The 110705-nt window shown below is 61.8% G+C and carries 111 protein-coding genes, 7 pseudogenes and 1 riboswitch (2 of these 119 running past the window's edge); of the genes and pseudogenes, 73 read left to right on the top strand and 45 right to left on the bottom strand.

Annotated elements, in window-relative coordinates; translation table 11 throughout:
• Positions 1 to 226, top strand: the 3' portion of a protein-coding gene (locus B5E41_RS19025) for an adenylate/guanylate cyclase domain-containing protein (RefSeq protein ID WP_088395640.1). Its footprint begins 1184 nt before the window's first position; 226 of the gene's 1410 nt are visible here — the last part of the coding sequence; the start codon falls outside the window, past its left edge; the stop codon is at positions 224 to 226.
• A 20-nt stretch (positions 227 to 246) separates the two neighbouring features.
• Positions 247 to 603, top strand: coding sequence for a hypothetical protein (locus tag B5E41_RS19020; protein ID WP_245303113.1), 357 nt, complete (start codon positions 247 to 249; stop codon positions 601 to 603).
• A 115-nt stretch (positions 604 to 718) separates the two neighbouring features.
• Here B5E41_RS19020 and B5E41_RS19015 read toward each other — a convergent pair whose 3' ends face one another.
• Positions 719 to 1360, bottom strand: a complete 642-nt coding sequence (locus B5E41_RS19015; RefSeq protein ID WP_088395639.1) for a dihydrofolate reductase family protein — start codon at positions 1358 to 1360, stop codon at positions 719 to 721.
• A gap of 88 nt (positions 1361 to 1448) precedes the next feature.
• On the opposite strand from B5E41_RS19015, the gene B5E41_RS19010 reads away from it, so the two are divergent.
• From B5E41_RS19010 to B5E41_RS31045, 4 genes and pseudogenes are all read left to right on the top strand, one after another.
• Positions 1449 to 1970, top strand: coding sequence for a winged helix-turn-helix transcriptional regulator (locus tag B5E41_RS19010; protein WP_088395638.1), 522 nt, complete (start codon positions 1449 to 1451; stop codon positions 1968 to 1970).
• 283 nt (positions 1971 to 2253) lie between these two features.
• Positions 2254 to 2832, top strand: a complete 579-nt coding sequence (locus B5E41_RS19005) for an IS110 family transposase (protein WP_245303112.1) — start codon at positions 2254 to 2256, stop codon at positions 2830 to 2832.
• A pseudogene (locus tag B5E41_RS32310) lies at positions 2832 to 2897 on the top strand (hypothetical protein); the annotation flags it as partial. The gene B5E41_RS19005 and the pseudogene B5E41_RS32310, both read left to right, overlap by 1 nt.
• A 28-nt stretch (positions 2898 to 2925) precedes the next feature.
• A pseudogene (locus tag B5E41_RS31045) lies at positions 2926 to 3015 on the top strand (DUF3313 domain-containing protein); the annotation flags it as partial.
• 53 nt (positions 3016 to 3068) lie between these two features.
• Here the strand turns inward: B5E41_RS31045 and B5E41_RS19000 are convergent.
• Positions 3069 to 3674, bottom strand: coding sequence for a GNAT family N-acetyltransferase (locus tag B5E41_RS19000; protein ID WP_088395637.1), 606 nt, complete (start codon positions 3672 to 3674; stop codon positions 3069 to 3071).
• A 140-nt stretch (positions 3675 to 3814) separates the two neighbouring features.
• Positions 3815 to 4327: a BA14K family protein gene (locus tag B5E41_RS18995; RefSeq protein WP_088395636.1), complete on the bottom strand. Its 513-nt coding sequence runs from the start codon at positions 4325 to 4327 to the stop codon at positions 3815 to 3817.
• A 401-nt stretch (positions 4328 to 4728) separates the two neighbouring features.
• Between B5E41_RS18995 and B5E41_RS31790 the strand changes: the two genes are divergently transcribed.
• A complete protein-coding gene (locus B5E41_RS31790) occupies positions 4729 to 5679 on the top strand; it encodes a hypothetical protein (protein ID WP_176439436.1) in 951 nt (316 codons plus the stop codon).
• Between the two features lie 144 nt (positions 5680 to 5823).
• Here the strand turns inward: B5E41_RS31790 and B5E41_RS32305 are convergent, their stop codons facing one another.
• The 3 genes from B5E41_RS32305 to B5E41_RS18975 form a co-directional block, all read right to left on the bottom strand.
• Entirely contained in the window at positions 5824 to 6039 is a 216-nt protein-coding gene (locus B5E41_RS32305) for a hypothetical protein (protein WP_020921603.1), read from the bottom strand.
• A gap of 188 nt (positions 6040 to 6227) precedes the next feature.
• Entirely contained in the window at positions 6228 to 6458 is a 231-nt protein-coding gene (locus B5E41_RS31360; protein WP_020921602.1) for a hypothetical protein, read from the bottom strand.
• Positions 6459 to 6508: 50 nt separating this feature from the next.
• Positions 6509 to 7345, bottom strand: a complete 837-nt coding sequence (locus B5E41_RS18975; RefSeq protein ID WP_088395634.1) for an alpha/beta fold hydrolase — start codon at positions 7343 to 7345, stop codon at positions 6509 to 6511.
• Between the two features lie 537 nt (positions 7346 to 7882).
• On the opposite strand from B5E41_RS18975, the gene B5E41_RS18970 reads away from it, so the two are divergent.
• Entirely contained in the window at positions 7883 to 8839 is a 957-nt protein-coding gene (locus B5E41_RS18970) for a S1C family serine protease (RefSeq protein WP_088395633.1), read from the top strand.
• 188 nt (positions 8840 to 9027) lie between these two features.
• Here B5E41_RS18970 and dusA read toward each other — a convergent pair whose 3' ends face one another.
• From dusA to B5E41_RS18945, 5 genes are all read right to left on the bottom strand, one after another.
• Positions 9028 to 10029: a tRNA dihydrouridine(20/20a) synthase DusA gene (dusA, locus tag B5E41_RS18965; protein WP_088395632.1), complete on the bottom strand. Its 1002-nt coding sequence runs from the start codon at positions 10027 to 10029 to the stop codon at positions 9028 to 9030.
• Between the two features lie 184 nt (positions 10030 to 10213).
• Positions 10214 to 10426, bottom strand: coding sequence for a cold-shock protein (locus tag B5E41_RS18960; RefSeq protein WP_064803342.1), 213 nt, complete (start codon positions 10424 to 10426; stop codon positions 10214 to 10216).
• 681 nt (positions 10427 to 11107) lie between these two features.
• On the bottom strand, positions 11108 to 11575 hold the full coding sequence (locus B5E41_RS18955) for a DUF3828 domain-containing protein (protein WP_064803340.1): 468 nt from the start codon (positions 11573 to 11575) through the stop codon (positions 11108 to 11110).
• A gap of 224 nt (positions 11576 to 11799) precedes the next feature.
• Entirely contained in the window at positions 11800 to 14592 is a 2793-nt protein-coding gene (locus B5E41_RS18950) for a metal-binding protein (protein WP_088395631.1), read from the bottom strand.
• A gap of 372 nt (positions 14593 to 14964) precedes the next feature.
• Positions 14965 to 15351: a GNAT family N-acetyltransferase gene (locus B5E41_RS18945; RefSeq protein ID WP_088395630.1), complete on the bottom strand. Its 387-nt coding sequence runs from the start codon at positions 15349 to 15351 to the stop codon at positions 14965 to 14967.
• A 210-nt stretch (positions 15352 to 15561) separates the two neighbouring features.
• Here B5E41_RS18945 and B5E41_RS18940 point away from each other — a divergent pair, with 210 nt between their 5' ends.
• Together B5E41_RS18940 and B5E41_RS18935 are read left to right on the top strand one after the other, a co-directional pair.
• A complete protein-coding gene (locus tag B5E41_RS18940) occupies positions 15562 to 16284 on the top strand; it encodes an SOS response-associated peptidase (RefSeq protein ID WP_088395629.1) in 723 nt (240 codons plus the stop codon).
• Positions 16285 to 16402: 118 nt separating this feature from the next.
• Positions 16403 to 17101 carry a hypothetical protein gene (locus B5E41_RS18935; RefSeq protein WP_088395628.1) on the top strand — a complete coding sequence of 233 codons (699 nt, stop codon included), beginning with the start codon at positions 16403 to 16405 and terminating at the stop codon, positions 17099 to 17101.
• A 159-nt stretch (positions 17102 to 17260) separates the two neighbouring features.
• Here B5E41_RS18935 and B5E41_RS32785 read toward each other — a convergent pair.
• From B5E41_RS32785 to uvrB, 3 genes and pseudogenes are all read right to left on the bottom strand, one after another.
• A pseudogene (locus B5E41_RS32785) lies at positions 17261 to 17482 on the bottom strand (HEPN domain-containing protein); the annotation flags it as partial.
• Positions 17483 to 17504: 22 nt separating this feature from the next.
• Positions 17505 to 18263: a DUF262 domain-containing protein gene (locus tag B5E41_RS18930; protein ID WP_280950627.1), complete on the bottom strand. Its 759-nt coding sequence runs from the start codon at positions 18261 to 18263 to the stop codon at positions 17505 to 17507.
• Positions 18264 to 18542: 279 nt separating this feature from the next.
• Positions 18543 to 21551, bottom strand: coding sequence for an excinuclease ABC subunit UvrB (uvrB, locus tag B5E41_RS18925; RefSeq protein WP_088395626.1), 3009 nt, complete (start codon positions 21549 to 21551; stop codon positions 18543 to 18545).
• 313 nt (positions 21552 to 21864) lie between these two features.
• Here uvrB and B5E41_RS18920 point away from each other — a divergent pair, with 313 nt between their 5' ends.
• Complete coding sequence (locus B5E41_RS18920) at positions 21865 to 22164, top strand: DUF982 domain-containing protein (RefSeq protein WP_342588082.1); 300 nt, start codon at positions 21865 to 21867, stop codon at positions 22162 to 22164.
• Between the two features lie 130 nt (positions 22165 to 22294).
• Complete coding sequence (locus B5E41_RS18915) at positions 22295 to 22684, top strand: hypothetical protein (RefSeq protein WP_088395624.1); 390 nt, start codon at positions 22295 to 22297, stop codon at positions 22682 to 22684.
• Positions 22685 to 22945: 261 nt separating this feature from the next.
• On the opposite strand, the gene B5E41_RS18910 is transcribed toward B5E41_RS18915, so the two are convergent.
• Both B5E41_RS18910 and B5E41_RS18905 read right to left on the bottom strand, forming a co-directional pair.
• A complete protein-coding gene (locus tag B5E41_RS18910; RefSeq protein ID WP_088395682.1) occupies positions 22946 to 23401 on the bottom strand; it encodes a DUF805 domain-containing protein in 456 nt (151 codons plus the stop codon).
• A 146-nt stretch (positions 23402 to 23547) separates the two neighbouring features.
• Positions 23548 to 24318: an adenylate/guanylate cyclase domain-containing protein gene (locus B5E41_RS18905; protein ID WP_088395623.1), complete on the bottom strand. Its 771-nt coding sequence runs from the start codon at positions 24316 to 24318 to the stop codon at positions 23548 to 23550.
• Between the two features lie 281 nt (positions 24319 to 24599).
• Here B5E41_RS18905 and B5E41_RS18900 point away from each other — a divergent pair, with 281 nt between their 5' ends.
• From B5E41_RS18900 to B5E41_RS18880, 5 genes are all read left to right on the top strand, one after another.
• The gene (locus tag B5E41_RS18900; RefSeq protein ID WP_088395622.1) at positions 24600 to 25388 is read left to right on the top strand and encodes a DUF899 domain-containing protein; all 789 of its coding nucleotides are present in this window, start codon (positions 24600 to 24602) and stop codon (positions 25386 to 25388) included.
• Between the two features lie 287 nt (positions 25389 to 25675).
• Positions 25676 to 26044, top strand: a complete 369-nt coding sequence (locus B5E41_RS18895; RefSeq protein ID WP_088395621.1) for a DUF4087 domain-containing protein — start codon at positions 25676 to 25678, stop codon at positions 26042 to 26044.
• Between the two features lie 143 nt (positions 26045 to 26187).
• Positions 26188 to 26748, top strand: coding sequence for a NuoB/complex I 20 kDa subunit family protein (locus B5E41_RS18890; RefSeq protein WP_088395620.1), 561 nt, complete (start codon positions 26188 to 26190; stop codon positions 26746 to 26748).
• A gap of 135 nt (positions 26749 to 26883) precedes the next feature.
• Positions 26884 to 27261, top strand: coding sequence for a response regulator (locus tag B5E41_RS18885; protein ID WP_088395619.1), 378 nt, complete (start codon positions 26884 to 26886; stop codon positions 27259 to 27261).
• Between the two features lie 60 nt (positions 27262 to 27321).
• Positions 27322 to 27576 carry a hypothetical protein gene (locus B5E41_RS18880; protein ID WP_064803320.1) on the top strand — a complete coding sequence of 85 codons (255 nt, stop codon included), beginning with the start codon at positions 27322 to 27324 and terminating at the stop codon, positions 27574 to 27576.
• 16 nt (positions 27577 to 27592) lie between these two features.
• Here the strand turns inward: B5E41_RS18880 and B5E41_RS18875 are convergent, their stop codons facing one another.
• Entirely contained in the window at positions 27593 to 28516 is a 924-nt protein-coding gene (locus tag B5E41_RS18875) for a LysR family transcriptional regulator (RefSeq protein WP_088395618.1), read from the bottom strand.
• Positions 28517 to 28617: 101 nt separating this feature from the next.
• Here B5E41_RS18875 and B5E41_RS18870 point away from each other — a divergent pair, with 101 nt between their 5' ends.
• From B5E41_RS18870 to B5E41_RS18855, 4 genes are all read left to right on the top strand, one after another.
• A complete protein-coding gene (locus tag B5E41_RS18870; protein ID WP_088395617.1) occupies positions 28618 to 29496 on the top strand; it encodes an NmrA/HSCARG family protein in 879 nt (292 codons plus the stop codon).
• A gap of 151 nt (positions 29497 to 29647) precedes the next feature.
• Complete coding sequence (locus B5E41_RS18865) at positions 29648 to 30448, top strand: class I SAM-dependent methyltransferase (protein ID WP_088395616.1); 801 nt, start codon at positions 29648 to 29650, stop codon at positions 30446 to 30448.
• Positions 30449 to 30656: 208 nt separating this feature from the next.
• Positions 30657 to 32168, top strand: a complete 1512-nt coding sequence (locus B5E41_RS18860) for a DUF1800 domain-containing protein (RefSeq protein ID WP_088395615.1) — start codon at positions 30657 to 30659, stop codon at positions 32166 to 32168.
• A gap of 10 nt (positions 32169 to 32178) precedes the next feature.
• Complete coding sequence (locus B5E41_RS18855) at positions 32179 to 33351, top strand: DUF1501 domain-containing protein (RefSeq protein WP_088395614.1); 1173 nt, start codon at positions 32179 to 32181, stop codon at positions 33349 to 33351.
• A gap of 292 nt (positions 33352 to 33643) precedes the next feature.
• On the opposite strand, the gene B5E41_RS18850 is transcribed toward B5E41_RS18855, so the two are convergent.
• Both B5E41_RS18850 and B5E41_RS18845 read right to left on the bottom strand, forming a co-directional pair.
• On the bottom strand, positions 33644 to 34231 hold the full coding sequence (locus B5E41_RS18850) for a hypothetical protein (RefSeq protein ID WP_085859767.1): 588 nt from the start codon (positions 34229 to 34231) through the stop codon (positions 33644 to 33646).
• An 18-nt stretch (positions 34232 to 34249) separates the two neighbouring features.
• Positions 34250 to 34636, bottom strand: a complete 387-nt coding sequence (locus B5E41_RS18845) for an acyl-CoA thioesterase (protein WP_088395613.1) — start codon at positions 34634 to 34636, stop codon at positions 34250 to 34252.
• Positions 34637 to 34908: 272 nt separating this feature from the next.
• On the opposite strand from B5E41_RS18845, the gene B5E41_RS18840 reads away from it, so the two are divergent.
• The 3 genes from B5E41_RS18840 to B5E41_RS18830 all read left to right on the top strand — a co-directional run bounded on the left by B5E41_RS18840 (position 34909) and on the right by B5E41_RS18830 (position 38673).
• Positions 34909 to 36729, top strand: coding sequence for a methyl-accepting chemotaxis protein (locus tag B5E41_RS18840; protein WP_088395612.1), 1821 nt, complete (start codon positions 34909 to 34911; stop codon positions 36727 to 36729).
• Positions 36730 to 36881: 152 nt separating this feature from the next.
• Complete coding sequence (locus tag B5E41_RS18835) at positions 36882 to 38210, top strand: extensin-like domain-containing protein (RefSeq protein ID WP_088395611.1); 1329 nt, start codon at positions 36882 to 36884, stop codon at positions 38208 to 38210.
• 115 nt (positions 38211 to 38325) lie between these two features.
• Complete coding sequence (locus tag B5E41_RS18830) at positions 38326 to 38673, top strand: CAP-Gly domain-containing protein (protein WP_088395610.1); 348 nt, start codon at positions 38326 to 38328, stop codon at positions 38671 to 38673.
• A gap of 229 nt (positions 38674 to 38902) precedes the next feature.
• Here B5E41_RS18830 and B5E41_RS18825 read toward each other — a convergent pair whose 3' ends face one another.
• The gene (locus tag B5E41_RS18825) at positions 38903 to 39700 is read right to left on the bottom strand and encodes a class I SAM-dependent methyltransferase (protein ID WP_088395609.1); all 798 of its coding nucleotides are present in this window, start codon (positions 39698 to 39700) and stop codon (positions 38903 to 38905) included.
• 247 nt (positions 39701 to 39947) lie between these two features.
• On the opposite strand from B5E41_RS18825, the gene B5E41_RS18820 reads away from it, so the two are divergent.
• Positions 39948 to 40343: an Ohr family peroxiredoxin gene (locus tag B5E41_RS18820; protein WP_085859762.1), complete on the top strand. Its 396-nt coding sequence runs from the start codon at positions 39948 to 39950 to the stop codon at positions 40341 to 40343.
• A 107-nt stretch (positions 40344 to 40450) separates the two neighbouring features.
• The gene (locus B5E41_RS18815; protein ID WP_088395608.1) at positions 40451 to 41488 is read left to right on the top strand and encodes a DUF3095 family protein; all 1038 of its coding nucleotides are present in this window, start codon (positions 40451 to 40453) and stop codon (positions 41486 to 41488) included.
• A gap of 24 nt (positions 41489 to 41512) precedes the next feature.
• On the opposite strand, the gene B5E41_RS18810 is transcribed toward B5E41_RS18815, so the two are convergent.
• Both B5E41_RS18810 and B5E41_RS18805 read right to left on the bottom strand, forming a co-directional pair.
• A complete protein-coding gene (locus B5E41_RS18810) occupies positions 41513 to 41929 on the bottom strand; it encodes an NUDIX hydrolase (protein WP_088395607.1) in 417 nt (138 codons plus the stop codon).
• A gap of 27 nt (positions 41930 to 41956) precedes the next feature.
• On the bottom strand, positions 41957 to 42451 hold the full coding sequence (locus B5E41_RS18805; protein WP_088395606.1) for a MarR family winged helix-turn-helix transcriptional regulator: 495 nt from the start codon (positions 42449 to 42451) through the stop codon (positions 41957 to 41959).
• A gap of 199 nt (positions 42452 to 42650) precedes the next feature.
• Here B5E41_RS18805 and B5E41_RS18800 point away from each other — a divergent pair, with 199 nt between their 5' ends.
• Both B5E41_RS18800 and B5E41_RS18795 read left to right on the top strand, forming a co-directional pair.
• The gene (locus B5E41_RS18800; protein ID WP_088395605.1) at positions 42651 to 43610 is read left to right on the top strand and encodes an acetylxylan esterase; all 960 of its coding nucleotides are present in this window, start codon (positions 42651 to 42653) and stop codon (positions 43608 to 43610) included.
• Positions 43607 to 44333: pseudogene (locus B5E41_RS18795) on the top strand (esterase family protein). Before B5E41_RS18800 ends, B5E41_RS18795 begins: the two are co-directional and overlap by 4 nt.
• A 5-nt stretch (positions 44334 to 44338) precedes the next feature.
• Here the strand turns inward: B5E41_RS18795 and B5E41_RS18790 are convergent.
• A complete protein-coding gene (locus tag B5E41_RS18790; protein ID WP_088395604.1) occupies positions 44339 to 45982 on the bottom strand; it encodes a dihydroxyacetone kinase subunit DhaK in 1644 nt (547 codons plus the stop codon).
• Positions 45983 to 46408: 426 nt separating this feature from the next.
• On the opposite strand from B5E41_RS18790, the gene B5E41_RS18785 reads away from it, so the two are divergent.
• From B5E41_RS18785 to B5E41_RS18765, 5 genes are all read left to right on the top strand, one after another.
• Positions 46409 to 47854 carry an MFS transporter gene (locus tag B5E41_RS18785; RefSeq protein ID WP_088395603.1) on the top strand — a complete coding sequence of 482 codons (1446 nt, stop codon included), beginning with the start codon at positions 46409 to 46411 and terminating at the stop codon, positions 47852 to 47854.
• A 128-nt stretch (positions 47855 to 47982) separates the two neighbouring features.
• Positions 47983 to 49047, top strand: coding sequence for a histidine kinase dimerization/phosphoacceptor domain -containing protein (locus B5E41_RS18780; protein ID WP_088395602.1), 1065 nt, complete (start codon positions 47983 to 47985; stop codon positions 49045 to 49047).
• A gap of 263 nt (positions 49048 to 49310) precedes the next feature.
• Complete coding sequence (locus tag B5E41_RS18775; RefSeq protein ID WP_088395601.1) at positions 49311 to 49862, top strand: DUF924 family protein; 552 nt, start codon at positions 49311 to 49313, stop codon at positions 49860 to 49862.
• 139 nt (positions 49863 to 50001) lie between these two features.
• Positions 50002 to 52527, top strand: coding sequence for a mechanosensitive ion channel family protein (locus B5E41_RS18770; protein ID WP_088395600.1), 2526 nt, complete (start codon positions 50002 to 50004; stop codon positions 52525 to 52527).
• Positions 52528 to 52639: 112 nt separating this feature from the next.
• On the top strand, positions 52640 to 52906 hold the full coding sequence (locus B5E41_RS18765; RefSeq protein ID WP_064810608.1) for a hypothetical protein: 267 nt from the start codon (positions 52640 to 52642) through the stop codon (positions 52904 to 52906).
• Between the two features lie 27 nt (positions 52907 to 52933).
• On the opposite strand, the gene arsC is transcribed toward B5E41_RS18765, so the two are convergent.
• From arsC to B5E41_RS18745, 4 genes are read right to left on the bottom strand one after another with little or no spacing between them, the layout of a single operon-like run.
• A complete protein-coding gene (gene arsC / locus B5E41_RS18760; RefSeq protein WP_088395599.1) occupies positions 52934 to 53356 on the bottom strand; it encodes an arsenate reductase (glutaredoxin) in 423 nt (140 codons plus the stop codon).
• Positions 53353 to 54048: an MIP/aquaporin family protein gene (locus B5E41_RS18755; protein ID WP_088395598.1), complete on the bottom strand. Its 696-nt coding sequence runs from the start codon at positions 54046 to 54048 to the stop codon at positions 53353 to 53355. The genes arsC and B5E41_RS18755 overlap by 4 nt, the downstream gene beginning before the upstream one ends.
• A complete protein-coding gene (locus B5E41_RS18750; RefSeq protein ID WP_088395597.1) occupies positions 54048 to 54578 on the bottom strand; it encodes an arsenate reductase ArsC in 531 nt (176 codons plus the stop codon). Before B5E41_RS18750 ends, B5E41_RS18755 begins: the two co-directional genes overlap by 1 nt.
• Positions 54575 to 54931, bottom strand: coding sequence for an ArsR/SmtB family transcription factor (locus B5E41_RS18745; RefSeq protein WP_088395596.1), 357 nt, complete (start codon positions 54929 to 54931; stop codon positions 54575 to 54577). The genes B5E41_RS18750 and B5E41_RS18745 overlap by 4 nt, the downstream gene beginning before the upstream one ends.
• Positions 54932 to 54973: 42 nt before the next feature.
• On the opposite strand from B5E41_RS18745, the gene B5E41_RS18740 reads away from it, so the two are divergent.
• The gene (locus B5E41_RS18740; protein WP_088395595.1) at positions 54974 to 55498 is read left to right on the top strand and encodes a DUF6428 family protein; all 525 of its coding nucleotides are present in this window, start codon (positions 54974 to 54976) and stop codon (positions 55496 to 55498) included.
• A 93-nt stretch (positions 55499 to 55591) separates the two neighbouring features.
• Here the strand turns inward: B5E41_RS18740 and B5E41_RS18735 are convergent.
• Positions 55592 to 56563 (bottom strand): annotated as a pseudogene (locus B5E41_RS18735) (squalene cyclase); the annotation flags it as partial.
• Positions 56564 to 56780: 217 nt separating this feature from the next.
• On the opposite strand from B5E41_RS18735, the gene B5E41_RS18730 reads away from it, so the two are divergent.
• Together B5E41_RS18730 and B5E41_RS18725 are read left to right on the top strand one after the other, a co-directional pair.
• Positions 56781 to 57611 carry a response regulator gene (locus B5E41_RS18730; RefSeq protein ID WP_088395594.1) on the top strand — a complete coding sequence of 277 codons (831 nt, stop codon included), beginning with the start codon at positions 56781 to 56783 and terminating at the stop codon, positions 57609 to 57611.
• 186 nt (positions 57612 to 57797) lie between these two features.
• Positions 57798 to 59129 carry a GGDEF domain-containing response regulator gene (locus B5E41_RS18725; protein WP_088395593.1) on the top strand — a complete coding sequence of 444 codons (1332 nt, stop codon included), beginning with the start codon at positions 57798 to 57800 and terminating at the stop codon, positions 59127 to 59129.
• A 244-nt stretch (positions 59130 to 59373) separates the two neighbouring features.
• On the opposite strand, the gene B5E41_RS18720 is transcribed toward B5E41_RS18725, so the two are convergent.
• Complete coding sequence (locus B5E41_RS18720; protein ID WP_041678677.1) at positions 59374 to 60393, bottom strand: GlxA family transcriptional regulator; 1020 nt, start codon at positions 60391 to 60393, stop codon at positions 59374 to 59376.
• Between the two features lie 282 nt (positions 60394 to 60675).
• The gene (locus B5E41_RS18715) at positions 60676 to 60876 is read right to left on the bottom strand and encodes a hypothetical protein (RefSeq protein ID WP_064803254.1); all 201 of its coding nucleotides are present in this window, start codon (positions 60874 to 60876) and stop codon (positions 60676 to 60678) included.
• A 237-nt stretch (positions 60877 to 61113) separates the two neighbouring features.
• Between B5E41_RS18715 and B5E41_RS31780 the strand changes: the two genes are divergently transcribed.
• The 3 genes from B5E41_RS31780 to B5E41_RS18705 all read left to right on the top strand — a co-directional run bounded on the left by B5E41_RS31780 (position 61114) and on the right by B5E41_RS18705 (position 61978).
• The gene (locus B5E41_RS31780; RefSeq protein WP_176439433.1) at positions 61114 to 61272 is read left to right on the top strand and encodes a hypothetical protein; all 159 of its coding nucleotides are present in this window, start codon (positions 61114 to 61116) and stop codon (positions 61270 to 61272) included.
• A 207-nt stretch (positions 61273 to 61479) separates the two neighbouring features.
• Positions 61480 to 61713 (top strand): DUF2171 domain-containing protein, encoded by a 234-nt coding sequence (locus B5E41_RS18710; RefSeq protein WP_064803238.1) that lies wholly within the window; start codon positions 61480 to 61482, stop codon positions 61711 to 61713.
• Between the two features lie 79 nt (positions 61714 to 61792).
• The gene (locus B5E41_RS18705) at positions 61793 to 61978 is read left to right on the top strand and encodes a DUF3008 family protein (RefSeq protein ID WP_020921551.1); all 186 of its coding nucleotides are present in this window, start codon (positions 61793 to 61795) and stop codon (positions 61976 to 61978) included.
• A 21-nt stretch (positions 61979 to 61999) separates the two neighbouring features.
• Here the strand turns inward: B5E41_RS18705 and B5E41_RS18700 are convergent, their stop codons facing one another.
• Entirely contained in the window at positions 62000 to 62719 is a 720-nt protein-coding gene (locus tag B5E41_RS18700; protein WP_088395592.1) for an MgtC/SapB family protein, read from the bottom strand.
• 237 nt (positions 62720 to 62956) lie between these two features.
• Here B5E41_RS18700 and greA point away from each other — a divergent pair, with 237 nt between their 5' ends.
• A complete protein-coding gene (gene greA / locus B5E41_RS18695; RefSeq protein ID WP_085859744.1) occupies positions 62957 to 63439 on the top strand; it encodes a transcription elongation factor GreA in 483 nt (160 codons plus the stop codon).
• 130 nt (positions 63440 to 63569) lie between these two features.
• Entirely contained in the window at positions 63570 to 63929 is a 360-nt protein-coding gene (locus B5E41_RS18690; protein ID WP_085859743.1) for a hypothetical protein, read from the top strand.
• 64 nt (positions 63930 to 63993) lie between these two features.
• On the opposite strand, the gene B5E41_RS18685 is transcribed toward B5E41_RS18690, so the two are convergent.
• The gene (locus tag B5E41_RS18685; protein WP_088395591.1) at positions 63994 to 64887 is read right to left on the bottom strand and encodes a LysR family transcriptional regulator ArgP; all 894 of its coding nucleotides are present in this window, start codon (positions 64885 to 64887) and stop codon (positions 63994 to 63996) included.
• A gap of 100 nt (positions 64888 to 64987) precedes the next feature.
• Here B5E41_RS18685 and B5E41_RS18680 point away from each other — a divergent pair, with 100 nt between their 5' ends.
• A complete protein-coding gene (locus B5E41_RS18680) occupies positions 64988 to 65596 on the top strand; it encodes a LysE/ArgO family amino acid transporter (protein ID WP_085859741.1) in 609 nt (202 codons plus the stop codon).
• A gap of 100 nt (positions 65597 to 65696) precedes the next feature.
• On the opposite strand, the gene B5E41_RS18675 is transcribed toward B5E41_RS18680, so the two are convergent.
• Positions 65697 to 65909, bottom strand: coding sequence for a hypothetical protein (locus B5E41_RS18675; RefSeq protein WP_085859740.1), 213 nt, complete (start codon positions 65907 to 65909; stop codon positions 65697 to 65699).
• Positions 65910 to 66022: 113 nt separating this feature from the next.
• Between B5E41_RS18675 and B5E41_RS18670 the strand changes: the two genes are divergently transcribed.
• On the top strand, positions 66023 to 66922 hold the full coding sequence (locus tag B5E41_RS18670) for a LysR family transcriptional regulator (RefSeq protein ID WP_088395590.1): 900 nt from the start codon (positions 66023 to 66025) through the stop codon (positions 66920 to 66922).
• A 99-nt stretch (positions 66923 to 67021) separates the two neighbouring features.
• Positions 67022 to 67177, top strand: coding sequence for an entericidin domain-containing protein (locus B5E41_RS18665; protein ID WP_011425752.1), 156 nt, complete (start codon positions 67022 to 67024; stop codon positions 67175 to 67177).
• A 45-nt stretch (positions 67178 to 67222) separates the two neighbouring features.
• Here B5E41_RS18665 and B5E41_RS18660 read toward each other — a convergent pair whose 3' ends face one another.
• Positions 67223 to 67570: a hypothetical protein gene (locus B5E41_RS18660; RefSeq protein ID WP_088395589.1), complete on the bottom strand. Its 348-nt coding sequence runs from the start codon at positions 67568 to 67570 to the stop codon at positions 67223 to 67225.
• Between the two features lie 32 nt (positions 67571 to 67602).
• The gene (locus B5E41_RS18655; protein ID WP_088395588.1) at positions 67603 to 68601 is read right to left on the bottom strand and encodes a glycine betaine ABC transporter substrate-binding protein; all 999 of its coding nucleotides are present in this window, start codon (positions 68599 to 68601) and stop codon (positions 67603 to 67605) included.
• A gap of 648 nt (positions 68602 to 69249) precedes the next feature.
• Between B5E41_RS18655 and B5E41_RS18650 the strand changes: the two genes are divergently transcribed.
• Positions 69250 to 70719, top strand: coding sequence for a cobyric acid synthase (locus B5E41_RS18650; RefSeq protein WP_088395587.1), 1470 nt, complete (start codon positions 69250 to 69252; stop codon positions 70717 to 70719).
• A gap of 419 nt (positions 70720 to 71138) precedes the next feature.
• On the top strand, positions 71139 to 72311 hold the full coding sequence (locus B5E41_RS18645) for an adenylate/guanylate cyclase domain-containing protein (protein WP_342588081.1): 1173 nt from the start codon (positions 71139 to 71141) through the stop codon (positions 72309 to 72311).
• Between the two features lie 7 nt (positions 72312 to 72318).
• Here the strand turns inward: B5E41_RS18645 and B5E41_RS18640 are convergent, their stop codons facing one another.
• The gene (locus B5E41_RS18640; protein ID WP_088395585.1) at positions 72319 to 74109 is read right to left on the bottom strand and encodes a chloride channel protein; all 1791 of its coding nucleotides are present in this window, start codon (positions 74107 to 74109) and stop codon (positions 72319 to 72321) included.
• Between the two features lie 226 nt (positions 74110 to 74335).
• Positions 74336 to 74484, top strand: a riboswitch (cobalamin riboswitch).
• A 438-nt stretch (positions 74485 to 74922) separates the two neighbouring features.
• Here B5E41_RS18640 and cobU point away from each other — a divergent pair.
• Genes cobU through cobO form a run of 4 tightly spaced genes read left to right on the top strand, consistent with a single transcriptional unit; the run spans position 74923 to position 81059 of the window.
• Entirely contained in the window at positions 74923 to 75432 is a 510-nt protein-coding gene (gene cobU / locus B5E41_RS18635; protein ID WP_088395584.1) for a bifunctional adenosylcobinamide kinase/adenosylcobinamide-phosphate guanylyltransferase, read from the top strand.
• Positions 75433 to 75438: 6 nt separating this feature from the next.
• Positions 75439 to 76494, top strand: coding sequence for a cobalamin biosynthesis protein CobW (cobW, locus tag B5E41_RS18630; protein ID WP_088395583.1), 1056 nt, complete (start codon positions 75439 to 75441; stop codon positions 76492 to 76494).
• A 3-nt stretch (positions 76495 to 76497) separates the two neighbouring features.
• Positions 76498 to 80424: a cobaltochelatase subunit CobN gene (gene cobN / locus B5E41_RS18625; protein ID WP_088395582.1), complete on the top strand. Its 3927-nt coding sequence runs from the start codon at positions 76498 to 76500 to the stop codon at positions 80422 to 80424.
• Positions 80424 to 81059, top strand: coding sequence for a cob(I)yrinic acid a,c-diamide adenosyltransferase (gene cobO / locus B5E41_RS18620; protein WP_088395581.1), 636 nt, complete (start codon positions 80424 to 80426; stop codon positions 81057 to 81059). The genes cobN and cobO overlap by 1 nt, the downstream gene beginning before the upstream one ends.
• A gap of 6 nt (positions 81060 to 81065) precedes the next feature.
• Here cobO and B5E41_RS18615 read toward each other — a convergent pair whose 3' ends face one another.
• On the bottom strand, positions 81066 to 81851 hold the full coding sequence (locus tag B5E41_RS18615; protein WP_088395681.1) for a TSUP family transporter: 786 nt from the start codon (positions 81849 to 81851) through the stop codon (positions 81066 to 81068).
• Between the two features lie 99 nt (positions 81852 to 81950).
• On the opposite strand from B5E41_RS18615, the pseudogene B5E41_RS18610 reads away from it, so the two are divergent.
• The 8 genes and pseudogenes from B5E41_RS18610 to B5E41_RS18575 form a co-directional block, all read left to right on the top strand.
• A pseudogene (locus tag B5E41_RS18610) lies at positions 81951 to 82364 on the top strand (cobalamin biosynthesis protein); the annotation flags it as partial.
• Positions 82365 to 82439: 75 nt separating this feature from the next.
• Positions 82440 to 83390: a nucleoside hydrolase gene (locus B5E41_RS18605; protein ID WP_088395680.1), complete on the top strand. Its 951-nt coding sequence runs from the start codon at positions 82440 to 82442 to the stop codon at positions 83388 to 83390.
• Between the two features lie 284 nt (positions 83391 to 83674).
• A complete protein-coding gene (gene cobA / locus B5E41_RS18600) occupies positions 83675 to 84514 on the top strand; it encodes a uroporphyrinogen-III C-methyltransferase (RefSeq protein ID WP_088395580.1) in 840 nt (279 codons plus the stop codon).
• A complete protein-coding gene (locus B5E41_RS18595) occupies positions 84511 to 85818 on the top strand; it encodes a cobyrinic acid a,c-diamide synthase CobB (protein WP_088395579.1) in 1308 nt (435 codons plus the stop codon). Before cobA ends, B5E41_RS18595 begins: the two co-directional genes overlap by 4 nt.
• Positions 85815 to 86822 carry a threonine-phosphate decarboxylase CobD gene (gene cobD, locus B5E41_RS18590; RefSeq protein WP_088395578.1) on the top strand — a complete coding sequence of 336 codons (1008 nt, stop codon included), beginning with the start codon at positions 85815 to 85817 and terminating at the stop codon, positions 86820 to 86822. The genes B5E41_RS18595 and cobD overlap by 4 nt, the downstream gene beginning before the upstream one ends.
• Positions 86819 to 87799, top strand: coding sequence for an adenosylcobinamide-phosphate synthase CbiB (cbiB, locus tag B5E41_RS18585; RefSeq protein WP_064803201.1), 981 nt, complete (start codon positions 86819 to 86821; stop codon positions 87797 to 87799). The genes cobD and cbiB overlap by 4 nt, the downstream gene beginning before the upstream one ends.
• 92 nt (positions 87800 to 87891) lie before the next feature.
• On the top strand, positions 87892 to 88092 hold the full coding sequence (locus B5E41_RS18580; RefSeq protein WP_088395577.1) for a hypothetical protein: 201 nt from the start codon (positions 87892 to 87894) through the stop codon (positions 88090 to 88092).
• A 148-nt stretch (positions 88093 to 88240) separates the two neighbouring features.
• A complete protein-coding gene (locus tag B5E41_RS18575) occupies positions 88241 to 88669 on the top strand; it encodes a L,D-transpeptidase (RefSeq protein ID WP_064803198.1) in 429 nt (142 codons plus the stop codon).
• Between the two features lie 42 nt (positions 88670 to 88711).
• On the opposite strand, the gene B5E41_RS18570 is transcribed toward B5E41_RS18575, so the two are convergent.
• Positions 88712 to 89431: a Crp/Fnr family transcriptional regulator gene (locus tag B5E41_RS18570; protein WP_088395576.1), complete on the bottom strand. Its 720-nt coding sequence runs from the start codon at positions 89429 to 89431 to the stop codon at positions 88712 to 88714.
• A 288-nt stretch (positions 89432 to 89719) separates the two neighbouring features.
• On the opposite strand from B5E41_RS18570, the gene B5E41_RS18565 reads away from it, so the two are divergent.
• The 7 genes from B5E41_RS18565 (at position 89720) to B5E41_RS18535 (ending at position 96093) form a co-directional block, all read left to right on the top strand.
• Positions 89720 to 89998, top strand: coding sequence for an acyl carrier protein (locus tag B5E41_RS18565; RefSeq protein ID WP_003540486.1), 279 nt, complete (start codon positions 89720 to 89722; stop codon positions 89996 to 89998).
• A gap of 118 nt (positions 89999 to 90116) precedes the next feature.
• Positions 90117 to 90599 carry an ApeI family dehydratase gene (locus B5E41_RS18560; RefSeq protein WP_088395575.1) on the top strand — a complete coding sequence of 161 codons (483 nt, stop codon included), beginning with the start codon at positions 90117 to 90119 and terminating at the stop codon, positions 90597 to 90599.
• Positions 90596 to 91801 (top strand): beta-ketoacyl-ACP synthase, encoded by a 1206-nt coding sequence (locus B5E41_RS18555; protein ID WP_088395574.1) that lies wholly within the window; start codon positions 90596 to 90598, stop codon positions 91799 to 91801. Before B5E41_RS18560 ends, B5E41_RS18555 begins: the two co-directional genes overlap by 4 nt.
• A 10-nt stretch (positions 91802 to 91811) precedes the next feature.
• Positions 91812 to 93098 (top strand): beta-ketoacyl-ACP synthase, encoded by a 1287-nt coding sequence (locus B5E41_RS18550; RefSeq protein ID WP_088395573.1) that lies wholly within the window; start codon positions 91812 to 91814, stop codon positions 93096 to 93098.
• Positions 93099 to 93249: 151 nt separating this feature from the next.
• The gene (locus B5E41_RS18545; RefSeq protein WP_085737525.1) at positions 93250 to 94278 is read left to right on the top strand and encodes a zinc-binding dehydrogenase; all 1029 of its coding nucleotides are present in this window, start codon (positions 93250 to 93252) and stop codon (positions 94276 to 94278) included.
• 6 nt (positions 94279 to 94284) lie between these two features.
• Complete coding sequence (locus B5E41_RS18540; protein ID WP_088395572.1) at positions 94285 to 95220, top strand: lipid A biosynthesis lauroyl acyltransferase; 936 nt, start codon at positions 94285 to 94287, stop codon at positions 95218 to 95220.
• Positions 95221 to 95400: 180 nt separating this feature from the next.
• On the top strand, positions 95401 to 96093 hold the full coding sequence (locus B5E41_RS18535; RefSeq protein ID WP_176439434.1) for a PAS domain-containing protein: 693 nt from the start codon (positions 95401 to 95403) through the stop codon (positions 96091 to 96093).
• A 108-nt stretch (positions 96094 to 96201) separates the two neighbouring features.
• Here the strand turns inward: B5E41_RS18535 and B5E41_RS18530 are convergent, their stop codons facing one another.
• The 3 genes from B5E41_RS18530 to B5E41_RS18520 all read right to left on the bottom strand — a co-directional run bounded on the left by B5E41_RS18530 (position 96202) and on the right by B5E41_RS18520 (position 97821).
• Complete coding sequence (locus B5E41_RS18530; protein WP_011425727.1) at positions 96202 to 96561, bottom strand: VOC family protein; 360 nt, start codon at positions 96559 to 96561, stop codon at positions 96202 to 96204.
• Entirely contained in the window at positions 96562 to 96960 is a 399-nt protein-coding gene (locus tag B5E41_RS18525; protein WP_088395570.1) for a polyketide cyclase, read from the bottom strand.
• Positions 96961 to 97029: 69 nt separating this feature from the next.
• Positions 97030 to 97821 carry a helix-turn-helix domain-containing protein gene (locus tag B5E41_RS18520; RefSeq protein WP_088395569.1) on the bottom strand — a complete coding sequence of 264 codons (792 nt, stop codon included), beginning with the start codon at positions 97819 to 97821 and terminating at the stop codon, positions 97030 to 97032.
• Positions 97822 to 98025: 204 nt separating this feature from the next.
• Here B5E41_RS18520 and gndA point away from each other — a divergent pair, with 204 nt between their 5' ends.
• The 3 genes and pseudogenes from gndA (at position 98026) to B5E41_RS18505 (ending at position 100871) form a co-directional block, all read left to right on the top strand.
• A complete protein-coding gene (gndA, locus tag B5E41_RS18515) occupies positions 98026 to 99477 on the top strand; it encodes an NADP-dependent phosphogluconate dehydrogenase (RefSeq protein WP_011425724.1) in 1452 nt (483 codons plus the stop codon).
• 174 nt (positions 99478 to 99651) lie between these two features.
• A pseudogene (locus B5E41_RS18510) lies at positions 99652 to 100160 on the top strand (GNAT family N-acetyltransferase).
• 93 nt (positions 100161 to 100253) lie between these two features.
• Positions 100254 to 100871 (top strand): class I SAM-dependent methyltransferase, encoded by a 618-nt coding sequence (locus tag B5E41_RS18505; RefSeq protein ID WP_011425722.1) that lies wholly within the window; start codon positions 100254 to 100256, stop codon positions 100869 to 100871.
• Here B5E41_RS18505 and B5E41_RS18500 read toward each other — a convergent pair.
• The 4 genes from B5E41_RS18500 to B5E41_RS18485 all read right to left on the bottom strand — a co-directional run bounded on the left by B5E41_RS18500 (position 100859) and on the right by B5E41_RS18485 (position 104530).
• A complete protein-coding gene (locus B5E41_RS18500) occupies positions 100859 to 101428 on the bottom strand; it encodes an AAA family ATPase (protein ID WP_088395568.1) in 570 nt (189 codons plus the stop codon). The genes B5E41_RS18505 and B5E41_RS18500 overlap by 13 nt on opposite strands.
• A gap of 3 nt (positions 101429 to 101431) precedes the next feature.
• Positions 101432 to 102508, bottom strand: a complete 1077-nt coding sequence (locus B5E41_RS18495; protein ID WP_088395567.1) for a D-alanine--D-alanine ligase family protein — start codon at positions 102506 to 102508, stop codon at positions 101432 to 101434.
• Between the two features lie 32 nt (positions 102509 to 102540).
• The gene (locus B5E41_RS18490) at positions 102541 to 103155 is read right to left on the bottom strand and encodes a C39 family peptidase (RefSeq protein WP_088395566.1); all 615 of its coding nucleotides are present in this window, start codon (positions 103153 to 103155) and stop codon (positions 102541 to 102543) included.
• Positions 103156 to 103486: 331 nt separating this feature from the next.
• Positions 103487 to 104530, bottom strand: a complete 1044-nt coding sequence (locus B5E41_RS18485) for a LacI family transcriptional regulator (RefSeq protein WP_088395565.1) — start codon at positions 104528 to 104530, stop codon at positions 103487 to 103489.
• Positions 104531 to 104981: 451 nt separating this feature from the next.
• Here B5E41_RS18485 and B5E41_RS18480 point away from each other — a divergent pair, with 451 nt between their 5' ends.
• The 5 genes from B5E41_RS18480 to B5E41_RS18460 all read left to right on the top strand — a co-directional run.
• Positions 104982 to 106214, top strand: a complete 1233-nt coding sequence (locus B5E41_RS18480) for an ABC transporter substrate-binding protein (RefSeq protein WP_064803166.1) — start codon at positions 104982 to 104984, stop codon at positions 106212 to 106214.
• Positions 106215 to 106365: 151 nt separating this feature from the next.
• The gene (locus B5E41_RS18475; protein WP_011425716.1) at positions 106366 to 107271 is read left to right on the top strand and encodes a carbohydrate ABC transporter permease; all 906 of its coding nucleotides are present in this window, start codon (positions 106366 to 106368) and stop codon (positions 107269 to 107271) included.
• Entirely contained in the window at positions 107264 to 108208 is a 945-nt protein-coding gene (locus B5E41_RS18470; protein WP_088395564.1) for a carbohydrate ABC transporter permease, read from the top strand. Before B5E41_RS18475 ends, B5E41_RS18470 begins: the two co-directional genes overlap by 8 nt.
• Before the next feature lie 4 nt (positions 108209 to 108212).
• Entirely contained in the window at positions 108213 to 109319 is a 1107-nt protein-coding gene (locus B5E41_RS18465; RefSeq protein ID WP_088395563.1) for an ABC transporter ATP-binding protein, read from the top strand.
• Between the two features lie 294 nt (positions 109320 to 109613).
• Positions 109614 to 110705, top strand: the 5' portion of a protein-coding gene (locus B5E41_RS18460) for a beta-mannosidase (protein WP_088395562.1). The gene runs 1368 nt beyond the window's last position; 1092 of the gene's 2460 nt are visible here — the first part of the coding sequence; its start codon is at positions 109614 to 109616; its stop codon lies off the right edge, out of view.

Genomic DNA, 110705 nt, shown 5'->3' with positions numbered 1-110705 from the left:
GATCGCCGTGACCTTGAACGACAACCTCGATTATTTCGGGCAGACCGTCAATGTCGCGGCACGGGTGCAATCATTGGCCGAGGCCGGCGAGATCTGTTTATCCGAAGCCCTGTTTTCGGCGCCTGACGTCAGCCGGCTGCTTTCCGGCCACAGGCTGGTCGCCTTCGAGGCTCCGCTTCGGGGCGTGGAGGGGATGGCATGTGTCTACCGGGTGATGCCGGGCTGATCTCAGGTCCTTGATTATGCATGTCTTCATATTCGCGCCGCGGCACGTTCTTGGGCACATGCATTTCACCATTTGCAACGGGCAATGTTGCCCAAATGGAGGAGAATACAATGTTGAAACGCACGGCTGCAGCCATCGTTATCGCCGCCGCATTCGCACTGCCCGTCCTTGCACAGGATGCGATGATGGAGTGCGACGAGGCGTCGATGATGAAAATGCAGTCCGACATGAACGCCATGACCGATCCGGCCATGAAGGAAAAGAAGGAAATGGCGTCCAAGGAGATGATGATGGCCAAGGATTCCATGACGGCCAACAAGATGGACGACTGCAAGATGCACATGGAAAACGCCATGAAAAGCATGGGCAAAATGTGACGCTGTTGACGCTGGGCGAGATGACCTTGGACAGCCGCATCGTCCAGGCGTCGGGACGAATGTGTTTCCGACACCGCTCACGCCGGAGAGATCGCCGACTGAACCGATAGTTCGGTTATTTCGCCAGCACGAGATGCGTGGCTTTTTCGCTGGCGACATGCTCGGTGACGCGGAAGCCCAGCGCGGGAAGATCGATGCCTGCAAACATCGCTTCGCCCTTACCGAGCACGACGGGCGAAACGGCGAAATGCAGCTCGTCGATCAGACCCGCCTGCAGATATTGGCGGACGGTCGCCACTCCGCCGCCGATCTTCACATCCTTATCGCCGGCCGCCGCCTTCGCCTGATCGAGCGCCTCGTGAATGCCGCCTGTGACGAAGTGGAAGGTGGTGCCGCCCTCCATAACGAGCGGTTCGCGTGGATAATGGGTGAGGATATAGGTCGGCGCGTGGTAAGGCGGGTTCGGACCCCACCAGCCTTTCCAGGCATCGTCGGGCCATTCGCCGCGGATGGGGCCGAACATGTTGCGCCCGAGAATGAAGGCGCCGAAATTGGCCATGGCGCGGGACGCATAATCCTCGTCGATGCCTGTGGAACCGTCGTCCTTACCCATCATCGCGCGGAAGGTGCGCGTGTGGAAGAACCACTGAAACATTTCCGGCCCGCGCTTTCCGAGCGGATCATTCAAACTTTGTTCCGGCCCGGCGCCGAAACCATCGACGGAAACGGAAAACCCTGCGACGCGCACCTTGGACATGCTTCCTCCATCTGATTGCCAATTGAAACTAGTTGTTATCTCGCACAAGTGATCCTATAATGCAACTGGTTTCTACAGGAGATGCTTCGTGGATATAGAATTGCGGTCCGGCTGTCCGATCAACCTGACGATGGAGGTGCTGGGCGACCGATGGAGTCTGATTATCATCCGCGACATCATGTTCGGCAACCGCCGGCATTTCCGCGATCTGCTCACTCATTCGGAGGAGGGGATCGCCTCCAATATCCTGGCGGCCCGGCTGAAGCGGCTGCTCTCGCTCGGTTTCATCAGCAAGCGCGACGATCCGAGCCACAGCCAGAAAGCGATCTACAGCCTGACGGAACCGGCAATCCAGCTCGTTCCCCTCTTCGCCATGATCGGCGCCTGGGGCAGGCGTCACCTGCCGGTGAGCGAGGATCTCAGCATTCGCGCCGAGTTGCTGGAAGAGGGCGGTCAGCCGCTCTGGGACGAATTCATGGAGGGTCTCCGGCAGATCCACATCGTCGATCCGGTCGGCGGGGCGAACGGGACGGTGACCTCGCCGGTGCTGGCGCGGCTGACGGCGGCGTTTCTGGAGGTGCGGGGAAGAATGGCGGCGGCCGAGGCGTGATGTAGGAAAGGATAATTGAAAGATCTGCCGTGTGGCCCCCTTGCATGTTCAATTTGCGCTGATTGTTGGATGATCGGTGCGCAGTCCGGCGGATGGCCGTCCGCCGGACTGCGGACGGCCGAGACCGCAGGCCCCTTGGCTTGAACCGGGGATGAGATTGGTCCGGCCGTCCTCGCGTCTGTCCTGAACAGATGATGAGGAGCAAGTCCCGCGTGAAGGGCAAGGTTTCATTCCAAGAAGACGCGATGCCGGTAATTTATGCCGGTGTGGACGTGAGTAAAGAGTGGCTGGATGTCATCTGCATCCGCTGGGCGAAAGCCGGCGGTTCAGCAATGACAAGACCGGCATCGGCCAGCTGAAACGGCTGCTGGCCAGGCATCGGCCCGAACGCATCGTGATGGAGGCAACCGGCAAGTTCCATCGCCCCGCCCATCGCTCGCTGTGGCTCGACGGCTTTGCCGTCGCCGCGATCGACCCGCTGCGCGCACGGATGTTCGCCCGCGCCTGCGGCTATCTCGCCAAGACCGATCGGCTCGATGCCCGTTTCCTGGCGCTCCTGGCTGAGAGCCTGCGCCCGCCGGCCGGCGCGCCGCCAAGTCCTCACATCGAGGCCTTGCAGGAGCTGGTCAATGCACGATCGGCAGCCATAGGCGACATCACCGCTCTGCAGAACCGCAGCAAGACCGCCACCACCGCGGTTCTGCGCGGCGAACTCAACCGCTTTATTCGACAGCTGGAGCAGCATGTCGACCGTCTCGACAAAGAGATCGAGCGATGTGTCGGCGAGGATCCGCAACTCTGCCGCAAGCCGAGATCCTCACCTCAATTCCCGGCATCGGCCGCGTCACCGCCTTGGCCTTGATGGCCGGCATGGACGAGCTGGGCAGTTGTTCGGGCAAGCAGGCCGCCATGCTGGCAGGCCTTGCTCCAATCGCCAACGACAGCGGTGCGCGAACCGAACGGCGTGCCGCGCCTGCCGGTCGGGCTCGGCGGGCTGGCTGTGGAGGCCGAGGCGGTCGACAAGTCGGGCGCGCAGCGCGCGGCGTGAGCTGGGCCGATCGGACGGACGGAGGGGCGACAGCCTTGCTCCGTCGGTCTTTAGCGCTCGGATGTTTTTTCAGGCGGCGGCCCGGGATGTAGCCAGAAATAGAGTTTGGTCCGCTCCGGCCTGTCGGAGGGGTGCGGACCGCGCATGAAGAATTGCCCGCCGTTGCGCTCGATCACGCGCCTCGAAGCGTCGTTGTCCTCGTCGCAGAGAACAACGAGGCGGGTGAGGCCCTGCTTTGCCGCCACATCGAGCAGGAGGCCGAGCGCGGCGGTGGCGCGGCCGCTGCGCTGCTTCCACGGCACGACCGAATATCCGACATGGCCCGAGACTTCGGGCGGCAGCTCCTCTGTGCCCTGATGAAAACGGAGGTTGATGCTGCCGCAGAATTCGCCGTCCCAGATCCAGAAGAGAAGAACCGTCAGCGGCGACCCGGACACGGTGCGCTGTCTGTCGCCCGGACTAAGATCGTCGAGAAATTTCGATTTGTCCTGGCGCAGCCGCTCGAGTTCTCCGCGGATATATGCCTGGTCGCCGGCACGTCGCGGGTCGGGAGACCAACCGGCCGCAAGCGCTGCTTCGAAGCTCGATAGGTTTTCCAAATCCGGCGCAAGCAGGGCCACGCAGCCGGAGGGTGTCTCGGTGTCTCCTGATGTCATATGTCACCTTGCAAATGCAGCCACTCGGAAGGTTCGATCCTGGCCAGACAGGCACGACTGAGAGCCGCTGGGAAGGGCTTGCGCGACAGCACAAAGCCCCGCGCGGTGACGCGGGGCTTACTGCAGCGCCACAGGCTGGATTACCGGCACTGGCGGCGCGGGCCGTAGTACGGCTGATAGGTATTGTCCCAGGCGCGGTACGACCGATAGCGGGCGTAGCAATACTCGGCGTGCGAGCTGTATCCGCGCGAGGTGTAGGCGGCGCGAGGCTGCGAGGCGATGATGCCGCCGATGATGGCACCGGCCGCCAAGCCGCCGATGATGGCGCCGGTATTGTCGTGGTGACGCCGCCATCTGCGATCGTAGCGGCGGTCCCAGCCATAGCGGTCGTCCCGATAGTAGTCGCGATCGCGGTAGTAGTGGCGATCGCGGTAGTAGTGGCGCCTCGGGTACCACCTCCGACCATTACCGAACTGGCCTGGGCAGTTCGTGAAGTTGTTGCAGCCGACCGCGATGATCCGAGCATCGCTGCCGTCAGGCGTCGGCTGCACCGCCTGTTGTACCGGACTGGGCACGAAGGCTGGGCCCGCCGTAGCCGGCGTCCCGGAGAATGCCGTCGCTATCGATAGGGCAATGATGGCGAATCTGTTCATGTCACTCACCTTGAGTCACGGAGATATGGAGGGATAACGCGGACCGAGAAAATAAGTTTCTCTTGGGGTCAGGACGCGGCTATGTGCGCATTCGCTAACGCAATGGACTGCGTGGTCGTATCATTAGGACCGTATTGGCGGTTCTCCTGCGCTACACCTCTCTTAACGCGCGCAAGGGACGCTATCGCTATTTGAACCGACACATCGGGTTTTCCGAGCGTCGATGCAGGCGTGGGCGAGAAGTGAGTTTTGCTAAGGGAACTCAGCCTCCGGCTCTTAGTCATGACGACCGGAATCTGGAGGAAGTTCAAATTGCAAGTAGATCCTAAACGGGTTCTTATGGAGCTGCTGCTTCAATGGCTGACATGTAACGCGCCACCCTTCATGTCAGAAAGACGACCATGCAGCTCTCCAGAATCATCGGCCTTCTCTGTCTATCCACCAGTCTTGCGCTTGCGCCCCTCAACATCGTCTTTACCGATACATCGCCCGCCTTCGCAAAAGGTGGTGGCGGTGGCGGCAACGGCGGTGGCGGTGGTGGTCACGGGGGTGGCGGCGGTGATCACGGCGGTGGCGGGGGCGGCAACGGCGGTGGCAGTGGCGGCGGCAACGGCGGCGGCAGCCATAGCAGCGGCGGCGGAAAGGGAAGCTCCAGCTCAGGTGGAAAGACGGAGAACGGCCATGGCTCGAATAAGTCCAGCGGCAAGACAGGCAAGGCGAATACGACCAAGCAGAGCGTGACCACGAAGGGCGCCGCCAAGAAGACGACCTCCGTCAAGGCGCCCGCGGAAAAGTCGGCCAAGAAACCCGCAGCACAGCTTGCCGGTCTCAATTCCTTGAAACGCAATTTCCATGCCCTCATGAAGACGGCGGATCCGCGTATGGCTGCAATTGCAGCGTACGCTACCGCTTATGCTCAATATGAGCTGGCCAACGGGGTTGCCCCGCCGGCGGACGATCCTGTTCTCGGCGACGCCGCTCTGACGGCAGCACTGGCTTCGGCGACCAAGACGGGCACGCTCACCCCCGAAGCTTTGGCCTGGGCCAAGGACACGCTCGGCATCGGCACGGCTGTCGGCACGATCGACCAGATGAGAGACGCGTTGGCGGCTGCGGCGCCGATCGCGGAAGAACCGGTGGCGGAGACCCCGACGACGGAGACTCCGGCAACCGAGACTCCGACTGGCGAAACCGCCGAGGGCGAGACGACAGATCCTAGCGCGACCGCGGAAACGCCGGAAGCCGAGACGGGCAGCACGGAAGAAGTATCGGGAACGACCGAGTCGGCGCCGGCTGTCGATTCAACAGAGACCTCGGCCACAGCAACGAGTACCGAGGCGACCGGCCTCTAAATCACCGAAAATGGCTAGCGTATCGGCTCGAAATCGGAATAGATTTTCGAGCCGATACATAATTAGATTCAGAGCATTAGCGCACCCTTTGTGCGTCTGAGCGAGGATCACGGGCAGAGGTGTCGCGGGGAAACCGACGCGCCGTCAGACTCGCTTCCCGCCGGCAAGCAGTCGAAGCTGGTCTTCATCATGCACCCCCTGCCGATAAAGCTCGATGATCAGGGCTCCGAGACGATCGGCTTCCCCGCCTGCTCTATCAATATTAAGCCCGCTACACAGGGCTTCATGTACACGCCTGCAAATATCGAGATCTGCGGAGGCGAGTGGTTCGTCACGCGTGCTGAAAAGCTTGTCTGACATCGCAATCAGCCCTTTTGGGATGCCGTGAATCGCTATTGTGCAAAAAGATAATTTCGCAGCCTTTGCTTCGCAAGATGGGCGAACGTCCGAAATCAGAACAATATGGGAGCCGCGGCAAGACGCGGCGCCGGGGTGGAGCTGAAATCAATCGGCGCTTCGGCCGGACTGAATAGGCGGGCAGAAGATCTCTATTTGGCCGCGGGATCCTTACCGCCCTGCTGCGACAGGCGCAGCTCTTTCAGGCGTTTGGTCTTTTCCCGGCGAGCCCGCTGCTCCGCCTCGATGGTTTCCTTTGCGGCTCGCTCGGTATTTTCGAAACGATCCTGCCGGTAAGCCTTTGATGAGGGTTCACGTTCTCTTGTCATGGCCGCTAAACGCAAATCGACGAAAACGGTTTCATGATAAAACCGTTTTGCCAAAAAGCGGCGCGGCCGCCGGGCGCCTCGTTAGCGCCTGGCGGCACGTCGGATCAGCCTTTGATAAAGGCGAGGATGTCGGGATTTATGATATCGGCATGGGTCGTGCACATGCCGTGCGGGAATTTCTCGTAGACCTTCAGCGTCGCATTCTGCAGAAGCTTCGACGAAAGCAGCGCGGAGTCGGCGATCGGCACGATCTGGTCGTCGTCGCCATGCATGACGAGGGTCGGCACGGTGATGATCTTCAGGTCTTCGGTGAAGTCGGTTTCCGAGAAGGCCTTGATACCGTCGTAATGCGCCTTGGCGCCGCCGATCATGCCCTGGCGCCACCAATTGTTGATGATCGGTTCCGACACTTTCGCACCGGGCCGGTTGAAGCTGTAGAAGGGGCCGGCCGGCAGGTCATGATAGAATTGGGCGCGGTTTGCGGCGAGCTGCCTGCGCAGGTCGTCGAAGACTTCGATCGGCAGGCCGCCAGGATTGGCATCGGTTTTCACCATAATCGGCGGTACGGCGCCTATTATGACGAGCTTGGCGACCCGGCCCTGCGGCTGGCCGTGGCGGGCGACATAGTGGGTCGCTTCGCCGCCGCCGGTGGAATGGCCGACATGGACGGTATTCCTCAGATCGAGATGCTCGACGACGGCTGCTGCATCGGCAGCGTAATGGTCCATGTCGTGGCCGTCGGCCACCTGGGTGGAGCGGCCGTGGCCACGCCGATCATGGGCGACGACGCGGTAACCCTTGTCGAGGAAGAACAGCATCTGGGCGTCCCAGTCGTCGGAGCACAGCGGCCAGCCGTGATGGAACATGATCGGCTGGGCAGTCTTCGGCCCCCAATCCTTATAGAAAATTTCGACGCCGTCCTTCGTTGTGACTGTGCTCATCTCATGGCTCCTGGTGGGTTGGATTGACTAAACAGGCTGCTGCAGGCGGGATTGGCAGGCCACGAGCGCCGTGACGCCAATAGGAGAGTCGCGCCTGGGGATGGAATCGACAATATGATGATGTGCTTATTGAATGCCTCGTTCTACTCTATTGATATGACAGAAGTTTGCATAGTCAGTTGCCAGGACGCGCAGTGCCCTGTTAACCGGTGACGGCGACGCAATAGGGCGGTCCTTGCCCGACTGCTTCGCGCTGCGACATTCCTTGATTACGGTCGCTCGGCAGCGCCGTGAAGGCGGCCGAGCTAACGGGCAATGTCCACAATGAGCCACTTTATTCCCGTTCGTGCAATCTATACGTTCGGGTAGGTGTATTTTGCCCTCGATTATATTGTTCGGATGCAGCGCGCTGGCGCTCACTTGAACGGGGATCGACGCCCAACCATCTAATTCCTCACAACAACGTCATGGCGACGATCGCATCCGCGATTGCTTTGCCGGCGGCGGGACGGCCGTCTGCCGCCTGAGGATCAGATCATGGGTTACATGGATAAGGATATAGCGCCCCAAAAAGACGGGGCGCTGATCGATGCCTATTCGCAGTCGATCGCAGCAGCAGTCGACACGGTCGGGCCGGCTGTCAGCCGGATCGAGCGGGTAGGAGGCCGGCAGGGGCACGGGTCGGGATTCGCTGTCTCGCCTGACGGCCTAATCATTACCAACAGCCATGTCGTCGACGACGCCAAAGTGGTTCGCATCACGACGCCTGATGGGTTCGTCACCGAAGGCCGGGTGCTCGGTCGGGATATCGACACCGACATCGCTCTTATTCGCGCTAATGCCAGCACCGGCGCCTGGGCGAGGCTCGGCGATTCCCAGCGTCTGCGCAGAGGCCATATCGCGATCGCGATCGGAAATCCGCTGGGCTTCGAATGGACCGTCACTGCCGGTATCGTCTCGGCGCTGGGCCGGTCGATGCGGGCGGCAAGCGGCCGGCTGATAGAGGATGTCATCCAGACCGATGCCGCGCTCAATCCCGGCAATTCCGGCGGGCCGCTGGTGTCTTCCGGCGGCGAGGTTATCGGCGTCAACACCGCCGTCATCCAGGGCGCACAGAGCATCGCCTTTGCCGTCGCATCGAACACGGCCAATTTCGTGGTGTCGGAGATTCTTCGCCATGGCCAGGTCAGGCGCGCCTTCATCGGCATAGCAGGCGACACGATCGTGCTACCGCGACGGGTCGCACTTGCGGCGGGTACGGTTCAAACGACATCCGTCCGCGTCCGCAGGGTCGAACCGGAGGGGCCGGCGGCAAAGGGCGGGCTGCAGGAGGGCGATTACATCCTCGCCATCGACGGCAGCCCGGTCGGCGGCGTCGATGATATCGTCAGACTGATGGATGGCAGCAGAATCGACAAAGAGACGGAGATTCTGGTGTTTTCGGTGAGCGGCCGGATCGAGAAGAAGATATTGCTGCCGATGCCGCGGTCATAAATCGATTGCATGCGGCGTTACCATTTTTGGCCATACGCCCCGATGATCGAAGGGATCGGCATTGCCGCCAGTTCCACCTGCAGACCAACCTGGGGGTGCGTGCCGAGACGGTGGTCACCGCTGCGACCATACCGCTCCCGCCAACCGCCAGTGCGCGGTGTGACGACAAAACAAAACATAACGTTACGTCAGGCGCTGACCGCCGCCGGCTCCGTCCCGGAGAAATCCACTGCGGCGAAGGCTGCCGCCAGAACCTCCGGTCCGGCACCGTTTTTTACCGCGTCGGTGGAGAGGATTTGACGATAGCGTCGCGCCCCGGGCAGGCCGGTGAAGAGGCCGACCATGTGGCGGGCCACCTGTTGCAGCCGGCCGCCGCCGGCGATATGGCGCTCGGCATAGGCCATCATCCGGTCGCACAGCGCCTGCCAGTCGGGCTCGACCGCCGGCGCGCCGAAGAAGCGCCGGTCGATGTCGGCGAGGATCGCCGCGTTCTGGTAAGCGGCCCGGCCGAGCATGACGCCGTCGACATGGGTGAGATGCTGGGCGGCCTCGTCGAGCGTGCGGATGCCGCCGTTGATGCCGATGAACACATCGGGCCAGCGCTGTTTCATCCGGTAGACGATCTCGTAGTCGAGCGGCGGAATCTCGCGATTCTCCTTCGGGCTCAAGCCTTTCAGCCAGGCTTTGCGGGCATGTATCCAGATCGCGTCGGCGCCGGCATCGAGAACGCGAGTGATAAGCGCGGGCAGCGCCTCTTCCGGGTCCTGTTCGTCGACACCGATCCGGCATTTCACTGTCACGGGCGCGGTCGCGACCGCCTTCATCGCCGCGACGCATTCGGCCACCGTCTCCGGCGTCAGCATCAGGCAGGCGCCGAAGGTGCCCGATTGCACGCGGTCGGAGGGGCAGCCGACATTGAGGTTGATCTCGTCATAGCCATAGGGTTCGGCGATTTTCACCGCCTCGGCGAGTTTGACCGGATCCGATCCGCCAAGCTGCAGCGCCAGCGGATGTTCCGCGGCGTCGTGGCCGAGCAACCGCTCGCGCGGGCCATGGATGATGGCGTCGGCCACCACCATCTCGGTATAGAGCAGCGCCTGCCGGCTGATCTGGCGGTGGAAATAACGGCAATGCCGATCCGTCCAGTCGATCATCGGGGCCACCGCAAATATCGGCCTCTTCTCAGTCATCGACGGTCCATTGTTCCTTGTAGCCACGGCGCCTCAATGTTGGCGCCCTGCATCGCCGCTCCGGCGAGATCATCATTAAGGGCGCATATAACACCTGGCCTTGCGATCGACAAATCCAAGCGTGGCAAACAAAAACGGCGCCCCTTTCAGAGCGCCGTTCCTGCCGCCGAAGCGATAATCTAGCTTACGAAGCCGAGATGTTGACAGCCTTCGGGCCCTTGCCCATGCGGTCCGGCTCGGTGTCGAAGGTGACCTGCTGGCCTTCGCGCAGCGACTGGATGCCAGAAGCCTGCAGCGCGGAGATGTGGACGAAAACGTCCTTTGCGCCGCCGTCCGGCGTGATGAAACCAAAACCCTTGTCCTGGTTGAAGAATTTTACGATGCCTTTGGTGGCCATTGGGATAGTCCTTTTCCCTTAGTCTGTGTTTATCCGCGCCCCCGAGAGGAAGCGGACGGCTTTAGCTTTCGTCCCGATTGGGGTTGGGGACGAAGGGTCAGTCGGAGAAGTCACGTACGGGGAAAGAACGTCTACGCAGGCGGGTATTCCCGCGCCCCTTCCGTAACGGAAGAGATACCACATCAGTCCAGTCACCGGCATGCAAATGCCCGAGTAGGTGGATTGGTGCCATCATTTCGGTCAAAATGCAAGCGCCATTATTGTGGCATGACATTTATAACGACAGGAAATGCCGAAGATTCAGTTACTTGACGAAAAGTTAGCAGATACTTGCTCCGATGTGCCATATCGGGATTCCGTACCGAAACGGGATGAGCGGTGCTTCGGTGGCGGGGCATGGATTTTGCGGAGCGGCAGGCCACATCAATCAGCCCTCATGGTGAAGAGGATCGCAGAGCCTACCTCCGGTGTTCCTGGCGCCGTCTTTGTTCCGCCCTCATCCCGAGGTGCGTAGCCCGCAGGGCGAAGCCGCGAAGGACGGGGGCGGCCACCGGCGCCATTGCCTTCGACTCTGCATAGGGCTTGTGGAATGCAGTTAAGGCCGTTCGCGCGCCCGCCCTCGTGGTTCGAGACGGACTCTTCGGCCTCCTCCCATGAGGGCGCTCTTTGGCGCCTGCGGTTTTACTGCGCATCCCCCAGCAGTGCACTGAGGCTCCAGGGATTATCGCCCTGCTGATCGGCGATGTCGTCGACCTTCCAGCCGCCATGCTCGCGCACGAGGGTGTAGAAAAGCGTCACCTCCTTGCCGTTGTCGAACTGCACTTCCACCTCGGCCTTGTCGTCCAACAGGATCGGCTGCCCGATCCTGACGTTGCTCGCCTCGCCGTCCTGGCCTGCGATGACTGGATCGAAATCGACCGCGCCGACATCGCCCTCGGGCGTGTTGTCGAGATCGGCCTGGAGAAGCTTGTTCAGATGGTCGGAAAAGAAGATCGAATAGGGCGAGGGCGCCTCGGCATCGCTCCTGTCGGTGTCGTAGCTGTAAAGCGCCTTTAGCAGCGCCTTCGGCGTCTTGTAGGTCTCCGCCAAGGCGGGCAGGGCCGCGAACGCCGAAATGGCGAGGGCGAGGATAACGGTGGGTAGACGCATGCAGGCTCTCCTCCGATGGGCGGAGAATCATAGCCGAAACGAGCATCGAGGTGGAGCGGCATTTTCTGAGATGCCTCGACTTGGCTGCGCCCTCTGCATCTCCTGCTGGTGGCGGCAGGCAAACGCCTTAGATTGCCGCTGTGGGGCCCGCAAGACTGCGAGCCCCACCGGCGTTGAAAGCCGATCATGACGCATATTGGCGTCTGGCAGAAATCCAGTCGTGATTAGATCAAAGCATCGTGCAGCAGGCTCGACGGCTCAAAAATGTCCTTCACGGCGAGGGTGAAGTCGTGGCTGGTGATGTTGCCGGCCGCGTCATAGGCTTCGGCGGTGAAGGTCAGGCTGTGCGTGCTTTCGTAGTCGATCGCAGCCTTCGTTTGGATCTTGTTGCCGACGAGCTTGAAGATGCCGTCGGCATCATCCGTCAGCCGCCACTTCACCGTGCCGCCTTCCGGATCGACGGCTGAAAGAAGGCCGACCGAGGTGCCGATTGCGACATTCTCGGAGATCGAACTGCGCGAGAACGAGAGCTTGATCGGCGCCTGATTGACCGGGGCTTCGTTGACATCGAGCACGTTGATCGTGATCTCCTTTTCGACCGTGACCTTACCGTCGGAGACGGCGACCTTGATCGTGTGCGACTTGGCCGTCTCGTAGTCCAGCGCCTTCGAGGTGACGATGCGATTGCCCTTCAGCCGGAAGTGATCGTCGGCGCCGTCGAGCAACGTGTAGGTGAGGGTGTCGCCGTCGGCATCCTTGGCGCTGAGCAGACCAACCGTGGTCCAGATCGGTGTATCCTCGGAGAGGGCGGTTTTCGAGAGCTGGACGTTGGTTGGCGCGGCGTTGCTTTTGGGCGTAAAGCTTTCCGTGGCGAAATCGTAGATGCCATCGGCAAAGCGGGCGAATTCGACATCTGTCAGCGTATCCGTCCCTTCGGCAGCGCTCGTCAGGATGTGATCGCCATTGTTCACCGCGAAGGAATAATTGGCGAAATTGCCTGAGAAGAGCGCGGTGTCGATACCGGCGCCGCCATCGATGGCGTCGTTGCCGGCGCCGCCGGTCAATTTCTCGTTGCCAGCATTGCCGTTGAGGATGTCGTTGCCGCCGCTGCCCTTGAAAATGTCGTTGCCGTCGGTGCCTGTAAATTCATCGTCACCGCCGCCAGTCTTGACGTCGATGCCGAACGCATTGCCGGCTACGAAAGATCCGAGATCTCCCAGTTCGTCGGAAAGATCGAGGTGGGCGCTGTCCGTCAGGGCCACTGAGGCTCGAAAATCGCCGAACGGATCGGTCGACCAGACGATTTTGTCGAGGCTTTCGAACTGCGCGCTCGAACCGGCGACGGTATATCCTGCCGTTTCAAGGACTTCGATGTTTTTGATCGTCAGGCCCAGAAGCGAGCCGGTTCGTAGCGTATCGATCCCGGCGCCGCCATCGATCGTTCCTAAATTCATGGGAGCGAATGTCTCTACGGCTATGAAATCGTCGCCGTCTCCCGCATCGATGTCAACGACCTCAGGGTTCAGGCCGAAAAGCTCACCATCGTCGATCGTATCGTTGCCCGCGCCACCCCTGATGACATCGTTTCCAATGTCGCCGGAGATGTGGTCATTGCCGTCACCGCCATTCAGCGTGTCATTGCCAACTCCGCCATTGATCCAATCGCTTCCGGCACCGCCGATCAGTGTGTCTGAACCGTCGCCGCCTGCGATGGTGTCGTTGCCTGCGCCTGTCGTGATCACGTTGTCCCCGCCTGAGCCCGTGACATCTGCGGAGCCCGAGCCCAGTTCATCCGAAAGGTCCACCGTCCCGGAATCCGAGATGACCAGGTGAGCTGCCACGAGAGGATTGATTTCGGAGTCGCGGATGAGATCGTAGGCTTCGAACTCTGCCCCGGTCTTGGTAATCGTTGCGCCGTTAGTGTCCAGGATATTCAGCGGGGTGCCCGGCTCGGTGCTGTTAACCGTGAAGCTTTCAGTCGCGAAGTCGTAGACGCCATCGGCAAAGCGCGCGAATTCGACGTCTGTCAGTGTATCCGTGCCTTCCAGCGCGCTCGTCACGACGCGGCTGCCATTGTCGACCGTGAAGGAATAATCGACGAAATTGCCGGCGAAGGCCGCCGTGTCGATGCCCGCGCCGCCATCGATAGTGTCGTCGCCGGCGCCGCCGGTCAGTTTATCGTCGCCGTCGTGGCCATTGATGACGTCGTTGCCGCCGCTGCCGTCGAAAATGTCGTTGACATCGCTGCCCGCGAACTCATCGTTGCCGTCGCCGGTCTTGACGTCAATACCGGAGAAACCGTGGACACGACTTCCGAGATCTCCTAATTCGTCGGAAAGATCGAGATGGGCGCTGTCCGTCACCACTAGCGAGGGGTCATAACTGAAGAAGGGGTCGGTCGACCTGACGATCCTATCAAAGCTCTCGAACTGCGCGCTCGAGCCGCTTACCTGGAAATCGGCCAGTTCAAGCACTTCGACGTTCTCGATCGTCAGGCCGCGGAGAGCCGAGCCTTGCAAGGTGTCGATTCCCGCACCGCCATCGATCGTTCCCGATATCAATGGAGCGAATCGCTCAACGGTTATCAGATCGTCGCCGGCGCCGCCGTCAATGTTGACGATTTCTGGCTGCAGGCCGCCATCAGGTCCGAGCACAAAGGCAAAACCGCCATCGCTGATCCGATCATTGCCGTCGCCGCCGATCAATATGTCGTTGCCCGCATTGCCGTAGATCGTGTCGTCGCCAGCGCCACCGTTCAGCGTGTCCGCGCCGTCGCCGCCTGAGATGGTGTCGTTGCCGGCACCTGTTGTGATCGTGTTGTCACCGCTCGAGCCGGTCACGTTCGCCGATGCCGAACCCAACTCATCGGCCAGATCTGCCGCGGAGGAATCGGAGACGGTGAGAGAGACAGGTACGGAAGGATTGGCTTCAGAGTCGCGAATAACGTCGTAGGCTTCGAATTCAGCGCCAGTGTTGGTAATTGTAGTGCCGTTTGTATCCAGAATATTCAAAGCCATATTTTAATCTTCCCCAAAGATGAGTTTTACTCTGAAAAATGAGAAATCCCCGAAAGAACTGTTTATTGGCTCAACGGACGACAACCTCTCGGGGATCTATGCCGATGATAAATGAAGTTTTCAATGAAAAATTGTGATTTTTTATCGAAAAAGTAAGGTTGAAATACTGTGGAAGGACTTCGAATTTGCAAACCAAAAATCGTATTTTAGTCTTTTAATTCATAAGCGTCCTGTGTGTAAGCTCGCGGTATAAGCGTGAAAAATTGTCTTCGCCTGACGCGCTATGGCATTGCGCGTCGGCGCCTGACCATCGGCGTCGCTTTCCCGCCTGACGACGGGCTTGCGCCTGCGGACGGCTTCCGGTGAAATCTCTCATGCGAGCTTGATGAGGCCCGCCGCAGTCGGGATAAATCCGCAGGCGCGGTAGAAGCCGGTCAGCTGCGGTTCGAAATCGACATGCAGCCATTCAGCGCCGCGCTCGCGGGCGATGCTCGTAGCCTGCCTGACCATACGCGTCGCGATGCCCTGCCGCCGCATATCGGGATGGACCGACGTATCGAGGAGGAAGGCATGAATGCCGCCATCCCAGGCGACATTGACGAAGCCGACGAGCTTGCCGTCGTTATAGGCGCCGATATGGGCGAGACTGCGGGAGAGGATTTCGGCGAAATCCCGCCTGTGCGGGCTGCCCCAGTCGGCGGAAAAGAGGGCGTTCAGTTCGTCGGCGGCGGGGAAGGGGTCGGTGCGCAGTTCCTGCATGGGTGGTTTTCTCCGTTCGAGCCGGCCGAGAGCAGAAGCTAGGGCCGGGAGGTTGCGGATCAATCACGGTGGATTGGTTCGAAGCTGCAGCACATGTTACACATATGAGGCGCGGGCATTCCCGCAGGGGCGCAACTGAGGCGTCGTTGACACCCTGTCACCCCGGAACATAATGAGAACATCTGACATTGCACCGGCAGAGAGGGTTCCATGTGCGGACGCATATTCGTCAAGACCTCGCTTGAGGAGCTGATCTGCAATTTCCCATTTGCTGTCAGGGGCGGGGATATTGACGGGCTGGGAAATCGCTTTCCCCGGTGGAATGGCGCGCCGTCGCTGGATTACCCCATCATCATCAGGGACGTCGTGCGCGAGCCTGACATAACGGGCCCCATCTTCGTGTCGGCACGCTGGGGTCTGCTGCCCTCCTGGGCCAAATCAGGCGGCCGGCCGCCGCCGGTCAATGTCCGCTGCGAGAGCATCGCTTCCAATGGCATGTTTCGCGCGGCATATGGTTCGCGCCGGTGCCTGGTGCCGATCAATGGATTCTTCGAGTGGAAGGACATTCACGGCACGGGCAAGAACAAGCAGCCCTATGCGATCGCGATGAAGGACGGCTCCGCCTTCGCGCTCGCCGGCATCTGGGAAAGCTGGAAAGACGAGAACGGCATTTCGATCCGCAACTTTGCCATCGTCACCTGCGAGCCGAACGAAATGATGGCTGAGATCCATGACCGCATGCCTGTTATCCTGCATCGCGAGGATTATGAACGCTGGCTGTCGCCGGAGCCGGATCCGAACGATTTGATGAGACCTTTCCCGGCCGAGTTGATGACGATGTGGAAGATCGGGCGGGGCGTCGGCTCGCCCAGGAATGACCGGCCTGAGATCATCGAGGAAGTCGAGGACGATCCGGAGCCGACGCTGCTCTAGGGCAAGTCAGGCAAAGCGGTGGCGGTCTTACCTCCGGAATCGCTCTGATTCACCGGCTCAGGCGGGAGCCATTCACGAAACATGCGGCAAACACATCCTTACGAGGAGAGGACGACGCATGCCAGACGATGCCGGAACGCTGTTACGGTCGTTCCTCAACAATGCCCTTCGCAGGCAGACGCAGCGCCGGATCCGGGATTTCGGCGGCTATGAGATCGGCAAGCGCCGAAAGCCTGATGTCATCGATGCGATCGCAGACGAGGTGGCGGAATTCCTCTGCACCTATCTCGACATCAAGGCGAACGGCCGACCGGCGACCAAGGAAGGGGTGGTCTTGGCCATCGCCCGGGCACTGGGCAACGTCTCCGATGAACTCGCCTACAGGCTGACATCACGCGATGACGATGCGTGGAGAACGGTGTGTGAGTCCGTCGCCGTTTTCCTGGAAGCCCGCATGGAATTCGACCAGAAGCCCTATGACGGGTCGCTGACGGCGCGATCGAACTATAACGGTTGGAAGGACTGGGAGGTGATCGTCAGCGGCGAGAGACCCAGGGGCAAATGGCGCCACGCCTGGAAGGAAAAACCTGGCGACGATTTCATCGGCTTTGACGGCGAAACCTGCATGGGGCGGATCTTCAAGATCGATCTCACAGGCTCCGACGAGCGCTGGTACTGGCTGATGGCGGCCGATGGCAGCCCACGGCGCGGATGGCCGGCGGCGGGGTACGAGGCGAGCGCGAGGAGCGCGGCCTGCCGGGTAGAGCGGATTTATTTTGCGCTGGTGAAGGGGGAGGCGAGGGTTGGGTATCGGTGAGGGAGGCCGTACGGCGTGGTGTAAAGGCTCAGGTAGGGCCGACTTTAAGGCCTCTGGCCGCCTATGGTAATTCGGGGACTTTGTGGATGACTCGGCGTTCTTACAATTCCGATAGATGGGGGCTTTTCTCGATAATATCAAAAATAGATTCTGCATATTCTTGAATTTTAGAATTATGTTCATAACGTCTGTCAAGCTTATGTCGCTGGCATTATCGTTATGATGTACTATCCTATTACGCTTATCTACAGTAGACCCAATAAAATCCGCGTACTTGGCAAAGTCCGCGTTTCCCTCTAGGTCGATTCCAACCTTTTCAAATATCTTTATAGTTTTGAAAAAGTTTGCCGACACTTCGTCCGATATATTGCTTTTTTCCAATCCCGTTTTGTATGATTCGTACCTATATGACGTCTTCTTTGTCTCTCTGCAACCCGCCAGCGGTAGATTTCTTAAATGAGTCAGACGTGCAAAGGTCAATGAAGGCGGAAAATACCTCCTCTTGAGAAAAAACAATCAGGCAGGCATCAAGCGCATTCTTGAAATTCTTCTTGAGGGCGTCGAGCTCCTCTGTTGAATAAGACGATGCGGTCTTCATGTATTTGTCCAGGAATTTCGACAGGTTTCCCTCATATTCCTCCGGTGATTCATAGAATGAGAAGAATCTGAGGACAAGTTCTTCAGCTTCCCTGGCGTCTCTCTTTCCTTTTCCTTCTTTGCCGAGGCCGAAATCTTTTATAATTTTGTTTTCCGCCAGTTCGTTGAGCAGTTTATCAAAGTCGCCGGGATAAAGAGCGTGGCGAATTTCCTGATCAGATAGTGAAACCGAACCCTTATTCAGGCGGGCAAATATCTCAGTTACCAACTCATCTGGGTTTTCTCGTCTAAGTATTACACACCGTATTGTCGTTGACTCGAGTTCGGCTCGATAGGTCCCTAGCTCCGAAAATTTTTTCCCCTCCAGATCCGGGAACGCAGTCATTTCTTCGAGCGCGAACTCATTGTTGAAGAACTTTAAGACCGTCGTTATTCGTTGCACTCCATCTATTACTAGATGCGATCCATCTTTGGTCTCAGCGAAGTAGCAGGAAGGAAGTGGAATCCGCATCAGGCATGATTCGATAAATTTGGACGCGCGCCCATCCCTCCTTGTCCCATTTATATTTTCGCTGAAAATCTGGATCGAGGATCAGTTTTGGAGGATTTGCTTTAGCCCGCTGAACCAACGTTTCGAAGGGATAATCCACGGTATTTAGGTTTAAGGTCGCATTATTTTTCACAGCACAATCCACGAAATCCGGCGAAATTAGTATTTTTGATTTATAGCAATCAGAAGTTGCTGAAGCTTTAACGTCACCTTACACAGATGAAGCCGTCAAAATTCTGCAAAAGACATCCGGCAAGATGGCAACGGCATTACAGACGATGGAGCTAAGATCGCTTACCGCCCCGGCCGGCCCGTCTTCCCCTTCGTCCGCCCCTTGCGCTTCTGCTCGCCCGGCTCCTCATGGCTGCCGGCGCCAACCCTGCCGCGCACCATCGGCCGAATATCGTCGTCGCGTTCTGGCTGGCCTTCCAGCAATGGTGAAAACCGCTTCGTGCCCCTGGCGGCGTCCGGCTTGTCAGGGACATGGCCGGTCACCGGCTTTTCCGTGCGGCCGACGGTCATTTCGTCGAGAGTGTTACGGCGGAAGAGGCTCTTGTTGTCGGCGGGGGTGGCGACATGTCGGCCCATTTCGTCGAGTTCCGGTTTGCGGAAGAGGGGCGTGGCCGTGTCGGTGCCGGGGCCCATGTCGTCGAGAGAGGGTTTGGAGAAGTAGGAGGGTGTGACCCCCCCCTCTGTCCTGCCGGACATCTGCCCCACAAGCGGGGAGATCGACTCGCGGCTGGATTTACCGTTCCTTTTGCCGCCTTCCTGGTTGCGGGCTTCTTCGCGCGCCATCGGATCGTCCATCGCCGCAAGTTCCACCGCCTTGAGGCGTTTGATTTCGTCGCGGAGGCGGGCGGCTTTTTCGAAGTCGAGGTCGGCGGCGGCGTCGCGCATGCTCTTTTCGAGGGCGTTGAGATGGGCCTGCAGGTTGTTGCCGACGAGGTTGCCGCCGTCGGCGAAGCCTTTGCCGGAGACGCCCGAGATGTCGGCGCGGACGTGGTCGCGCTCGTAGACGGAGTCGAGGATGTCGGAGATCTTGGCCTTGACCGATTCCGGCGTGATGCCGTTTTCGAGGTTATAGGCCATCTGCTTTTCGCGGCGGCGGGCGGTCTCGTCCATGGCACGTTGCATGGAGCCGGTGACGTTGTCGGCATAGAGGATGACCTTGCCGTCGACGTTACGTGCCGCGCGGCCGATCGTCTGGATCAGCGAGGTCTCGGAGCGCAGGAAGCCTTCCTTGTCGGCGTCGAGAATGGCGACGAAGCCGCATTCGGGGATGTCGAGGCCCTCGCGCAGCAGGTTGATGCCGACGAGCACGTCGAAGGCGCCCAGGCGGAGGTCGCGGATGATCTCGATGCGCTCCAGCGTGTCGATGTCGGAGTGCATATAGCGCACGCGCACGCCCTGCTCATGCAGATATTCGGTCAGGTCCTCGGCCATACGCTTGGTCAGCACGGTACACAGCGTGCGGTAGCCCTTGGCGGCGGTCTCGCGGATCTCGCCGAGCACGTCGTCGACCTGGGTGCGGGCCGAGCGCACCTCGACCGGCGGGTCGATCAGGCCGGTCGGGCGGATGACCTGTTCGGCGAAGACGCCGCCCGACTGTTCCATCTCCCAGCTGCCTGGTGTGGCCGAGACGGCGATGGTGTCGGGGCGCATCGCGTCCCATTCCTCGAAGCGCAGCGGTCGGTTGTCCATGCAGGAGGGCAGACGGAAGCCATATTCGGCCAGCGTCGCCTTGCGGCGGAAGTCGCCGCGATACATGCCGCCGATCTGCGGCACGGTGACATGGCTCTCGTCGATGAAGACGATGGCGTTGTCGGGGATATATTCGAACAAAGTCGGCGGCGGATCGCCGGGGTCGCGGCCGGTGAGGTAGCGCGAATAGTTCTCGATGCCCTGGCAGGAGCCGGTGGCTTCCAGCATCTCGATATCGTAGCGGGTGCGCTGCTCCAGGCGCTGGGCCTCCAGCAGGCGGCCGGCCTTCTCCAACTCGGCAAGGCGCAGTCGCAGCTCTTCCTTGATCGCCTTGATGGCGCCGTTCAGCGTCGGGCGCGGGGTGACATAGTGCGAATTGGCATAGATCTTCACCGATTTCAGATCGCCGGTCTTCTGGCCGGTCAGCGGGTCGAATTCGGTAATGGCGTCGATCTCGTCGCCGAACATTGAGATGCGCCAGGCCGCGTCTTCCAAGTGGGCGGGGAATATCTCAATCGTGTCACCGCGCACGCGAAAACTGCCGCGGGTGAAATCCATGTCGCGGCGCTTGTATTGCTGGGCGACGAGATCGGCCAGCAACTGGCGCTGGTCCAGCCGGTCGCCGACATTCATCTGGAAGGTCATGGCCGTATAGGTCTCGACCGAACCGATACCATAAATGCAGGAGACCGATGCGACGATGATGCAATCGTCGCGTTCGAGCAGCGAGCGCGTCGCCGAGTGGCGCATGCGGTCGATCTGCTCGTTGATCGAGCTTTCCTTCTCGATATAGGTGTCGGAGCGCGGCACATAGGCTTCTGGCTGGTAATAATCGTAGTAGGAAACGAAATATTCCACCGCATTGTCGGGGAAGAAGTTCTTGAACTCGGAATAGAGCTGGGCGGCCAGGGTCTTGTTCGGCGCCAGGATGACGGCCGGGCGCTGTGTTTCCTCGATCACCTTGGCCATGGTGAAGGTCTTGCCGGAGCCGGTGACGCCGAGCAGCACCTGGCTGCGCTCGCCGCTCTGCAGACCTTCGACGAGATCGCGGATCGCCGTCGGCTGGTCGCCGGCCGGCTTGTACTCCGAGTCCATGCGGATGGTGATGCCGCCTTCGGATTTGTCCGGGCGGGCAGGGCGATGCGGCGTCCAGATCTTGCCGTTCTTGTGCAGCGGATTGCCGCTTTCGATCAGCTTCGACAGCGCCTCTACCGTGGCCGTGACGCCGCCGGGCGAGATGCTGCCGGCATCCTCGAGCGAAATGTCGAGACCGGCGACGGGATTGAGGCCGGCGGCGGCGCGCGTCTTCGGATCGGAGGAACCGCCGATCGAGACGCCGCGCGCGGTCTTGCTCACCGTCGCCTTCTTGTTGACGCTGACGGCTTCCGAATGCTTGCGTGCTTCGTTCTCCACCTTCTTGCGGTGCTTGCCCGCTTTCGAGGCAATCTCGCGCTGGCTCTCGACGCCGGAGGCTTCTGCATCGGCTTCAAGCTGCTTCACCCAATCGGCGACGGAGCCGGAGAGGGGGGCGCCTTCAAAGGACGATTGCGGGGCTTCCTCGAAACCATTCGAGGTCGGAGATTTTTTCGGAGCTTTGGCCATGGCGCGAATATGGAGAGAGTCAGCGCGAAAGGGAAGAGGCAAAGAGTACAAAAGGGAAACGATGAATCGTTCGGATTGGCTCAACAATTGCCCGGCTTGTGGCCGGCGGGCGGAGCCTCGAAGGACACGCTCCAGCGCTGCTCCTTGCAGCATGAACGTCAGCGCACCCGCCTTCTCTTTCGGGCCCCGGCGGGGCGCTCCAGGATGAGGCTCTCTTGGGCGGGGCACCGGTGCCATCCTCTCGCCCGCACTGGAACCGGGATCGGCCCTCGGCAGTTAATCCTATGTCAATTCAGCTGCAGGTGCGACTGCCATTAGCGACCATTCCGCGTTCTGGAAAAAATCGATCTCGATCGAACTTGATACCGGCGAGCGGCTGGTTCTCCGCTCACCGCAGGATGCGCTTTACGCACTCGTCTCCGACTGGCCGATCAATGGCGGCGTCCATCAGCAGAGGGCGATCGATTTCTGCCGCGCCTGGCTTGCCGGCCGCATGCCGGCGGAAACGGTGCGGCAGGCTTTTATCCTTGCGGCGCTGGAGGCTGGCGTGGCGATCAATGATGATGATGGGAATGGGACCACAAGTTCGGTTTCAAGCCCAGGGCATAAATAGAGCTATTCAGCCGGACCCGCGTCTAATGCGCGGCGTCGAACAATTTTTATGTATTGCAAATATTATTCGCGCTGTATTTGTAGAAATGCGCAGCGTTTATCACGCTACGATTCTTTGGAGAAACAACCGAATGAGAATAAAAATTCTCGCTTGCGCTGCCCTGCTGATGCTGGTCGGCTGCAATGCCCCAGTGTCGCAATCCGTTGCGGATTCCCAACGTGCGCCCTCTATTGACGTCCGACAGAACTTCATCAACATCGTATTCAAGAGAAGTTACAGACACGAAGCGGGAGAAGTGGTTTGGGCGCGGATTTCCAGCGTGGTGCTGCTTGAGCCTGAGAAAAAGATCTATGCTTACTGTGTGCGTGTGGTGCCCAAGCACAGCTGGGGCGACTGGGCCTATCTCGGCGTCTCCTTCACGGATGGCCAAATCCTCGGCGCAACGGCGAATGACTACCGTTGCCAGGACAAGCGGCTGCGCTACTACCCGTTTCCTGAGCTGACCGGCATGAAGACCTGATGCGGCTGCGAGGGCTCGCCCGCGTCGGTTTTGCTGCTTATAGCCACCGACCGCCGGCGCGCCCGCCTCGCCGTTCGAGGCACCTTGGTGAGGCTCTCGTGGGCCTTGCCGACATAGCCGCGGCGCGCGGGTAGGGGCTGCGGCATCGTCCAACCTCCGGCTGCTGGAAGCGGACTGCGCATCCGGCAGTCCGCGCAACGGATAGGCCGCACCAGCAAAGGCAACACCTAACCCGCGGGGAGAACCATCCTCACACTGTCCCTAGGCAAAGACCGCCTCTCTGGAATGATCCGCCGTCGGCGCTCTGCAGTACCATACTAGGACGGCAATCGTTCCAACGGGAAACAAAAATCCGAGAAGCTGGTGCCATCCGCTTCGGTTGACGTCGTGAAGGCGTCGGGCGGCGACGGCGATCCACGGAAGAAACGTGGCCAGCGACCAGATCCGGTTCAAGGTTTCGCTCCGATCCACGACAAGCAAAGCGATGGCGACGAGAGAGAGGAAGAGTGCCGAATACCAGAATTCCGATCGGCTCGCTCTGCCGCGGAAGTTCACGTAGTTCTTGAAATAGCTGCCGATCGCCTGGCCGAAACCCATCGGCTCAGCCGGGCCGCCGAAGCGGTTCGGGCCGGCCGGCGGTTTTCTGAAGATGAAGATTGACGGCACGGCTATGAGGATCAAGACGATCAGCCAGTGCCACAGAGAAAAACTGCCCATGTAATACCCCAACGGCTAAATGGTTTAATGAACGCGCTTTTGCAGATTAATCGATTGCAAGGCGATTCGTCATCAATCGTAGCGCGAGAAATTTCTCCGCGACTTTGAGGGTGGGATGATGCCTGGGTGGCGCGCGGCCTGATCGGTCAGTGGTTGACCAGCACCCGCGCTAATACGGGCTGTTCTATGCCCTTCAGCGTCAGCGTGCGCTCTTCGGCTCCGGCGACGAGAGCGGCGGCCCCGGCCGCCGTCTCGGCGGAAACCAGGATCTCGCCGGCGGCGGCCTGGGATTCCAGCCTGGCGGCCTGGTTGACGACGCCGCCGATGGCGGTGAAATCGCTGCGGAAGCTCGAGAATTCGCCGATCTGGACCTCGCCGGAATGGATGCCGACGCCGACGCCCAAGGTGCGGCCGGACAGGGCGTCGAGCGCCAGCCCGCTCAGCGCCGCAGCGCAGTTGCCCTGGATCTCCTGGGCGGCCCTGATCGCCGCGCCGGCGTGATCTTTGCGGATGATCGGGAAATTGAAGATCGCCATCAGGCCGTCCCCCATCTGCTTGTTGACGATGCCGTCGTGCGCCCAGATCGCCTGGGCGCAGCGATCCTGGAACAGGCTGACGATTTCGCTCAAGCGCACCGCCTCGATACGCTCGGAAAGATCGGTAAAGCCCCTAATATCGGCGAACAGGATGGTGGCGTCGACGGTGATCTGGCGCTGCTTCTTCACATATTGGAACGAGCGCTCGCAGATGGTGCAGATATCGGGATTCATCTTGCTGCGGGTAATGCCGAAGGCGCGGAAGGGAAGCGCGAGCGGGCCGCCGATCGGGATCGGCATATGCATCTGATCCCAGCAGCCGCGGCAGATCCTGGCGCTGCCATGCCTTGCCTGCTCCGTGAAGGTGGATTCTGTCGTCATGTCACGCGATCCAATGGCCGTGGTGAAGCTTCCGTCAACATGTGGCTTTTGGCAACTGTTGTGTTGGTTGAGGAGGTTTCATCGACCGCGGGCGGACCAACTGCGTTGGCCTACGGACCAACCGCGTTGGCTTGCGGACCAACTGCGTTGGCCGCGGGATAACAGACATACTTGTTACTCCCACTGTTCGATGCCCGATGCGAAACTATCTCCGACCAATCGCGATGCACCGGCTTTCGGAAGGGAGCGCGGGAACTCGCCCCAAAGAGGAGATTGAAGCGATGACTGCAACAGCCGAGAATGGAAAGGGCGGACAGACCATGCAGAGGCCGCCCGTTGTGTCGCAGGCGGCCTGGGAGGCGGCTCACCGGCAGCTTCTCGTGAAGGAAAAGGCGCATACGCGTGCCCGTGACGCGCTTGCCGCCGAGCGGCGGCGCATGCCGTGGATGGCCGTCGAAAAGCAATATGCTTTCGAAGCGCCGAAAGGCAGGATCAGCCTGCTCGACCTGTTCGAAAGCCGGCACCAACTCATCGTCTACCGCGCATTTTACGAGCCCGGCGTCTTCGGCTGGCCCGAGCATGCCTGCCGCGGCTGCTCGATGGTTGCCGATCAGGTCGCCCATGTCGCCCATCTCAACGCCCGCGACACGACGCTGGTCTTCGCATCGCGCGCGCCGCAGGCCGACATAGCGCGGCTGAAGGAACGGATGGGCTGGACGATGCCGTGGGTGACGATCACCGACGACTTCGACAAGGATTTCGGCGTCGACGAATGGCACGGCACCAATGTCTTTTACCGCGACGGCGAGCGCATCTTCCGCACCTATTTCGTCAACAACCGCGGCGACGAGCAGATGGGCGGCACCTGGAATTATCTCGACATCACGCCGCTCGGACGCCAGGAAGTCTGGGAGGATTCGCCTGCGGGCTATCCGCAGACCCCGACCTACAAATGGTGGAACTGGCACGACAGTTACGTTGCCGACGCCGAGCCCGACGAGAAATGGGTCGAGGTCTCCGATGCCGGTGAAGCGGCGTTCCGAGAGGAAAGCGCCAAGGGGAAATCCTGAGCCGCGTTCAGGATCAGCCCTCATTCTTGTACGCTGTCGTAGCTGTCTGACGCGGTCGTGCGGCGAAGATGCGCGTTTCAGGATGAAGGGTATGGGGGTGCCGCACAGCACGCCCGCAAAGGAAAGACGAAAGTATCTCGTGCTCAAGGCCGGAGCCTCGAAGGACGAGGGAGGGTGGCTGGGGAAGAGGTGGCGCGATGATGGAGAGAAGTCGCGCGGTCTGAATTACCCCCAGTTGCCTTGCCGGCCACTGACCATGCATAGTGGCCGACGAGGCGGAGGGGTCGATGACGAGGTTGCAAGCGCTTGTTCTGATGGTGCTTCTCGCGCCCGCCGCGGCGCATGCCGAACGCCGCTGCGGCTGGCTGGAGAATCCCTCGATGGCCAAATGGTCGCTCATGGATGCCGGCGGCGGCTGGACCATCATGGACAATGGCAGCGGCTACAAGGCGGCCGAGGGAATGGACAAGATCCCCGACCTGACGGTCGGCGAATTTGTCTACACCTATGCCTCGCATGGTTATGCCTGCGCCTGCATGGACGTCGACACGGACGGTGAGGAGGGGATCACCCGTATTCACTCCGTGCGGCAATTGCCGCTTTCCCGGTGCCGGAACGATGCTGCCATCGGCTGGTTCCTCGACAAGGGCCAGTGATAGGGCGGGCGATCCCTTTGGCGTTGAGCGCCGCATCTTGGAAAACTCATGAAAAAGACTCCCGTCCGTTTTCGTACCGGGACGGGCGCGGCTGGAACTTTGTCGTCCGCGCTGTGTTTGAGGTCGGCTCGCAGGAGAACACGATGCCGTCCTTCACGCAACCGCACTCGGTCCCGCGCAATTTCCAGTTTCCCGGTGAACAGCGGCAGGGCGACCCGACGATGGGGACGATCAATGCCGAGCTTGCCGACAAAGGCTTTCTAGTCACCAGCACCGACGAACTCATCACCTGGGCGCGCACCGGCTCGCTGATGTGGATGACCTTCGGTCTTGCCTGCTGCGCCATCGAGATGATGCAGATGTCCATGCCGCGCTACGATGTCGAACGCTTCGGCGTCGCCCCGCGCGGAAGCCCGAGGCAGTCGGACCTGATGATCGTGGCAGGGACGCTGTGCAACAAGATGGCGCCTGCGCTGCGCAAGGTTTATGACCAGATGCCGGAACCGCGCTACGTCATCTCCATGGGCTCCTGCGCCAATGGCGGCGGCTATTACCATTATTCTTATTCCGTCGTGCGCGGCTGCGACCGGGTGGTGCCGGTCGACATCTATGTTCCCGGCTGCCCGCCGACGGCCGAAGCGTTGCTCTACGGCATTCTGCTCCTGCAGCGGAAGATCCGGCGCAACGGCAGCATCGAGCGGTAGCTGCCGATGCCCTTACCGAATTGCTTACCATTTTTCGCACTCCCTCCTTTGCGGCGGAAACTTTCGAGCGGGAGTTGCGTTAGGACGGTGACCGGGGATGTGTCTACCGGCGAGCCTGCGATGGGAGGAGGATCCATGAAAGTCATGATCGTTGAAGACGAGGGCCTCATCGCCCTGGAGCTCGAACGTATCGCGCAGGATGCCGGACACCAGACCGTCGGACCGGTTTCGACCGTTGAGCAGGCCCTCGCCTATGCTCCGAAAAGCGACGTCGCGCTCGTCGATCTCAGTCTCGCGGACGGGGTCAGCGGCGCGCAGCTTGCCCGCCGGCTGATCGACCGCTACGGCGTCGATGTCATCTTCGTCACCGGCAGTCCGGAGAATGTCGGAAATGGCATGGAAGGTGCACTCGACATCATCCCAAAACCCTTCACCGACGACAGGATCGCCAGCGCGCTCTCGCGGGCACAGGCTTTGCGCAGGGACTTCGATGGCAGTAATGCCGTCCTCTGACGCCCGGCTGTCGAAGAGATCGAGGCGTCTGGCCGACAATGTCAACCTCGAGGTCGTCTGATGAAGCACGCGCTCATTGCGGTTCTATCGGCGCTGACAGCCTGTGCCAGCGCGGCCGGCGAACCGCAGGCGCTTCCCGGTAGTCTCACCTATGGCGGAAAGGTCATTCATTCGCCGTATCGCGCGGGAACCGTTGTCAAGAACACCTTTCTCGGCCAGTTCGGCTACCGCGTCTTCGAGACCTATGTCGTTCAGCCGGACGGCACTCTCAAGCTGACGTCGCAGAGCACCGGACCGGATTTTCTTTGGCAGTGACGGGAGGCATACGGATCTATGGCGATATGACCGCCAGGTCATCGTTCGCGCCATTCCCCGCGTTCAGCCGCGCGGCGGCAAGGTCGATGAAGGCCTTGACCAAAGGCGACAGGTGCTGACTGCTGGGGTAGACGACATGCAGGCCGCCGGCCGGCGTCGTGTAATCATCAAGGACGCGGCGCAGTCGGCCGTCCGCGATGCAGGCCTCGGCGAGGCCGTGCGGCAGTTGCGCGATGCCGTAGCCGGCAATTGCAGCGGCCATGACCGCCTGCATCTCGTTGGCGGCGAACCGTCCCGATACCGTGACTGTTTCCCGGATGTCCGCGCCCTCCAGCACCCAGGGCACATTGGCCGCCGACGGACCGGCGATCACGCAGTCGTGGCCGGTGAGGTCCGCCGGCCGACCGGGCGTGCCGCAGCGGGCGAGATAGTCAGGGCTGGCGCAGAGAATCCTGTAGGTCGAGCTGAGCTTGCGGGCGATCAGCGTCGAATCCTCCAAAATGCCGGTGCGGAAGGCGAGGTCTATGCCGTTCTCGATAAGATTGAGCCTGTCGTCGGTCAGGCGCAGTTCGACCTTGGTCTTCGGGTAGGCCGCGAGGAAGTCGAAGATCGCAGCGGCGAGGAAATGGTCGCCGAAGCCGACGGGCGCGGAGATGCGGATCGTGCCGGCTGGCTCGGCCCGCGCCTCGGCTAGCCGAAGGTTCGCCTGCTCGAGGGTGCGAAGCGCCTCACTGCTTTCCTCGTAATAGAGGCGTCCCGCATCCGTCAGCCTGAGGCTGCGGGTGGTCCGCTGCAGGAGCCGCACGCCGACCTCGCGCTCAAGCGCGGCGATACGGCGGCTGACCGTCGTCTTCGGCATGGCGAGCAGGCGGGCGGCGGCGGTGAAGCTGCCGGCCTCGACGACACGGGCGAAGACGATGATGTCATTGAGATCGAGCATTGTATTCACCAGTGGCACGATGTTTCTCAATCTTAGGCCATTATGGTTCAATGCGGCAAGCCTTACCTCTGTCTCATCGCCAAACGACAAGGAGCAGAGACATGGGCAAGGAAAGAAGCGTGCTGGTAACGGGCGCGACCGGACAGCAGGGCGGCGCGGTCGCCCGCGCATTGCTGGCGCGGGGCCACCGCGTCAGGGCGATCTGCCGTAGATGGGAGAGCGACAGCGCCAGGCGCCTGGCCGCGGCGGGAGTCGAAGTCGTCGCCGGTGATCTCGACGATGCCGGGTCGGTGACGCAGGCTGCGAGCGGTGTCGACACGATGTTCCTGATGGGCAATAGCTACGAGGCGGGGACGGATGCGGAAACCCGCCAGGGCATCACCGCCGCGAATGCGGCGAAGGCTGCCGGTATCGGGCACCTGATTTATTCCTCCGTCGCCGACGCCGACAGAAAGACGGGCATTCCGCATTTCGACAGCAAGTTTCTGGTCGAGCAGCATATTGCCGGGCTCGGCATTCCCTATATCAGCGCGCCCGTCGCCTTCATGGAAAACACCGTGGCGCCCTGGGCTATAGACGGGCTGCGCCAGGGCGTCTACGCCGCGGCCCTGCCTCCCGGGCGCGTGCTGCAGCAGATTTGCCTTGCCGATATCGGCGCCTTCGTTGCGGCCCTGACCGAACGGCGCGAACAGGTTTTCGGCAGGCGTTTCAACATTGCCGGTGACGAATTGTCCGGCGAGGAGCAGGCGAAAGTCCTGTCGGAAGTGCTCGGCCGTCCGATCGGCTATCAGGAATTGCCGATTGCCGCGATGCGGCAGCAGAGCGCGGATGCGGCGCTGATGTATGAATGGTTCGACCGCACCGGCTACGACGCCGATATTGTCTCCCTTCGCCGCGATTTTCCTGACGTTGGCTGGCACCGTTACGCCGATTGGGCACGCGGGTTTGATTGGAGCGTTCTGGATAAAGCCGACGGCTGACGCGCTCCACGGCGGTTGACCGGTGGCAGATCCTCGGCGCAGGGCCGAGGATGAGGGAGAAGGAGATCCGGCGGACCGCCAGCGATTATCCGCTTGCGGCCCCCGGCGGCGCGTTCATAATCAGCCATCGTCCTTGGGGGAGGAGGCTTCAATGTCGTCGAGTTTTCATGTCGAAAGTGCGGATGGTTATGAGCGGCTGATGGGCCGATGGAGCCGGAAGCTGGCGCCGATGCTCATCGATTTCGCCGGGCTGGCGGATGGCGATCGCGTGCTCGACGTCGGCTGCGGGACCGGCAGCCTGGCTTTTACGCTAGCGCAAACGCCCGGCCTGCGGGAGATCGCCGCCATCGATTATTCTCCTGTCTTCGTCGAGGCGGCGAAACGGGCCAATACCGATCCACGCATATCGATCCAACAGGCGGATGCCTGCGCGATGCCTTTCGAGGACGACTGTTTCGACAGGGCGATGTCGCTGCTGATGCTGCATTTCGTGCCGGAGGCCGGCAAGGCGGTGGCCGAGATGGCCCGCGTCGTCCGCCCCGGCGGCGTGGTCGCTGCCGCCGTCTGGGACCATTACGGCGGTATGTCGAACATGCGGATGCTGTGGGATACGGCCGTCATGCTCGACGCGGACGCGCTGCCGCTGCGCCGCCGATACTGTTTCCAGCCGATGATGCGGCCGGGGGAAATGAAACAGACCTTCATCGCGCAGGGCCTTTCCGATGTCGAGGAAACCTCGCTCCTGGTGCGGATGGACTATCTTTCCTTCGACGACTATTGGCAACCGATCGCAGCCGGCGAAGGGCCGCTCGGCAGGTATGTTGCGGGACTCGAGCCGGACAAGAAAAAGGCCGTCGACGCCGCCATTCGGGCCGCCTATGAGGCCGGCGAGCCGGATGGGCCGCGATCGTTTGCTTCGGTCGCATGGGCGTGCCGGGGCAGGGTGGCTTGAGACGAATGAAATGCCGGAGCCGTCGGCGGGTTGAAACTGAAACCGCCTACCGCAACAAATCGAGCATTCTCATTTTCAGCGCATGAAACCTGAACCTTTTCAGTAGATTACAAATCGTCCATGTCGTGATATCGCCGCATTTCCTACAGATTCCCGTCGCAATCGGCTGTCAGCCTGTCACCATCAAGTGATCAGGAGGTGATCGGGCATGAGCCTCTCTTTCCCGACGATGGCGGCGATCCGGTTCGGTTATGGTTTCCGGCCGGGCGAGGTGGCGCCGCAAAGCAAGGATGAACTGATCGGGCAGTTGTCCAAAGGGGCGGCGGCGACGCCGGACTTTCCGCTCGGTGGCCCCGACATGCGTCACCGGGCGATCCTCAGCCTGCAGGACCAGATGAAGCAGATCCGGGAAGATGCCAAGACGGTCACCGACGATCCGACGCGCCGCGAGATGCGCAAGGCTGTGCAGCGCCAGGCGCAGCAGCAGTTCCAGCACGATGCGAACCTGCGGCTGATGCAGGCGGTGCTGTCGCCCTACGGCTTTTACGAGCGGCTTTCGACCTTCTGGACCGATCATTTCTCCACCAGCGCCAACAAGAGCCTGCCGATGCGCCTCATCGTGCCGCTCTACGAGGCCGAGGCAATCCGGCCGTTTATATCGGGCAGGTTCGGCGATCTCCTGCGCAGCGCCACCGCTCATCCCGCCATGCTGATCTACCTCGACCAGGCGGATTCGCTCGGGCCGGATTCGGCCGGCGGCGTCAAGCGCAACAAGGGGCTGAACGAAAATCTCGGACGCGAGCTCCTGGAACTGCACACGCTCGGGGCCGGCAGCGGCTATACCCAGGCGGATGTTACCGCCGCGGCCATGGTGCTGACGGGGCTCACCATCGACCGCAAGGAGATGGATATCGCCTTTCGGCCGAACATTTCGGAGCCCGGCGAGCATCAGGTGCTCGGCGTCAGTTATGGCGGGCGCCGGCGCTCGCGCGAGGATTATCTCGACATGCTCGATGACCTCTCGGTCCATCCGAAGACGGCGGCGCATATCAGCCGCAAGCTCGCGGTGCATTTCGTCTCCGACCAGCCAGACGAGGGGATGGTTTCCGACATGGCGGCGGCTTGGAGAAAGACGGATGGTGATCTCACCGCCGTCTACACCGCCATGCTCGACCATCCGGCCGCCTGGCAAAACGAGGGCGCCAAGGCGCGTCAGCCGTTCGATTTCGTTGTTGCCGGTCTGAGGGCGCTGAATGCAGGGCCGGTCAACGGCGTCGTCGGCAGCTTCCTGGCAGCCAATCAGCAGGGAACGGATGAGGGCGATATGGCGGCCAACACGCCCGGCATGGCGGGAGCGCCAGTGACGACGGATCCCGCCGGAGAGGCGCGGGACAAGCGGCTCAAGGCCTTTCGGGCGGCGCGGGCATTGGGGCAGGGGGCGCTGAAGCGCATGGGCCAGCCGACCTGGCTGCCGCCGAGCCCTGCTGGTTTCGAGGAAGGCTTTTCCGCCTGGATCACCGGCAGCCAACTCGCCGAGCGCCTCGCCTGGGCAAGGCGGGCCGCGGCGCAGTTCGGCCGCGACGAGGATCCGCGCGCGTTCCTGAGATCGACGCTTGCCGATGCCGCGCGCGATGAAACGATCCGCGTGGTATCGCAGGCGCCGAACAGGATCAGCGGTTTGACGCTGGTGCTGGCATCGCCGGAATTCAACCGCCGATAGGAGGCTCCCAATGAACCGGATTTCGCTTTCCCGCCGCGGCTTTCTGACATCGGCCTGCTGTCTTGCCGCCGCCCCCGTCTTCACGCCGGTCACCTTCGCAGCGATGCCGGGCGATAATCGTTTCGTCACCATTGTGCTGCGCGGCGCGATGGACGGGCTCGACCTGGTGCAGCCTTTCGGCGACGCCGGTTTTGCCGCGCTCAGGCCGACCCTGGCATTGACGCCGGACAGCGGACTTCTCGATCTCGACGGGCACTTCGGCCTCAATCCCGCCGCCGCCGACCTGATGCTGCTCTGGAAGAGCCGAGAGCTCGCCTTCGTCCATGCTGTATCGACGCCCTATCGCGACCAGCGCAGCCATTTCGACGGGCAGGACATGCTTGAATCCGGCGGCGAACATGTCGCCGAGGAAAAGACCGGCTGGCTGAACCGGGCGCTCGCTGTCATTCCCCGCTCGGATGCGCGCAAGGCGATCGACGTCAACACGTCGACGGAGCTGATCCTCTCCGGGCCGAACAATGTCGACGTCTGGGCATCGGATTCCAATCTGGCGCCTGCGCGTGACGAGATGCAGTTCCTGGCGCGGCTCTATGCCGGTGATCCGCCCTTCGCCCAGGCACTTGCCGAGGCGACGCGCGCCGACGGCGCTGCGATGATGATCGAGCCGGACGGCGAGCGCGGCGAGAAAATCGGCGACGTCGCGGCGCTCGCGGCCAACATGCTGAAGGGCGATTACCGCATCGCCAGCTTCTCGATCACCGGGTGGGACACCCATATCGGCCAGGCCGGCCAATTCAAGCGACCGGCAGGGGATCTCGCCCAGGCGATCAACACGCTGAAGACGACGCTCGGCCCCGAGATCTGGGCAAAGACGGTAGTGCTTGCCATGACGGAATTCGGCCGCACCGTCCGCCAGAACGGCTCCGCCGGCACCGACCACGGCACCGGCGGCTGCGCCGTCCTTGCCGGCGGCGCGATCAACGGCGGCCGCATCCTCGGCCGCTGGCCGGGGATCGGCGATGGCCAGCTGCTCGACGACCGCGACCTGATGCCGACGGCCGACGTGCGCGAGGTGGCGGCGGCGATGCTCTTCCGGCAGTTCGATGTCGGTGTGGACGATCTGACGGGGAAGATATTTCCCGGGCTGGGCTTTGATAAGGGATCACAGTTTTTGAAGGTCTGAGAGGGGCGGGACTGCACGACGACCAGCCCTCATGGTGAGGAGCCCGAAGGGCCGTCTCGAACCACGGGGGCGGGTGGCTTGGCGTCACGGCAGCATCCGCACTCGGCGAAGCGGAGGCCAGCCCCGTCCTTCGAGGCCCCTGGGGGGCACCTCAGATGAGGCTGGAGAGAGGGCGCGACCTTCCAACAAGGTTTGAGAATTTGCCGCTGCCCGGCCCTTCGCTTTCGCTCAGGGCGTTCGGCCCTGCAATCGATTCATCGGATCGATTGCTCCCGCTGCGCCGGACGGGGCCTCACTCCAATACATCATAAAGCCTGAAGATGAAGCTCACCTGGTAGAGCAGGTTGGCGATGACGAAGATTGTGTGGAAGCGGCGGTTCGCGGTCCAGGCGGCGAGGGCGCAGAGCAGGATGTAGACGATATTGCGGGCGGGATATTCCCAGCCGAGCGAGAGGATGCGCTCCGGACCTTTGATCGCCGTGTCGAGGATATCGACGGCGTAGATCAGGCCGAGGACGCCGAAGAACCATTTACGCCGCGAAATGAAATATTCCTCGTAGCCGCCATATTCATCGAGGCTCGCCGGGAAGAGCAGGGCGCAGAGCAGGAAGAACAGGCTGCAGAAGCAGACGAGGAAGAGATAGATGCCGAAGCCGATGACGGGCACGGCCTGCAGGCGGTATTCCCACCACCAGATATGGATGATGAAGAGGAACAGGGACAGCGCCCAGCCGAGATGGACGACATAGACCCGCGCCTTGGCCGGATGTTGGACGATGCCGGCAACGCCGGTCAACAGCCTCGCGAGCGAAAGGCTGATGACCATGCCCATCACCACCTTGATATGAAGGAAGACCTCCGGCGAGCTGACCGTTTCCATGGTGTCGATCCCGGCCTGTCACTCCTCGGGGACTTGCTTGGGCTTGCCCTCTTCGTCGAGTGCCACCATGATGAAGGTGGCGGCGGTGACCTTTTCCATCTTTGCGTAACGCGAGCGGTGCGCCCAGGCTTCGACAATCAGCGTAATCGAGGTGCGACCGACGCGGTCGATATCGGTATAGACCGACAGCGTGTCGCCGATTTTGACCGGCAGCTCGAAGGCCATTTCCTTGACGGCGGCGGTGACGACGCGGCCTTTGGCGCGCTCGGCGGCACGAATACCGGAGGCAAGGTCCATCTGTGCCATGACCCAGCCGCCGAAAATATCGCCGGCCGGATTGGCATCGCCCGGCATCGCGAGCGTGCGCAGCGTCAGTTCGCCTTTCGGCTTGGCGGCGTCGGTCATGGAAGGTTCCCTCAGGCTGGGTGTTACGATTCTGCAGCCACGTTAGGCGAACTCGTTGCGTGGACCAATCCCTTTCGGTGCAAGCGAAGGCGACGGTGCAAATATCGCGGCCGTCATCGAGCTGAAATCTCATTCGATTTCAGCTGGCTGGATTTGCAACCGACACTTCACCTTACGTTATTTAACCGCCTTCTAATAAAGCTTTACGCTCCAGTAATTCCGGCGGTTCACAATGAAAGCGGTCTCATATCCAAGAATCGCCGGGAACCCTCATGCGTAACGTCAAGATTTCCACCCGTCTTTACTGCCTCGTCGGCTTCACGCTTGCCGTGCTCGCGGCGACGATGGTCTTCTTTCTGAACTATTCCTATTCTGAGCTGGAAGCGGAGCGGAAGGCCGGGCTGGAGAAGATGGAGGCGACGGCGCTCGGCATTTTCGACAAATATTACAAGATGGAACAGGCGGGTACGATGACCCGCGAGCAGGCGCAGGCGGCCGCCAAGGACGTGATCGGCGCCATGCGCTACGGCGCCGACGGCTATTTCTGGATCAACGATATGCGCCCCGCCATGGTGATGCACCCGATCAAGCCGCAACTGAACGGCACCGATATCTCCCAGATGAAGGACCCGACCGGCAAGTTCCTGTTCGTCGAGTTCGTCGACAAGGTGAAGAAGGACGGCAAGGGCTTCGTTGATTATTACTGGCCGAAGCCGGGCGCTGATGAGCCGGTGCTGAAATATTCCTATGTCGCCGGTTTCGAGCCCTGGGGCTGGATCGTCGGCACCGGCGTCTATGCCGATGACCTGGCGGCGCTCTATCGCCAGAATGCGGTCTGGGCTGCAGCGCTCTGCCTGCTTGGCGCGGCCGCCACCATCGCGATCGCCTATGCCATCGTCCGCAGTGTGACGGCGCCGATTGCCCGACTGAAGACGGCGATGAATGCGATTGCCGCCGAGGAAGCATCGGTCGAGATCGCCGGCGCTGACCGTCGCGACGAGATCGGCCAGATGGCCAAGGCGCTGCTGGTTCTGCGCGACTCCGTCGACGAGCGTAGCGCATTGCGCGGGCGCGAAGACGAAAGGCAGCGCCAGATCGAGGACGAGCGCCGTGGCAACGAGGCGAGCCTGCGCTCGGCTTCCGAGCGGCAGAGCCATGCGATGCAGGCGCTCGGTGTCGGCCTGGAGAAGCTTGCAAGCGGCGATCTGACCGTTTCGATCGGCGATATCGGTGACGACTACGCGAAACTGCGCAGCGACTTCAACGCCGCCGTCGATGCGCTGAACGGCGTCATCCATGCGATCGCCGAATCGAGCCGCGTCGTCAACGACAGCGCGTCCGACATCAGCGAGGCCACCGGTAATCTGTCGAAGCGCACGGAGCAGCAGGCGGCCGCACTCGAAGAAACGGCCGCAGCGCTCGACGAAATCACCGCGACGGTCAAGACCGCATCCGAGCGGGCGAACGAGGCGCGTGAGATGGTGGCCGAAACCAAAGCGAGCGCCGGCCGCTCCGGCGACATCGTCCGCAACGCCGTGACCGCGATGGGCCGGATCGAGGAATCCTCGAGCCGCATCAACCAGATCATCTCTGTTATCGATGAGATCGCCTTCCAGACGAATCTGCTGGCGCTGAACGCCGGCGTCGAGGCTGCGCGGGCCGGCGAGGCGGGCCGCGGCTTCGCCGTCGTCGCCCAGGAAGTGCGCGAACTTGCCCAGCGTTCCGCCAATGCGGCCAAGGAGATCAAGGAACTGATCAGCCGGTCGGCTGCGGAAGTCGAGGGCGGGGTTGCGCTGGTGCGCTCGACGGGTGACGCGCTGCTGGAGATCGAAGCGCTGGTCAACCAGGTGAACGACCATGTCGCCTCGATCGCGACGGCGGCGCGCGAGCAGTCGACGGGGCTCAACGAGATCAACAGCTCCGTCAATCACATGGACCAGATGACGCAGCAGAACGCTGCGATGGTCGAGGAGACGACGGCGGCCAGCCGCACGCTCGCCGACGAAAGCACCCAGTTAAAGTCGCTGCTTGCGAATTTCCGCCTGCGCGAGGCTGGGCGGCCGACCGAGACCCGCTACACACGGGCAGCGTGAAAAACAGCAAAGATCAAAGGCCGGGCGACCGGCCTTTTTCAATTCCCACCGCCTTCAGATTATGCCGGTAAGTTTTCATTCACCGTTTTTAATTAAAATTGGACCGAGTTTTTTCGGTCACTCTGCGGCCGGCCCATGGAAGCGATAAGAGTATGGCGTTTGTTTCCTTTCCGCGGCGAGCCTTCCTGTCCGTGCTGCTCTCGGCGGCGCTGACCACCTGTTCGATCAGCGATGGGCTGGTGCCGCCGGCCAATGTCGACAACGGCACCCGGGTCAGTTCGATTTCACCATCTCGCGGTGCCGCGCGTATGGCGCGGGCGGAGCGCCTTGCGCCGGCGGAAACTCAGGCCTCCTATCCTGTCTCCGGCGGGCCTGTCGGCAGCAGTCAGGGCTCGGTCGATTATCTCGATACGCCGAACCTTGCCGGCACCGGGCACGCGGCACAGGCGCCGCAGACGCTGGCGGCGCCGGAATCTCAGAGCCGGAAGCTGCCGATGATCGACAGCGACGAGGCGCTTGCGGCAGGCCAGCCGAACGGCAACTGGGGCGGCACGCAGAACCTCGCCGTCCCATCCGGCGGCGTCAACATGGATGAAGAGCTCGGGGCCGAACCGGTCGTCGGGCTGGCGCAGGAACAGCAGCAGCAGATCGCCGAGGGCAACGCCAGCGAACCGGTCGTTGACGGCATCGGCACCGATAATCCGGCTCAGATCAATCAGCCAATGCGCCAGTCGGCGCCACGGGCAATGCCGCAACCGGCAGCGCAAGCCGAGATGAGCCGAGCTCCCGCTTGGAATGACGGCCGCCCTGTCTTGGAGCCGGCCCGCGTTCCCGAAGAGGACGAGAGCGAAGAAGTCGCGATGCTCCGGCCGAACAGCCCGATGATGAGCCAGCCCGCCGCACCGGTCGACCCGAGCGTCATGCCGGCTTCCGAGCTCGCCTGCCGGCGCGAACTGAAGCGCATGGGCGTGCTTTTCGACGAGAAGCCGCCGATCTCGCAAGGGCCGGCCTGCCAAGTCCCCTATCCGGTCTCGCTGAAGGGCCTTTCCGGCAATATCGGCGTGCAGCCGGCGGTGACGCTGAATTGCCAGGTGACGCTCGCCTTCGCCAAGTGGGTGAAGAACGAGTTGGCGCCGTCGGCCCGCTTTCGCTACTGGAGCGGCATCAAGACGATCCAGCCGCTCGGCGGCTATTCCTGCCGGCGCATGAACAACAGCCGGCAGAGATATAATCCGATGTCGGAACATGCCCGCGGCAATGCCATCGATGTCGGCAAGTTCGTGCTGAAGAACGGCCACGCGATCGACGTGCGCAAAAAGGGCCTGTTCTCCTATCGCGAGGGCCGGCTGCTGAAGGCGGTACGCACCGATAGCTGCCGCTATTTCAACACGGTGCTCGGGCCGGGCAGCAACCCGGAACACTGGAACCACTTCCACTTCGATCTGCGCTCCCGCAAGAGCGGCAAGGTCTATTGCGACTAGGCGAGGGCGCGGCTGCCGGTGCGGCAATTAGGCCCTGTCCCAAGAAAGGGGTTCATCCCGGCCGCCGGACGCGCTATGGACCGGCGAGGCGGATTGCTATTGGAAAGTCTGATCCATGAGCTATGAATTCCATGTCGGCCAGAAGGTCGTCTGCATCAACGATACCTTCAAGCATGTCAGCATCGACCAGCTCATCCGCAAGGGCGAGATCTATACGATCCGCTGGGTTGGCGAATATACCCATTATGTCGATGGCACATTCATCGGGGTGAAGCTCGCGGAAATCCATCGCGGCAACGATGACGGGCCGGCAGGCTACGGCGCCGCGGACATGCCCTATCGTGCGACGCGCTTCCGGCCGCTGGTGAAGGACAAGATCGCATCGCTGCGCAAGCTACTGGCGCCGACGCCCGATGTACCGGTCGAGCCGAAAGAAAAGACCAGGAAAAAAGAGAAGGTCTGAGCGCCGCTTCGGTGGACGGCGAAAGCGCTGCTCAGGAATCGGCCGCAGGCCTCGCTCTCTGCTTCAACTTCAGGCGCCGCGTCCTCTCGTCGATTTCTTCCTCGACATGCGTTCGGGCGTGGAGGCGGTTGCCACGTGATAGGCAATCTCCGGGAATTCTTTGCGCTCACCGCCGGCACTATCTCTCGGCGATCTCGGCCGGCCGCGTTCCTGAAAGGCGGCGATCCGATCAGGCCGTCATCCTACTGAGGAACAGCCCAGTCTCCTTGCTGACATCGAGCGCGCCGCTGCCGTCCCTGAAGGCTTCGTTGATCGCCCGGCGGAAACCGCTGAGCTGAGACTCGCCGGCGCCTTCGCCGGGCGGATAGGAGGTCAGGGCTAGGAAGACATCCTCGGGCTCGGTGATCCGCATGCTCGCCGGATATTGCGACATGGCGACGTTACCGAATTGCGTCCGCATCATTTGCTCGGCGGCGTCATATCCAAAGGCTACGGCGGCCGGATCGGTCGGCGCGCTGCCGAAGACGGTCGTCAGGCGATAGATCTCGCGCATATTGCCGATGCCGTTGGTGGTGACTGCGAGAAAGCCACCCGGTTTCAGTACCCTCGCCATCTCCGCGATTCCGGTGGCGGGGTCGGGCAGGTGATAGAGCATATGCATGGCGATCACGAGATCAAAGGCGCCGTCTTCGAAGGGAAGTGCGGCAGCATCGGCCCGGCAGCCTCGAACGGAGCCGAAGCGCAGTGCGCCGCAGCGCGCCACGGCCTCGTCGACCATGCCTGACGAAAGGTCGGCGAGCGTCAGGTGCAGATTCTCCGGCAGCAGATCCGCCGTTGCCGCCCAGAACCATGCCGGCCCGCAGCCGATGTCGAGGACGCGATCTGCCGGTCTCAAAGGCAGCTGCGCGGCAACCCACGGAAACCAGCCCGTTTCGGCGATGGTATATTCGGTATGGAGCCTGGCGCGGGCGGCGAGCTTGCGGCTGTCGCCATATTGTCTCGCATTGCCTTCGGTTATGGAGGACATCTCAACTCTCCGTCTTCCTCGTGAAGCCCCGAGCCTCGAGGCAAGCCTATAGGCGGCCTCCTTCCCGGACAAGACGTGAGTGCGCAACCGGTCCAGCCTGCCTGCGCGGACGTCTCAAATCTTCCGGCAAGATAAATCGTATCCGATTAAATCGGAATGATGTTGACATCAAATTCGGTTTAGCCTATTAGAGCGCATCCGATTTAATCGGATACGTTAAAAATCATCAGACCGAAAGGATATGACAATGACTGAGAAGCTTCTTTTCGCCGGCAAGACCCACATCGCCGGTGGTCGCAACGGCTATGCACGCAGCAGCGACGGTACGCTCGATATCAAGCTGCCGCAGCCGCATCCGGCGGCCGAAAACCTGTTCGGGGCCGCCTGGTCGGCCTGCTATATCGGTGCCATCGAGCTCGCCGCCGCACAGCGGAAGATCACCTTGCCGGCCGGTCCCGAGGTCGATGCCGAAATTACGCTCAACGGCGATAACGGCTCCTACTTCCTGCGTGCACGGCTCAATGTCAGCCTTGCTGACATCGACCGTGAGATTGCACAGGAACTGATCGAGGCGGCCCATGACATCTGCCCTTACTCCAAGGCGGTCCACGGCAATATCGACGTCGAAACCAAGCTTATCTGAACGGAAAGGGCGGACTTCGCGCCGTCACCTTCAAGCGGGGGTCTGCCGATCGGCGGCAGACCCGCTTCTGAGCCAGCAGCCAAACCTGCCGATCCGGAGAACATGCTATGAGCAACAGCCACGCGGAGCCGCGCCGGGCCTATGACGAGTTTTCGCATGTCCTCGATCCCGATGTCTACGAGCCGTTGCCTGACGATTGGCTGATCGGCATCACCGATGTCGTCAGCTCAACCGCGGCGATCCGATCGGGACGCTATGAAGACGTCAATTATGCCGGCGCATCGATCATCGCCGCCCTCGGCAATGTCTGGGGTTCGTTCAATTTTCCCTTCGTGTTTCGCGGAGACGGAGCAGCCTTCGCCTTGCCGGCGAATGGCATCATGGCGGCGACCTCGGCCTTGCGTGACGTCGCGGGCTTCGCCAAAGCCGAGCTTCATCTCGACCTGCGTGTCGGGCTCGTCACCGTCGGCGAAATCCGTGCCAATGGGCGCGACGTCAGGATCGCGCGCTACGCCGCTTCCGAGAGCGCGACCTATGCGATGTTTGCCGGAGGCGGGCTCAAATGGGCGGAGCAGCAGATCAAGAATGGCCGCTTTCTGGTGAAACCCGGCCGTTATGCGATGCGGCCTGACCTGACGGGCTTGAGCTGCGACTGGGCGCCATTTCCGAGCCAGCGCGGCGAGATCCTGTCGTTGTTGGTCGAGCCGCGCGACCACACGCGCCCGGAGATCTTTGCGGCGCTGGCAAGACGTGTGCTCGCGGTTTTCGATGCCGCGCCACGCCAGTCTCATCCGCTTTCCGGAGGGGCGGGTATGGCAAGAGAGAAGCAGGTCAGCGCGAAACGCTGGTCGGAGGTCGCCTCCAATTCGGATTTCCGCAAGTTCGATGATGGTCTGCGCCTGACGCTCGACTGTGCGCCGGAGCAGATCGACCGTGTCGAAGCCATCCTCGCCGCGGCACGGGCGCGCGGCGAGATCGATTTCGGGCTGCACCGCCAATCGCATGCGCTGATGACCTGCCTCGTGCCGTCGGGCCAGCCGGATTCGCACCTGCATTTCCTCGACGGAATGGGTGGCGGGTATGCCAAGGCGGCCGAGATGATGCAGGAAGGCGCGCTTGCGGAGGTTCGGCAGCGCGCTCTGTAGGGGCGCGCCACTTCTTTTCCGTCATCATGCCTGCCGGTTCGTTTTCGGTCTGAGCAGGTTTGAGAGCATTTCCCCAAGCTGAGGCGGCGCCAGTTCGGTTTCGCGTTCTATCTCCGCGGCGGTAAACCATCTGAGCGCCGTGTGTTCATCGCCGATAAGTCGCGGAGAGTCCTGCCATCGGTCGACGCGATAGACATGGAAGGTGGCGGATGCCCCGGGCGGGCTTTCCGATACGAACTCTCCGGCCAACAGCCAGTGCTGCGGCGTCACGCCGATTTCTTCCAGCAATTCCCGGCGCAGTGCCGTCTCGGCATCTTCGCCGCGTTCGACGTGACCGCCCGGCAGGCTCCACCGATCCGGGTGTGTCCTGCGCTCCGAACTTCGCCTTGCGAGAAGAACGCTGCCATTTTCGATCAATACGCCGATTGCGATCTCGGACATGTCACCAGGTGCCGACATGTGCTGCGATCATGATTTTTGCGGCTCCGCCTGTGCCCGTAGCAGATTGTCGCGCAACCGCGTCACCGATTTCTGCACGACGGGAAAATCGTCGCCTAGGCCGACGGCGTCGATCAAGGCGGAGCCGGGATCGGTCTCGAGAATTTCGCGTCCCGCTGGCGTCAGGCTGACACGCACCTGCCGTTCGTCGGCTGGATCGCGGTGGCGGGTGATAAAGCCGACCGACTCCAGCTTCTTGAGAATGGGCGTCAGCGTGTTGGATTCGAGGAACAGTTTTTCTCCCAGCGTGCTGACCGTCTGATCGTCCTCCTCGGAGAGGGCCACCATGGCGATATACTGGGTATAGGTCAGGCCGAGCGCGTCCAGAATCGGCTTGTAGGCGCGGCCGAAAGCGAGATTGGCCGAATAGACCGCGAAGCACAGGAAGGTCGAAAGCTTGCGGACCTCACCGCCACCCCCGGGAGAGGCGGATGCAGACTGATTTGCGGCTTCGGACGTGGGCATAGGTTTATCCTGTCTCGGTTGCACCAATTATATATATCGCATCCGATTAAATCGCAATGGTCATTGAGGTGTTTCCGGTGACCGTCCGGCCGTCGGTCTGCTCCATCGGCCTTTGGCCTACGCAGTCCTGCGGCGAGAGAAGACGAGCAAGCCGCCACATAGCCTTGCATGGCCGGCGCTTTCACGCGACAAAGTCCGGATGAGCATTCCCGCTACACATCCTTTTGCCTTCGATCCCACTTACGGCATGCAGCTCCAAGAGCTGCTTGCGGTCGAGCCGCCGGAGGAGCCGGATGGTTTCGACGCATTCTGGGAGGCGCGGTATCAAAAGGCGCTGACGGTCGATCCGCAGCCGGTGCTTTCCCGCAGCGAGTTCACCCATCCCGACTGGCACGTGCTCGACCTCGTCTATCTCTCCACGAATTCGTTCCGAATCGGCGGCTGGCTGCTGCTGCCGTGTGAGGGACAGGTGCGGCGCGGCCTCGTCGTCGGGCACGGCTATGGCGGGCGGGATCGTCCGGATTTCGATCTGCCGGTCAAGGAAACGGCGCTCATCTTTCCCTGCTGCCGCGGGCTGTCGCTGAGCAGCCATCCGTCGATTTCGCAGAATCCGTCCTGGCATGTGCTGCACGACATCGACAAGCGGGATTCCTACATCATCGGCGGCTGCGTCGAGGATATCTGGCTTGCCGTCTCGACACTGCTCGGGCTCTATCCCTGGCTCTCGGGCCAGATCGGCTATAGCGGCATCAGCTTCGGAGGCGGCGTCGGAGCCATGGCGATCGCCTATGACACGCGCATCGACGGCGGCCATCTGGCGCTTCCGAGCTTCGGCGACCAGCCGCTGCGCCTCAAGTTGCCGAGCGTCGGCAGCGCGCAGGGAGTGCAGGACTATCAGGCGGAACACGGAAATGTGCTGGAAACGTTGCGCTACTACGACGCAGCGACCGCGGCGCGTCGGATCGAGGTGCCGATGCTGACGGCGGTGGCGCTTTTCGATCCTGCCGTTGCCCCGCCCTGCCAGTTCGCTGTCGCAAATGCGATACCGAAATTTAATGAAATCTTCATCCTGGACGCCGGCCATTTCGATTATCCTGGAAGCGCTGAGCAAGAGGCGGCGCTCCGCGACAAGATCGGACAGTTCTTCAGGGTGACATGAACCGCGAATATCTCAGCTGGTACAGTCAGAGCCTGCATCGGGAGATGGAATACTGGTGTTCGGGCATGCCGGCGCCAAGGTGCTGGTGTTTCCGACGCGGGAGGGGCGCTTCTTCGAATATGAGCAGCTCGGCCTGGTTGCGAGCCTCGCCGACAAGCTTTCGGCCGGTCATCTCCAGCTCTATTGCATCGAGGGATTGGCGGCTGACAGCCTTTACGGCTTCCATCGCCATCCGGCCGAGCGCATCCGCCGGCATGCGGCGCTGGAGGATTATATCCTCCACGAGGTGCTGCCGCTGATGGCGGCGAAAAACCCGCACGACTGCACCATCGTGCATGGATGCAGCCTCGGCGCCTTCCAGGCGGCGAGGCTCGTCTTCCGCCATCCGCATCTCTTCCGCAAGCTCGTCGCCTTTTCCGGGCGCTGCGACTGACGATGAAGGTGGAAGTGTTCGGCGACCTGTTCGACGGCTATTACGACGACAGCATCTATTTCCACACGCCGACGCATTTCCTGCCCGGTCTCGGCGCGGACTGGCGGCTCGAGCGGCTGCGTGAAATCGACATCGTGCTGACGATCGGCGATGCCGATCCCTTCCTCGACAACAAGCGCTATCTCAGCCGGCTGCTCGGCGAGAAGAACATCCGCCATCAACTGCATATCTGGGACGGCCGCGCCCACCGCGCCGGCGCCTGGCGGAAGATGGCGCCGCTGTACATCTGAGGACCCTAAACGAGATTTGCCGCCACCGCGAAGGCCGCTGCAACGGCTACCGCACCGGGATCGGCGACGCCCGCCAGATCCCTCTCACCGACATAGGAGGCGCGTCCGGCCCTTGCCTTGGTCATGGTCTTCGTCGATTCCGCGCCTGATGCCGCGGCTTTCGCTGCTGCGGCGATATTGCCGGATGCCATCGCGTGCAGGGCAGGCGAGAGCGCGTCGATCATCGTTCGATCGCCGATCCGGGCTCCGCCGTAGAATGTCACCCTGCCAAGTCCGGCAAGAAGGGCAGCCGATACATCTGATTTGTCGGCCATGGTCTTGGCTGCGGCGGTGAAGAAGATCGACAGCAGCACACCGCTCGATCCGCCCATGCTGGTGCCGAGGATATCGCCCATGGCGGCGAGCAGCGGGGCCGGACGGTCGAGCGGCAGCGTGTCGAGCCTGGCAAGGATGCTTCGGGCGCCGGTTGCGACGGTCGAGCCGGTATCGCCGTCACCGACGCGGCCGTCTAACCGGTTGAGTTCGCCTTCCAGCGAAATCAAATGCTCGCAGACGGCGGTGATCAGGCGACGATTGCCGGTATGATCCGCGGCCGCGACCTCGCCGCTCATTCTATCGGCCACTCTCGGCGCGGCGATGATTTCGATCTCATTGCGCTCGACCGCAGGCATCCAGGCAAGCGGCTCGACCTCGGCCGTCAGCGCCATCTCGCGTGCGGCATCAAGCGGGATCAGCGACAGTGAGAAGCCGTTCATGTTGAGCGCGGTCATGACAGGCGCCGGCCCGATGATCAGGCGGACACGGCTGCCGAGCGGTGAGGACAGCACCGCATTGGCGATGACGGCCATTTCGAGCGGCGGCACGGCGCCGAGATTGTTGATGAGGAGCGCGTGGTCTGTCGCTTCGTCAAGAATTGCGGAGAGGCGAGCCACCATAGTGGCGACGATATCGGCGACCGGCTGCAGCGCAATGCGCTCGGCACCCGGTTCGCCGTGAATGCCTAGGCCGAGTTCGCCTTCCCCACCACCGAGACGGTCTTCATGCGCCTGGCCGCCGGGTATGCTGCAGGTGGAAAGCGACATGCCGAGGGAGACGATGTCGCCGGCAGCACTTCTGGCCTCAGCTGCGACCGTCCTTAAATCCGCGCCACTCTCGGCGTGATGGCCGGCAATCTTATGGACGAACAGCGTGCCGGCTATCCCGCGCGGCTGATTGATGCCGGGAAGCGCAATATCGTCGGCGACGATGACCATCTCGACCTCGAAACCTTCGGCTCGGGCTTTCTCGGCAGCAAGGCCGAAGTTCAGGCGGTCACCGGTGTAATTCTTGACGATCAGCAGAGCGCCTTTCGGACCGGTCACGGCCCGTATCGCCGTCAGCACAGCATCGACGCTCGGTGAAGCGAAGATCTCGCCGGAAACGGCGGCAGTCAGCATGCCCCTACCGACGAAACCGGCATGGGAGGGTTCGTGGCCGGCGCCGCCGCCTGAGATGATCGCGACTTTCGCCCCGTCCCAGTCGGCGCGCAGGATCACTTTAATATCGGGAAAGCTGTCGAGACGGGCAAGACGGCCCTTGCCGCTCGTGAGAAGCAGGCCGTCCAAGGCTTCGGTGACAATGGTTTCCCTGCGGTTGAAGAAGTGTTTCATCGATTGCGCCCGTCTGTTTTTTGTGCTGTCGGTTCGTCTTTTTGCCGGTCTCAGGCGGCCCTGTCCACCCGAGTTGTAGGGCGGCCGGCGTTTGACGAATCGCAAAATTTCAATCGCAAGCGTACCGATACGGTGAAATCTGGCCTCGCTGGCGGATGGGCAGCAGGATATGGACCTCGACGCCGCTCCTGTTTTCCCGGGAGCGGATCAAACTTGGGCCTCGCTTCGGCGGGGCTTTTTTCTTGGCGGGCCAAGGCAATCGGGGAATATTCCCGCCCAGTGTTAGATTTAGCCTTTCCGGCCTGATGCAACGGGCGTATTCAGCCAAGGCGCGGTGCGTTTCCGCGCTCCCTCGCGCGGCAGATCTCCGATCGGCTTCCTTCCCGCTTGCCTGCCGCGTCATCCGGAATTTTCATTGGCAGCTTCATGACAACGGCAGAAACGAGCAAGAACGGGCAAGAGGTGGCAACCGGCCGTCAGGCGAAGATCGTGGCGCTGGTCGTTGCCGTTTCCTTCTTCATGCAGATCCTGGACGGCACCATCGTCGCCACCTCGCTGCCGCAGATGGCGACAAGCTTCGGCGTGCAGCCGGTATCGATGAGCATCGGCATCACAGTCTACATGCTGACGATGGCGGCTTTCATTCCGCTGTCGGGCTGGCTCGGTGATCGGTTCGGCGCGCGCCGCGTCTTTCTAGTGTCGATCGGCGTCTTCACAGGCGCCTCACTGTTCTGCGGGCTCTCCGGCAGCCTCACGGAGTTCGTGCTGTGGCGTGCGCTGCAGGGGGCGGGCAGCGCATTGATGACTCCGGTCGGGCGCATCATCGTGCTGAAGAACGCCCGCAAGTCCGAACTCGTCCAGGCGATTGCGCTCATCACCTGGCCGGCGCTGACGGCGCCCGTGGTCGGCCCTGTGCTCGGCGGTTTCATCACCACCTATGCCAGCTGGCATTGGAACTTCCTGATCAACATTCCGATCGGCATCGTCGGCATGGGGCTGGTGCTGCGTTTTGTGCCCGAACAGCGCGAGGCCGATCCCGGTCGGCTGGATATTCGCGGCTTTATCCTGAGCGCGGCCGGATTGACCCTGCTGCTCGCGGCCTTGGAGCTTTCAGCCAAATGGGAGGGCGGGCTTTGGCCGGTCATCTCAATGCTTGCGGCCGGCATCGTCCTATCGGTCATGGCGACGCGGCATTTCCTTGCCGTCGACAATCCGCTGCTCGATCTTTCGGCTTTCCGCGTCCAGACATTTTCGATGTCGACGCTCTCGGCGGGCACGGCTTGCCGAACGGCCATCAACGCGACGCCTTTCCTTCTGCCTCTCTTGTTCCAGCTCGGCTTTGGGCTGACCTCGATTGCCGCAGGCACCTATCTGCTCGTCTATTTTCTCGGCAATTTCAGTATGAAGGCGGTGACGACGCCGCTCTTACGCTTCTTCGGCTTCCGCACCGTTCTCGGGCTCAACGGGCTGATTGCAGCCCTTTCGATCGTTGCCTGCGGTTTCCTGACGCCTGCCACGCCGCCGGTTTTCATCCATGCGCTGCTCTTTCTCGCCGGCCTGTCGCGATCGATGGAGTTCACGGCGCTGAACACGCTCGCCTTTGCCGATATCGGCCCGGCGCAGCGAAGCTCGGCCTCGACGCTGTCGAGCATGCTGCAGCAGATGTCCATGCTGCTCGGCGTTGCGGTGGCCGCCGCCGCGCTCAACATTTCCTCGGCTCTTAGAGGCGCCGACAATCCCGTTCTGGCCGACTTCCGGTGGGCCTTCGTCGTGGTCGGCGCGATCGGCATCGTCTCGTCGCTGCGCTTCCTGCAATTGCCGAAGGAGGCGGGCGCCGAAGTCTCCGGCCATCGGAAATTCCAGAAGAGCTAGCGTCGCCTGCGACAAAAGCGAGGGATGAGCGATGTTTACCTCAGGCGGGCAATGCAATACGACAGTGCCCATGCCGACGACTCGGACCTTGCGGCCGTCGTTGCTTAGAGAGAACGCCGGGAGACGGAATGAGCAATTCTAGCGGCGATGCGGATGCCTCGATCCACATCCTCTATATCGACGACGACGAGGGGCTCGCTCTCCTGATGCAGAAGAACCTTGCGCGGCGCGGCTTTTCGGTCGAGTGGGCGCAGAATGGTTCTGCCGGCCTTGCGCGGATCGCCGAGGGCGGCATCGACGCCGTCGTGCTCGATCATCTCCTGAGCGGCGAGACTGGACTCGATATTCTGCCCTGCATCACGTCCGTGCCGGATCATCCGCCGGTCATTTATGCAACGGGGTCGGACGACACCAGCATCGCGGTCGCGGCGCTAAAGGCGGGTGCCGATGACTACATGCTGAAGGGGATTTCGGCCGATTATTTCGACCTGCTCGCCGCTGCTCTCGAACAGGCGCTGGAGCGGGCGCGCTTCCGCCGCGAGACGGCGCAGGCGCAGGAGGTGATCCGTCAGCAGCGCGATCATGCCGAGTTGCTGCTGGCCGAAGTCAATCACCGTATCGCTAATAGCCTCGGCCTTGTCGGCGCGCTGATCCGCATGCAATCTTCCATGACCAAGGACCAGGTGGCGATCGACGCGCTGCACGAGACGCAGATGCGCATCAACGCGATCGCGAGCGTGCATCGCCGGCTCTACACCAACCGGCAGGTCGGTTCGGTGCAGGTCGATGAATATCTGAACAGTCTGCTAACCGAGCTTGAAGCTTCGATGCGCGACGACAAGCGGCCACACCGTATCGTGCTGAGCGCAAAGCCGGTCAATCTGGCGACCGACAAGGTGATCACGCTCGGGCTGATCGTCAGCGAGCTCGTCACCAATGCTTTCAAATATGCCTATCCCGACAGCGTCTCGGGCGAGATCCGCGTTTTTGTCGACCAGACGGACGGGCAATTGCGCGTCATCGTCGAGGATGATGGAGCGGGGTTCGATCCAGAGGGCGCGGCCAGGGGGACGGGGCTCGGCACACGGATTTTGACGGCGATGGCAGCCAGCTTGAAATCGGATTTCGCTTATGATCCCGGGCATGACGGGACGAGGGCGATGCTGGTATTTTCGTTGCATGAGGAGAAATAGGTAGAGGCGAGGACATCATGAAGGGTTTGTCGAGTGGCCCCCTCATCCGGCTGCCGCCACCGACCGGGGTCGAGCCACGGTCTCGACCCGTCCTTCGGACCCGCTGGGGAGAAGAGATTCGCGGCAACGTCTCGATCCCCTCTTCTCCCCGGCGGAGAATGTGCCCGTAGGGCGGATGAGGGGGCCACACGGCACACCTTGTCCTATTTCTACAAGAACTTGCCGGCATAACATCACCAAACCTAACGCTACGGGAGGAAGGCATGACGGCGATCCGCACACCCCGGGAGGTCTACGATTTCTGGTTCGTTCGATGCGGCCGCGAGCTATGGTTCCGTCCGCCGCCGGAACTCGATGCCGAGATCCGTGATGTTTTCCGCGATACGCATCTGGCGCTTGCCGCAGGCGTCGGCGATGAATGGCGAGCCGATCCGGTGAGCCGGCTGGCGGCCGTTATCGTGCTCGATCAGTTTCCCCGCAACATCTATCGCGGCACGGGGCTTGCCGTTGCTACCGACGGGCTGGCACTTCGGGAAGCCAAGCTTGCGCTTGCGGCCGGCGCCGACCAGGCGGTGGAACATGCATGCCGAACCTTTTTCTACCTGCCCTTCGAACATGCCGAGAACCTCGACGAGCAGGAGCGTTCGGTTGCATTGTTCACCGCGCTGGGCGACGAGGAATATCTCGATTATGCGATCCGCCACCGCGAGATAATCGCCGCCTACCGGCGCTTTCCTCACCGCAATGCCATGCTCGGACGAGAATCGACGGCAGCAGAACTCGACTATCTCTCCAAGCCCGGCGCGGGGTTCTGAGCAGGTCGAACGAGCGGTTGAGTGCTGCATGGAACAAGGTCGGTGCAAGGCGCTTAAGGCATCTTCCGCCTTTCTGTCGCCTTTGTTTGCTACGACAAGCTGGCACTCTATTCCGACGACAACCTTTCCGGAGGCGCTTTTGCGGCTGAGAACGATCCTGCTTCGCACAATTCTTCTGATGACGCTGGCGCTCGCCGGTGCGCATTTCAAGAGCGCAGCAGCCTTCGCGCAGGAACCGCAGACGCAAGCCCCAGCAGCAGAGGCGCCGCTTGTCGATACGCCTTCCGCCCAGGCGGCGAAGGAGATCGAGAAGGCGAAGGTCCAGCTTGGTTCGCTTCAGGACAGCGTCAAGGAGAACGCCGATAATGACGATGCGCTGGTCGGGCTTGCGACCAAGGCCGATGAGCTCAGCCGCGCCGTCATCACGATATCGGTCAACCTGAGACCGCGTTTCGACCAGATCAAGAACCGGCTGACCGAGATTGGCGAGCCGCCGAAGGATGGGCAGCCGCCCGAGGCGCAGATCGTCACCGACGAGCGTAACGCGCTTGCCGCAGAGCGCGCGCAGATCAATGCGGTGACCGGTGACGCCGAAAACCTGTCGATCGCCGTGACGAAGCTCATGAACGAGATCATCGAGATGCGGCGGCAGCTTTTCGCCGATACGCTTTTCAGGCGCACGGAAATCTCCGTCTCGGTGCTTGACGATGCCGCTAGCGCCTTCGTGCACGAGATCAGCGAATTCTCACAGGCTTTGGCGAGCTGGGCCTCATTCGTCTGGAAGTTCAAGCGATTCCCACTGTTCGCCGCGATCTTCCTGTCGCTCGCCTCAGCACTCATCCTGCTTTCCGGCAGCTACCGGCTGTTCGGCTCCTATTTGCGCCGCGATGAGGCGGTCGAGAACCCCTCCTATATCGGCAGGCTGTCGATCGCCTTCTGGTCGACGCTGATCCGAACGCTGGCGCTGGCGGTCCTGCTTGTTACCTCCTTTTTCTTCCTTAACAGTTTCAATGTTTTGCGGCCGGATATTGCGCCTGTTATCGGCGCGCTGTTCGGCACGATCGGTCTCGTCTATTTCGTCGGCCGCTTCGTCAACGCCATTTTCGCGCCGAGCGAACCGCACTGGCGGCTGGTGAAGCTTTCCAATATCGGCGCCCGCTCGATCGGCTACTGTCTCTCGGCGATGGCTGTCGTCAACGGGCTCGACTATCTCTTCGGCACGGTCAGCGAGGCGATGGGCTCACCGCTGGTGCTGACCGTCGTTCGGAGCCTGATCGCTGCCCTGATCATCGGCATCATCCTGATCGCCGTCTCCTTCAGCAAGCCGATGCTGGCGAGAAGCGGTGATCCCGACGCGCCCGGCAGACATTGGCCGCGGGGCATGGCAATCATCCTGCGTGTCGTCGGTGCCGCTTTGATCGTTACGGCGCTTGCCGGCTACGTCGGACTTGCCCGCTTTGTCGCTACGCAGCTCATCATCACCGGCGCGGTCGTCGCCACCATGTATGTCGGCCTGCTCTCGGGCAAGGCGATTTCGCGGCAGGAGAGCTTCGGCGATACCTTCTTCGCCCGCTTCCTGGCGCGGCGCTTCAACCTCGGGCCGGTGGCGATAGACCAGGTCGGCCTGCTCGTTGGCCTTGCCATGTATGCGGTGGCGCTGCTCGTCGGCATTCCGTTGATCCTGCTGCTCTGGGGCTTCCATGTACAGGATCTGCAGCTTATCGCCTTCCGGCTGTTCACCGAGGTCAAGCTCGGCGGCATCAGCATCTCGCTGCTCGGAATCTGCACCGGCATCCTGCTTTTCGCCGGCGTCTATCTGCTGACGCGCTGGCTGCAGCGCTGGCTCGACGGCAATGTCATGGCGCGAAGCCATGTCGATCTCGGCGTGCGAAACTCGGTCAAGACAGGCATCGGCTATCTCGGCGTCGGCATTGCCGCGATCATCGGCGTCTCCGCCGCCGGCATCGATCTGTCGAGCTTCGCGCTCGTCGCCTCGGCGCTTTCGGTCGGTATCGGTTTCGGCCTGCAGAACATTGTCTCCAACTTCGTGTCAGGCCTGATCCTGCTGGTCGAGCGGCCGTTCAAGGTCGGCGATCACGTCGTCTCCGGCACGGCCGAAGGTATCGTCAAGCGGATCTCGGTGCGCGCTACCGAGATCGAGACTTTCCGCAAGCAGGCGATCATCGTGCCGAATTCGGAACTGATCAACGGCCTCGTCGGCAACTGGACGCACCGCAACAAGATCGGTCGCTCGGAAATCCCGGTTTCCGTCAGCTACGACGCCGATCCGCAACAGGTGATGGATATTCTCTTGGAGTTGACGGCGAAGATACCGCTCGTCATGCGCAATCCCGAGCCGCATGTCGAATTCCTGCGCTTCGGCCCCTATTCGCTCGATTTCGAGCTTCGCTTCTTCCTCGCCGACATGGGCGACGGTCTGACGGTGCGCAACAATTTGAGGATCGAGATCCTCAAGCGCTTCAAGGCGGAAGGCATAGAAATCCCGCTGCCACAGAGCGACCTTACCATCCATCGGGAGGCTGCTCTCGTCCTTCCCAATGCGGTTAAGGAGCATGCTGACGGCCATGAGAATTCCAAGGATAGACCGGTGGAGGAAGAAGAGCGGCCGGTGCGCCAGCTGCGCGGGCGGGCAGCAGAGAGCTGAACAGCGTATTCAGCCATCATTCACAGGTCTATGTGCATGATCCCTTCCATCGGGATCGCTGCCGAGGGCAGCACCGATCTTTCGAGGGGAGGGCGCGTCAGCGCCGCCGCACATGATGGCAAGATTTGCCGCCTTTTTGCTTGTCCCACTGCTTGCTGCGCCGGCGGTCAACGCCGCATCCATCACCAACACCGATCCCGCAGCCGTGGTGCTCGTCATCACCGAGGGCGGACAGCGCGTCGAAGTCGTGGTCGATGCCGGCGCTTCCGAAAGCCTCTGCTCCTCCGGCTGCTTCATGACGACACCCGACGGCGACCGGATCGGGCTCGATGGCGGCGAGACGATCGACATCGTCAAAGGCTCGGCGGTCGTCAAGTAGGATTGCGGACCTGTCAGGCTGGGCGGTTCAGATGATGCGCTTGCCTCCCGCATCCAGTACCTTCTCGCCGTCTTCCTTGGTGAAGGCGCCCTTATGCGTTTCCGGCAGGATTTCCAGGACCACCTCGGAAGGCCGCGACAGGCGGGTGCCGAGCGGTGTGACGACGAAGGGCCGGTTGATCAGGATCGGCTGCGCCAGCATGGCGTCGAGAAGCTGATCGTCGGTCAGATCAGGATTGTCGAGGCCGAGTTCGGCATAGGGCGTATCTTTATCGCGAAGGGCCTGGCGCACGGTGAGACCGGCATCGGCGATCATTCTCGCCAGCTCCTTACGCGATGGCGGGTTCTTCACATAGTCGATGATATCAGGTTCGATGCCGGCGTTGCGGATCATCGCCAGCGTATTGCGCGACGTGCCGCATGCCGGATTGTGGTAGATGGTGACGTTCATAGTTTTGCCTCTGACGATAGCGTTGACGAAGTGCCGGGCTGTAACAGCCAGGTGAACAGGAGAAGGGCTGCGACAGCACCGGATATTTCAGCAAGCCAGAAACCGAAAAGATCGATCGGGCGGATGCCGGAGAAAGTATCTGTCAGCGAGCGGGCCAAGGCGACGGCCGGGTTGGCGAAGGAGGTCGAGGCGGTGAACCAGTAGGCGGCGGTGATGTAAAGGCCCACCAGCCATGGCACCGCCTTCTGCTCGAACCTGATGCCGGCGAGGATGACCGCGACCAGGCCGAAGGTCGCCAGACCTTCGGAAAACCATTGCGCGCCGCCGGTCCGGACCTTGGTCGACACTTCCAGAAGCGGGAGTGCGAACATCAGGTGCGCAGCGATCGTCCCTGCCACGCCGCCGACGGTCTGCGCCAGCACATAGCCGCCGAAATCGCGTTTCGGCAGCGAACGCGACATGGCGAAGACCAGCGAGACGGCCGGATTGAAATGCGCGCCGGAGACCGGTCCGAGAACGGTGATCAGCACCACCAGCATCGCGCCGGTCGCCAGCGTGTTGCCGAGCAGGGCAAGCCCCGTATCCGCTGTCAGCGAAGTTGCCATGATGCCGGAGCCGACCACGGTTGCGACTAGCGTGGCAGTGCCGAAGGCCTCGGCGACCAGACGGCGCGGCAGATCGTACGACGCCATCAGCCGGCCCCTGCCGGTTTTGCGGTCGTACCTTCCGTCGCGCCGATCTGGCGCAGGTGCTGCTCCAGCGCCAGTTTGTCGATCGACGATAAGGGCAGGCTGAGGAAGGCCATGATCCGATTCTTGAGGAAACGGGCGGCCTGTGCGAAGGCGCGGCCCTTCTCGACCTCGCTGCCCTCGACGGCGGCCGGATCCTCGACGCCCCAGTGAGCGGTCATCGGATGGCCGATCCAGACAGGGCGGGCTTCGCCGTGGGCGGTGTCGCAGACGGTGAAGATGAAATCCATCTCCGGTGCGTCGGGCTTGGCGAACTCGTCCCAGCTCTTCGAGCGGAAGCCGGTCGAGGGATAACCTAGTGCCGCAAGCTCCTTCAACGCCAGGGGATTGACCTCGCCCTTCGGCTGGCTGCCGGCGGAATAGGCTTTGAACCGGCCCTTGGCTTCGGTCGCCAGGATGGATTCAGCCAGGATCGAGCGGGACGAATTGGCGGTGCAGAGAAAGAGCACATTGTAAACGCGATCTGTGGTCATTGCAGTTCCTCCTTGGTTGCAGGTGCACAGCATGCGGCAACGGCGGCGGCGGGCGCGCAGATTTCGGCGTTCCCACCGCAGCAATCCTCCATCAGAAAACGGATCAGGCCGCCAAGCGCCTCATAATTGGCAGTGTAAATGATCGAGCGCGATTCGCGCTGCTGAGTGATCAGCCCCGCTCGTTCCAGCTCCTTCAGGTGGAAGGAGACGTTAGACGGGGAAACCTCCGCCCTTTCCGCGATCGAGCCTGCCGCCATTCCGTCAGGACCCGAGACGACAAGCATTCGAATGATGTGGAGGCGCGTTTCCTGCGAAAGCGCGCCGAACGCGGCAAGGGCTTGACGTTGATCCATATTTCAATAATCCTTGAATCGTTGAAACGAGGATTAGCGCAGATGAATGCGATCGACAACAATAAAATTCCGGTGGAGGAGATCAGCCTCGGGCTGTTGCTTGACACGCTCACCGGCAACGAGGACGCGCCGCTGGTTTTTCATTATGACCGCCGGCCGGTGAAGCCCGGCTATCACATCACCGAGGTCAAGGCGGGCCAATTCTCGGCGCTTGATTGCGGCGCCAATCCCGAGGCCTGGACGGAGATCTTCATCCAGCTCTGGGACATCGAGGAGGGCGGGCGCATGCATATGCCGGCCGGCAAATTCCATGCGATCGTCCGTAAGGTGTCGGAGCATTTGCAGCTCGACGGTTCGGCCAGGCTTACCTTCGAAGTCAGCGACGGCTTGCGGCCGATACAGCTCTATTGTGCCGCAATGCCGGTTCTACGCGGCGGGGCTGTGCATATCGAACTTTCGCCGCGGCCGGCAAGCTGCAAGCCGCGCGACCGCTGGCTCGCCGAGAAGACCAGAAAGGCTGCGGCCTGCTGCGGTTCGTCAGCGGCGAGTAGCGGCTGCTGTGCGTAGAGACCTGCGGGGATCGGGCAATGGCGGGCCGCGCCGAATTGCTGCGCGCGATCGAGACGCATGTCCTTCGCTCGATGGGCTTGGCGTCAGGCATGATCGATGGGAATCCCACCATCGGAGCACCCGCATCGCCCGGAGCGTGATCCAGCGCGAGGGCTGACCTTCTCCCTCGTCGATCTCGAACCAGACGCGCCCTGGCAGCGTCCAGTCGAGCGGCCATCTGCCGTCCTGAAGGCGGCGGATGCGAAGATGGACGATCGCCTCGCCGAGGCGCGGATCGGGGGTGGAGCCGGTCAGGAGGGTACTTGACCGGAAATAGTCGAGGGCGCGCAGGATGTCGTAGCGCCAGCGGTTCGGGTGCAGGAAGTGCAGGAATCGTGCGTTGGCTGGCTCGCCGGTGCCGAGACGGCGGAAGAGGTGGCGTTCGAGCAGGAATTCCTCGCCCGTCCGGCGCGCCTCCCGGGATTGCTGCGTGCCGCCGGTTGCCCGCTGGAACTCCAGCAGGCCCTCCAGCACGTTGATGGTGCTGGCAAAGGACGAGCGAATGGAGCCGTTGCACCGTTCGCAGTTCCAGCCGCCATCCTGAAGGCGCTCACTGGTCAGCCGCTCGACGATGGCGGAGATGTCGACCCCAAAGTAGGCGCCGTCGGCAACCGTGCGGCCGTTGATGCATTCTTCGACTTCGCCTTGCCAATAGGGCTGGCCGCCTTCCTCCCAGCGGGCGTTGGCGCCGATCAATTCGACGCTGCGTCTGGCGCGTTCCGATGACGGGTCGAGGCCGAATTCGCGCAGCTGGGATAGCGAGAAATTTGTCGCCGTCCACGGCTGGCCGCGCTCGCGCCATTCGCGCGGCTCGAATCCGGCAGGCAGAAAGGCGCCGCCCGCCCATTGGCCGTCCTCGTCCTGGAAGGAGAGGAGCTTCGCGCCCCAGCCCTCGGTCTCCACTTTTGCCCGCTCCGCCATCCATTCCGGCTCCGGCGCGTCGATGAGGTCGCGCATCACCTGCCAGCGGATGGCCGGGTCGGAATCGAGAAGCCATTCGATTACCGGATCGGATCGGGCCATGGGAACCTGTCGGCGTTTCGGATCGATGGGTCTTTATAATGGCTTCGCAAAACGCCGGCCAGCCGGATGAATTTCTTAATCATATCCGCAAGGAAATCGCAGGAGCACCATTGCGTCGCTTCTTCATTTCGAAGCGGCAGATGCTGATTAATAATTATTCAAATCAATTGATATATCGAATTGGCCCGGGGACAGATTTTACACTAAAGGTTTGCTTATGGCGTTTCTAGGTATTTCTGGGATGCAATATTCCGGCGAGATGTTTGCCGGCGCGCGAATTATTGTCGCTGAAGATTCCAACGTATTCACCTCGATGATCAGCAAACGCCTCAAGGAGCTGTTCGACATAGAGGTTGAGATCTGCCGCAACTTCGAAGACCTGCAGTTTGCCTATGACAAGTCTTCGGAGCCGATCAAGCTGGCAATTTCGAACATCAATCTGCCCGGCGCAGAAAACGGCGAAGCGCTCGAATATCTGGTCGACCTCTCGATTCCCACCATCGTCTTCACCGGCACTTTCCATGAGGGGATGCGCGACAAGCTGATCGCCAAGGACATCGTCGACTATATCCTCAAGGACAATATTTTCGCCGTCGACCTTCTGGCGGAGTCGATCTGCCGGTTCCTGACCAATCATCGCCATCACGTGCTGATCGTCGACGACAGCGCGACGGCGCGCGCGCTGCTGTCGAGCCGGCTGAAGCGCTATAATTTCCGAGTGAGCACCGCCGAAAACGGCGCCAAGGCGCTGGAGACCCTGAAGGTCAATCGCGATATCGGCCTGATGATTACCGATTACAATATGCCCGATATCGACGGATTTGAACTGACACGGCGCATCCGGGCCCATATCGGCTCGCACGAATTGCGCATCATCGGTGTTTCCTCGTCCTCGAACCGGCTGCTTTCGGCGCGGTTTCTGAAGGCCGGCGGCAACGATTTCATGCTGCGTCCCTTCATCGACGAGGAGTTCTACTGCCGCGTTAACCAGAATCTCGACACGCTGCTGCAGATCCAGTCCATGCGCAAGGAGCGGGCGGTTGCCTGACGGCTCTTCCGGGATCTGGACCGCGAGGAAACCGGGGGCGATCGGCGCTGCCGGACGCTGGATTTTTGCAATTACAGGTAATCAGAATATTTGTCCCCTTCACGCGGATGAGCCTCTCGGCTATCGTCCGCCGCGCCGGGGGGAGGGCCGAGTCGAGCCCGTAAGGCGCAGGGGGGAATAGCGGCTGTGGCTTTTCAGGCGGATTTTCAGCGAGATGGGATCGGGCTGCGTTCCGGCGGGCTCAAGATACTTCTGGTTGAAGATTCCCGAATGTTTTCCGCCGTGCTTTGCCATCGGTTCCAGACGGAACTTGGCCTTGCCGTAAAATCCTGCTCGTCGCTGAAAGCGCTTCGCAGGGAACTTGCCGAAGACGGTCACGGCTACACCATGGCAGTCGTCGATCTCAACCTGCCGGATTCGCCCTATGGCGAGGCCCTCGACTGCACGATCGAGCACGATATTCCAGCAATCGTCTTCACCGCCACGTTCGATCTCAATACGCGCAACAAGATCATGGAGCGCAATGTCATCGATTACGTGCTGAAGGACAATGAGTTCGCGCTCGACAATCTGGTCGCCACCGTCCGCCGTGCGATCTCCAACCGCAAGACGCGGGTGCTCGTCGTCGATGATGTCGTCTCGGTACGCCAGGTTCTCGTCGATCTCCTGAAGGCACAGCAATATCTGGTCGTCGAGGCAAGCTCGGGGCTAGAGGCGCTGGCGGCGCTCGAAGCCTATAGCGATATCGAACTCGTCGTCACCGATCATCACATGCCCGATATGAGCGGCTACGAGCTGACGCGGCGCATCCGCCATCGCTTCGGTTCGGACCGGTTGCGCGTCATCGGCGTCTCCTCCTCCAACGATCGTATGCTGTCCGCGAGTTTCCTCAAAGCCGGCGCCAGCGATTTCGTCTATCGGCCCTTCGTCGCCGAGGAGCTGCAATGCCGCATCGCCAACAATGCGGAAACACTGGCGCAGATGCGCCAGTTGAGGGCCGCTGCAGCCTGCGACTATCTCACCGGCCTCTATAACCGCCGCTATTTCTACGACAATGGCCCTAAGCTGGTGAACGAGTGCTTGCGGTTGAAAGTGCCGAGCTCGGTCGCCATTCTCGATATTGACCACTTCAAGCGGCTGAACGACACATACGGCCACGAGATCGGCGACAAGGTGTTGAAGGCGGTTGCAAACAGGCTGTTCACGATCTTCGAGGGCAGTGACAACCTGCTCTCCCGCCTCGGCGGCGAGGAGTTCGCTATCCTCTTCCCGCAGATGGATTCGGCCGCCGCCACCAAGCTCTGCGACGAGATCCGCTCGGATATTTCGCGGCTGAAGGTAACGGCCGACGACGAGGAACTCGGCGTCACCATCTCGATCGGGATTGCCGAAATCGGCAGTTACGAAACCTTCGAGAATTATCTCAACGCCGCCGACCAGTTCCTCTATATGGCGAAGCATCGCGGCCGTAACCAGGTCTATTCCGACGCCAGGATGACGGAAGAAGTGGCGCAGTAGGGCTGCTTTCAGCCTCTCGCCAATGGCCGCCCCTCACACTAACCCTCTCCCCGTTTAAACGGGCGAGGGGACATGCCGAATGCAGCGTTGAGGTTGAGGAAGCCGGTGCGGCATATCCCCTTCGCCCCGCAAGCGGGGGTCCGAAGGACGGGTCGAGACCAGTGGCTCGACCCCGGTCGGTGCCGGCAGGCGAATGCAAGAGGCCGGCACGGCCGTTAGTATCATTCGGCGACCGTCCGATGCCTCAAGCCGCAACCGCCTGCCTTGCCGTCGCCATGGTCATCTTGCGCTCGGCGCGTTCCTGCTGCGGCGAGCGGTGGTAAAGTTCGCGATAACACTTGGAGAAATGCGAGGCCGAGACGAAGCCGCAGGCGACGGCGACCTCGACGACGGGCATCGAGGACTGCACCAGCAGGTGGCGCGCGCGGTCAAGGCGAATTTCCAGATAGTAGCGGGCCGGCGAACGGCCCATCTCCTGGCGGAACAGCCGTTCGATCTGGCGACGGGAGAGCCCGGCGCCATCGGCGATCTCGATCAGCGACAGCGGCTCGGCAAGATTGCCTTCCATCAACTCGATGATCGACAGGACCTTGGCGTTCTGCACGCCGAGGCGGGCGCGCAGCGGCAGGCGCTGGCGGTCGTGCGGATTGCGCACGCGGTCAGTCAGGTGCTGCTCGCAGATGCGGTTGACGAGGCTTTCGCCGAAATCCTCGCCGATCAGGTTCAGCATCATATCGAGCGAGGCGGTGCCGCCGGCGCAGGTATAGAGGTTGCCGTCAACCTCGTAGAGGTCGGCATAGACCTCCGCCTGCGGGAAGGCTTCGGAAAAGCCGGGCAGGTTCTCCCAGTGGATGGCGCAGCGCTTGCCGTTCAGAAGACCGGCCTGCGCAAGCACATGCGCGCCCGTACAGAGGCTGCCGACGGCGACGCCGCGATTGTAGCATTCACGCAGCCAGGCATTGACGGATTTGTTGTTGAACTCCTCGATATCGATGCCGGAACAGACGAGCACCATGCCGGGGCGGTTTTCGCCGCCGAGATGCCGGCGCTCCTCGGCGAGCGAGGAGTTTGCCTCGATGCCGATGCCGCAGGAGGAATAGACCTTCTCTCCGTCGACCGAGGCGAGCCGCCAGGTATAGGCCTGATAGCCGAGCATGCGGTTGGCGATGCGCAAGGTGTCCACCGCTGCCGAAAAGGGCAGCATGGTGAATTGCGGTACCATAAAGAAGACCAGTGAGCGCTTCTTGATCTGCATCCTGTTCATAGCGAAATCCATGCTCGAGGGGCGATGACATATTCGTTGCGCGGAATGCGTCGCGCCGATGTCCTAAAAGCGACAGTGGCATGGAAAAATGCGGCCGGGAAGAGCAAATATGCGACATTGACCGGAATTTGACCGGTCATATCGCCGGTTGGGGCAGAAAACAGGCTTATAGGCGGCTGAAATTCGGGACTGAAGACGGCTGGGAACGACACGGCGAGCACGAAAAAGGCGGCGTTGCGCGAGGCAGACGCCGCCCTCATCTCAGGAGGAATGTCGCATTCATTACATGGTCCGGTGTTTGCTGTCGTCGGTGCTCGGCCAGCCGATATCCTTGCGGACGTCAAACGGCATGGCTTCAATTTCACGGGCGGTCCGCCAGCGCGTCCAGGCAAGCACGAGCTTGTGGGCGTAGTGGCCCAGATCGAAGCGGCCTTCGCCGGAGGTGAGGGTCTTGCCACCACCCCGATAGGTGAGGGTAGTCATTATCCAGTTCCTTTCTCGAGCCGGGACATGGTGGCGATGGGAGGTTCGTCCATGTCCATGCTGTCAATATGGGCTTCGCGGACCCATCATTCAAACGAATAGAGCTTATGGATAGCATCAACGATATTGAATGATCTCGGGGTTTTCCGACAACGGCCTCATGGGTCCCACCCGTCGAAAATAGAGGACAGCTGGCGACCTTACCAAGCGGTATGCGCCATACTGCAGGTGCATAAGATGATCGACTGGTGGGGTAGCGACCTCGCAACGACGCTCGGCATCGACAAGGAAAAGATCCATCTGATGTCGCCGTTCGTCGGCGGCGGGTGGCGCAAGCTTTTCTTGCGGGCCGACGCTGTTCTGCCGCTTTCGGTGCCAAGGCCGTCGCTTGATTGACGCTCATGACGTACCCCGGGTCGAGGTGGAAATCGGCGAGTCGCTGTCATGGACGTCGACACCGTCGAGGAGTTGCACGCCGCGGGAGGGGTTCTCCTCGTTCGAAGGATAACGGACCGCCAGCCCCTGTGGCCAGATGGCTTGGAACCAACTCCGCTCCCCATCGTTGGCGCTTGGTAACTGCTAATGATGCAAAAGGAGGAAACAATGATTTCCGCAGATCAGATCCGTGAACATATGGAAGTGCGGGCTGCCGATGGCGCTCACGTCGGAACGGTGGATCAGCTTGACGGGCCGACCCGCATCAAGCTGACGAAAACCGACTCGGAGGACGGCAAGCATCATCTGATTCCGCTTGATTGGGTCGATCACGTCGACGCCCATGTTCACCTGTCGAAGAGTGCCCGGGATGTCCGCAGCCAGTGGGCCACCATCAATTAAGGAGTGAGAGGCTGCGCTCAGGCCGCGGCCTCGTCCCGCAAGGGGCCTCCAATCCTCGTCCGGATGAGAGGAGATCGAAATGCCAGCCAAATCCAAGGCCCAGCAGAAGGCGGCAGGTGCCGCACTTTCGGCCAAACGCGGAGAGACGCCCAAGAAGGAACTCAGGGGCGCTTCGAAGCAGATGGAAGAATCCATGAGTGAAAAACAGCTGGAGGAATTCGCGTCGACCAAGACCAAGGGCAAACCCGAGCATGTCTCGAAATGATCGCGTAAGAACCCGCGAGACCTATGTCGAGGTCGAAAGCATGGAAAATCCCGCAACATGATGGGCCTCTGAAAGGGCATCGAAAATCGCGCGGGCGGAACCGTCACGGTCTTTGGCCATCCAGCGCAGTTCGAACGTGACACCAGGGCGGCCCTCGCTGGTCTGCCCAAACGAAACGAAGTGGGCAGTGCAACCCAGCGGTCCAAGCACCTCAGACAGCTCCGGCAAGTCGGCTTCGGTGCCGTGAATAACGAGTGTTGCCTTCTGTTCGCAACGCAGCCATAGATCCAGCTGCTTCATCGGCGATAAGACGATGAAGGCGACGGCGGTCGCCACCGTCCCGGTTAGGATCTGGCCGCCGCCGAAGCAGAGACCGACGACGGTCATGAACCACATAGTCGCGGCCGTGGTGACGCCGGTCATCGTGTCGCCACGTCTCAGAATCGCGCCGCCGCCGATGAAGCCGACGCCCGTCAGTACGCCCAGGGGAAAGCGCAGCACGTCCATCTGCGTGAAATAACTAAAGGTTTTTCCGTAGGTCGATAGAAGGAGGTTTGCCTGGATCATCGCCAGGCAGGCGGCAAGAGCCACCAGGATCGTGGTCCTGAAGCCCGCCGGGTGACCACCGCGCTCGCGATCGAGGCCGATGAGGCCGCCCGCGACCACCGTCAGTATGATCCTTAGGGCGATCTCCCACCAGCTTGGCGTCAGCGGCATCGCATCCGTCAGGAATGAAAGCATAGTCTGATCCTGACTGTGTTGCCGCTCTTTCGCTGCCGGCCGGGCATTCGTTCCTCCGCTACAGTGCATCCGGATGAGATAAACGCAATGTCGGCCAGGACGTTCCCGGAGCCTCGGGACTGCAGACGTTTGCAACAGGGCAAGATTGGCGGTTTGTCGGCGGTCGGTGTATGGTTCCGGACTGGGACAATTCCCACTGACCACAAGAGTTCGTAGCGTCTAAAACGGAGTCATTGATTGGCCGTTGCCTTCACCAAGGAAGAGAGTTTCGAAACCGCTTCGGAAACCCTGTTGCCGGACCGGCCAATTTCGCCGCATCCCAACCTCGTCACGGAAGCGGGATTGAGGGCTCTCGAACTGCAGTTTCAGCAGGCGCGCGCGGCCTATGATGCGACGAGCACCATCGAAGACGTAAACGAACGGCGGCGCCAGGCTGCCAATCCTTTACGTGATCTCCGATACTTATCGGCCAGACTTCGCACGGCGCAGCTCATGCCTGACCCACCGTCAGCCGACGTGGTTGCCTTTGGTAATACGGTCACTTTCAGCCGCGACGACGGCCGCGTGCAGACTTATCGGCTCGTCGGAGAAGACGAAGCAGATCCCAAGGCGGGATCGATTTCCTACGTCTCTCCCGTGGCGCGGCTGCTGATGGGCAAGGCTGTCGGCGATGTGGTGGAGACAGGCGGCCAGGAGCTGGAGGTTATCGCCATTTCCTAGAGAAGATCGTCAAAATTTGCCGAGTTCGGAACGCTGAGATTACTATCATGAAAATGGTACCGTATGGTACTTTATTTATCGAATGTTTACTGGCCCTGGGCTAGAGGGTGACATTCCGTCACCGAAGGTCATGTTCATGGTCAGCCCAATTTCCAGTTCTGCATCCACCATCTTGAGTTCAGCCGCTTCGACCTCGTCTTCCGGTTCATCTGATCAGCTTGCCTCTCTTGAGGCGCAACTTGCCGAAAAGCAGGCAGCCCTATCGCAGACGCAAGACGAGCAGGAAAAGGCGACGATCGAAAAATCGATCGAGACATTGGAAGCCAAGATTGCCAAGCTCGAATCCAGCGAGAGCAGCCAAACTCAGTCGTCTGCCGCATCAAAGCCCGTCGGCGAAGCTCCGAAAGAGCTTTCGGGCGAAAGCCAGCGTATCGGCACCAAGAATTTTGACGAGACCAGCGGGTTCGGCTGCCGCACGGCCTATGTGTGATCGCTCAACCGACTAAATCCCTCTGCCGGGGCGGAGCCCGGAGAAGAGGCATGCCTGACGGCAATTAAAGACGGCGCTTCGCCACGGCGACGACTTCGCGCGTCAACTCCGCTAGGCGGTCGGCGGCGAGGCGGTTTATCTGCCAGTAGAGCGGGACGTCCAGTGGCGTGTCGGCAACAAGTTCGACGAGCCGCCCCGATGCGAGATGAGCGCGGGTGAGCTGGGTCGGGTTCATTCCCCATCCCATGCCGGAAAGAGTGGCTTCGACGAAGCTTTGCGGCGAGGGCAGCCAATGTGTGGGGTAGTCCAGATCTTGGCCAAAGGTTTGCCTTACCCAACTGCTCTGAAGCCTGTCCTTTTGATTGAAGGTCAGGGCCGGAGCGTTGCGGATCGCCTCCGATGTCACGCCGGCCGGGAAGTGGCGGGCGACAAAGCCGGGTGTCGCGGTGGCATTGTAACGGAGAGTTCCAAGGGCGAAGCGCCGGCATCCCCGGATCGGCTTCTCCAGACTGGTGACGGCTGCGATCACCCGTCCGCGCTGCAGCCATTCGGCGGTGTGATCCTGGTCGTCGACGGCGACATTCAACAGATAGGACGAGGTTTTGGAGAAATTCGACATGGCCTCCACGAACCATGTGCCGAGGCTGTCGGCGTTGGTCGCGATCTGAAGCGTGACCCTTTGGCGTGGCTCGTCTGGATCGACGAGAGCCGGCAACTGCCCGAAAAGCTCGGCCTCCAGCATGCCGACATTCTCGACGTGACGACAGAGCCATTCTCCTTTTTCGGTCGCCGTACAGGGGGTGCCTCTGGCGATCAGGATGACGCCGAGGCGTTCTTCGAGCTGCTTCACCCGTTGCGAGACCGCCGAAGGCGTCACGTTCAACACGGTCGCCGCCCTTTCGAAGCTGCCGGTCTGGACGACGGTTGCAACGGCGCGAAGTGCGGGATAGTCGAGCATGGATTAATATCGCTTAATCAGGATGAGATAGATTAATTAGACTAATCTAACTTGAGGCGATACCGCAACTCCATCGAAGTTGAGAGCGGTTGCCGAAACGATGAATTTTTCGATTTATGTCACGGGCCTGATGATGGGCCTCAGCCTGATCGTCGCAATCGGCGCGCAGAACGCCTTCATCCTTCGCCAGGGCTTACGCAATGAACATGTTTTCGCCGTCTGCCTCACCTGCGCCTTATCCGACGCCGTACTGATCATGCTCGGTGTGACCAGCCTCCAGCAGATCGCCGGATTGCTTCCCTGGCTCAATCCGGTCATGCGCTACGGGGGAGCCGCGTTTCTGGCCTGGTACGGAGCCAAGAGCCTTTATTCCGCCTTACGGTCGTCCGCTGTGCTCACAGCGGCGGAAGCCGAAACGACAAGCTTTTCCCGGACGCTTGCGACCTGCCTCGCACTGACCTGGCTCAATCCGCATGTCTATCTCGACACGGTCGTGCTGCTCGGCACGATATCGACGCGCTATCCGGGACAGCAGGCTTCCTTTGCGGCAGGCGCCGTGACCGGCTCCTTCCTGTTCTTCTTTGCGCTCGGATATGGCGCGACGTGGCTGCGGCCGATCTTCTCCAGGCCGGCCTCCTGGCGGATGCTCGAGACGCTCGTCGCTGCGACGATGTGGTTTATAGCCTTCAAGCTAATAGGCAGGATGTAAGCCGATGGCCGTGAGGCCATCAGCCTAGCCCTGTGTCGCCGAGTTCGAACGGCAATGCCGTCAGAAGACCTGATTGCCCTGATCCGAGCCAAAGATCGGATTATGCACGCGATTCCACGATCCTCAGAACCCGCTTCGGTCGAGCTGCCGCGTTGAGGAGCGGCAACTCCATTTCACGCTGGCAATCAGCCAGCAGGTGCGACGGAAATCGCTTCAACTCCCGCAGCGCATGTTCGTGGTTCGCATCCCTGCGCCGTCTCGACTTGAATGCGGAAACGGCCTGTAGGATATTCCAGCTGCTTGATTGCGCCATGTCCGGTCTCCTTCGCTGCATCAGTTCCAATACGCAGACTATGAGGAGCGATTGACATTCAATCAAACAAAATGATATGGGGTTAAAGATCAGAAAAATTGAAAGATGCGACGATGAGCCTTCCCTTTCGCCGTCCCATTCCTTTGCTTGACAACGATGTGCTGCGCACCTTCGTCGCCATTGCCGAGACGGGCAATTTTTCCACCGCCGCCGAAGCGGTGTTCCGCACGCCATCGGCGGTTTCCATGCAGATCAAGAAGCTCGAGGAGCAACTCGGCGCGACGCTATTTTTACGCGATGCCCGCTCGGTGACGCTGACGCGCCATGGCGAAATGCTGCTTTCCTACGCTCGCAACATCCTGGCGCTGTCGAACGAGGCGGTGTCGCGCTTCATCATGCCGGAATTGACCGGTGTCGTCAGGCTCGGCGCACCGGAGGATATCGGCGAGCGGCTGCTGCCGAGAATCCTCAAGAGTTTTGCCGAAAGTTATCCCGGCATCATGGTCGACGTGACGATCGACATGAGCGTCGGGCTGAAGAAGCGCATGGAGGAGCAGCGGCTCGACCTGGCGCTGATCAACTGCGCGACTCGGCCGTTTCCGACCGGTGGCGAAGTGGTGTTCCGCGAGCGGCTGGTCTGGGCCGGCGCAAGGTGCGGCTCGGCGCATCGGCGCGATCCCCTGCCGATTTCGATCTGGGAGGATGGCTGCATCTGGCGGCAGGAGGCACTTGCCCAGCTCGAACGCAACAAACGGCCTTATCGCGTCGCCTATCTCAGCGGCCATACGATGGCGCAACGCGCCGCCGTGCTCTCCGATCTCGCCATCGCGCCGCTGCCGCTCTCCTATATCAGCGAGGACATGACCATCCTCGGCCTGCAGGAAGGACTGCCGGAGCTCGGCTCCTTCGATATCCGCCTGCTGACCGCCTCGCAAATGTCGGGACCGATCGAGACGGTAGCCGACAGCATCCGCAGTGCTTTTGCCGAAAGAGCGAAGGCCGTCGCCGCCTGAGGACGTCTTTCTCCCGCTGAACCTTTTGTTCCCTTGTGCGTTATCGGCGCGGATGGCATGAGTGCCGTTCGGGGTTGATTTCAAACAAGGATATTCGAAATGACGACAACGGCCAAAATTGCCGCAGCCTTCATGGTTCTTCTTGCTCTTTCCTCCTGCGGCAACACAATCCGCGGCATGGGAAAAGACACGGCGAACGCCGTCAACGCCACCCAGGATGCCGGCCGCTCGGTCGACCGGGCTGCGAGGAAGTAATCGGCCGACCGCTTTGCCGGATTGAACAGGCTATCCGAGGCCGGATCAAGGCACCGGAGGATACGCCTTTTCGAGACCGCCGGATCGGCTCAGACCGGTCCGGAAGGCTTGGTAGGCGGGATGCTGGCTTGATCGGGCGGTTTCCGTCAGCCGTATCTGCAGGCGATGCGGCGCCCGGGTCCCGAGCCACAGTCCAAGATTTTCGAGCTTCAGCGAGTTCAGGAAGCGCGATTCCGCGGCATGATCGAGATGGCGTCGCAGGCCGTCGAGCAGGTTGTCGTCCTGGGCGGCGTTTTCCATGAGCAAGGCCAGATATGACCTGTCCGTTTCCGACAGCGCGGCGAGCTTTTCCGCAACGGTATCGCGGTCGGGGAAGGGAACGTTGCCTGTCATTCGAATCGTCCGGTCGTTGGTGTCATCTGCCGTTATAAGCTCGCTTTGACTTTTTCGGCTACATCGGCCGGCACCCATTTCATCCATAGGTTCTCGTAATTGCGCAGAAAATAGATAGCGGCATCCTCGTTGCTTTTGCGATTTTCATCCTGCCAGGCGAGCACCTGGTTAATCGTCTCATTGTCCCATTTTCGGGTCCTGAGATAGGTCGTGACAGGTCCGGCGCGGCTGGCGAAGGATCTGGTCATCAGCGTGAAGGCGCGCGAGACCGGATAGGAATTGAGTTCAGGCCTGATACAGCCGACAACCGCAGTGCACCGGTCCCATTCTGCCTTGTTGTGACTGACGCCGAAGCTCAGCCGCGTCATGTCGTATTTGCCGAGGATAGCGGTCGGCGCCCAGTAATAACCGAGCCAGCCGATCTTGTTGTCGAAAGCCCGGGCGATCGAGGCGTCGAGCCGCTGGGGACTGCCGGTCTCGACGAGTTCGAAGCCTTTTTTGTCGGCGGCGAGGGCCTTGAAGAGGTTGGTGGTCGATACCTGGCAGCTCCAGTCGGCGGGACAGTTGTAAACCGCGCCTTTCGACGGATCATCCTCGGCTGGAAAGAGCTCGGGGTGCTTCAGCGCATCCTCGACCGAGCGAATATCGGGATTGGCGTCGGCAATGAATTTCGGGATAAACCAACCCTCGACCGCGCCATCGGCGAGTATCTCGGCGCCCTGCACCAGCCGGCCGGTGTTGACGGCCTGATCGAGCAGCGCCCTGACGGAATTGATCCAGTATTCCGAAGCGATATCGGGGGTGCCTTTCTCGTTCATCGAGGCGAAGGTCGGAAGGGTGTCACCGTCGACGATGGTGACGGAGCAGCCATAGCCCTTTTCCAGGATGATCTTGTCGAAGTTTGCCGCAATGCCGGCCGAGGCCCATTTCATCTCGGCGATCGAAACTTTGCCGCATTCGGCGGCTTCGGCCGGCGCGGTCGCGCTAAAAAGAGCCGCGGCAAAGACGGCAGAAATCAAAAGCGTCTTCATCGTCTTCCCCGAATTGTTCTTAGGCAACGTGCTGCCGGGATTCACCTGGCGGCGATGCCGCAACCGGCGTTTCCCGTTCACGGGCGCCGTCCTACCGGCTCCGGCAACCCGTCGCAGACCAAAATTTGGCAATGGCGTATTTTTTTGAAGCCTACGCGTTCGCTCGCAGAAATCAACCGTCTTCTGCTAGTGGTTGCGGTACTAAATTATTGAATTCGAAGAATATAGTTCGTAGCTGAAATTTCCCCGGATCGAAAATGGACGCTGTTTGCGAACGCCGGCGCAATGGTGGCGGAAATTCCGCCGGGCAGATCAAAAAAAGTCAAAATTAACGTTTGCGTAAGCCTTCAATAACTCTCCGGTAAGAATGTGCCGTTATCTGTTGGGGCGTGGCGGCAACGACCGCTGCTTCTCCGGTTCAGGTAGTGCGTGCCGGAGAAAGCGAGCTTCGCCGTGTAGGGGCGAAGACGCCTGAGTTTTCGGCAAACCGCGCAGAGCCAAGGCCATGCGCGGTTTTCGCGCTTTCGCGAGAATATCCGAAGTCTTGACCCGGGATCGGCGGCCATTGTAGGCCTCCGGCTAGTTGCATCGGCCCGAAAATCCGAACCGATTTTCGGAAGCGCGGTGCCTTAGGGAAAGGCGGCCGCCATGGCAAGAGCGATCATGCTGCAGGGTACCGGCTCGGATGTCGGCAAGACGGTATTGGTGGCGGGTCTCTGCCGGCTGGCGGCCAATGCCGGGCTCACCGTGCGGCCGTTCAAGCCGCAGAATATGTCGAACAACGCGGCGGTCGCCGATGACAGCGGCGAGATCGGCCGGGCGCAATGGCTGCAGTCGCTCGCCGCCCGCACCCCGTCCTCGGTTCATATGAACCCGGTGCTGCTCAAGCCGCAATCGGAAAGCGGCAGCCAGATCATCGTGCAGGGCAGGGTATTCGGACAGGCGAAGGGGCGGGATTATCAGCGGCTGAAGCCGCAACTGCTCGGCGCCGTGCTCGAAAGCTTCGAAAAGGTGTCTGCCGGCGCTGACCTCATCATCGTCGAGGGTGCCGGCTCGCCGGCCGAAATCAATCTCAGGGCCGGCGACATCGCCAATATGGGCTTTGCGACGAAAGCGGGCGTGCCCGTCGTGCTCGTCGGCGATATCGACCGCGGCGGCGTCATCGCCTCGCTGGTCGGCACGCAGGCGATCCTCGACGAGGGCGATCGAGCGATGATCGCGGGCTATCTCATCAACAAATTTCGCGGCGACATCTCGCTGTTCGACGACGGTATCCGCGCCATCGAAGGCTTCACTGGCTGGCCCTGCTTCGGCGTCGTGCCGTGGCTGCAGGCTGCCGCGCGTCTGCCGGCCGAAGATTCGGTCGTGCTCGAGCGGCTAGCGAGGGGCGGTGCCGGGGCGCTGAAGATCGCCGTGCCGGTGCTGCCGCGCATCGCCAATTTCGACGACCTCGATCCTCTGAGGGCGGAGGCGGATGTCGAGCTGGTCTTCGTGCGCTCAGGCGAGCGGCTGCCTGCCGATGCGAGCCTGGTCATTCTTCCAGGGTCGAAATCGACGATAGCGGACCTCGCCGATTTCAGAGTTCAAGGCTGGGACCGCGATCTTGCGGCACATGTTCGGCGCGGCGGGCGGGTGATCGGCATCTGCGGCGGCTATCAAATGCTCGGTCGCATGGTGCATGACCCGCGCGGTATCGAGGGCGGCACGTACGAGACGCCGGGGCTCGGGCTTCTCGACGTCGAAACCGAGATGGCGCCGGAGAAGATCGTGCGCAACAGCCATGCCCGTTCGACCGAATATGACGCGTCGCTTTCCGGCTACCAGATCCATCTCGGCATCACCCGCGGCCCGGATTGTGTCCGGCCTTCCGCGATCGTCGACGGGGCGCCCGACGGAGCGGTGTCGGCGAATGGGCGGATCATGGGCACCTATCTGCATGGGCTCTTCGGAAGCGATGCCTATCGCGCCCGGCTACTCGAAAGCTTCGGGCTTTCCGGCGGACAGGGGAACTACCGTGAGAGCGTGGAGCGGGCGCTTGATGAGGTTGCCGGGGAACTGGAGCGCTGCCTGGATGCGCGGTGGTTGGGTGAATTGCTGGAGGTCGGGAGAATTTACTGAGCGCAAGGGCAGTGAAGAGTTGCCGTGTGGCCCTCTCATCCGACCCTTCGGGCCACCGACCGGGGTTGAGCCACGGGTCTCAACCCGTCCTTCGGACCCCCGCTGGGGAGAAGAGGGGAGCAAGCCGCCGACCATTGTTTTCCTACCGTAATGGTCTCAAATGGGAGCGAGGCGCTGCCCCGAGCCCCTTCTCCCCCGCGGGGAGAAGATGCCGGCAGGCAGATGAGGGGGCCACACGGCGCATACCTATCTGTATTCTCTATTACATAATTCGCGCGGGAGTAGTATCGCAATGCGAAGCGGGCTAATAAGTAGTGTGTGCGGCTAGGCCCTTTCGGCGCCTGTCCTGTTGTTCCCGGCACCGGCCTCGATGGTGACGCCCATTCCAGGTTTCCCATCCTCATGCGGAGGTTTCCAAAATTAAAGATCATATCCAGTGGGTTATAGAGCAGGGAATCACCAGCGAGCATATCGGCGATCTCGTCGCCGGCCTGTGTGAACGGCTGATCGCGGACGGGTTTCCGATCTGGCGCGCAAGCATCCGCATGCCGTCCCTACATCCGATGTATCGCGGCATCGCGGCCAATTTCATGCGGGGCGGTGAGACTGTTCTCGAGAATGCGGAGCACGGCAGCGAGACCGAGCGCAACTTTGAGAAGACGCCGATATTCTATCTTCTGAACCGCGGTGAGAAGACGGGGCGGTGGAACCTGGCGAAAGGCGAGGGTCTCCACTATGGCGAGCTCTACGAATTTGCGCTTGCGGGTGGCACGGACCATGTGGTCAATCTTTTCGAGTTCCCGAAGGAAGTCGCGCTGCGCGGGCTCGGTTTCTCTCTAACGAGCGATTCTCCGGGCGGATTTTCAGATGATCAACTGGCGATCATCGATGAACTGTTCCCAGCGCTGGGGCTTGCCGCTTACCGTGTCGCGGTTTCCAAGACCGCGACCGATATCCTCGCCGTCTATACCGGCGCCAGGACGAGCGCGCGCATCCTTGCCGGTGAAACCCGCAGGGGAATGGGCGGCTCCATCGATGCCGCCATCCTGCTTGCCGACCTCCGCAACTTCACGGCGCTGACCGAGGCCTATCAGCCGGGGGAGATCGTCGGCTTTCTCAACGAGCACTTCGAACTGATCGACCGGCACGTCGAGGAAAATTCCGGCGAGATCCTCAAGTTCATGGGCGATAGCGTGCTGGCAATCTTTCCGACGGACACCGAGGATCCGCAAATGGCTTGCAAAGCCGCATTGACTTCGGCGCAGAACCTGCTGAGAGCAAACGAGGAGCTCAATCGCGAACGGACGCTGAATGGTGGCCCCGATATCGGGATTGATGTCGTCTTGCATCTCGGCGAGGTTTTTTACGGAAATGTCGGTGCCCAAGGCCGGCTGGACTTCACCGTGATCGGCAGGGCCGTCAACGAGGCTTCGCGGCTTGAAAAGCTGTGCGGAGCGCTTGAGCAGCCGCTGCTGCTGTCGGAGAGCTTCGCAGCGACCTGCGCCGTGCCCTGCGACTATCTCGGGTCTTTCGAGCTGCGTGGCGTTTCCAAGAGAGTCGACGTCTTCAGGCTTGCCGGCGCCGCTTCTTAAGGCTCGCTCAAATCTCGCCCGACACCTCGCGGCGGCGGCGGTCGAGTTCTTCGCTGTAGCGGCGCAGCGTGTGGCTTTCGCTGAGCTGTCCCACCACCTTGCGCTCGATCAGATTGTTGACGACGGCGAGCGCTTCGCTTTCGCTCTTGTCGAAGATCGCCGCCGCCTGCTTGGCATTCATCTGCGGCTGCAGGAAATCATTGCGGTAGCGGACGAAATCGGCAAGCGTCTGGCTCTCGTCCTGGGCGTCGGTCGGGTTGGCGTAAATCTCAGGCACCAGCACGAGACCGGCATATTTGTCGTTCTCCTCGACGAGAATGACGCGTTGGGTTGAGCCGATCGGGAAGGTCTTCTTGAACTCCTCCAGCGAGATATCGGCCCTTGCCGTTTTCACGTCGGCGCGCATCAGCTTGTTCACCGTCAGATTGCGGATCCAGCCAACGTCGTGGGCGCTGCGGATGCTTTCGCCGCGCAGGTGGAAGCGCCATGTGGCAAAGGAATAGCCGAAGGTCGAGCGCACGACGAGCGAGGAGGTGATGACGGCGGCAAGAACCAGTGCCGTGATCGGAAAATCACCGGTGATTTCGAGCGCCAGGAAGGTCATCGTCAGCGGCCCGCCAATGACGGCGACCGACAGGGAACTCATCCCGACCACGGCATAAATGACCGGCGTCAATGTCGCGTCGGCGAAATAGGGAGCGCAATAAGCAAAAAGCTTGCCGAGCAGGGCGCCCATGAACAACGAGGCGAAAAATAGCCCGCCCCTGAAACCGGAGCCGATCGAGATCGCCGAGGCAAGGGATTTCAGGAGGAAGAGACCGATCAGCGCTGGGATCGCCACGTCGCGGGACAAGTTTAGATGCAGCGCGCCGTGGCCGGCCGAAAGGACCTGCGGGGAGATCATCGCGAGAAGCCCGACGATGATGCCGCCGAGCGCCGGACGAAAGGGCGGGGCGATCGAGCTTTTGCGCGCCACCTCCTCGATGAAGGCTACGCCCTGCATGAGGAGAATGCCAACGCCGGCGCAGAAGACGCCGAGCAGCAGCGCCGGGATATAATCGGCCGGCACGACCGAGCCGAAGCTGCCGATATCGATGGTGAAATCGCCCTCGGCAAGCAACCTTGCGATGAGGGTTGAAACGAGGGCGGAGACGACGACCGGGGTCAACGACACGATGGTATAGGTGCCAATGATCAGCTCGAACGCGTAGAAGGCGCCCGTCAGCGGCGCGTTGAAGGCGGCGGCGATGGCGCCGGCCGCGCCGCAACCGACGAGGATGCGCAGGTCCGAGCGGCGCAGCTGCAGCTTCAGGCCGAATTTGGAGGCGATGCCGGCGGCGAGCTGGGTATAGCCTGCCTCCAGGCCGACGGAGGCGCCGAATCCGTTGGAGATCAGGTTCTGTACGGCAACAATGATGCTATCGGTCAGCGAGAGGCGGCCGCCATGCAGTGCATTCGCCTCGATCGGATCGACCATTGGTTTCTTGCGCCGTTTGGCGAGCACAAGGAGCAGTAGGCCGAGCAGGGCGCCACCGATGACGGGGGCGGTGAGCAGCAGCATCTTGTCCTCGATGGCAGACGCGCTCAGCCTGTCGCTGTCGGCGATGCCGAAAACAAGCTGGTGCAGCTGGTTGGAGACATAGCTCATGCCGGTCACGGCAAGGCCCGAAGCGATGCCGACGATGGCGCCTGTCAGAGACAGGCCAACTTCGCTGCGGCGCGTCAGCGCACGCAGTCGCCCCGGATCGAAGAAAACACGCAGCGTGCGCAGGCGGCGCCGATCCAATTTCATAAGCATGGCTAGACAACTAGGCGAGGAGAGGCCGGGTCAAGGGAGGAGGTGCGGTTGCCTTGCAACGCAATTGCGGCGAAAAGCCGACCGGCGGGTCAAATATTTTTGACGTAAGCATCTGATAGAAGACGATATTTCCGGCGGAGTCAGTGGTGTTGGCTGGCCTTTCGCGCAGCGTTGCGGGAAGGTGTTTGCGAAGGTCGGTTGACTTCACCCGCCGGCTTGCCTAACCATCCGAGAAATAACGGATGGTTCCGGATCGGCATTTTGCCTTCCGGATGAAAAGGGAATGTGACGGGGCGGACCCACATCGGGCGCCTTCATCACAGCCGACCCCGCGACTGTAGAGCGGTCAGGGTCTTCCATCCGGCACCGAACCCTTTCGGCTGGCGGGCTGCAATCGTGCAGGCGGGTGGGATGGGCGACATGCCGGAAAAGCCACTGGAAATGCATGGTGATTAACCGGGGTCGGACGCCTCTATCTCTACGAATCGTCCACCTTTTCACCGAGGCAACCGGGAAGGTGAGGCAGATCCGCTGGCACGATCAGGGGCGACCGGGCTTCCGGTTCGCCCCGATCGCCGCCGATAACCGCGAGCCAGGAGACCTGCCTTCCGCGCCGGGCGAAAAGCCAACCCTGGGCAAGAGACCCGCTGCCAGCACGGAGGTTGTTTTGGCTGAACGAACGAATTCAGTGCCGCCTGCGGTGGTGCGATACAGTGGCGGCGGTGCGGTGATTTCGGCCGCTGATGTCGAGTATGCGGGTGTCACAGCCTCGACGGCTAACGGCCACATCTTCCCTCCGAAGGCCGCTTCAGTATGACCACCACCCTCATCCTCGGCGGCGCACGCTCCGGCAAATCCCGTTTTGCCGAGAATCTCGTTATGGCAAGCGGCCTCGAGCGCCACTACCTCGCCACCGGCCGTGCCTGGGACGAGGAGATGCGGACGCGTATTGCCCAGCACAAGGCCGATCGCGGCCCCTCCTGGACGACGCATGAGGAACCCCTCGATCTCGTCGACAAGCTTACCGCCATCGACGGCGAGAGACGCATTGTGCTGATCGACTGCCTGACGCTCTGGGTGACCAATCTGATGATGGAGGAGCGAGATATGCCAGCGGCGTTTACGGGGCTCGCCGATTTCCTGCCTAGCGTCAGGGCGCGGATCGTCGTTGTTTCCAACGAGGTTGGCCTCGGCATCGTGCCTGACAATCGAATGGCGCGCGATTTTCGCGATCATGCCGGACGGCTGCACCAAATAATCGCGGCGAAGGCCGACGAAGTCTATTTCATCGCGGCCGGTCTGCCGTTGAAAATGAAGGGTTGAAGTTCCATGAACCAGCAGAAAATCCCCGCAACCGTCATCACCGGCTTCCTCGGCGCCGGCAAGACGACGATGATCCGCAACCTGCTCACCAATGCCGGCGGCAAAAAAATTGCGCTTATCATCAATGAGTTCGGCGATCTCGGCGTCGATGGCGAGGTGCTGAAGGGCTGCGGCGCGGAGAATTGCAGCGAGGACGATATTATCGAACTCACCAATGGCTGCATCTGCTGCACCGTCGCCGACGATTTCATCCCAACGATGACGAAGCTTCTGGAGCGCGAACAGCGGCCCGACCATATCGTCATCGAAACCTCCGGCCTCGCCCTGCCGCAGCCGCTGGTCGCCGCCTTCAACTGGCCTGATATCCGCACCCAGGTGACCGTCGACGGCGTCATTACGGTGGTCGACAGCGCGGCCGTTGCCGCCGGTCGTTTCGCCGACGACCATGAAGCGGTCGAGGCGGCGCGTAGCGAAGACGACTCGCTCGATCATGAGAGCCCGATCGAGGAGCTGTTCGAAGACCAGCTCACATGCGCCGATCTCATCGTGCTCAACAAGACCGATCTGATCGATGGCGACGGCCTGGGCCGCGTGAAGAGCGAAGTTGCCTCGCGCGTCGCCCGCAAGCCGGTCATGATCGAGGCCAGGAATGGCGAGGTGCCGGCCGGCGTGTTGCTCGGCCTCGGCATCGGCACGGAAGACGATATCGCCAACCGCAAATCCCATCACGAGCTGGAGCACGAGGATGGGGCGCCACACGACCACGACGAATTCGATAGCTTCGTCGTCGAACTCGGCGCTATTTCCGATCCGACAGGCTTTGTCGAAAAGCTGAAGGGCATCATCGCCGAACATGATGTGCTGCGCCTCAAAGGATTCATCGACGTCTCGGGAAAGCCCATGCGCCTGCAGTTGCAGGCCGTCGGCAGCCGCATCGACCAGTATTTCGACCGCGCCTGGGCAGCGGGCGACGCGCGCCGCACGCGCCTCGTCGTCATCGGCTTGCACGACATGAACCAGGACGCGGTGCGCAAAGCGATCGAAGCGCTCGTTCAGGGATAATCGATGCATCTGCTTCTGGCCCAGCAGGGAACGATCAGCGATGGCGAGGAGGCGATCGACCTCGGCCAGTCGCCGGGCGATATCCTGTTCCTTTCGGCCGCCGACACCGAGCTTGCCGCGATCGCGGCTGCCTGTCGTGCGGGTGAGGGGGCGTTTTCGCTGAGGCTCGCGAATCTGATGAGCCTCAAGCATCCGATGTCGGTGGATACCTATATCGAGCGAACGGCCCGGCACGCCAAGCTGATCGTTGTGCGGGCGCTGGGTGGGGCGAGCTACTTCCACTACGCGCTGGAGGCGTTGCATGCGGCGGCAGCCCGCAACGGTGCCCTGATCGCGGTGTTGCCTGGCGATGCAAAGCCGGATGCCGGGCTGGTTCCTTTCTCCAATGTTGACCTCGACGATCTCAACGCGCTCTGGGCCTATCTGATCGAAGGCGGCGACGCCAATGCGCGAGATTTTCTCGCCTATTCGTCGGCGATGCTGTCAGGGGCGGAGAAGCCGGCGCCGGCAGCGCCGCTGATGAAGGCGGGCATCTGGTGGCCTAGGCGGGGGCTGATCGGGGTCGAGGAGTGGCGGCAGTCTGTTGCCTGTATGCCTTCTTCGGCCCTTGAGGGGGGTATCCCACATTCTACGGAGAAGGTGACGGTGGCACCAATCGTCGCGATCAGCTTCTACCGCGCCCTGGTCCAGAGCGGCGAGACCGGGCCGATCGAGGCGCTGGTCGCGTCGCTGGCCGCACTTGGCCTCCGGCCGTTGCCGGTCTTTGCCTATAGCCTCAAGGATCCCGTTTCGACGGGCATTCTCGAGAGCGTGTTTTCGGCGCTAAAGCCCGAGGTCGTCATCAACACGACAGGGTTTGCCGTTTCGGCACCGGGTGCCGACCGGGAGCCGACGGTACTGGAGATGAACGACGCCATCGTGCTGCAGGCAATCCTGTCGGCTTCGTCGCGGGAGGCCTGGGCTGTTTCGTCGCAGGGTCTATCGGCGCGCGATCTCGGCATGAATGTGGCGCTTCCTGAAGTTGACGGGCGTATATTGGCGCGGGCGGTGTCCTTCAAGACGGCGGCGCGTTACGACACGGCTGTCGAGGCGAACATCGTCGCCAGCCTGCCCGATGCCGGTCGAGCGCGCTACACGGCGGAGCTCGCCGCCAACTGGGCGCGGCTGCGCGGGACGCCCTCCAATAGGAGGCGTATCGCTCTCGTCATGGCGAATTATCCGAACCGCGACGGCCGGCTCGGCAACGGCGTCGGGCTCGACACGCCGGCCGGCAGCATCGAGGTGCTTCGGGCGATGGCGGGTGCGGGTTATCCGGTTGCCGACGTTCCAGCCGATGGCGACGCGCTGATCCGGCATCTGATGGAGGGGCCGACCAATTCCGGGCATGACGGCCGGGTCATCCGCGAGGCTCTTTCGCTCAGTCGCTACAAAAACTTCCTGCAATCTCTTCCTAAAAAGATTCAGGATGAGGTGAGGGCGCGCTGGGGTGAGCCGGAGAACGACCCCTATTTTCGCGACGGCGTCTTCGCCCTGCCTTTCGCCCGTTTCGGCGGCGTCCTGGTCGGCATCCAGCCGGCGCGCGGCTACAATATCGATCCGAAGGAGAGCTATCATTCGCCGGATCTCGTGCCGCCGCATGGCTATATTGCCTTTTATGCTTTCCTGCGGCGCGAATTTGGCGCCGACGCCGTTATCCACATGGGCAAGCACGGCAATCTCGAATGGCTGCCGGGCAAGGCGCTGGCGCTGTCGGAGACATGTTATCCGGAAGCGATCCTCGGGCCGTTGCCGCATCTCTATCCCTTCATCGTCAATGATCCGGGCGAGGGCACGCAGGCCAAGCGTCGCACCGCCGCCGTCATCATCGACCACCTGACGCCGCCGTTGACGCGGGCCGAAAGCTACGGGCCGCTGAAGGATCTGGAGGCGCTGGTCGACGAATATTACCAGGCCGCTGGCGGCGACCCTCGCCGTATCCGGCTGCTCAGCCGCCAGATCCTCGATCTCGTCACCGATATCGGGCTGGATCGGGATGCGGGGATTGCGAAAGGCGAGAGCGAAGGTGAGGCGCTGAAGAAGCTCGACGCCTATCTCTGCGATCTGAAGGAGATGCAGATCCGTGATGGGCTGCATGTGTTCGGCGTGTCGCCGGAGGGGCGGCTGCTGACGGACTTGACCGTGGCGCTGGCGCGGGTGCCGCGCGGGCTCGGCGAGGGTGGGGATGCGAGTCTGCAGCGGGCGATTGCTGGGGATGCTGTGAGAAACCCCTCCCCAACCCCTCCCCACAAGGGGGAGGGACTTACCGCTGCGCTCGCGGCAATCTCTGCGCTCAAAGATGATGTGGAGGCGGTGCGTCCAGCAAGCCCCTCCCACCTGTGGGGAGGGGTTGGGGAGGGGTCTGTCTTCGACCCACTCGACTGCGACATGGCTGCCCCTTGGGTCGGGCCACGCCCGGCTGTCCTCGCAGATATCCTGGACGCCCCCTGGCGCAGCAACGGTGACACCGTCGAGCGCATTGAACTGCTCGCCGCCAAGCTCGTTTCCGGTGAAATGGGGTGCCCACCCCTCTGGTCCCAAACCAGATCGGTGCTCTCCGAGATTGAAACTCATCTCAAACCCTCCATCCTCGCCTGCGGCCGCGCCGAGATCGATGGGCTGCTCAAAGGCCTCGACGGTCGCTTCGTCGCCCCCGGACCCTCCGGCGCCCCGACTCGCGGCCGGCCCGACGTGCTGCCGACAGGCCGCAATTTCTATTCGGTCGACAGCCGCGCCGTGCCGACACCGGCCGCCTATGAACTGGGCAAGAAGTCGGCCGAACTGCTCATCCGCCGCTATGTTCAGGATCACGGCGAGTGGCCGGTCTCTTTCGGGCTGACGGCCTGGGGCACGTCGAACATGCGCACGGGCGGTGACGATCTCGCTCAGGCGCTAGCGCTGATCGGCGTCAAGCCGCTCTGGGACATGAGTTCGCGTCGCGTCACCGGCTATGAGATCATATCGCAAGCAGTGCTCGGGCGGCCGCGTGTCGATGTGACGCTCCGGATTTCCGGCTTCTTCCGCGACGCCTTTCCCGAGCAGATCGCCCTGTTCGACAAGGCGATCCGGGCAGTCGGCGCGCTGGAAGAGGATGTGACTGATAATCCGATTGCCGGGCGCATGCGCGGCGAGACGGCGCGGCTCGCTGCGGCTGGGCTCGATGAGAAGGCTGCGGCGAAGCGGGCGGGCTATCGCATCTTCGGCTCGAAGCCTGGCGCCTACGGCGCGGGCCTGCAGGCACTGATCGATGAAAAGGGCTGGGAGCGGCGTGCCGATCTTGCCGAGGCCTATCTCGTCTGGGGAAGTTATGTCTATGGCGCCGGCGAGGAAGGCAGGGCCGAACGCGGCCTGTTCGAGGAGCGGCTGCGCTCGGTGCAGGCCGTCATTCAGAACCAGGACAATCGCGAGCATGACCTGCTCGACAGTGATGACTACTACCAGTTCGAGGGCGGCATGGCGGCGGCGGCCGAGCAACTCGCCGGTACACGCCCCGCGATCTACCATAACGATCATTCCAGGCCCGAACGACCTTTGATCCGCTCGCTCGAGGAGGAAATCGGCCGCGTCGTGCGCGGGCGCGCGGTCAATCCGAAATGGATATCGGGCGTCATGCGCCATGGCTACAAGGGGGCGGCCGAGATCGCCGCCACCGTCGATTATCTCTTCGCCTTCGCGGCGACGACGGGCGCGGTCGGCGCGCATCATTTCGAGGCGGTCTATCGGGCCTTCGTCGCTGATCCGGGCGTGCGTGGCTTCATGATCGAGAAGAACCCGGCAGCATTCGAGGAGATGACAGAGCGACTGCGCGAGGCGATCGATCGCGGGCTCTGGACGCCGCGCAGCAATTCGGCCCGGTTCGACCTGGCCGCTACGAAACTGAATGAGGTGCACTGATGAGCGACGAGATCCCAGAAAACGAATCGGCCAAGGATGATGCGCGCCACGCAGAGAAGATGGCGAAGAAGAAGGCTGCGCGCGACAAGATCATGGCGACCAAGACGGACGGCAAGGGCCTGATCATCGTCCATACCGGCAAGGGCAAGGGCAAATCGTCGGCTGCCTTCGGCATGATCTTCCGTCACATCGCCCACGGCAAGCCGTCGGCCGTCGTGCAGTTCATCAAGGGCGCGATGTGGACCGGCGAGCGTGATCTGATCGAAAAACATTTTTCCGATCTCTGCCAGTTCCACACGATGGGCGAGGGCTTCACCTGGGAAACGCAGGACCGGGCCCGGGACATCGCCGCCGCCTCAGCGGCCTGGGAAAAGGCCAAGGAGCTGATCTGCGACGAACGCAATTCCATGGTGCTGCTCGATGAGATCAACATCGCGCTACGCTACGACTATCTCGACATCAACGAGGTCGTCGCCTTCCTGAAGAGCGAGAAGCCCCCTATGACGCATGTCGTGCTGACGGGGCGCAACGCCAAGGAAGAACTGATCGAGATCGCCGATCTGGTCACCGAGATGGAACTCGTCAAACATCCCTTCCGCTCCGGCATCAAAGGGCAGCCGGGTGTGGAGTTCTAATTGCGGCTAAACGCCGAGCCAGAGCCGCAGCGGATTTGTGGGATCGGCGAGCAGCTTAACCGCCAAGGCGACGCAGACGATCACGAGCAGCGGCTTGATCAGCTTTGCGCCGATGCGCATGGCAAGCCGTGAGCCCACTTGTGCGCCGAGGAATTGGCAGACGCCCATCAGCAGACCGATTTTCCAGAGGATCGCGCCAAAACTTGCAAAGACGATCAGTGCGCCGAAATTCGAGCCGAAATTCAAAAGTTTGGTGTGGGCCGTCGCCTTCAGCACGCCGAAGCCGGCGAGGGTGACGAAGGCGAGCATGAAGAAAGAGCCGGTGCCGGGGCCGAAGACGCCGTCGTAGAAGCCGATGGCCGGCACAAGCGTCAAGCCGAAGGCGAAGGGCGAGATGAGACGGTGTTTGTCGAGGTCGTTGAGATTAGGCTTGACGGCAAAGAAGATCGCGATTGCCAGCAGCAGTACAGGCATGATCGCTTGAAGCACCTGTCCTGGTACGATCGTCGCAAGGGCGGCGCCGAGTGCCCCGCCCATGAGCGCCATCAGCGCCATCGGCAGCTGTTCGGAAAGCTCCACATGGCCCTTGCGGGCGTAGGCGAGCGTCGCGGAAGCGGCACCGAAGATCGATTGCACCTTGTTGGTTCCGAGCGTCTGCAGCGGCGGGATGCCGGCGATCAACATGGCGGGAACGGTGATGAGACCGCCGCCGCCGGCAATGGCATCGACGAAACCGGCAAAGAAGGCAGCCGCGCAGAGCAGCAGAAGCAGATGAAGGGCAATGTCAGGCAAGATGCTATTCCAGAAAGGCTTTCAGCTGGTCTTGTTGCATTTCCCTCTCCAAGCTGCAATGGCTGCAAGGATACAGCAAGGGCACATTCGGCTGCTTCCATGAGCGACATTTCTTTCACTCCGGCACGGCGCCATGTGCTCGGTCTTGGCTGTGAGCGCGGGACACAGCCTGCGGAGGTGTTGGCGCTCGCCGTCGAGGCGCTTAAGGCCGTCGGTATCGTCGCGGATGAACTCGCCGCCATTGCTTCTATCGATAGCCGCCGGCAGGAGGCGGCAATCCTCGCAGTTGCCAGGCATCTTGCCGTGCCGGCCCTATTTTTCGACGCTCCGCGGCTGGAGCGGGAAACGCCGCGGCTTAAAAATCCCTCGGCCGTCGTCTTTGCTCGCGTCGGCTGCCATGGCGTTGCGGAATCGGCAGCACTTGCGGCGATCGGTGACAATGCCGAATTGGTGCTTGGCAAAATCAAATCGGCGCAAGCGACGGCGGCGGTCGCCCGCGGCGGTTGCAGAAAGCCTGATGGACGTTATGGTGGCGGCAATTCGCGGCGCCAACCGGCAGCCTCGCGATTCACATTTAGAGGACATATAATGCACAAGGTCATTTACGACACTGACCCGGGCGTTGACGACGCCATGGCGCTTCTCTTCCTGCATCGCCATCCCGAAATCGATCTGATCGGCATCACCACGGTCTTTGGCAATGCATCGGTCGAGACGACGACGCGCAATGCGCTCTTCCTCAAGCGCGAATGGAATATTCCTGCACCCGTCGCCAAGGGCGCCAGCGTCACCATCGATGCCGCGCGCGCGGAGCGGGAATGGCCGGCCATGGTGCATGGCGACAACGGCCTCGGCGATATCGAGGTGCCCGCAACGATCGACCTGCCGCTCGATCCGCGCCCGGCGCACCGCTTCATCATCGACACCGTGCGTGCCAATCCTGGCGAGGTGCGCTTGGTCGCGGTCGGGCGAATGACCAATCTGGCGCGGGCGTTGAAGGAGGATCCCGAGATTGCGACCCTGGTCAAGGACGTCGTCATCATGGGTGGCAATTTCTACGTGCCCGGCAATGTCTCGCCGGTCGCCGAGGCCAATATTCACGGCGATCCCGAGGCCGCCGACATCGTCATGACCGCGCCCTGGAAAGTCGCAGTCATCGGCCTCGACGTCACCTCGATCACCACGATGAGCCGCAGTTATCTCGGCAGGATGGCGGCCGAGGGGGATGGCGCCGTGAAATTGCTCGATGCACTCTCGCAGTCCTACATCGACTTCTACAAGCATGCGGTCGAGGACGGCATGATGGTGCATGACAGCTGCGCCGCAGTCTACGTCGTGGCGCCGGAACTGTTCTCGTCGATATCGGGCGCGGTGCGTGTCGTCTGCGGCGGCATTGCCGACGGGCAGATGATCATCAAGCCGGATGGCCGCCGCTTCCCGCCCGGCGATTGGGATGATCGACCGAGCCAGATCGTCACCACAGGGATCGAGTCGGAAAAGGTGATCGATCTGATCCGCGATACGCTGCTTCGGGTCTGATGGGCTTGAAGGCCTGCCGCTTCGCGGTCGGCCAAGGACTGCCGACGCAGTTGGCCAACCTTTCTTCGTCATGCTCGGGCTTGTCCCGAGCATCTGCTCCCGGTCGACAGGGCAGCAGATCCTCGGCACAAGGCCGAGGATGACGACGCGAGGGAGCCTTACCCGGATTTTTCGAGAATTCGAATCTGCCTCCTTGTAAAGTGAATCATCGTCAACTCAGCAACTTCAAGTGAGGTGGCGCAGGCGACGTTGACCTTGATCCTTCGTGGGCCTAGATCAACAAAATGATGAACAGCCCATTCTCCCATTTGCCGGCGTTGGAGCCGGGCAGCGTCTGGCTCGTCGGGGCCGGTCCGGGTGATCCGGGCCTGCTGACGCTCTTGGCCGCCAGGGGGCTCGCCGAGGCCGATGTGATCGTCCATGACGCGCTGGTCAATGAGGACTGTCTGAGGCTCGCGCACCCCGGCGCCGAACTCGAATATGCCGGCAAACGCGGCGGCAAACCCTCGGCTAAGCAGCGGGATATTTCGTTGCGCCTGGTGGAACTGGCGCGCGCCGGCAAACGGGTGCTTCGGCTGAAGGGGGGCGATCCCTTCGTCTTCGGGCGCGGCGGTGAGGAGGCGCTGACGCTGGTCGAGCACAATATCCCGTTCCGCATCGTGCCGGGGATCACCGCCGGTATCGGCGGGCTTGCCTATGCCGGCATTCCGGTGACGCATCGCGAGATCAATCATGCGGTGACGTTTCTCACCGGCCATGATTCCTCCGGCATCGTGCCCGACAGGATCGACTGGGAAGCGATCGGCAAGGGTTCGCCCGTGATCGTCATGTACATGGCGATGAAGCATATCGCCCAGATCAGCGCCAACCTCATTGCGGCTGGCCGCTCGCCATCCGAGCCCGTGGCTTTCGTCTGCAATGCGGCGACCGGCGCGCAGCAGGTGCTGGAGACGACGCTTGGGCAGGCGACCGAGGCTGTCGCCGCCTCCGGGCTCGAGCCGCCGGCGGTGGTCGTCGTCGGCGAGGTGGTGCGGCTCCGAGTCTCACTCGATTGGCTCGGCGCTCTCGCCGGACGACGCCTGCAGCCCGATCCGTTCCGCCAGTCCGGCCAGGTGCTGGCATGAGCGGCCTCCTGATCGCAGCTCCTTCTTCCGGTGCCGGCAAGACGACGGTCACGCTCGGCCTGCTCAGAGCCTTGCGTCGGCGCGGCATCGCGATCGCGCCCGGCAAGGCCGGCCCCGACTATATCGATCCCGCCTTCCATGCCGCCGCGAGCGGCACGCTGTGCCTGAATTTCGATCCCTGGGCGATGCGGCCGGAGCTGATCTCGGCCAATGCGACGCTGCACCGCTCCGGCGACCGCATTCTCGTCGTCGAGGCGATGATGGGACTGTTCGACGGGGCGGCCGACGGCAAAGGGACGGCAGCGGATCTGGCTGCCCAGCTCGGCCTTTCCGTGGTGCTGGTCGTCGACGCCTCACGCATGTCGCAATCGGTCGCGCCGCTGGTGGCCGGTTTTGCCGGTTTCCGCGCCGATGTCCGCGTTGCGGGCGTCATCCTCAACAAGGTCGGCAGCGAACGGCACGAGGCGATGCTGCGTCAGGCGCTCGAGGCGATCCGCATGCCCGTGATCGCCATGATTGGCAGCGACAAGGCGCTTGCCCTGCCGGATCGCCATCTCGGGCTTGTTCAGGCCGGTGAACATGCGAGCCTTGAAGGTTTCATCGAGCATGTGGCGGATGCCGTCTCCGAGGAATGCAATTTCGAGTTTCTGCTGCGCATCGCCAGGCAGGGCCTCAACCGGCCCTCGGCCGCCAATATCGATCGTCTGCCGCCGCTCGGCAGTCGCATTGCGGTGGCCCGCGATATCGCCTTTGCCTTTTCCTATGAGCACATGCTGCTTGGCTGGCGGCGGCGGGGGGCTGCGATTTCTTTCTTCTCGCCGCTCGCCAACGAGGTGCCCGCTGCCGATGCCGATGCCATCTATCTGCCCGGGGGTTATCCCGAGCTGCATGCCGGAAAGCTCTCCCAGGCGCAGAATTTCCGCGCCGCCCTCCTCGATGCGGCAGCGCGCGGCATCCGGATCTATGGCGAGTGCGGCGGCTACATGGTGCTCGGCGAAGGGCTGATCGACGCAGGGGGAAAGCGTCACGAGATGCTCGGCCTGCTGCCCGTCGTCACCAGCTATGCCGCGCGCAAACGCCATCTCGGTTATCGCCACGTCATGCCGCTTGATCATGCGATCTTTCAGCGGGCGATGACGGCGCATGAGTTCCACTATTCCACCCTCATTTCGGAAGGCGAGGGCGAGCGGCTGTTTCAGGTGCGGGATGCGCTCGGAACCGATCTCGGCCCGGCGGGACTCCGGCGCGGGCAGGTGGCGGGTTCCTATATGCATTTGATCGATCTCGCCGGGATCTCCGCATGAGCGCGCCGATCGTCCACGGTGGCGGAGTTACTGCCGCTGCTGCCGCCTTTGGCGGCAGGCCGGAAGACTGGCTCGACCTTTCTACCGGAATCAATCCATGCCCGGCGGCCCTACCGGACATCCCGACAAGGGCTTGGCACCGCCTCCCGGACAGCCATCTGGTCGATGAGGCAAGGCGGACGGCGCGCGATTACTACGGGAGCGGCGAGATCCTGCCGCTGCCGGTGCCCGGCACGCAATCGGTGATCCAGCTTCTGCCGCGATTGCTGACAATGGGTGAGGGCGCCAGGGTCGCCATCGTGGCGCCGACCTATGGCGAGTATGCGCGCGCTTTTATTTCGGCCGGTTTTGCCGTCGATACCGTCGATCATGTCGCTGCGATCGGAAACGAGCATCGGCTTGCCGTCGTCGTCAATCCGAACAATCCCGATGGGCTGACATGGCCTGTGGAAACGCTGATTGACCTGCATGACAGGATGAAGGCGGTCAATGGACTTCTGGTTGTCGACGAAGCCTTCGGCGATGCCGATCCGGCGCTCAGTCTCGCGGGCCACGCGCAGACGCTTTCCAATCTGGCGATCTTCCGCTCGTTCGGCAAGTTTTTCGGGCTCGCCGGTCTGCGGCTCGGCTTTGCGATTGCGCGTGACGATATTCTCAAGCGTTTCGAGGAGTGGCTCGGACCCTGGGCGGTTTCCGGACCGGCCCTTTCGATAGCAGGCTCGCTGCTGCGTTCGGACGTTTCCCCCATCCGCCGGCTTATCGATGAACGCGGCGCCGGGCTTCATGCGGTGCTGACGGGGCTCGGGCTGCAGATCACAGGGGGAACGGCGTTGTTTACCCTTGTCGACGATGCCAGGGCGAGCGACATTTACACGCATCTCTGCCGCCATCATATTCTCGTCCGCAAGTTCGACTATGCGCCCGCTTGGCTCCGTTTCGGGCTGACGCCCGATCCGGCGGCGGACCGGCGGCTTGGCGAAGTCCTTCAGAGATTTGAGCGATGACGATCGATCTAAACCTTCTCGTGCTGCTTCTGGCGCTGCTGCTCGACCGGATACTCGGCGATCCGCAATGGCTCTGGTCGCGCGTGCCGCATCCCGTTGCGATTTTCGGAGCGGTGATCTCCTATGCCGACCAGCAGCTCAATCCTTCAAGCCTCACGGGGCATCAACGGCGGATGAACGGCGTTGCCGCCATCCTGGCGCTGCTGTTGCTGGCTGTGGCGGCAGGCTTCGTGTTCAACCGGTTTTTCGCGCTGTTCGGCCTCGGCGGCATCTTGCTGGAGACCGGACTGGTGGCGATCTTTCTGGCGCAGAAGAGCCTTGCCGACCACGTCGCTGCCGTTGCCGTCGCCCTGCGTGAGGAGGGGCTTGCCGGTGGGCGGGCCGCCGTCGCCCGCATTGTCGGGCGCGATCCCGAGACGCTGGATGAGCCGGCCGTCTGCCGCGCGGCGATCGAAAGCCTTGCCGAGAACTTCTCCGATGGCGTCGTCGCGCCGGCGATTTGGTATGCTATCTTCGGCCTGCCAGGGCTTTTTGCCTACAAGATGCTGAACACGGCGGATTCGATGATCGGCCATAGATCGGAAAAATACATCGATTTCGGCTGGGCGGCCGCCCGACTCGACGATGTCGCCAACTGGCCGGCCGCGCGCCTTTCCATCCTGCTGATTGCTGCCGGCGCCTGGATCCGGCGCGGCACCAGCGCCTGCCGCGAGGCGATCCGGGTGGCGATGCGCGACGGCGGCCTGCACCGTTCACCGAATTCCGGCCGGCCGGAAGCGGCAATGGCTGGTGCGCTGAATGTCCAGCTCGCAGGACCGCGGATCTATGGCGGCGTGCTCGTTACCGAACCGATGATCAACAATCCCGGGCGCGATGTCGCGACATCCGGCGACATCGAAGACGGAGTCTCGGTGTATCAGGCGAGCTGCATGGTGCTTGCCGGCGTGACGTTCGGATTGTTTTTGTGCTTTCTGTGAGGGACTTGCGGCACAGCTCGCGCCCCAGTGGACAGTCCCGCCGTAAAGCTTTATGCGAAACGCCTCATATCCATCAGACCGGAAGCAGAACGATGACAGTTCAGGTTGAACTACCGTGCCCGAAGTGCAAAAGCACCAAGATGAAATTCGAGCGTCCGGAGATCCGGGAGACGGACGTCATCAGCTGCGCGGCCTGCGGCCATAATCTCGGCACCATGGCCTCCATCCGCGAAAGGATGAACAAGGCCTATCAGCAGCTCAAGCAAAGGCCGGCGGCGCGCAAGCTTCAGTGAGGCGGAGGCCGTCCTGCGGCGCTTAAACCCGTCAATGCCCTGTTAGAATTATGATTACCATTCGGGTTAAAGCTATATAATCAAGTATCGTCGTAGTCTCTCTGTCGTGAGGGCGCAATCAAATGCGCGGGTGCGAAGAGGGGTTATCATGAAGACGATTTTTGCCGCCGCGGCGGCAAGCTTATTGCTGCAGTTTTCTCCGGTTGCGGCTGAAGCAGCGACGCTGGTTGCCAATATCAGCATCGGAAAACAGACTATGACCGTCACCGAGGACGGCTTCGTCAAATATCGCTGGAAGGTTTCGACCGCGCGCAATGGTTATGTCACGCCGACCGGCTCGTGGAGCGCCAAATGGCTGTCGCGCGATCACCGCTCGCGCAAGTACGACAATGCACCGATGCCTTACGCCGTATTTTTCAACGGCGGTTACGCCGTTCACGCCACCTTCGATCTGAAGCGACTCGGCACACCGGCCTCGCATGGCTGCGTTCGCCTGCATCCTGACAATGCGGCTGAGTTCTTCTCATTGGCACGGCAGGCAGGTCTTGCCAATACCCGCGTCGTCATCACGCGCTGATCCCGGATCAGCGCCTGAATCCGAATTCGACGTCTGATCGCATTACGCGCTGATCCTTTCCAGCTCATCCAGATCGGGAACGACGATATGTCTGGAGTTCTCGATCAGGATGACACCCCGCTTGCGCAGCCTTGTCATTTGCCGGCTGACGGTTTCGATCGTCAGCCCGAGAAAATCGGCGATCTCGGTGCGCGATAACGGCAAATCGAAGGCGGTGCTGATGGCGGTTTGCGGCTCGGCATGGGTTCCGATGAGGTGGAGCAGGCTTGCAACCTTCTCCTCCGCCGTGCGGCGGCCGAGCGTCAGCATCCACTCGCGCGCGGCGTCCAGCTCGTTGAGCGCCTGATCGTGCAGCCTGCGCTGCAGCTCCGGCGTCTCCCCGATCATGCGGTCGAGCAGGTTGCGCGGGAAGACACAAATTTCGGCGTCGGTTGCCGCCTCCGCCGACAGCGTGCTTTCGCGGACGAAGGGCCTGCCGACGAAATCGGGAGCGAACTGCAGGCCGACGATCTGCTGGCGTCCGTCCGGCATCATCTTGCAGAGCTTCACCACGCCGCGCATGATGTTCGAATAAAACGAACTTTCCGATCCTTGCGCAATGATCTCCGAGCCGGCCCCGATCTTGCGGCGCATGGAGTGGCGGTTGAGCTCCTTCAACTGAGCGTTCGACAGGGCGCCGCAGACGACGCCGTGCCGCGCCTGACAGGAACGACATGCGACGGGCGTGCCTGTCTCGAAAATCTCGCTGCTGGCAACGTCCATCGTCGTGATCCTTCAAAAAGCCGGACATGCTCGAACGCGAGCGCAATTCCTTCCAGCGCAGTTTGATGATTATCAAATGCCAGCGCGCATAATTTGATTCAGATCAAAGACCGGCGCGGATGTTGGACGGCCGCATCCTGTTTTCGGCGCCTGCACTCGCTGGCGTTCCATTGCTGTTTAGGCAACACCTTATTGTCAATTTGCCGTAACGCCCGGACGAAAGCATTGGCTTTTGAAAAGGATTTGCCTATGAGGGGGTTTAAATCGTCATTTCATGAGGTACAGCGCGTGACCGCTACATTCGATAAAGTTGCCGACATTATTGCAGAAACCAGCGAGATCGATCGCGCCACGATCACGCCGGAGAGCCATACGATCGACGACCTCGGTATCGATAGCCTCGATTTTCTCGACATCGTCTTTGCGATCGACAAGGAATTCGGCATCAAGATTCCGCTCGAAAAGTGGACGCAGGAGGTCAACGAAGGCAAGGTTTCGACGGAAGAATATTTCGTGCTGAAGAACCTCTGCGCCAAGATCGACGAGCTCAAAGCGGCCAAGGCCTGAGCGACACACCAGTCTTTTTTGAACGCCCTGCCGCCCCTGACTATGGCGGCCGGGCGGTTTCGTTCCTAATTAGGCGTCACCGGCGGGCGGATTTGAGCAGCCGGGCCGGAGGATCCGAATGCTGCTGGAATATTTCCAGATGATTGACCGCGTCGAAGCGGTGGACCTGAAGAAGGGGACGCTTGTGGCGCGTTCCGTCGTGCCGGCCAAGAGCCCCGTTTTCGAGGGCCATTTCCCCGGCATGCCGCTCGTTCCCGGCGTGCTGCTGATCGAGACCATGGCGCAGGCTTCCGGCATGCTGGTGCTTGCCGTCACCGACTTTGCCGCCATGCCCTTCCTGATGTCGGTCGACGGCGCCAAGATGCGCACCTTCGTCGAGCCGGAAGCCGTGCTCGATATCGAGGCGGTGCTGGAGCATGACGGGTCGGGTTTTGCGGTCACCAAGGCCAAGATCGCCAGCGGCGGCAAGAAGGTCTGCGATGCGCAGCTGAAACTGCGCACCATGCCCTTCAGCGAAGTTCCGCTCGGCGATATCGTGAAAAAACGCGCCGGCGAGGTCGGGCTTCTCGAAGCGATCGCAGCGCAGGGAGTGGTTGGATGAGCAAGGCTGCAAACGACGTCGTCATTTCGGGCGTCGGTATCGTTACCTGTCAGGGCGTCGGCAAGGAGCCGCATGTCGCGCTGCTTTCGGCCGAGAGCACGCCGAAGGCGATCGTCGAGACAGAGAAATTCAAACCCTACCCGGTGCATCCGCTGCCCGAGATCGACTGGTCGCAGCAGATCGCCAAGCGGGGCGACCAGCGCCAGATGGAGAACTGGCAGCGCATCGGCGTCTTTGCTGCGGGTCTTGCGCTCGACGATGCCGGCTTCAAGGACAATCTGGAAGCTTGCGGCACAATGGACATGATCGTGGCGGCCGGCGGCGGCGAGCGCGACATCAACGTCGACACGCTGATCGTCGACGAGGGCCTGAAGCGCAACGACCGCGAGCTACTGCTCAACGAGAAGCTGACGACGGAACTCAGGCCGACGTTGTTCCTGGCGCAGCTTTCCAATCTGCTTGCCGGCAATATCTCCATCGTTCACAAGGTCACCGGCTCCTCGCGGACCTTCATGGGCGAAGAAGCATCGGGCGTTTCCGCCGTCGAGACGGCGTTCTGGCGCATTCGCTCCGGCGAATCCACCCATGCGCTGGTTGGCGGCGCCTTTGCTGCCGAGCGCCCCGATATGATCCTGCTCACTGAAGCGATCGGCGCGCATACGCGCGATCAATGGGCGCCGCTCTGGTCGCGCTCCGGCCTCGAGGGCGGCGGCATGATCACCGGTTCGGCCGGCGCCTTCCTAGTGCTGGAATCGCGCAAGCACGCGGAAGAGCGCGGCGCGCATATCTATGCGACGATCAGCGCCATCGAGGGCGATCGCGGCAGCCGTAGCGCCGGCAATTTCGAAGTGCGCATGGAGCGGCTGCTGAAGCCCGCCGCCGACCTGCCGCGCGAGGCGACGGCGATCTTCTGCGGCTCGACCGGCATGCATGAAATCGCCGACCGCGAAAAGGCAGTGCTGGAGCATCAGCTTCCCGGCGCTGCCATCCGCGGCTTCGGCGGCGTTTCCGGTCACACGATCGAGGCGCATTTCCCGCTGGGGCTGGCGCTCGCAGCCCTTGCCATCGATACCAAGGCCAAGGTTCCGCCCTTCGACGCTGCTCATGAAGCGCCGATGAAGGCGGGCACGAAGGCTGCTGTCGTCACGACAGTCGGTCACCAGCGCGGCGAGGGCGTCGCCGTTCTTTCGGCTGAGGCGTGAGGAGACAGATATGACGGATTCCGCTTACAAGGATCATCTCGGCCGGCCGATCGTCGCAGTGACCGGCATGGGCATCATTACCTCGCTCGGCCAGGGCCTGAAGGACAATTGGGCGGCCCTTTCTTCCGGCACCTCGGGCATCCATGCGATCAACCGTTTTCCCACAGAAGGCCTGTCGACCCGGATCGCCGGCACCGTCGATTTCATCGAGATTCCGGTGCCGAACGCCGTCGAGCGTTCCTATGCCTTTGCGCGCGAGACGGCCATCGAGGCGCTGGCCGACGCCGGCATATCAGGCGATTTCAACGGCCCGCTGTTCCTCGCCGCGCCGCCGATCGAGCCTGAATGGAGCGCCCGTTTCGAACTTGCAGACCGTTCGCCGGCTGCCGACCATCCCGGCGATGCTTATGAGCGCTTCCTGACGGCGCTGCGTCAGCGGCCGGACCCGGCGTTCCACGAGGCGGCTCTGTTCGGCGCGATTTCCGAGCGCCTTGCCGACCGGTTCGGCACGCGCGGCCTTCCGGTGACGCTGTCGACGGCCTGCGCCTCCGGCGCGACCGCGATCCAGCTCGGCATCGAGGCGATCCGCCAGGGCCGCACCGACCGCGCCCTGACCGTCGCGACGGATGGATCGCTGAGCGCCGAAGCGCTGATCCGCTTCTCGCTGCTGTCGGCCCTTTCGACGCAGAACGACCCGCCAACCAAGGCCTCCAAGCCGTTCAGCAAGGATCGTGACGGCTTCGTCATCGCCGAGGGTGCGGCGACGCTGGTGCTGGAATCGCTGGAAGCGGCGGTCGCCCGCGGCGCCAAGGTGCTCGGCATCATGAAGGGCGCCGGCGACAAGGCCGACAGCTTTCACCGCACGCGGTCGTCGCCCGACGGCGGCCCGGCAATCGCGACGATCCGCGCGGCCCTTGCCGATGCCGGCATGAGCGAGGCCGATATCGGCTACATCAACGCGCACGGCACCTCGACGCCTGAAAACGACAAGATGGAATATGGCTCGATGTCGGCCGTCTTCGGCGAGAAGCTGGTCGGCATTCCGGTATCGTCCAACAAGTCGATGATCGGCCATACGCTGACGGCGGCGGGTGCGGTCGAGGCGGTGTTCTCGCTGCAGACGATGCTGACCGGGACGCTGCCGCCGACGATCAACTACAACAATCCGGATCCGTCGATCGTGCTCGATGTCGTGCCGAACAGGAAGCGGGAAGCCCAGGTTTCGGCCGTGCTTTCCAACTCCTTCGGTTTCGGCGGGCAGAATGCCAGCCTTGTCATGGCGCTCGAACCGGCTTAGAGACCCTCCTTGATTTTGGGACGAAGTGGTTTTTGACGTCATCCTCGGGCTTGTCCCGAGGATCTACTTGCGTCACTCAATGACCGCTGGCAGATGCTCGGGACAAGCCCGAGCATGACGATAATCCACGTAGAAGAAAGAACTCTATATTATGCGCGCGCTGCAACTGATCGATGACCGCAAGCTTGAGATCACCGACCTGCCGGAACCGGATGCACCGGCAGCCGGGGAAGTGACGCTGCGCGTCAAGGCGGTGGCGCTGAACCATATCGATGTCTGGGGCTGGCGCGGCATGGCGTTCGCCAAGCGCAAGATGCCGCTCGTCATCGGCGCGGAAGCCTCCGGCGTCGTCGAAGCCATCGGCCCTGGCGTCGCCAACGTGCTGCCGGGCCAACTGGTCTCGATTTACGGCGCGCGTACCTGCGGGCTCTGCCGCCCGTGCCGCGAAGGCCGCGACAATCTCTGCGAACATGTTTCCGGCGTGCACGGTTTCCATCTCGACGGTTTCGCGCAGGAGAAGGTCAATCTGCCGGCGCGCCTGCTCGTTCCGGCACCTCCCGGAGTCGATGCGATCGGCGCAGCACTCGCGCCCGTCACCTTCGGCACGGTCGAGCACATGCTGTTCGACAATGCCAAGCTCGAGCCCGGCGAAACGATCCTCGTCCATGCCGGCGGCTCCGGCATCGGCACGGCGGCGATTCAGCTTGCCAAGAAGATCGGCTGCACCGTCATCACCACCGTCGGCTCCGACGACAAGATCGAGAAGGCCAAGGCGCTCGGCGCCGATCACGTCATCAACTACCGCACCGACCGCTTCGAAGGCGTCGTGCGCAAGCTCACCAAGAAGAAGGGCGTCGACGTCGTCTTCGAGCATGTGGGGAAGGATACCTGGGCCGGTTCGATGCTCTGCATGAAGCGCGGCGGACGTCTCGTCACCTGCGGCTCGACCTCGGGCGTTTCCACCGAGATGAACCTGATGATGCTGTTCCAGCAGCAATTGAAGCTCTTCGGCTCCTTCGGCTGCCGCATGGAAAACATGGCCGACGCCATGCAGAAAATGGGCCGCGGGCTCGTGCATCCCGTCATCGATACCGAAGTCGGCTTCGACGACATCGACCGCGCGCTGGAGCGGATGGAATCCCGCCAGATCTTCGGCAAGATCATTCTGAAGATGGACTGACCTGACGTGAAGCTGTTCATTACCCGGGTCGTTCTGGCGCTCAGAAATTTCCAGCAATGGCTGGTGGCGCAGGCGATGTTCGGCTTCCTGAACGTGCTGAAGCTGTTTCCGGCCGATGGCGCGATTCGCTTCGCGGACCGGGTGATGCGCCGCCTCGGCCGGCGGACCCGCCGCCATAAGCTGATGCTCGTCAATCTCCGCAACGCTTTCCCTGAGAAGAGCGAGGCCGAGATCGAAGAGATTGCGCTCGCCAGCTGGGGAAATATGGGTCGGCTCGCGGCCGAATACGTCTTCCTCGACGAATTGTTCGACTACGACCCCGAACGGCCGGAGCCGGGCAGGGTGGAGGTGTCGGGCATCCCCATCTTCCTCGACCTGCGCGACAATCCGCGCCCCTTCATCGTCTTTACCGGCCATACCGCCAATTTCGAGCTGCTGCCGGTGGCGGGCGCGGCCTTCGGGCTCACAGTCACCGTGCTTTTCCGGCCGCCGAACAATCCCTATGTCGCCAAGAAGGTGTTTGACTTCCGCAGCGCGCGCATGGGCAAGCTGGTGCCCTCGCATGCCGGCTCCTCCTTCGCGCTCGCACGCCAGTTGGAGGCGGGCCAGGGGGTGGGCGTGCTCGTCGACCAGAAATTCGGCAAGGGGCTGAAAGGCACCTTCTTCGGGCGAGAGGTGAAGACCAATCCGCTGCTGCCGAAGCTGGTGCGCCAGTTCGATTGCGAGGTCTATCCGGCGCGCTGCATCCGCCTGCCAGGGAATCGCTACCGGCTGGAAATCGAACCGCGGCTGGAGATGCCGCGCGACGCCAAAGGCAATCTCGACCTGCCGGCGGCCGCCCAGCTACTGAACGACAAGGTGGAAAGTTGGGTGCGGGAATATCCGGAACAATGGCTCTGGTATCACGACCGCTGGCAGATCAAGAAGACGCTCGCGCCTTGAAAATCGAACCCTGATTTATCAGCGGTGAAAAGCGGCAGGTGCTCTCGGATTGAAACCGAGTAAACTTCATGTTAGCCGTCACTACCAAGGCGCGAATAATATCCACCTTAGGGCGCATTTGGGAAAGTGCTCCCACACAATTTGGGCACGCCACTTGGGACAATGGGAGTGGGAGGCGTCTTGCTGGAGCTTTTTCGAGCTTTTTCCTTGCGCTGCGCGCAAATAGAGGAAGCCATACGCCAAGGCGACGATCAGCGCGTCATGTTGCTCGACCGTCACGTCGAGCCGCTGGTCGAGGCTATCCTGGCCTGCCGGGCGGCCAATCTGCTCGAAGTCTATATGCAGCTGCAGTTCGTCAGCCATCTTGTCGTTCGGGACGCGGACGACAGCGCCAGCGTCAGAGAACATGCGGCGGTGCTTTCCTATCTGCTCGACTGCTATTTCGGCACGCATGCGCCGGACTGGCGGGTGCCTTCGCCGCAGGACGTGCGCATCGAGCCGCCGGCAGCCTATGTGCCCGACACCGACAACGGCCAATTCCTCAACGCGGCGATCCTCGAAAGCCTGCCGGACCGTGTCGCGGTGCTGACCAGGGACTACCGCTACCTCTATTCCAACGCGGCCAACAGCGCCCATCTCGACAGGAAGCCGATGGAACTGATCGGGCGTCACCTTTCCGAATTCATCGGCGAGGAGCGCTTCGCCGAATGCGCCAAGCATAAGCTGGACGTCTGTTTTGCCGGCGCGGAGGTCGACTACACTTATGAGCGGCGGACCGGCGGCGGCGCATCCCGACAGGTGCGCTGCCGCATGTCGCCGCTGCGCGATGCGGGCGGCATTGTGATCGGCGCTCTGATCGTGATGAATCGGTAGTCTAGAGCAATTCCGTTTTTCTTCGAATCACGGAATTGTTCTATCTCTTTGTTTTCACGCAATTCCGGGCGCAAAACCGCTGCACACTTTTGCTGGAATTGCTCTAATTTATGCCGTCGCCCAGACGGCGAGCTCGTAGCCGTCGCGGTCGAGGAAATGGAAGCGGCGGCCGCCGGGAAAATCGGTGATCGGCCGGCAGATCGTGCCGCCGGCCCTTTCGACCGAAGTCAGCACTTCTTCCAGATCCCTGGCGTAGACGACGACGAGCGGGCCGCCCGGCCGGACGGGGCCGAAATCGGTGAAGCCGCCTTTCAGCCGGCCATCGTCGAATTCGCAGTAATTCGGGCCGTAATCGGTGAAGCGCCAGCCGAAGGCCGAGCCGTAAAAGGCTTTGGCGGCGGCGATGTCGGATACGTTGAATTCGACATAGTCGATGCGGCGGTCATTGTGTTCGGAGTTTTCAGCCATCTATCTCTCCATCAGGGCTTTCAGCATGACGAGATCCTTCTCGATATGCGCGGCATCGGCGGCAAACTGCGCATCTGTCATGCCGGGCAGGCGCAGCAGCGTGAACATGGCCTCGCAGCCATCGCCGTTCGGCACGATGCGCAGGGCATTATAAACCCGGAGGCCGGATTCGATCGTCACCGTATGATCAATCACGCCGAATTCATTGGCGGGAACGAAGCTCACCTTGATGGTGCCGAGGGGACCGTGGGCGATCCAGTCGGCGCCGTCGGGCTCGAAGCCGGTGGCAAGGCCGGAGGCCCAGAGCGGCATGTTCTCCGGCTTGCCGGCGAAGTCGTAGACATCCCGCCAGTCGCGCTCGATCGACTGGTGGATGATTTTTGCAGGCATTGTCGCCATGGTGCAGGTCCTTGTATTTGGGTTTCCCTGAAATAATAAGGCCGGCCGGCGGTGTCTTGAACAAAACGGTCAGCCCGATCCTTTCCGCCCGCCGAGTTGGTCGAGGATGATCGCAGGGGTGAGCGTCGAGAGTTCTGCGACCTCGCGTGTCATGTGGGCCTGATCGGCAAAGCCTGCTTCGAGCGCGATGCGGGCGAGCGGCATCGTGTCCACCCTGCGGCAGAGGTCGAGGAACTTCTGGAACCGGCGGATGCGTTCCAGTGTCTTTGCGCCATAGCCGAAATGATGGTGGCAGCGGCGGCGCAGCTGCCTTTCGCTCATGCCGAGCCGGTCCGGCAGGCCGGAGGCCGGGCGGTCGCTGTCGGCGGCGGCGAAGATCATGGCGGCGTCGCGGGCGGGCTCCTCCTCGTCGCGCGCGGCCTCTTCAAGCAGACGGCCGAACAGCGTCGCGGCGGCCTCGGGGTCCGGACAATCTTGCAGCCGCGCCTCGAATTCGCTCGTGCCCTTCCGGCCGATGTCGGCAAGCGGCACCGAGAGGCCGACCAGCGCCGAGAGCGGCGTCTTCAGCCAGGATGCCGCGGCGCCCGGCGCAAAGCGTGCGCCGATGACGGTCGCGCCCGGCCTTATGACGGGGAAGGCTGCCGTCCTGTCGGGCCCGGCAACCTCAAGCCTTCCGTCAATCCAGAGGAGATCACAATAACCATCCGGCACGATCGCCACCCTCGCCGGCGGCCCATCGTTCAGCGTATGCGACCAGAGGCGGCTGAAATGGCGCCACAAGGCGGGCGTCGGGGCATATTCGCGGTAGCGGCCGGCGCGGGCCGCAAGCAGCGCCATATCTTTTCGTCTTTTCGAAACCAAACGATATCTCCCGAGGTCCGCATGATAACATGAGATAGGGCGGTACGGGCGATCGCGAAAATTTGCGGCTTCCGGATCGGCTGCAGATGAAAGGTTGTCGGACAAGTCAGGCGATCAAAGCTGTATTTCATCGGCTTTTGCGAACCGATTAGACCCTCGCGAGACTTGCCGTTTGAGCGAGACAGTGCCACAACACCGGTCCAAATGACACATCGGAGGTTTGTCGTGGAAAAGGCAGAAATCGGACTGATCGGCCTTGCGGTCATGGGCTCCAACCTGGCGCTCAACATCGCGGAGAAAGGCAATAAAATCGCGGTCTTCAACCGCACGCCTGAGAAAACCGATGAATTCTATGAAAGCGCCGGCGATCTGAAGAAGCAGATCATTCCCTGCAAGACCATCGAAGAGTTCGTCGATGCGATCCGGCCGCCGCGTCCGATCATCATCATGATCAAGGCCGGTGAGGCCGTCGACCAGCAGATGGAGGCGCTGCGCCCGCATCTCTCCAAGGGCGACATCATGATCGATGCCGGCAACGCCAATTTCCGCGACACCGTCGCCCGCTTCGACCGCCTCAAAAACACCGATCTCACCTTCATCGGCATGGGTGTTTCCGGCGGCGAAGAGGGTGCGCGCCACGGACCGTCGATCATGGTCGGCGGCACCGAAGAATCCTGGAAGCGAGTCGAGAAGGTGCTGACCTCGATTGCCGCCCGCTACAATGACGAGCCCTGCGTCGCCTGGCTCGGCAATGACGGCGCCGGCCATTTCGTCAAGACCATCCATAACGGCATCGAATATGCCGACATGCAGATGATCGCCGAAATCTACGGCATTCTGCGCGACGGCCTCGGGAAGAGCGCCTCCGAAATCTCCGGCATCTTCGGCGAGTGGAACAAGGGCCGGCTGAACTCCTACCTGATCGAGATCTCCGAGAAGGTGCTGGCGGCGACCGATCCGGTTTCCGGCGGGCCGATGGTCGACATGATCCTCGACAAGGCAGGCCAGAAGGGCACCGGCAAATGGTCGGCGATCGAGGCGCAGAACATGGGCATTCCGGCAACAGCGATCGAAGCCGCTGTCGCCGCCCGCAGCCTCTCCTCGATGAAGTCGCAGCGGGAAGCGGCGGAAAAGATTTTCGGCACGCAGGCCGTTTCGTTCCCGATCGCCTACGGTCCCGAGCTCAACAAGGATCTGGAACTGGCGCTCTTTGCCGCCAAGATCGGCGCCTATGCGCAGGGATTCGCCGTGATGGCGGAAGCGTCGCGCGAGTTCAACTGGTCGCTGCCGATGCCGACGATTGCGAGGATCTGGCGTGCCGGCTGCATCATCCGCTCGCAGTTCCTCGATGAGATCACCTCGGCCTTCACCAAGGCTCCGGATGCTGCGAACCTGATCGTCACGCCAGCTTTCTCCGAGATGGTCAAGGAATCGATCCCGGCGCTACGCCGCGTCGTCGCTGCCGCCATCTCGGCCGGCCTGCCAGTGCCGGCGCTGACCTCGGCGCTCACCTATTTCGACGCCTACCGCCAGGGCAGGGGAACCGCGAATCTCATCCAGGCCCAGCGCGATTTCTTCGGCGCCCACGGCTTCGACCGCCTTGATGGCAAGGATTTTCACCACGGCCCCTGGGGCAGCGGTGCGGCGACCTTCTGAGGTTTGCAGAGAAGATACGAAAAAGCCCGGCCGTCGCGCCGGGCTTTTTCGCGGGCCGCCGCATGTCGTCCGATGTGACAGGCGAACGCGATGGAGGCTTCGCCGGGGGACGCCGAGCGGCACACTTCAGTTTGCTGCGGCATTCGAAAGCTAGACGTTCAGAAAGGCGATAACATGTCCGGAACGGGCGCGATCACAATTCGAACGGAGCGGCTAATTCTCCGCAAGCCTGAGGTCGAAGATTTCGACACCTACGCGCGACTGATGGCTTCCCCGCGGTCTGTCGGAATGGGCGGTCCCTTCGACCTGCGGGCAGCGTGGGGGATGTTCTGTCACGACGTGGCGCTCTGGCAGCTGTTCGGACATGGAGCGCTGATGATCGATCTTGCCGAGAGCGGCGAATGCGTCGGCCAGGTGGGGATCAACCATGGGCCGCTCTTTCCCGAAAAGGAGCTGGGGTGGTTCGTCTACGAAGGGCGTGAGGGCCGGGGCTATGCGACCGAAGCAGCCTTGGCGCTCCGCGATTGGGCTTTTTGACGCTCAAGCTGACGTCGCTCGTCAGCTATATTGCTCCCGGCAATACCGCATCCGTTGCTGTTGCGGAACGGCTGGGAGCGCGTCTCGATCCCGCGGCACCTCGGACTGATCCTGCCGATCTCGTCTATCGTCACTTCGCTCCTTGAGACTATGCTCTGAGGCCGACAGGCAATTGACGGACGTCTCAATCCTTACACGTTGATGGATCAGTATCGGGCTCTGCAAGAGATGGGTGCCGGATGACGGACGGGAAACAGGAACATTGGGACGCGGTTTACCGTGTGAAGGCTGCCGACAGTGTCAGCTGGTATCAACCGATGCCTGAGCCTTCTCTGCGTACGCTTGACGAGCTGCATCTGCCGGCCACCGCTTCGCTGATCGATGTCGGCGGCGGCGCCTCGAGCCTTGTCGATCGTCTGTTGGAGCGCGGGTGGTCCGACCTCACGGTTCTCGATATCGCCGCGCCAGCCCTTGAGGTCGCCAAGGCGCGGCTGCGGGGCGGGGCGGCTCAGGTCGATTGGGTGGTGGCCGATATTACCGTATGGCGCCCGGAGCGCGGTTATGACGTATGGCATGACCGCGCGCTCTTTCATTTCCTCACCGAGCCCGCGCAACGGCTCGCCTATCGCCGCGCCCTTGACGCCGGAACGGCGCCGGGCAGCGTCGTGATTATCGCGACCTTCGCGCCGGATGGGCCAGAGCGATGCAGCGGCCTGCCGGTCCGGCGTTATGACGCGGCAGCGCTGGCGGCGGAGTTCTCGCCCGCCTTCATACTGGAGCGCGACTGGCGCGAGGAGCATGCGACGCCTGGCGGCGGCCGGCAGTCTTTCCAATGGTGTGTTCTTCACAGGCGCTGAGATGCGGGCGAGAAGCAGCTAATTGCTTCCTGAGACAGGCGGTCGAGCACGAAATCGGCCCGATCGGCGACCGGCCTCTTCGGCAGTATGATGGCCTGGTAGCCGAGCGTCGGATAGATCGCGGCCAGCCGGTCATATTCGGCGACAGCCTCGTCGAAGCCATGGCGCCGCTCAGGATCGCTCACGTAGATCTCCGCCCATGGCGGCGTGAGAAAAACGCGTCTGTCGTAAGGGTAGGCGGCGCTCAACCTTTCCAAGTTCGGTTCTCCGGTCAGGTGCTGAAGCGCTGCCGCGGCGTCGATCAACCCACGATCGAAGAACGTCCAGCCCGGCTGCCGTGCGACGGCCGCGTGGTCGGCAATCGCCATTTCGATCGCACGACGGGCGAAGGCCGCCATGTCGACCCAAGGCAAGGCAGCGCCATCGCCATCGAGCTCCTGCTTGACGATCCGCCGGCCGGGCTCTTCGACGATCCTGTGACCGCGGCGGCCAAGCTCCGCAAGCAGCGTCGATTTTCCGCCGCCGGAACATCCGGAAATCAGAATCGACCTGTTCATGATCTAGCCTGCCCTGCGGGCGCGCGCGATGCCGTGGCCCACCAGACGGTCGATGATCTCGGCATAGCTTACGCCGCTTGCCGCCATCGCCTTGGAATACATACTGATATCGGTAAAGCCGGGAATGGTGTTGAGCTCGTTGATGACGAAGCGCATGTCCGATGTCAGGAAGAAATCGACGCGCGCCATGCCGTCGCAGCCGACGGCTCGGAAAGCCCTTGCGGCCATGTCGCGCATGGCGGCCTCGATCTCCGCCGGCAGGTCGGCCGGCACTTTCAAGGCAGCGCCGTTCTCATCGATATATTTGGCGTTGTAATTGTAGAAGCCGTGGCTTTCGGCCGGCACGATCTCGCCCGGGCGGGAGACGAAAAGCTTGCCGTCGGTATCCTCCAGCACGCTGAATTCGATCTCGCGTCCGGCGACGAATTCCTCGGCAAGCAGGATGCGGTCATGGCGGAAGGCCTGCTCGAGCGCTGCGGCGAATTCCTGGCTGGCATGGACCTTGGCGACGCCGACCGACGATCCCTGCCGTGCCGGCTTGATGAAGAGCGGCAGGCCGAGTTCGCCTTCGAGCGCGGAGAGTGAAGGGGCAGCACCCTCGTGGATCGCCACGGCGCGCGCCACCGGCAGGCCCGCCGCCCGCAGCAGGCGCTTGGCGATATCCTTGTCGAGGGCCGTGGCCGAACCGAGGATGCCGCAGCCGGCGAGCGGCACGCGCGCCACTTCAGCTGCGCCCTGCACCGATCCGTCCTCACCATGCGGGCCGTGCAGCACAGGAAACAGGATGTCGATCCTTGGCAATTCATGTGGCGCGCCGTGGGCTGGCATCGCCAGCATGCGCCCGCGGCCGCCCGGCACGAGGCAGATTTCCGTGCCTGACGAGGGTGTCGCCAGCCGGCCGTCCTCGAAGCTGCTCAGCAGCCATTGTCCCTCGCGGGTGACGAAGACGGGAAGGGCGTCATATTTCTCGGGCTCCAGGGCAGCCATGACGTTGGTCGCCGAGAGGATGGAAACTTCGTGCTCGGCCGAACGGCCGCCGAAGAGCACGGCAATGCGCAGCCTGTTGGGGGAAGGGGTCATGAAAGCCTCCGAAGCGATAGGATGCGGAAAGATCAGGCTTCGACCGATATGCCGCGATTGGCAAAGAAACGATCGAAGACGGCAAGCGGCAGCGTGACATCCGCTTGGCTTGCCGCGTCATGGCCGGACGGATTGTGGAAGCGGATCGTCTCCTGCGAAGCTGATGTCACCAGCACGAGATGTCCGCCCTTTGCCGGCGGCTCGCGCTCCGGCCAGCGGATGGCCGAATGCACCGATGCGATGAAGAAGCGGCGTTTCGACAGAAGTTCCGGGATGGCCGACGTTTCGACGTTGGTCATCGTCTCGGCGCCGAGCCCGAAACGCTCGCTCACAAAGCGGACGAAGGGAGCGTAGATCAGCCCCTTGATCGAAGCGTCGATCTCGTTGATGACATAAGCGCCATATCTAGTGCAGGCGCGGGCAAGCTCGAGAGTCGGATGGATTTCGCCGCGCGCGGCGAGAATCATCTTCAAGCAGGCCATGCCGCAGACATTCACCGCCCAGCGCGCATATTCCTCAATGGTCGCGGCTCCCGATTGGCGCCAGAGCGGATCGCTGAGCAGCGCCTGCGACCCCTCAGCAAGCACCGGCAGCGTCATACCGGGCGTTTCCCATTGGCTGAAATAAGGCACGCTGCTCTGCGGCATCCTGTCGACATCCCCGTGGCTCGTGCTTGAGATGGCGGGCAATCTTGGTTTTTTCGAGCCGATGCCTGTTTGTGCTGGGGTGCGGTTCATTTTTCTTCAGGAGATCGGTGGCCAATCGATCTTCCGGATAAGATATTGAATTCCGTCCGATTGCGCACGCTTCGCGACTCTCGGGCCGTGACGATGAGGAGCGATCTGGGAGACTTGCCAACTTTCCCGCCGTTAGTCCAGCGACGAGCACGGGATTAACGGAGGAGAGGTTAGGGTTCGCCATACGGGCCTCGAGGGACGAGGCGAGCGTTCCTGCATTCGACAGGAGCGGCGCTGCCGCTTATCTGCCGTTCTCCGGCCATATCGGCTGACTGATGCTCTGCAGCAGTTCCGGTTCGACGCCGTCGATGCGGGCGATGACGGCTTTGGCCATTTCGCGGCCGGCTTGGCGCACATCCTCTTGGGCGGTGATGATCTCGGGACGGATCCAGTTCAGGATCGGCACCGACTGCTTGGACACCAGGTCGAGATCGCGCCCCAGCGCCTTGCCGGCGGCCTCGATGCCGGCATTGACGGCGATCGCAGCGCTGCCGGCCGAGCAAACGATGCCGTCGGGGGCGTTGGCCGAACGCATCATCACCTCGACGACGTCGCGGATATCGGCAAGCGGCGCATCGGTGTTGATACGCAGCGGCACCTCTTCGGCGCCGTAATCGTGCAGACCGGTCTGAAAGCCGATCCGAATGTGGGCGTAATAGGTGAGTTTGCTCGGCGGCTGCAGCAGGGCGATGCGCCGCCGACCTCGTTTGACGAGGCGTTCCACCGCCTGATGGGCAAAGGCCTCGTTGTCGAAATCGTGGAAGGGGTGGACGAGACCTGCATCGGTGCGCCCGTGCGTTGCAAAGGGCATGCCGCGTTCCGACAGGAGCCGCACGCGCGGGTCGTCCGGCTCGATACGCGAGATGATAACGCCGTCGGCCGAGCCAGTCTCGAGGATATAGCGCACCGGCAGCATCGGGTCCTTGCTGTGGGAATGCGGTGTCACGACGATATGATAAGGGGTGCCGGACAGGACTTCCGATATGCCGAAGACCATCTGGCTCGAGAAGCCCATGATCTCTTCATCGATGCTGAGGACGAGGGCGATGACGTTGGTCTTGCCGGTGCGCAGGCGCACGCCCGCCCGGTTCGGCTGGTAACCGAGCTGGCGGGCGACCATGCGCACCCGCTCTTTGGTTTCGGCGCCGATATCCGGCGCGTCCTTCAGCGCACGCGATACCGTCGTCACGCCGAGGCCGGTCATGAAGGCGATCGTCTTCAATGTCGGGCGCTCGCGCGTCACCGCCGTCGATGTCGCCTGTCCGAAATTTCCCTTGTTTTCCATCCCTGTAGGCCGCCTTGCGCGATTGGTCTCGCTTATAGAGGCTTTTTCAGGCGCCGTAAGCCCGCCGCCTGCCAAAATCGCGCCTCCCTGAGGAATTCAATCTGTAACGATACAGTAGAAAAGTCGAGTGGTTTTTCTTGTGTGCGTCGCAATATCATTCGCACAGGTTGAATTGGTGAATCTTCCAGAATTTTTTTCGGCTGCGAAAAAGGTAAGGCCGGGCTCGAAACTGAGATTTGAAAATTACCGTTAAATTTCATTGTAATGGTCAGACGCAGCGCCTGCGGAAAAGTGTGCCAGGCTGCCGATTCAGCGGGTGTGTGGAGGTCTTCCGAAACAGTCAGAAGTGGTAATCAGGATCTTTAAAGAAAAATTTACGGGCGGGCAGTTGCGTGGGGAAATCGATTGATCTAAGTTTTTCCGGCAACGTTTCAGTGAGGGAGGAGAACTCATGAAAATTCGTATGATGGCGGCCATGCTTGCCGCTTCCGCTGCGCTTCCGATCAGCGCCGGCGCCACCGATCTCGAAGTCACCCATTGGTGGACGTCTGGCGGCGAGTCCGCTGCTGTCGCCGAGTTGGCAAAGGCATTCGACGCCACCGGCAACCACTGGGTCGACGGCGCTATCGCCGGTTCCGGCGGAACGGCGCGCCCGATCATGATCAGCCGCATCACCGGCGGCGACCCGATGGGTGCCACCCAGTTCAACCACGGCCGCCAGGCCGAGGAACTGGTTCAGGCTGGCCTGATGCGCGACCTGACCGATGTCGCGACCGCGGAGCATTGGAAGGACATTATTCGTCCGTCGAGCCTGCTCGATTCCTGCACGATCGACGGCAAGATCTACTGCGCTCCGGTGAACATCCATTCCTGGCAGTGGCTGTGGCTTTCGAACGCTGCCTTCAAGAAGGCCGGGGTCGAAGTTCCGAAGAACTGGGACGAATTCGTCGCTGCCGCTCCGGCTCTCGAAAAGGCCGGTATCATTCCACTCGCTGTCGGCGGTCAGCCCTGGCAGGCGACAGGCGCCTTCGACGTGCTGATGGTCGCGGTCGCCGGCAAGGACGTCTTCAACAAGGTGTTCAAGGACAAGGATGCAGAGGTCGCCGCCGGACCCGAGATCGCCAAGGTCTTCAAGGCTGCCGACGACGCCCGCCGCATGTCCAAGGGCAGTAACGTCCAGGATTGGAACCAGGCGACCAACCTGGTCATCACGGGCAAGGCCGGCGGTCAGATCATGGGTGATTGGGCGCAGGGCGAATTCGCGCTCGCCGGTCAGAAGGCCGGCACCGACTACACCTGCCTGCCGGGTCTCGGCGTCAACGAAATCATCTCGACGGGCGGTGACGCTTTCTATTTCCCGCTGCTGAAGGATGAGGAAAAGTCCAAGGCGCAGGCCGTGCTCGCCAAAACCCTGCTGGATCCCAAGACCCAGGTTGCCTTCAACCTGAAGAAGGGCTCGCTGCCGGTTCGCGGCGACGTCGATCTTGCCGCCGCCAACGACTGCATGAAGAAGGGCCTCGACATCCTGGCCAAAGGCAATGTGATCGAAGGCACTGACCAGTTGCTTTCGGCCGACAGCCAGAAGCAGAAGGAAGACCTCTTCTCCGAATTCTTCGCCAACCCGTCGATGACGCCGGAAGACGCTCAGAAGCGTTTCGCCGGCATCATCGCTTCGGCCGACTGATCGGCAGGTTCGCTGCCCTTGCGATCCGGCTTCCCGGAGCCGGATCCTCCCGCAAGTTTCGACGGTCTTGCCGGCCCTTCCGGCGGACCCCGCGGGCAGGGGTGAGAGACGGCCGTCACCGGCCGCAGCTGCGATTTGAGGAGAAGTGTTCATGACGGGTCAAGCGCAAGCAGGCCGGCCAATCAAGCTACTGCGCAATCTGAATGCCAAGATTGCGTCCATTCCGATGATCCTGACAGCGCTGGTGATCTTTGTCGGCGGCACGTTCTGGACGGTCTTTTATTCCTTCACCAATTCCAAGCTCCTCCCGCGGTTGAGCTTCGTCGGCTTCGACCAGTATCACCGTCTTTGGGCGGCACCCCGCTGGGTTACTGCGATCGAAAATCTGGCGCTTTACGGCGTCCTTTCGCTGATCTTCAGCCTGGTCATCGGCTTTGTGCTCGCCGCGCTGATGGATCAGAAGATCCGTTTCGAAAACACTTTTCGCACCATCTTTCTCTACCCCTTCGCGCTGTCCTTCATCGTGACCGGTCTCGTCTGGCAGTGGGTGCTGAACCCGGATTTCGGCGTCCAGTCGGTGGTGCGTTCGCTCGGCTGGACAAGCTTCACCTTCAATCCGCTCTATACGCCCGAAATCGTCATCTACGGGATTCTGATCGCGGCGCTTTGGCAGGGAACGGGCCTCGTCATGTGCCTGATGCTTGCCGGTCTGCGCGGCATCGACGAGGACATCTGGAAAGCGGCCCGCGTCGACGGCATCCCGATGTGGAAGACCTACCTGCTCGTCGTCATTCCGATGATGCGGCCCGTGTTCATCACGACGATCGTCATCATCGCCTCCGGCATCGTCAAGGTCTACGACCTCGTGGTGGCGCAGACTTCGGGCGGTCCCGGCATCTCCTCGGAAGTGCCGGCCAAATACGTCTACGATTACATGTTCCAGGCGCAGAATCTGGGTCAGGGCTTCGCCGCGTCGACGATGATGCTGGTCACAGTCGCGATCATCATCGTTCCGTGGGCCTATCTGGAGTTCGGAGGAGGGCGCAAGCGTGGCTGATATCGAAACTCTCAACACCACGGCCGCCGGCCTCGATGCCGTCTCACAGAGGCTCGGCGACGGTCCGAGCGGTCCGAAGCCGCGCCCGAGGCTGTCAGCGCGCAACATCATGCTCTATGGAACGCTGACGGTTGCAGCGCTCTATTATCTGCTGCCGCTCTATGTGATGGTCGTGACGTCACTGAAGGGCATGCCGGAAATCCGTCTCGGCAACATCTTCTCGCCGCCGATGGAGATCACCTTCGAACCCTGGGTCAAGGCCTGGGCGGAGGCCTGCACGGGCCTGAACTGCGACGGCCTGTCGCGCGGTTTCTGGAATTCGGTCCGCATCACGGTGCCGTCGGTGATCATCTCGATCGCCATCGCCTCGGTGAACGGCTATGCGCTGGCAAACTGGCGGTTCAAAGGTTCCGAGCTGTTCTTCTCGATCCTCATCATCGGGGCCTTCATTCCCTATCAGGTCATGATCTACCCGATCGTCATCATCCTGCGCGAAATCGGCATCTACGGCACCCTGACCGGCCTTGTCATCGTACACTCGATCTTCGGTATGCCGATCCTGACGCTGCTCTTCCGCAACTACTTCGTGTCGCTGCCGGAGGAACTGTTCAAGGCAGCGCGCGTCGACGGGGCAGGCTTCTGGCAGATCTTCCTGAAGATCATGCTGCCGATGTCGATGCCGATCTTCGTCGTCGCCATGATCCTGCAGGTCACAGGCATCTGGAACGACTTCCTGTTCGGCGTGGTCTTCACCCGACCGGACACCTATCCGATGACCGTGCAGCTCAACAACATCGTCAATTCCGTGCAGGGCGTGAAGGAATACAACGTCAACATGGCAGCGACGATCCTCACCGGCCTGGTGCCGCTGATCGTCTATTTCGTCTCCGGGCGGCTTTTCGTTCGCGGCATCGCCGCAGGCGCAGTGAAGGGGTGATCACATGAACATGAATTCAACTGTCTCTAATTCGAGCGTCTCGATCAAAGATCTGTCGCTGAACTTCGGATCGGTCAGCGTGCTGAAGGATCTCAACCTCGACATCAATGACGGCGAATTCCTGGTGCTGCTTGGATCGTCGGGCTGCGGCAAGTCGACCTTGCTCAATTGCATCGCCGGCCTGCTCGATGCTTCGGAAGGGCAGATCTTCATCAAGGGCAAGAACGTCACCTGGGAAGAACCGAAGGATCGCGGCATCGGCATGGTCTTCCAGTCCTATGCGCTCTATCCTCAGATGACGGTCGAGAAGAACCTCTCCTTCGGCCTGCGCGTCGCCAAGGTGCCGCAGGCCGAGATCGACAAGCGCGTAGCGCGTGCGGCCGAGATCCTGCAGATCCAGCCGCTCCTGAAGCGCAAGCCGGCCGAACTATCCGGCGGTCAGCGCCAGCGCGTGGCGATCGGCCGGGCGCTGGTGCGCGATGTCGACGTCTTCCTGTTCGACGAACCGCTGTCCAACCTTGACGCCAAGCTGCGTTCAGAACTGCGTGTCGAAATCAAGCGCCTGCACCAGTCGCTGCAGAATACGATGATCTATGTGACGCATGACCAGATCGAGGCGCTGACGCTGGCTGATCGCATCGCCATCATGAAGAGCGGCATCATCCAGCAGCTCGACGATCCGACGACGATCTATAACCGGCCGCGCAATCTCTTCGTCGCCGGCTTCATCGGATCACCGTCGATGAATTTTCTACACGGCGAATTGGTCAAATCAGGCGACGGCATCGCTTTTACCGCAAACGGCGTCAATTTCTCGCTTGCCGCCTACGGCGCCAACGAGACCCTGCAGCCCGGCCGCAAGGTGGTGCTCGGCGTCCGCCCCGAACACATCAAGGTCAACGAGAATGCGGGCGGCGAAGAACATGACGCTACCGTCGATATCGAGGAACCGATGGGGGCGGACAATCTTCTGTGGCTGAAGCATGCCGGTCACACGATGTCGGTCCGCGTCAACGGCGCGCGCCGCTTTGATGTTGGGGCCAAGGTGAAGCTCAGCTTCGACATGGCGCTGGCTTCGGTGTTCGATGCCGAGAGTGAGTTGCGGCTTTAGCGGAGGTTCTGCGGGCGGGGGCGGGGATGGCGCCGCCTGCTTGCTGTAGGGCTGTTTGTATGAATTCGACCGACGCTCCACCCAGGCTGGCGCGAGCTTAGCAAGAGGCCAACTCCGCTCTCCGTCATTCTCCGGCTTGACCCGAGAATCCATGCCTGCCGCGGCTGGTGGATGCCGAGTGGATGCTCGCGTCAAGCCCGAGCATGACGGACGGGAAGGGGGCGCAACGACCGACAATTGCCGGACGGCGGCTATGCGCCGTCCATTTCAAAAACGTGAATCGGAAATGAAATCGTGACGCAACTATCGCCCCCCTCCAGCATCGACCTTTCCGGTTCGTGGCAGCTCACCTCCGTCGACGGCGAAATCCGTACCGCCATCACATTGCCCGGCGACGTGCACACGGCGCTGCATCGGGCCGGGCTGATCCCCGATCCCTATTTCGGCCGCAACGAGGAGAAGGTGCGGTGGGTCGCCGAGCGCGAATGGGCGGTCGAGCGCAGCTTCACGCTTCACGACGCCGAGGGCGACTGGTATCTCGACGTCGACTATCTCGACACGGTCGCCAGCATCTACGTCAACGGCTTCCTGGCGCTCGAAGCCGACAATAGCTTTCGCCGCTACCGGCCGGATGTCTCCAGCATGCTGAAATCGGGTGACAATGTCATCCGCATCGTCTTTGCCTCCAACCCCGCGGTCGGGGCCGAGCGGCAGAAAAAGCAGCCCTTCTACATTCCCTACAGCACCGGCAATTCGCCGATCCCGGACGGCAACATGCTGCGCAAGCCGCAATGCCATTTCGGCTGGGACTGGAACATCGCCATTGCGCCGTTCGGCCTCTACGGCACGGTCGCGCTGAAGAAGCTCGAGACGGCGCGCATCGAACATGTCGTCACCCGCCAGGTCCACAATAATGACGGCTCCGTCGATCTCACGGTGACAGCGAGCCTCTATGCCAAGCATGCCGGCATCGCCCAGGTCTATTTCGATCTCGACGGCGAGCGCGTGCGCCTCGATGTCGGCGTCAAGGGCGAGACAACGGTCAATCACCTCTTCCATATCGACAGGGCGCGCCTCTGGTGGCCGTCCGGCAGCGGTGAGCAGGCGCTTTACACGCTCTCAGTCGAGTTGTCCGATGAGGTGGTGACGAAGCAGATCGGTCTCCGTACCATCGAGCTGATCACCACGCCGGATGCAGCGGGCGCGCGCTTTGCATTCAGGATCAACGGCCGGGAGATCTTCTGCCGCGGCGCCAATTGGATTCCGGCCGATGCGCTCTATTCGCTGTCTTCGCCCGAGAAGACGGAAGATCTGTTGCAATCGGCGAAAGCCGCCAACATGAACATGATCCGTGTCTGGGGCGGCGGCTTCTACGAGCAGGATCAT

This window comes from Rhizobium esperanzae (assembly GCF_002204185.1).
GTDB classification, from domain to species: Bacteria; Pseudomonadota; Alphaproteobacteria; order Rhizobiales; family Rhizobiaceae; genus Rhizobium; species Rhizobium esperanzae.
Note: the sequence above shows the minus strand (reverse complement) of the source record. Positions and strands in the feature narration are given on the sequence as shown.

Excerpts from the sequence above, each read along its gene's own strand:
- B5E41_RS19020 (WP_245303113.1), top strand. The coding sequence starts at position 247 with ATGTCTTCATATTCGCGCCGCGGCACGTTCTTGGGCACATGCATTTCA.
- B5E41_RS19015 (WP_088395639.1), bottom strand. The coding sequence starts at position 1,360 with ATGTCCAAGGTGCGCGTCGCAGGGTTTTCCGTTTCCGTCGATGGTTTC.
- B5E41_RS19000 (WP_088395637.1), bottom strand. The coding sequence starts at position 3,674 with ATGACATCAGGAGACACCGAGACACCCTCCGGCTGCGTGGCCCTGCTT.
- B5E41_RS18995 (WP_088395636.1), bottom strand. The coding sequence starts at position 4,327 with ATGAACAGATTCGCCATCATTGCCCTATCGATAGCGACGGCATTCTCC.
- B5E41_RS31790 (WP_176439436.1), top strand. The coding sequence starts at position 4,729 with ATGCAGCTCTCCAGAATCATCGGCCTTCTCTGTCTATCCACCAGTCTT.
- B5E41_RS32305 (WP_020921603.1), bottom strand. The coding sequence starts at position 6,039 with ATGTCAGACAAGCTTTTCAGCACGCGTGACGAACCACTCGCCTCCGCA.
- B5E41_RS18975 (WP_088395634.1), bottom strand. The coding sequence starts at position 7,345 with ATGAGCACAGTCACAACGAAGGACGGCGTCGAAATTTTCTATAAGGAT.
- B5E41_RS18970 (WP_088395633.1), top strand. The coding sequence starts at position 7,883 with ATGGGTTACATGGATAAGGATATAGCGCCCCAAAAAGACGGGGCGCTG.
- dusA (WP_088395632.1), bottom strand. The coding sequence starts at position 10,029 with ATGACTGAGAAGAGGCCGATATTTGCGGTGGCCCCGATGATCGACTGG.
- B5E41_RS18960 (WP_064803342.1), bottom strand. The coding sequence starts at position 10,426 with ATGGCCACCAAAGGCATCGTAAAATTCTTCAACCAGGACAAGGGTTTT.
- B5E41_RS18955 (WP_064803340.1), bottom strand. The coding sequence starts at position 11,575 with ATGCGTCTACCCACCGTTATCCTCGCCCTCGCCATTTCGGCGTTCGCG.
- B5E41_RS18950 (WP_088395631.1), bottom strand. The coding sequence starts at position 14,592 with ATGGCTTTGAATATTCTGGATACAAACGGCACTACAATTACCAACACT.
- B5E41_RS18945 (WP_088395630.1), bottom strand. The coding sequence starts at position 15,351 with ATGCAGGAACTGCGCACCGACCCCTTCCCCGCCGCCGACGAACTGAAC.
- B5E41_RS18940 (WP_088395629.1), top strand. The coding sequence starts at position 15,562 with ATGTGCGGACGCATATTCGTCAAGACCTCGCTTGAGGAGCTGATCTGC.
- B5E41_RS18935 (WP_088395628.1), top strand. The coding sequence starts at position 16,403 with ATGCCAGACGATGCCGGAACGCTGTTACGGTCGTTCCTCAACAATGCC.
- uvrB (WP_088395626.1), bottom strand. The coding sequence starts at position 21,551 with ATGGCCAAAGCTCCGAAAAAATCTCCGACCTCGAATGGTTTCGAGGAA.
- B5E41_RS18915 (WP_088395624.1), top strand. The coding sequence starts at position 22,295 with ATGAGAATAAAAATTCTCGCTTGCGCTGCCCTGCTGATGCTGGTCGGC.
- B5E41_RS18910 (WP_088395682.1), bottom strand. The coding sequence starts at position 23,401 with ATGGGCAGTTTTTCTCTGTGGCACTGGCTGATCGTCTTGATCCTCATA.
- B5E41_RS18905 (WP_088395623.1), bottom strand. The coding sequence starts at position 24,318 with ATGACGACAGAATCCACCTTCACGGAGCAGGCAAGGCATGGCAGCGCC.
- B5E41_RS18900 (WP_088395622.1), top strand. The coding sequence starts at position 24,600 with ATGACTGCAACAGCCGAGAATGGAAAGGGCGGACAGACCATGCAGAGG.
- B5E41_RS18895 (WP_088395621.1), top strand. The coding sequence starts at position 25,676 with ATGACGAGGTTGCAAGCGCTTGTTCTGATGGTGCTTCTCGCGCCCGCC.
- B5E41_RS18890 (WP_088395620.1), top strand. The coding sequence starts at position 26,188 with ATGCCGTCCTTCACGCAACCGCACTCGGTCCCGCGCAATTTCCAGTTT.
- B5E41_RS18885 (WP_088395619.1), top strand. The coding sequence starts at position 26,884 with ATGAAAGTCATGATCGTTGAAGACGAGGGCCTCATCGCCCTGGAGCTC.
- B5E41_RS18880 (WP_064803320.1), top strand. The coding sequence starts at position 27,322 with ATGAAGCACGCGCTCATTGCGGTTCTATCGGCGCTGACAGCCTGTGCC.
- B5E41_RS18875 (WP_088395618.1), bottom strand. The coding sequence starts at position 28,516 with ATGCTCGATCTCAATGACATCATCGTCTTCGCCCGTGTCGTCGAGGCC.
- B5E41_RS18870 (WP_088395617.1), top strand. The coding sequence starts at position 28,618 with ATGGGCAAGGAAAGAAGCGTGCTGGTAACGGGCGCGACCGGACAGCAG.
- B5E41_RS18865 (WP_088395616.1), top strand. The coding sequence starts at position 29,648 with ATGTCGTCGAGTTTTCATGTCGAAAGTGCGGATGGTTATGAGCGGCTG.
- B5E41_RS18860 (WP_088395615.1), top strand. The coding sequence starts at position 30,657 with ATGAGCCTCTCTTTCCCGACGATGGCGGCGATCCGGTTCGGTTATGGT.
- B5E41_RS18855 (WP_088395614.1), top strand. The coding sequence starts at position 32,179 with ATGAACCGGATTTCGCTTTCCCGCCGCGGCTTTCTGACATCGGCCTGC.
- B5E41_RS18850 (WP_085859767.1), bottom strand. The coding sequence starts at position 34,231 with ATGGAAACGGTCAGCTCGCCGGAGGTCTTCCTTCATATCAAGGTGGTG.
- B5E41_RS18845 (WP_088395613.1), bottom strand. The coding sequence starts at position 34,636 with ATGACCGACGCCGCCAAGCCGAAAGGCGAACTGACGCTGCGCACGCTC.
- B5E41_RS18840 (WP_088395612.1), top strand. The coding sequence starts at position 34,909 with ATGCGTAACGTCAAGATTTCCACCCGTCTTTACTGCCTCGTCGGCTTC.
- B5E41_RS18835 (WP_088395611.1), top strand. The coding sequence starts at position 36,882 with ATGGCGTTTGTTTCCTTTCCGCGGCGAGCCTTCCTGTCCGTGCTGCTC.
- B5E41_RS18830 (WP_088395610.1), top strand. The coding sequence starts at position 38,326 with ATGAGCTATGAATTCCATGTCGGCCAGAAGGTCGTCTGCATCAACGAT.
- B5E41_RS18825 (WP_088395609.1), bottom strand. The coding sequence starts at position 39,700 with ATGTCCTCCATAACCGAAGGCAATGCGAGACAATATGGCGACAGCCGC.
- B5E41_RS18820 (WP_085859762.1), top strand. The coding sequence starts at position 39,948 with ATGACTGAGAAGCTTCTTTTCGCCGGCAAGACCCACATCGCCGGTGGT.
- B5E41_RS18815 (WP_088395608.1), top strand. The coding sequence starts at position 40,451 with ATGAGCAACAGCCACGCGGAGCCGCGCCGGGCCTATGACGAGTTTTCG.
- B5E41_RS18810 (WP_088395607.1), bottom strand. The coding sequence starts at position 41,929 with ATGTCCGAGATCGCAATCGGCGTATTGATCGAAAATGGCAGCGTTCTT.
- B5E41_RS18805 (WP_088395606.1), bottom strand. The coding sequence starts at position 42,451 with ATGCCCACGTCCGAAGCCGCAAATCAGTCTGCATCCGCCTCTCCCGGG.
- B5E41_RS18800 (WP_088395605.1), top strand. The coding sequence starts at position 42,651 with ATGAGCATTCCCGCTACACATCCTTTTGCCTTCGATCCCACTTACGGC.
- B5E41_RS18790 (WP_088395604.1), bottom strand. The coding sequence starts at position 45,982 with ATGAAACACTTCTTCAACCGCAGGGAAACCATTGTCACCGAAGCCTTG.
- B5E41_RS18785 (WP_088395603.1), top strand. The coding sequence starts at position 46,409 with ATGACAACGGCAGAAACGAGCAAGAACGGGCAAGAGGTGGCAACCGGC.
- B5E41_RS18780 (WP_088395602.1), top strand. The coding sequence starts at position 47,983 with ATGAGCAATTCTAGCGGCGATGCGGATGCCTCGATCCACATCCTCTAT.
- B5E41_RS18775 (WP_088395601.1), top strand. The coding sequence starts at position 49,311 with ATGACGGCGATCCGCACACCCCGGGAGGTCTACGATTTCTGGTTCGTT.
- B5E41_RS18765 (WP_064810608.1), top strand. The coding sequence starts at position 52,640 with ATGATGGCAAGATTTGCCGCCTTTTTGCTTGTCCCACTGCTTGCTGCG.
- arsC (WP_088395599.1), bottom strand. The coding sequence starts at position 53,356 with ATGAACGTCACCATCTACCACAATCCGGCATGCGGCACGTCGCGCAAT.
- B5E41_RS18755 (WP_088395598.1), bottom strand. The coding sequence starts at position 54,048 with ATGGCGTCGTACGATCTGCCGCGCCGTCTGGTCGCCGAGGCCTTCGGC.
- B5E41_RS18750 (WP_088395597.1), bottom strand. The coding sequence starts at position 54,578 with ATGACCACAGATCGCGTTTACAATGTGCTCTTTCTCTGCACCGCCAAT.
- B5E41_RS18745 (WP_088395596.1), bottom strand. The coding sequence starts at position 54,931 with ATGGATCAACGTCAAGCCCTTGCCGCGTTCGGCGCGCTTTCGCAGGAA.
- B5E41_RS18740 (WP_088395595.1), top strand. The coding sequence starts at position 54,974 with ATGAATGCGATCGACAACAATAAAATTCCGGTGGAGGAGATCAGCCTC.
- B5E41_RS18730 (WP_088395594.1), top strand. The coding sequence starts at position 56,781 with ATGGCGTTTCTAGGTATTTCTGGGATGCAATATTCCGGCGAGATGTTT.
- B5E41_RS18720 (WP_041678677.1), bottom strand. The coding sequence starts at position 60,393 with ATGAACAGGATGCAGATCAAGAAGCGCTCACTGGTCTTCTTTATGGTA.
- B5E41_RS18715 (WP_064803254.1), bottom strand. The coding sequence starts at position 60,876 with ATGACTACCCTCACCTATCGGGGTGGTGGCAAGACCCTCACCTCCGGC.
- B5E41_RS31780 (WP_176439433.1), top strand. The coding sequence starts at position 61,114 with ATGATCGACTGGTGGGGTAGCGACCTCGCAACGACGCTCGGCATCGAC.
- B5E41_RS18710 (WP_064803238.1), top strand. The coding sequence starts at position 61,480 with ATGATTTCCGCAGATCAGATCCGTGAACATATGGAAGTGCGGGCTGCC.
- B5E41_RS18705 (WP_020921551.1), top strand. The coding sequence starts at position 61,793 with ATGCCAGCCAAATCCAAGGCCCAGCAGAAGGCGGCAGGTGCCGCACTT.
- B5E41_RS18700 (WP_088395592.1), bottom strand. The coding sequence starts at position 62,719 with ATGCTTTCATTCCTGACGGATGCGATGCCGCTGACGCCAAGCTGGTGG.
- B5E41_RS18690 (WP_085859743.1), top strand. The coding sequence starts at position 63,570 with ATGTTCATGGTCAGCCCAATTTCCAGTTCTGCATCCACCATCTTGAGT.
- B5E41_RS18685 (WP_088395591.1), bottom strand. The coding sequence starts at position 64,887 with ATGCTCGACTATCCCGCACTTCGCGCCGTTGCAACCGTCGTCCAGACC.
- B5E41_RS18680 (WP_085859741.1), top strand. The coding sequence starts at position 64,988 with ATGAATTTTTCGATTTATGTCACGGGCCTGATGATGGGCCTCAGCCTG.
- B5E41_RS18675 (WP_085859740.1), bottom strand. The coding sequence starts at position 65,909 with ATGGCGCAATCAAGCAGCTGGAATATCCTACAGGCCGTTTCCGCATTC.
- B5E41_RS18670 (WP_088395590.1), top strand. The coding sequence starts at position 66,023 with ATGAGCCTTCCCTTTCGCCGTCCCATTCCTTTGCTTGACAACGATGTG.
- B5E41_RS18665 (WP_011425752.1), top strand. The coding sequence starts at position 67,022 with ATGACGACAACGGCCAAAATTGCCGCAGCCTTCATGGTTCTTCTTGCT.
- B5E41_RS18660 (WP_088395589.1), bottom strand. The coding sequence starts at position 67,570 with ATGACAGGCAACGTTCCCTTCCCCGACCGCGATACCGTTGCGGAAAAG.
- B5E41_RS18655 (WP_088395588.1), bottom strand. The coding sequence starts at position 68,601 with ATGAAGACGCTTTTGATTTCTGCCGTCTTTGCCGCGGCTCTTTTTAGC.
- B5E41_RS18650 (WP_088395587.1), top strand. The coding sequence starts at position 69,250 with ATGGCAAGAGCGATCATGCTGCAGGGTACCGGCTCGGATGTCGGCAAG.
- B5E41_RS18640 (WP_088395585.1), bottom strand. The coding sequence starts at position 74,109 with ATGCTTATGAAATTGGATCGGCGCCGCCTGCGCACGCTGCGTGTTTTC.
- cobU (WP_088395584.1), top strand. The coding sequence starts at position 74,923 with ATGACCACCACCCTCATCCTCGGCGGCGCACGCTCCGGCAAATCCCGT.
- cobW (WP_088395583.1), top strand. The coding sequence starts at position 75,439 with ATGAACCAGCAGAAAATCCCCGCAACCGTCATCACCGGCTTCCTCGGC.
- cobN (WP_088395582.1), top strand. The coding sequence starts at position 76,498 with ATGCATCTGCTTCTGGCCCAGCAGGGAACGATCAGCGATGGCGAGGAG.
- cobO (WP_088395581.1), top strand. The coding sequence starts at position 80,424 with ATGAGCGACGAGATCCCAGAAAACGAATCGGCCAAGGATGATGCGCGC.
- B5E41_RS18605 (WP_088395680.1), top strand. The coding sequence starts at position 82,440 with ATGCACAAGGTCATTTACGACACTGACCCGGGCGTTGACGACGCCATG.
- cobA (WP_088395580.1), top strand. The coding sequence starts at position 83,675 with ATGATGAACAGCCCATTCTCCCATTTGCCGGCGTTGGAGCCGGGCAGC.
- B5E41_RS18595 (WP_088395579.1), top strand. The coding sequence starts at position 84,511 with ATGAGCGGCCTCCTGATCGCAGCTCCTTCTTCCGGTGCCGGCAAGACG.
- cobD (WP_088395578.1), top strand. The coding sequence starts at position 85,815 with ATGAGCGCGCCGATCGTCCACGGTGGCGGAGTTACTGCCGCTGCTGCC.
- cbiB (WP_064803201.1), top strand. The coding sequence starts at position 86,819 with ATGACGATCGATCTAAACCTTCTCGTGCTGCTTCTGGCGCTGCTGCTC.
- B5E41_RS18580 (WP_088395577.1), top strand. The coding sequence starts at position 87,892 with ATGACAGTTCAGGTTGAACTACCGTGCCCGAAGTGCAAAAGCACCAAG.
- B5E41_RS18575 (WP_064803198.1), top strand. The coding sequence starts at position 88,241 with ATGAAGACGATTTTTGCCGCCGCGGCGGCAAGCTTATTGCTGCAGTTT.
- B5E41_RS18570 (WP_088395576.1), bottom strand. The coding sequence starts at position 89,431 with ATGGACGTTGCCAGCAGCGAGATTTTCGAGACAGGCACGCCCGTCGCA.
- B5E41_RS18560 (WP_088395575.1), top strand. The coding sequence starts at position 90,117 with ATGCTGCTGGAATATTTCCAGATGATTGACCGCGTCGAAGCGGTGGAC.
- B5E41_RS18555 (WP_088395574.1), top strand. The coding sequence starts at position 90,596 with ATGAGCAAGGCTGCAAACGACGTCGTCATTTCGGGCGTCGGTATCGTT.
- B5E41_RS18550 (WP_088395573.1), top strand. The coding sequence starts at position 91,812 with ATGACGGATTCCGCTTACAAGGATCATCTCGGCCGGCCGATCGTCGCA.
- B5E41_RS18545 (WP_085737525.1), top strand. The coding sequence starts at position 93,250 with ATGCGCGCGCTGCAACTGATCGATGACCGCAAGCTTGAGATCACCGAC.
- B5E41_RS18530 (WP_011425727.1), bottom strand. The coding sequence starts at position 96,561 with ATGGCTGAAAACTCCGAACACAATGACCGCCGCATCGACTATGTCGAA.
- B5E41_RS18525 (WP_088395570.1), bottom strand. The coding sequence starts at position 96,960 with ATGGCGACAATGCCTGCAAAAATCATCCACCAGTCGATCGAGCGCGAC.
- gndA (WP_011425724.1), top strand. The coding sequence starts at position 98,026 with ATGACACATCGGAGGTTTGTCGTGGAAAAGGCAGAAATCGGACTGATC.
- B5E41_RS18505 (WP_011425722.1), top strand. The coding sequence starts at position 100,254 with ATGACGGACGGGAAACAGGAACATTGGGACGCGGTTTACCGTGTGAAG.
- B5E41_RS18500 (WP_088395568.1), bottom strand. The coding sequence starts at position 101,428 with ATGAACAGGTCGATTCTGATTTCCGGATGTTCCGGCGGCGGAAAATCG.
- B5E41_RS18495 (WP_088395567.1), bottom strand. The coding sequence starts at position 102,508 with ATGACCCCTTCCCCCAACAGGCTGCGCATTGCCGTGCTCTTCGGCGGC.
- B5E41_RS18490 (WP_088395566.1), bottom strand. The coding sequence starts at position 103,155 with ATGCCGCAGAGCAGCGTGCCTTATTTCAGCCAATGGGAAACGCCCGGT.
- B5E41_RS18485 (WP_088395565.1), bottom strand. The coding sequence starts at position 104,530 with ATGGAAAACAAGGGAAATTTCGGACAGGCGACATCGACGGCGGTGACG.
- B5E41_RS18480 (WP_064803166.1), top strand. The coding sequence starts at position 104,982 with ATGAAAATTCGTATGATGGCGGCCATGCTTGCCGCTTCCGCTGCGCTT.
- B5E41_RS18475 (WP_011425716.1), top strand. The coding sequence starts at position 106,366 with ATGACGGGTCAAGCGCAAGCAGGCCGGCCAATCAAGCTACTGCGCAAT.
- B5E41_RS18465 (WP_088395563.1), top strand. The coding sequence starts at position 108,213 with ATGAACATGAATTCAACTGTCTCTAATTCGAGCGTCTCGATCAAAGAT.